Annotated in this window: 79 protein-coding genes, 4 pseudogenes and 1 riboswitch; of the genes and pseudogenes, 37 read left to right on the forward strand and 46 right to left on the reverse strand. The window is 52.9% G+C overall.

The features are described from left to right. Nucleotides 1–244 precede the first annotated feature (244 nt). Together murI and btuB are read right to left on the reverse strand one after the other, a co-directional pair. Complete coding sequence (murI, locus tag DES54_RS05965) at nucleotides 245–1,102, reverse strand: glutamate racemase (protein WP_113865680.1); 858 nt, start codon at nucleotides 1,100–1,102, stop codon at nucleotides 245–247. After that, a complete protein-coding gene (gene btuB, locus DES54_RS05970; protein ID WP_113865681.1) occupies nucleotides 1,047–2,891 on the reverse strand; it encodes a TonB-dependent vitamin B12 receptor BtuB in 1,845 nt (614 codons plus the stop codon). The genes murI and btuB overlap by 56 nt, the downstream gene beginning before the upstream one ends. A 68-nt stretch (nucleotides 2,892–2,959) precedes the next feature. Beyond that, a riboswitch (cobalamin riboswitch) is annotated at nucleotides 2,960–3,196 on the reverse strand. A gap of 134 nt (nucleotides 3,197–3,330) precedes the next feature. On the opposite strand from btuB, the gene trmA reads away from it, so the two are divergent. After that, nucleotides 3,331–4,434, forward strand: a complete 1,104-nt coding sequence (gene trmA / locus DES54_RS05975) for a tRNA (uridine(54)-C5)-methyltransferase TrmA (protein ID WP_113865682.1) — start codon at nucleotides 3,331–3,333, stop codon at nucleotides 4,432–4,434. A gap of 43 nt (nucleotides 4,435–4,477) precedes the next feature. On the opposite strand, the gene DES54_RS05980 is transcribed toward trmA, so the two are convergent. Then, the gene (locus DES54_RS05980) at nucleotides 4,478–4,852 is read right to left on the reverse strand and encodes a YijD family membrane protein (RefSeq protein WP_113865753.1); all 375 of its coding nucleotides are present in this window, start codon (nucleotides 4,850–4,852) and stop codon (nucleotides 4,478–4,480) included. A 32-nt stretch (nucleotides 4,853–4,884) separates the two neighbouring features. Then, nucleotides 4,885–5,514: an HTH-type transcriptional repressor FabR gene (gene fabR / locus DES54_RS05985; protein ID WP_169050519.1), complete on the reverse strand. Its 630-nt coding sequence runs from the start codon at nucleotides 5,512–5,514 to the stop codon at nucleotides 4,885–4,887. A gap of 194 nt (nucleotides 5,515–5,708) precedes the next feature. On the opposite strand from fabR, the gene sthA reads away from it, so the two are divergent. After that, complete coding sequence (gene sthA / locus DES54_RS05990; protein ID WP_211185914.1) at nucleotides 5,709–7,115, forward strand: Si-specific NAD(P)(+) transhydrogenase; 1,407 nt, start codon at nucleotides 5,709–5,711, stop codon at nucleotides 7,113–7,115. Here the strand turns inward: sthA and oxyR are convergent. The 8 genes from oxyR to metB all read right to left on the reverse strand — a co-directional run bounded on the left by oxyR (nucleotide 7,098) and on the right by metB (nucleotide 18,891). Beyond that, complete coding sequence (gene oxyR / locus DES54_RS05995; protein WP_113865684.1) at nucleotides 7,098–8,015, reverse strand: DNA-binding transcriptional regulator OxyR; 918 nt, start codon at nucleotides 8,013–8,015, stop codon at nucleotides 7,098–7,100. The genes sthA and oxyR overlap by 18 nt on opposite strands. Before the next feature lie 399 nt (nucleotides 8,016–8,414). Beyond that, nucleotides 8,415–9,311: a methylenetetrahydrofolate reductase gene (metF, locus tag DES54_RS06000; RefSeq protein WP_113865685.1), complete on the reverse strand. Its 897-nt coding sequence runs from the start codon at nucleotides 9,309–9,311 to the stop codon at nucleotides 8,415–8,417. A 281-nt stretch (nucleotides 9,312–9,592) separates the two neighbouring features. Continuing rightward, entirely contained in the window at nucleotides 9,593–11,374 is a 1,782-nt protein-coding gene (rimL, locus tag DES54_RS06005) for a 50S ribosomal protein L7/L12-serine acetyltransferase (RefSeq protein WP_113865686.1), read from the reverse strand. Further along, the gene (locus DES54_RS06010) at nucleotides 11,359–12,165 is read right to left on the reverse strand and encodes a class I SAM-dependent methyltransferase (RefSeq protein ID WP_113865687.1); all 807 of its coding nucleotides are present in this window, start codon (nucleotides 12,163–12,165) and stop codon (nucleotides 11,359–11,361) included. The genes rimL and DES54_RS06010 overlap by 16 nt, the downstream gene beginning before the upstream one ends. Then, nucleotides 12,162–13,397: an MFS transporter gene (locus DES54_RS06015; RefSeq protein ID WP_113865688.1), complete on the reverse strand. Its 1,236-nt coding sequence runs from the start codon at nucleotides 13,395–13,397 to the stop codon at nucleotides 12,162–12,164. Before DES54_RS06015 ends, DES54_RS06010 begins: the two co-directional genes overlap by 4 nt. Then, complete coding sequence (locus DES54_RS06020) at nucleotides 13,394–14,461, reverse strand: HesA/MoeB/ThiF family protein (RefSeq protein WP_240634957.1); 1,068 nt, start codon at nucleotides 14,459–14,461, stop codon at nucleotides 13,394–13,396. Before DES54_RS06020 ends, DES54_RS06015 begins: the two co-directional genes overlap by 4 nt. An 831-nt stretch (nucleotides 14,462–15,292) precedes the next feature. After that, nucleotides 15,293–17,728, reverse strand: a complete 2,436-nt coding sequence (locus DES54_RS06025) for a bifunctional aspartate kinase/homoserine dehydrogenase II (RefSeq protein ID WP_113865689.1) — start codon at nucleotides 17,726–17,728, stop codon at nucleotides 15,293–15,295. Between the two features lie 2 nt (nucleotides 17,729–17,730). Continuing rightward, nucleotides 17,731–18,891 carry a cystathionine gamma-synthase gene (gene metB / locus DES54_RS06030; protein WP_113865690.1) on the reverse strand — a complete coding sequence of 387 codons (1,161 nt, stop codon included), beginning with the start codon at nucleotides 18,889–18,891 and terminating at the stop codon, nucleotides 17,731–17,733. A gap of 187 nt (nucleotides 18,892–19,078) precedes the next feature. Here metB and metJ point away from each other — a divergent pair, with 187 nt between their 5' ends. Beyond that, nucleotides 19,079–19,396, forward strand: a complete 318-nt coding sequence (gene metJ / locus DES54_RS06035) for a met regulon transcriptional regulator MetJ (RefSeq protein WP_005973355.1) — start codon at nucleotides 19,079–19,081, stop codon at nucleotides 19,394–19,396. Between the two features lie 125 nt (nucleotides 19,397–19,521). Here the strand turns inward: metJ and rpmE are convergent, their stop codons facing one another. Beyond that, nucleotides 19,522–19,737, reverse strand: coding sequence for a 50S ribosomal protein L31 (gene rpmE / locus DES54_RS06040; RefSeq protein ID WP_113865691.1), 216 nt, complete (start codon nucleotides 19,735–19,737; stop codon nucleotides 19,522–19,524). Nucleotides 19,738–19,949: 212 nt separating this feature from the next. Here rpmE and priA point away from each other — a divergent pair, with 212 nt between their 5' ends. The 7 genes from priA to rraA all read left to right on the forward strand — a co-directional run bounded on the left by priA (nucleotide 19,950) and on the right by rraA (nucleotide 28,072). Next, nucleotides 19,950–22,148, forward strand: a complete 2,199-nt coding sequence (gene priA, locus DES54_RS06045) for a primosomal protein N' (RefSeq protein ID WP_113865692.1) — start codon at nucleotides 19,950–19,952, stop codon at nucleotides 22,146–22,148. Between the two features lie 275 nt (nucleotides 22,149–22,423). Next, nucleotides 22,424–23,467 carry a DNA-binding transcriptional regulator CytR gene (gene cytR / locus DES54_RS06050; RefSeq protein WP_113865693.1) on the forward strand — a complete coding sequence of 348 codons (1,044 nt, stop codon included), beginning with the start codon at nucleotides 22,424–22,426 and terminating at the stop codon, nucleotides 23,465–23,467. An 81-nt stretch (nucleotides 23,468–23,548) separates the two neighbouring features. Then, a complete protein-coding gene (ftsN, locus tag DES54_RS06055; protein ID WP_113865694.1) occupies nucleotides 23,549–24,388 on the forward strand; it encodes a cell division protein FtsN in 840 nt (279 codons plus the stop codon). A gap of 93 nt (nucleotides 24,389–24,481) precedes the next feature. Next, nucleotides 24,482–25,012, forward strand: coding sequence for an ATP-dependent protease subunit HslV (gene hslV / locus DES54_RS06060; RefSeq protein WP_113865695.1), 531 nt, complete (start codon nucleotides 24,482–24,484; stop codon nucleotides 25,010–25,012). Between the two features lie 9 nt (nucleotides 25,013–25,021). Then, on the forward strand, nucleotides 25,022–26,353 hold the full coding sequence (hslU, locus tag DES54_RS06065) for an ATP-dependent protease ATPase subunit HslU (RefSeq protein WP_113865696.1): 1,332 nt from the start codon (nucleotides 25,022–25,024) through the stop codon (nucleotides 26,351–26,353). Nucleotides 26,354–26,474: 121 nt separating this feature from the next. After that, entirely contained in the window at nucleotides 26,475–27,392 is a 918-nt protein-coding gene (locus DES54_RS06070; protein ID WP_113865697.1) for a 1,4-dihydroxy-2-naphthoate polyprenyltransferase, read from the forward strand. Between the two features lie 194 nt (nucleotides 27,393–27,586). Further along, on the forward strand, nucleotides 27,587–28,072 hold the full coding sequence (rraA, locus tag DES54_RS06075; protein WP_113865756.1) for a ribonuclease E activity regulator RraA: 486 nt from the start codon (nucleotides 27,587–27,589) through the stop codon (nucleotides 28,070–28,072). 72 nt (nucleotides 28,073–28,144) lie between these two features. Here rraA and zapB read toward each other — a convergent pair whose 3' ends face one another. Beyond that, nucleotides 28,145–28,384 (reverse strand): cell division protein ZapB, encoded by a 240-nt coding sequence (zapB, locus tag DES54_RS06080; protein WP_113865698.1) that lies wholly within the window; start codon nucleotides 28,382–28,384, stop codon nucleotides 28,145–28,147. 511 nt (nucleotides 28,385–28,895) lie between these two features. Here zapB and DES54_RS06085 point away from each other — a divergent pair. From DES54_RS06085 to fpr, 4 genes are all read left to right on the forward strand, one after another. Beyond that, nucleotides 28,896–29,735, forward strand: a complete 840-nt coding sequence (locus DES54_RS06085; RefSeq protein WP_113865699.1) for an MIP/aquaporin family protein — start codon at nucleotides 28,896–28,898, stop codon at nucleotides 29,733–29,735. 51 nt (nucleotides 29,736–29,786) lie between these two features. Further along, nucleotides 29,787–31,298, forward strand: coding sequence for a glycerol kinase GlpK (glpK, locus tag DES54_RS06090; RefSeq protein WP_113865700.1), 1,512 nt, complete (start codon nucleotides 29,787–29,789; stop codon nucleotides 31,296–31,298). 116 nt (nucleotides 31,299–31,414) lie between these two features. Beyond that, a complete protein-coding gene (gene glpX / locus DES54_RS06095; RefSeq protein WP_113865701.1) occupies nucleotides 31,415–32,425 on the forward strand; it encodes a class II fructose-bisphosphatase in 1,011 nt (336 codons plus the stop codon). Between the two features lie 182 nt (nucleotides 32,426–32,607). Beyond that, nucleotides 32,608–33,354, forward strand: a complete 747-nt coding sequence (fpr, locus tag DES54_RS06100) for a ferredoxin--NADP(+) reductase (RefSeq protein WP_113865702.1) — start codon at nucleotides 32,608–32,610, stop codon at nucleotides 33,352–33,354. 37 nt (nucleotides 33,355–33,391) lie between these two features. On the opposite strand, the gene DES54_RS06105 is transcribed toward fpr, so the two are convergent. Then, nucleotides 33,392–33,814: a DUF805 domain-containing protein gene (locus DES54_RS06105; protein WP_113865703.1), complete on the reverse strand. Its 423-nt coding sequence runs from the start codon at nucleotides 33,812–33,814 to the stop codon at nucleotides 33,392–33,394. 254 nt (nucleotides 33,815–34,068) lie between these two features. On the opposite strand from DES54_RS06105, the gene DES54_RS06110 reads away from it, so the two are divergent. Then, nucleotides 34,069–34,659 (forward strand): DUF1454 family protein, encoded by a 591-nt coding sequence (locus DES54_RS06110; protein ID WP_113865704.1) that lies wholly within the window; start codon nucleotides 34,069–34,071, stop codon nucleotides 34,657–34,659. A gap of 126 nt (nucleotides 34,660–34,785) precedes the next feature. Continuing rightward, complete coding sequence (gene tpiA, locus DES54_RS06115; protein WP_113865705.1) at nucleotides 34,786–35,553, forward strand: triose-phosphate isomerase; 768 nt, start codon at nucleotides 34,786–34,788, stop codon at nucleotides 35,551–35,553. A gap of 173 nt (nucleotides 35,554–35,726) precedes the next feature. Here tpiA and aguA read toward each other — a convergent pair whose 3' ends face one another. The 9 genes from aguA to cpxP form a co-directional block, all read right to left on the reverse strand. Next, complete coding sequence (gene aguA, locus DES54_RS06120) at nucleotides 35,727–36,815, reverse strand: agmatine deiminase (protein ID WP_113865706.1); 1,089 nt, start codon at nucleotides 36,813–36,815, stop codon at nucleotides 35,727–35,729. 3 nt (nucleotides 36,816–36,818) lie between these two features. Further along, nucleotides 36,819–37,703: an N-carbamoylputrescine amidase gene (aguB, locus tag DES54_RS06125; protein WP_113865707.1), complete on the reverse strand. Its 885-nt coding sequence runs from the start codon at nucleotides 37,701–37,703 to the stop codon at nucleotides 36,819–36,821. Nucleotides 37,704–38,006: 303 nt separating this feature from the next. Next, nucleotides 38,007–39,020, reverse strand: a complete 1,014-nt coding sequence (locus DES54_RS06130; RefSeq protein ID WP_113865708.1) for a YopT-type cysteine protease domain-containing protein — start codon at nucleotides 39,018–39,020, stop codon at nucleotides 38,007–38,009. Between the two features lie 42 nt (nucleotides 39,021–39,062). Further along, nucleotides 39,063–39,560, reverse strand: a complete 498-nt coding sequence (locus DES54_RS06135; protein WP_113865709.1) for a CesT family type III secretion system chaperone — start codon at nucleotides 39,558–39,560, stop codon at nucleotides 39,063–39,065. A 185-nt stretch (nucleotides 39,561–39,745) separates the two neighbouring features. Further along, entirely contained in the window at nucleotides 39,746–40,708 is a 963-nt protein-coding gene (pfkA, locus tag DES54_RS06140) for a 6-phosphofructokinase (protein WP_113865710.1), read from the reverse strand. Nucleotides 40,709–40,922: 214 nt separating this feature from the next. Further along, complete coding sequence (gene fieF / locus DES54_RS06145) at nucleotides 40,923–41,828, reverse strand: CDF family cation-efflux transporter FieF (RefSeq protein ID WP_113865711.1); 906 nt, start codon at nucleotides 41,826–41,828, stop codon at nucleotides 40,923–40,925. Nucleotides 41,829–41,874: 46 nt separating this feature from the next. Then, on the reverse strand, nucleotides 41,875–43,059 hold the full coding sequence (locus DES54_RS06150; RefSeq protein WP_113865757.1) for a sugar transporter: 1,185 nt from the start codon (nucleotides 43,057–43,059) through the stop codon (nucleotides 41,875–41,877). Between the two features lie 352 nt (nucleotides 43,060–43,411). Then, nucleotides 43,412–44,002 carry a HupE/UreJ family protein gene (locus tag DES54_RS06155; protein WP_113865712.1) on the reverse strand — a complete coding sequence of 197 codons (591 nt, stop codon included), beginning with the start codon at nucleotides 44,000–44,002 and terminating at the stop codon, nucleotides 43,412–43,414. A gap of 564 nt (nucleotides 44,003–44,566) precedes the next feature. Beyond that, nucleotides 44,567–45,049 carry a cell-envelope stress modulator CpxP gene (cpxP, locus tag DES54_RS06160; protein WP_113865713.1) on the reverse strand — a complete coding sequence of 161 codons (483 nt, stop codon included), beginning with the start codon at nucleotides 45,047–45,049 and terminating at the stop codon, nucleotides 44,567–44,569. A 152-nt stretch (nucleotides 45,050–45,201) separates the two neighbouring features. On the opposite strand from cpxP, the gene cpxR reads away from it, so the two are divergent. From cpxR to DES54_RS06180, 4 genes are all read left to right on the forward strand, one after another. Then, nucleotides 45,202–45,900 (forward strand): envelope stress response regulator transcription factor CpxR, encoded by a 699-nt coding sequence (cpxR, locus tag DES54_RS06165; protein WP_113865714.1) that lies wholly within the window; start codon nucleotides 45,202–45,204, stop codon nucleotides 45,898–45,900. After that, entirely contained in the window at nucleotides 45,897–47,267 is a 1,371-nt protein-coding gene (cpxA, locus tag DES54_RS06170; protein WP_113865715.1) for an envelope stress sensor histidine kinase CpxA, read from the forward strand. Before cpxR ends, cpxA begins: the two co-directional genes overlap by 4 nt. Before the next feature lie 201 nt (nucleotides 47,268–47,468). After that, nucleotides 47,469–49,628 (forward strand): PA5441 family protein, encoded by a 2,160-nt coding sequence (locus DES54_RS06175; RefSeq protein ID WP_113865716.1) that lies wholly within the window; start codon nucleotides 47,469–47,471, stop codon nucleotides 49,626–49,628. Beyond that, nucleotides 49,598–50,329 (forward strand): DUF3142 domain-containing protein, encoded by a 732-nt coding sequence (locus DES54_RS06180; RefSeq protein WP_113865717.1) that lies wholly within the window; start codon nucleotides 49,598–49,600, stop codon nucleotides 50,327–50,329. Before DES54_RS06175 ends, DES54_RS06180 begins: the two co-directional genes overlap by 31 nt. 42 nt (nucleotides 50,330–50,371) lie before the next feature. Here the strand turns inward: DES54_RS06180 and DES54_RS06185 are convergent, their stop codons facing one another. After that, on the reverse strand, nucleotides 50,372–50,836 hold the full coding sequence (locus DES54_RS06185) for a tRNA (cytidine(34)-2'-O)-methyltransferase (protein ID WP_113865718.1): 465 nt from the start codon (nucleotides 50,834–50,836) through the stop codon (nucleotides 50,372–50,374). A 214-nt stretch (nucleotides 50,837–51,050) separates the two neighbouring features. Here DES54_RS06185 and DES54_RS06190 point away from each other — a divergent pair, with 214 nt between their 5' ends. Next, a complete protein-coding gene (locus DES54_RS06190) occupies nucleotides 51,051–51,356 on the forward strand; it encodes a hypothetical protein (protein ID WP_113865719.1) in 306 nt (101 codons plus the stop codon). A gap of 18 nt (nucleotides 51,357–51,374) precedes the next feature. Here the strand turns inward: DES54_RS06190 and DES54_RS06195 are convergent, their stop codons facing one another. The 6 genes from DES54_RS06195 to ugpB all read right to left on the reverse strand — a co-directional run bounded on the left by DES54_RS06195 (nucleotide 51,375) and on the right by ugpB (nucleotide 57,446). Then, the gene (locus DES54_RS06195) at nucleotides 51,375–52,331 is read right to left on the reverse strand and encodes an AEC family transporter (protein ID WP_113865720.1); all 957 of its coding nucleotides are present in this window, start codon (nucleotides 52,329–52,331) and stop codon (nucleotides 51,375–51,377) included. A 118-nt stretch (nucleotides 52,332–52,449) separates the two neighbouring features. Then, nucleotides 52,450–53,199: a glycerophosphodiester phosphodiesterase gene (gene ugpQ / locus DES54_RS06200; RefSeq protein WP_113865721.1), complete on the reverse strand. Its 750-nt coding sequence runs from the start codon at nucleotides 53,197–53,199 to the stop codon at nucleotides 52,450–52,452. Then, a complete protein-coding gene (locus tag DES54_RS06205) occupies nucleotides 53,199–54,272 on the reverse strand; it encodes a sn-glycerol-3-phosphate import ATP-binding protein UgpC (protein ID WP_113865722.1) in 1,074 nt (357 codons plus the stop codon). The genes ugpQ and DES54_RS06205 overlap by 1 nt, the downstream gene beginning before the upstream one ends. A 60-nt stretch (nucleotides 54,273–54,332) precedes the next feature. Then, nucleotides 54,333–55,178 (reverse strand): sn-glycerol-3-phosphate ABC transporter permease UgpE, encoded by an 846-nt coding sequence (ugpE, locus tag DES54_RS06210; protein WP_113865723.1) that lies wholly within the window; start codon nucleotides 55,176–55,178, stop codon nucleotides 54,333–54,335. Next, complete coding sequence (ugpA, locus tag DES54_RS06215) at nucleotides 55,175–56,062, reverse strand: sn-glycerol-3-phosphate ABC transporter permease UgpA (RefSeq protein WP_113865724.1); 888 nt, start codon at nucleotides 56,060–56,062, stop codon at nucleotides 55,175–55,177. Before ugpA ends, ugpE begins: the two co-directional genes overlap by 4 nt. Before the next feature lie 64 nt (nucleotides 56,063–56,126). Continuing rightward, complete coding sequence (ugpB, locus tag DES54_RS06220; protein WP_113865725.1) at nucleotides 56,127–57,446, reverse strand: sn-glycerol-3-phosphate ABC transporter substrate-binding protein UgpB; 1,320 nt, start codon at nucleotides 57,444–57,446, stop codon at nucleotides 56,127–56,129. Nucleotides 57,447–58,096: 650 nt separating this feature from the next. Here ugpB and DES54_RS06225 point away from each other — a divergent pair. Continuing rightward, nucleotides 58,097–59,752: a methyl-accepting chemotaxis protein gene (locus DES54_RS06225; RefSeq protein WP_113865726.1), complete on the forward strand. Its 1,656-nt coding sequence runs from the start codon at nucleotides 58,097–58,099 to the stop codon at nucleotides 59,750–59,752. A 436-nt stretch (nucleotides 59,753–60,188) separates the two neighbouring features. Continuing rightward, nucleotides 60,189–61,832 carry a methyl-accepting chemotaxis protein gene (locus DES54_RS06230; protein ID WP_113865727.1) on the forward strand — a complete coding sequence of 548 codons (1,644 nt, stop codon included), beginning with the start codon at nucleotides 60,189–60,191 and terminating at the stop codon, nucleotides 61,830–61,832. Between the two features lie 86 nt (nucleotides 61,833–61,918). Here DES54_RS06230 and DES54_RS06235 read toward each other — a convergent pair whose 3' ends face one another. From DES54_RS06235 to DES54_RS06260, 6 genes and pseudogenes are all read right to left on the reverse strand, one after another. Continuing rightward, nucleotides 61,919–63,106 (reverse strand): aminotransferase-like domain-containing protein, encoded by a 1,188-nt coding sequence (locus DES54_RS06235; protein ID WP_113865728.1) that lies wholly within the window; start codon nucleotides 63,104–63,106, stop codon nucleotides 61,919–61,921. Nucleotides 63,107–63,158: 52 nt separating this feature from the next. Then, nucleotides 63,159–63,860 (reverse strand): high-affinity branched-chain amino acid ABC transporter ATP-binding protein LivF, encoded by a 702-nt coding sequence (livF, locus tag DES54_RS06240; RefSeq protein ID WP_113865729.1) that lies wholly within the window; start codon nucleotides 63,858–63,860, stop codon nucleotides 63,159–63,161. A gap of 4 nt (nucleotides 63,861–63,864) precedes the next feature. Further along, nucleotides 63,865–64,613, reverse strand: a pseudogene (gene livG, locus DES54_RS06245) (high-affinity branched-chain amino acid ABC transporter ATP-binding protein LivG). Then, nucleotides 64,610–65,881 carry a high-affinity branched-chain amino acid ABC transporter permease LivM gene (locus DES54_RS06250; RefSeq protein WP_113865730.1) on the reverse strand — a complete coding sequence of 424 codons (1,272 nt, stop codon included), beginning with the start codon at nucleotides 65,879–65,881 and terminating at the stop codon, nucleotides 64,610–64,612. Before DES54_RS06250 ends, livG begins: the two are co-directional and overlap by 4 nt. Continuing rightward, nucleotides 65,878–66,652 (reverse strand): annotated as a pseudogene (gene livH / locus DES54_RS06255) (high-affinity branched-chain amino acid ABC transporter permease LivH). The gene DES54_RS06250 and the pseudogene livH overlap by 4 nt, the downstream one beginning before the upstream one ends. A gap of 124 nt (nucleotides 66,653–66,776) precedes the next feature. Continuing rightward, a complete protein-coding gene (locus DES54_RS06260; protein ID WP_113865731.1) occupies nucleotides 66,777–67,889 on the reverse strand; it encodes a branched-chain amino acid ABC transporter substrate-binding protein in 1,113 nt (370 codons plus the stop codon). 463 nt (nucleotides 67,890–68,352) lie between these two features. Between DES54_RS06260 and panM the strand changes: the two genes are divergently transcribed. Next, nucleotides 68,353–68,760 (forward strand): aspartate 1-decarboxylase autocleavage activator PanM, encoded by a 408-nt coding sequence (gene panM, locus DES54_RS06265; RefSeq protein WP_113865732.1) that lies wholly within the window; start codon nucleotides 68,353–68,355, stop codon nucleotides 68,758–68,760. Nucleotides 68,761–68,876: 116 nt separating this feature from the next. Here the strand turns inward: panM and rpoH are convergent, their stop codons facing one another. From rpoH to ftsY, 4 genes are all read right to left on the reverse strand, one after another. Then, complete coding sequence (gene rpoH, locus DES54_RS06270; RefSeq protein ID WP_113865733.1) at nucleotides 68,877–69,734, reverse strand: RNA polymerase sigma factor RpoH; 858 nt, start codon at nucleotides 69,732–69,734, stop codon at nucleotides 68,877–68,879. A 243-nt stretch (nucleotides 69,735–69,977) separates the two neighbouring features. Next, a complete protein-coding gene (gene ftsX, locus DES54_RS06275; RefSeq protein WP_113865734.1) occupies nucleotides 69,978–70,946 on the reverse strand; it encodes a permease-like cell division protein FtsX in 969 nt (322 codons plus the stop codon). Beyond that, nucleotides 70,936–71,607: a cell division ATP-binding protein FtsE gene (gene ftsE / locus DES54_RS06280; protein ID WP_113865735.1), complete on the reverse strand. Its 672-nt coding sequence runs from the start codon at nucleotides 71,605–71,607 to the stop codon at nucleotides 70,936–70,938. The genes ftsX and ftsE overlap by 11 nt, the downstream gene beginning before the upstream one ends. A gap of 5 nt (nucleotides 71,608–71,612) precedes the next feature. Next, nucleotides 71,613–72,863 (reverse strand): signal recognition particle-docking protein FtsY, encoded by a 1,251-nt coding sequence (ftsY, locus tag DES54_RS06285; RefSeq protein WP_113865736.1) that lies wholly within the window; start codon nucleotides 72,861–72,863, stop codon nucleotides 71,613–71,615. 253 nt (nucleotides 72,864–73,116) lie between these two features. On the opposite strand from ftsY, the gene rsmD reads away from it, so the two are divergent. Beyond that, entirely contained in the window at nucleotides 73,117–73,716 is a 600-nt protein-coding gene (rsmD, locus tag DES54_RS06290) for a 16S rRNA (guanine(966)-N(2))-methyltransferase (protein WP_113865737.1), read from the forward strand. Between the two features lie 16 nt (nucleotides 73,717–73,732). After that, a complete protein-coding gene (locus DES54_RS06295; RefSeq protein WP_113865738.1) occupies nucleotides 73,733–74,014 on the forward strand; it encodes a DUF1145 family protein in 282 nt (93 codons plus the stop codon). A 60-nt stretch (nucleotides 74,015–74,074) separates the two neighbouring features. On the opposite strand, the gene DES54_RS06300 is transcribed toward DES54_RS06295, so the two are convergent. Further along, complete coding sequence (locus DES54_RS06300) at nucleotides 74,075–74,395, reverse strand: DUF1820 family protein (protein WP_113865739.1); 321 nt, start codon at nucleotides 74,393–74,395, stop codon at nucleotides 74,075–74,077. A 165-nt stretch (nucleotides 74,396–74,560) separates the two neighbouring features. Between DES54_RS06300 and DES54_RS06305 the strand changes: the two genes are divergently transcribed. Beyond that, nucleotides 74,561–75,190: a lysoplasmalogenase gene (locus DES54_RS06305; RefSeq protein WP_113865740.1), complete on the forward strand. Its 630-nt coding sequence runs from the start codon at nucleotides 74,561–74,563 to the stop codon at nucleotides 75,188–75,190. Between the two features lie 91 nt (nucleotides 75,191–75,281). Further along, on the forward strand, nucleotides 75,282–77,603 hold the full coding sequence (locus tag DES54_RS06310) for a zinc/cadmium/mercury/lead-transporting ATPase (RefSeq protein WP_113865741.1): 2,322 nt from the start codon (nucleotides 75,282–75,284) through the stop codon (nucleotides 77,601–77,603). Nucleotides 77,604–77,642: 39 nt separating this feature from the next. Here DES54_RS06310 and tusA read toward each other — a convergent pair whose 3' ends face one another. Beyond that, complete coding sequence (gene tusA, locus DES54_RS06315) at nucleotides 77,643–77,906, reverse strand: sulfurtransferase TusA (protein WP_113865742.1); 264 nt, start codon at nucleotides 77,904–77,906, stop codon at nucleotides 77,643–77,645. Between the two features lie 269 nt (nucleotides 77,907–78,175). Here tusA and DES54_RS06320 point away from each other — a divergent pair, with 269 nt between their 5' ends. Both DES54_RS06320 and DES54_RS06325 read left to right on the forward strand, forming a co-directional pair. Continuing rightward, a complete protein-coding gene (locus tag DES54_RS06320) occupies nucleotides 78,176–78,907 on the forward strand; it encodes a 7-cyano-7-deazaguanine/7-aminomethyl-7-deazaguanine transporter (RefSeq protein ID WP_113865743.1) in 732 nt (243 codons plus the stop codon). A 109-nt stretch (nucleotides 78,908–79,016) separates the two neighbouring features. Beyond that, a complete protein-coding gene (locus DES54_RS06325; RefSeq protein ID WP_113865744.1) occupies nucleotides 79,017–79,583 on the forward strand; it encodes a DcrB family lipoprotein in 567 nt (188 codons plus the stop codon). 70 nt (nucleotides 79,584–79,653) lie between these two features. Here DES54_RS06325 and DES54_RS06330 read toward each other — a convergent pair whose 3' ends face one another. Further along, nucleotides 79,654–81,183: a flavocytochrome c gene (locus tag DES54_RS06330; RefSeq protein WP_113865745.1), complete on the reverse strand. Its 1,530-nt coding sequence runs from the start codon at nucleotides 81,181–81,183 to the stop codon at nucleotides 79,654–79,656. A 262-nt stretch (nucleotides 81,184–81,445) separates the two neighbouring features. Continuing rightward, nucleotides 81,446–82,594, reverse strand: coding sequence for an MFS transporter (locus tag DES54_RS06335; protein ID WP_240634958.1), 1,149 nt, complete (start codon nucleotides 82,592–82,594; stop codon nucleotides 81,446–81,448). Nucleotides 82,595–82,907: 313 nt separating this feature from the next. Between DES54_RS06335 and yhjD the strand changes: the two genes are divergently transcribed. The 7 genes and pseudogenes from yhjD to DES54_RS06370 all read left to right on the forward strand — a co-directional run. After that, nucleotides 82,908–83,939 (forward strand): inner membrane protein YhjD, encoded by a 1,032-nt coding sequence (yhjD, locus tag DES54_RS06340; RefSeq protein WP_113865747.1) that lies wholly within the window; start codon nucleotides 82,908–82,910, stop codon nucleotides 83,937–83,939. A 68-nt stretch (nucleotides 83,940–84,007) separates the two neighbouring features. Next, nucleotides 84,008–84,226, forward strand: a complete 219-nt coding sequence (locus tag DES54_RS06345; RefSeq protein ID WP_113865748.1) for a 2-hydroxymuconate tautomerase family protein — start codon at nucleotides 84,008–84,010, stop codon at nucleotides 84,224–84,226. 143 nt (nucleotides 84,227–84,369) lie between these two features. Continuing rightward, nucleotides 84,370–85,305, forward strand: coding sequence for a 2-dehydro-3-deoxygluconokinase (kdgK, locus tag DES54_RS06350; protein WP_113865749.1), 936 nt, complete (start codon nucleotides 84,370–84,372; stop codon nucleotides 85,303–85,305). Nucleotides 85,306–85,680: 375 nt separating this feature from the next. Then, on the forward strand, nucleotides 85,681–86,199 hold the full coding sequence (locus DES54_RS06355) for an Hcp family type VI secretion system effector (RefSeq protein WP_113865750.1): 519 nt from the start codon (nucleotides 85,681–85,683) through the stop codon (nucleotides 86,197–86,199). Nucleotides 86,200–86,360: 161 nt separating this feature from the next. Continuing rightward, nucleotides 86,361–88,214 (forward strand): type VI secretion system Vgr family protein, encoded by a 1,854-nt coding sequence (locus DES54_RS06360; protein ID WP_113865751.1) that lies wholly within the window; start codon nucleotides 86,361–86,363, stop codon nucleotides 88,212–88,214. A 10-nt stretch (nucleotides 88,215–88,224) separates the two neighbouring features. Then, on the forward strand, nucleotides 88,225–88,632 hold the full coding sequence (locus DES54_RS06365) for a DUF1795 domain-containing protein (RefSeq protein ID WP_113865752.1): 408 nt from the start codon (nucleotides 88,225–88,227) through the stop codon (nucleotides 88,630–88,632). Between the two features lie 11 nt (nucleotides 88,633–88,643). After that, nucleotides 88,644–92,490, forward strand: a pseudogene (locus DES54_RS06370) (RHS repeat-associated core domain-containing protein); the annotation flags it as partial. A gap of 204 nt (nucleotides 92,491–92,694) precedes the next feature. Here DES54_RS06370 and DES54_RS06375 read toward each other — a convergent pair. After that, nucleotides 92,695–92,897, reverse strand: a pseudogene (locus DES54_RS06375) (IS630 family transposase); the annotation flags it as partial.

A 92,897-nucleotide genomic window follows, 5' to 3' on the forward strand; every position in this document is an offset into this window, starting at 1 on the left:
CAGATTGTCTGATTCAATTGTTAAAGAGCAGTGCGTACTGGCCTTAGCCACTAACGCGAGGTGGCGTATATTACGCTTTCCTCTTTCAGAGTCAAGTGATTATTCCCCGACTCCCCACTCACCTCACAACCGCGCAAGCCGCTGTCGCCGGGTCAGTGGTGGCGCATTATAGGCACTTATCCGCCGCTGACAAGCGCTAAATGCAAAAAAAATATCGTTCGCCTACAATTTATCCATTAGCACGCTAAAGCAGCAGTTTTTCCAGTGAAAAGAAGCCATAACGCTGCAATATCGGCCAGAGTGTGGCGACTTTAGGGGTAATCGTCAGGCAATACACCAAGTTTTTTTCTGATGAACAAGGTGAATTTTCAAGATTGCCGACCAGCCAGGCGGTTCTTCTGGCAATCGCCGCACCAGAATCCACCAGCCGCGTCCCATCGGGTAACGCCCTTAGTAGTTCTTCTGCCAGCAACGGGAAATGGGTACATCCAAGAACAACCGTATCCGGGGGCTCTGGCAAACGTAACCAAGGACGCAAAAGCTTTTGCAATTCGACCGTTGAGATCGTTTCCCCCTGCAACTTGGCTTCTGCCAATTCAACCAATTCTGACGAACCAAGTGACAATATCTGACAATCATTTGCAAAACGGGCGATAAGCTCGTGCGTGTAAGGACGTTGCACCGTTGCACGGGTCGCCAGCAAACCAACGACACCATTACGCGTTAGTTTCGCTGCCGGTTTAACTGCGGGAACCACGCCTACGACAGGAAAAATAAAACGCTGACGTAAGGCGGGAAGAGAAATGGTACTGGCGGTGTTACAGGCAATCACCACTAATGCCAACGGATGGCGCCGCTGAATAGCGGTAACAATCCCGACTACACGTTCAATAATAAACTGCGGCGGCTTTTCACCGTAGGGAAACGCTTCATTATCAAATGCATATATATAGTGAAGATCCGGCAACAATTGCCGGATTTCCTCATAAACAGACAACCCGCCCACGCCGGAATCAAACACTAGAACCGTGGGACGGGATGGCAGGTCAGAAGATATAGCTTCCGGTGAGATAGTATTCTCGTCCTGCCGTTCGGTAGCCATATGCCGTCTCATAATCTTTATCAAACAGGTTGGCGATTCTACCACGAACCGTCAGATGCGGGATGACCGGATATGACGCGGCGAGATCGACCGTACTGTAGCTTGGGAGGCGGCGTTGTTGAGAGTTAAACATATTTGGACTGTTATCGTACCGTTTACCGTTATATTGATAAGCGATATTCATATCGATATCAAACAGACTCCAATCAATCTGATACGAGGCTTTTTGCTTCGACCGGCGTGCCAAAATGGTATTATCCGAATCCCGTCGCGGATCTAGGTACTCCAATGTTAAGCGGTGACTAAATATGCCCGTATCAATGTTACCCGTCCACTCAACGCCTTTTATTGTCGCCTTATCCGTATTGAAATACTTATTAGTCACATAATCGTAATCTATCAGGTTATCGATTTTGTTGCGGTAAGCGGATAAACGCCATGATAGTGGGCCCGTCAGCCCTTCCAGCCCGGCTTCCCATTGGGATGACTCTTCCGCTTTAATGCTATCATTGCCCCAGGTACCGTATATCTGACCGAACGCAGGAGCGAGAAATGCGGTGCCATAAGATATGATGACGCGATAATCCGGTATAAACGTCCAACCTGCGGCTGCCTGCCATGTGTTATGCCGATTATACTGGCTGCTATCGTCTGTACGTATCGCGCCTTCTAAAGTCACTTGCTCGAAATATTGTTGCTGAGCCGTGAGATAAAGTCCTGTATTTTCACGCATATGCCTTTGATTACTTGTGCCCGGTTTATTTTCTTCCCGACGCCAGTCAACCCCGGCACTAATCGAACCATTTATTATCGCCAGCGTATTGCCCCACAATAAGCTCCGCTGTGTGACTTCATTTAATGAATAACCTGGCACAAAGTTACCCTTGGCGGATTCGAAGTTATAATCTTTGTACGTCTGATAACTGCCAATCAGTTGCGAAGCTAAATCGTTATTCTGGAATCGCAGACCGCCGTCAAAATTTCGGCTGTACAGCTGTCGCTGATCGCTAAATCCCGCGGAAAGCTGATCATAATCGGTTTTATTCCCATAGCCATACGACCGCACAAAACCAGATACAGAATCATTGAATTTCTGTTCGATGCTTCCCCACAGAGCCTTGCTACGAAAACCGTCATTATCGTTATCGGCTGGAGCGGATGACGTGGAGTACACATTGAAACCCTGTGTTTCTTCAAAAGAGCCAGCTAAGCTTATCGCCGTATTGTCACTAATGTGCTGGCGTAGGCTGCCATCATAGATTTGATATTTATTCGAGCCAACGCCTGCCTCAAGTTTTCCGCCGTCAGTGCCTTGCTGAGTAATGATATTTATCACTCCGCCGATAGCCTCAGGGCCATAAACGGCGGAGCGCTGCCCACGGATATACTCGATACGTTGCACCAAAGACATCGGTATCTGATTAAAATCCACGCTGCCGGTAACGCCCGGCGACGCCATACGAATACCGTCAATCAAAACGAGTACATGGCTGGAATTTGTGCCACGAATGAACATCGACGCATTTTGTCCACGTCCGCCATTCTGCGCAATATCTACCCCAGGGAGTCTGCGCATCACATCAGTCAGGCTTTTAGCCTGCCAGCGCTCAATATCGTCACGGGTAACGATATCCATTGGGGCGAGAACGGAGGAAACAGGTTGAGGGAAACGATTTGCCGTCACCACCAGGTTATCAGAAGCGTCTTGAGGTGAATTATTGTCTTGCGCCCAGGCGGGAAAGGCCGCGACAGAAAGTACTGCCGACAGCAATATTTTGTTATTAGTCATGTCTTTAGCATCCAAACCATATATAAGGATGCCGCATTACCACGATCGATAGCACGCGATGGTCATGGTCATTGCGACGTATACCGGCAGGTCTTCGGGCTTGGGTGCCGTTGTTGCCATGATTCAAAATGAAGATATTCTTAATAATCATGGCGTAACAACAAAGAGCGATGACTTCCCATCTTTAAAAGACAGTGTCTGCATGAATGCTATCGCTCAGGCTTTCCCTTACCGCTGCGCGTCAGCCCCAGATTTACACTGGATTCCCTTTTAACTCTTGATACAAGGCCGGACGCACATGCTACGATCGCATATTGCAGATGTCTAGACTGCTATTTCATTACAGGATAATAATGTAACAAAACTGGACTTCCCGGCGGGATTCCCTACAATTTCCTGTCATTAAGCCCCCTTTAGACGCCGTTCGGACGAGAAAACCATGACGCCAGAAATCCTGCCTATTGAACAATATGACGACCAGCTTGCACAAAAAACTGAACGTCTGCACGGGATGATGACTCCTTTCAATGCCCCTTCGCCTGCGGTTTTTCGCTCGCCAGTCAGTCACTATCGGATGCGTGCGGAATTCCGCATCTGGCATGACGGCGACGAGCTCTATCACATCATGTTCGATCAACAGACCAAGCAGCGTATTCGGGTTGACCACTTTCCCGCGGCCAGTGAACTGATTAACCGTTTGATGCCCGTGCTGATCAGCACATTACAGCCAAATCCGATCCTGCGCCGCAAGCTGTTCCAGATTGATTATTTATCCACGCTGAGCGGTGAAGTGGCGGTATCGCTGCTCTATCACCGCGCATTGGATGAAACATGGCAACAGCATGCCGGCGCGCTGCGCGATAGCCTGAACGCACAAGGCTTCCGCCTGCAACTTATTGGCCGTGCGACGAAAACCAAAATTTGCCTCGATCGTGATTACGTTGACGAATGCCTGCCTGTCGCAGGTCGGGATATGATTTATCGTCAGGTAGAAAACAGTTTTACCCAGCCCAATGCCGTCATGAATATCCAGATGCTGGAATGGGCATTGGAAGCGACTCAAGGTTCAAAAGGGGATTTGCTGGAGCTTTATTGCGGCAACGGAAACTTTTCTCTGGCGCTGGCGCGAAATTTTGATCGGGTGCTGGCGACGGAAATCGCCAAGCCTTCCGTCGCGGCGGCGCAATATAACATTGCCGCCAATCTGGTTGATAACGTACAGATTATTCGCATGGCGGCGGAAGAGTTTACTCAGGCAATGCAAGGCGTGCGCAAATTTAATCGCCTGGAAGGTATCGATCTGACGAGCTATCAATGTGACACCATTTTCGTCGATCCGCCGCGCAGCGGGTTAGACGTTCAGACGCTCAAATTGGTGCAAGCCTACCCACGCATACTCTATATTTCCTGCAACCCGGAAACGCTGTGCCATAATCTGCAAACGCTGAACGAAACCCATCAAATTCGCCGGTTAGCGTTGTTTGACCAATTCCCTTATACCCATCACATGGAATGCGGCGTGTTATTGGAAAAGCGTCGGTAATTCGTTGTACGCAGGTGGCGTCTGGCCGCCAGGCTTGATGTGCCTATGGCGTGTCGATCTCTTTGGCTGGCTTTCTGGCGCGCAATTTAAGACCAATCCAGAACACCAAGGCCACACAAAATAGAGAAGGAACAAAGTTTGAACCGATGTCCGGGTATTCAACGCGGACAATCGCGCTGTAGATCAGCAGACCAAGCAGAAAACAGGCGGCGACCAGCATCGGCATGCCTTCTTGCATACTGTGATTCATATAGCGCTGGTGCAAACAGTAAACAGATAAAACCAGCGCAATTAGAGGGAAGATGGAAAAGGGCACTATCGCGCTGAATAACGCCGCAAACGATCCATTAACCGACAGGCCAGCGACTAACGCTAGGAGCAGCGTGCCTTTTTCTTGCTGAGGTTGTTGTTCCGTCATGGTTTCTCCCTTCTCATGTTTATAGGTGATACTCACGAAGCTCTGGCGCTATTGTCCTGTTCCTTTCTGTACCAATAATAGGCGCCTTTGGAAATAATCCGCAGTTGCAGCACCAGGCGTTCTTCCAGTTGTCTACGCTGCTCCAGATCGACATCCAATGCTTCCGCCCCGGCGCTGAAAACAATGGTAACCATTGCTTCTGACTGCGCCTCCGCAAAACTGCGGGGAATGTGATTTTCGACTTCCAGATAATCCGCCAGTTCTGCGATGAAATGCTGGATCTCCCGTGCGACAGCCGCACGAAACGCGGCGGACGTCCCTGATCGCTCGCGTAATAACAATCTGAAAGCGTTAGGGTTATTGCCAATAAACTCCATAAAGGTGGAGACAGAGGTTCTGATGACGCTGCCGCTTTTGGCGATACGTTGCCGGGCCTGACGCATTAACTGACGCAGCATCAGCCCGCTTTCATCCACCATCGTGAGCCCCAATTCATCCACGTCACGAAAATGGCGATAGAATGAGGTTGGAGCAATGCCCGCTTCACGCGCGACTTCACGCAAGCTTAGGCTGGCGAAGCTGCGTTCAGCGCTTAATTGGCTAAACGCCGCCTCAATCAGGGAACGACGCGTCCGTTCTTTTTGTTGTGCTCTGACACCCATTATCCTGCCCAAATCATCTGCTCTCCTGTTCAGAAAAGCACTATAGCAAAATTTAATCTCAGCATACTGAGACAAAGTTTGTCATATTAAAAATGTGACCGTCGTTTTCCATGGCAAAACAGGGATGATTGGGTTCTTTCTCCGTCAATGTTACAATCGCGTTATTGTTTTGTATAAAACAGGTTGAGCCTACCATGACCATATCAAAGCAGTTCGATTATGATGCGATAGTAATCGGTTCAGGCCCCGGTGGTGAAGGCGCCGCAATGGGATTATCCAAACAGGGCGCCAAAATTGCCGTGATCGAACGGCACTATAATGTTGGCGGCGGTTGTACCCATTGGGGAACAATTCCGTCAAAAGCCCTGCGTCATGCCGTCAGCCGTATTATCGAATTCAATCAAAACCCGTTGTATAGTGATAACTCCCGCATTATCAGTTCCTCTTTCTCTGATATTCTGCGCCACGCTGATAGCGTCATTGGCCAGCAAACGCGGATGCGTCAGGGATTTTATGAAAGAAATCAGTGCGAACTCTTCTCTGGCGAAGCACGATTTATTGATCCGCACACTATCGCCGTCCACTATCCGGACGATACGCATGACACGCTGACTGCCGCACACATCATCATCGCCACAGGCTCCCGCCCTTATCATCCAACGGAAGTGGATTTCGCCCATCCGCGTATTTACGACAGCGATTCCATCCTGCAACTGGATCATGAACCGAAGCACGTCATTATCTACGGCGCTGGCGTTATTGGTTGCGAGTATGCCTCCATTTTCCGCGGATTGAACGTCAAGGTTGACTTGATCAACACCCGCGATCGTTTGCTGGCGTTTCTCGATCAGGAGATGTCGGATGCCTTGTCTTATCACTTCTGGAACAGCGGCGTGGTTATCCGCCATAACGAAGAGTTTGAAAGCATTGAAGGCGTGCCTGACGGCGTGATCGTCAATCTGAAATCCGGCAAGAAGATGAAAGCCGATTGTCTGCTCTATGCCAATGGTCGTACCGGCAATACTGAAACGCTGGGATTGGAAACCATCGGTCTGAGCACCGATAGCCGTGGGCAGATTAAGGTCAACAACATGTATCAGACTGGTCTGGCGCACATTTATGCCGTGGGTGATGTCATCGGCTACCCCAGTTTGGCTTCAGCGGCTTACGATCAGGGACGCATTGCCGCCCAAGCCATCACCAAAGGCGATGCGACCGCCCATCTGATTGAAGATATTCCTACCGGAATTTACACCATTCCTGAAATCAGTTCGGTGGGTAAAACCGAACAGCAACTCACGGCGATGAAAGTGCCTTACGAGGTGGGAAGAGCGCAGTTCAAGCATCTTGCCCGCGCGCAAATCGTAGGAATGAATGTAGGCAGCCTGAAAATTCTGTTCCATCGTGAAACCAAACAGATTCTGGGTATCCACTGTTTTGGCGAGCGCGCGGCGGAGATTATCCATATCGGCCAAGCCATCATGGAGCAAAAAGGCGAAGGTAATACTATCGAGTATTTCGTTAATACCACCTTCAATTACCCAACGATGGCGGAAGCCTTTCGGGTCGCGGCTTTAAATGGTTTAAACCGTCTGTTTTGACAGGTTTTCCATATAATCCTGCATATGCTCGCGGATGGTATCGGCTAGTTGTTCATAACGTCCGCGCAGCGGTGAACCTGGGCGGTAAACGAGTGCGATGGTGCGCTTTGGCTCCGGTTTGTAGCAGGTCAAATAACAAACACCATCGCGCTCTCGCTCATTCGGCACCGCCAGCGACGGCAGCAACGTGATCCCGCTGCCCGCCGCCACCATATTACGCAACGTTTCCAGACTGGTCGCCCGGAAATGCGTATCTTCATCCGCCCCAGCCTGAAAGCAGAATCCCATCGCCTGATCGCGCAGACAGTGCCCGTCCTCCAGCATCAGCAACTTCTCACCAGCCAGATCAGACATGGCGACCCGCTCACGATTCGCCCACGGATGATCCTGATAAATCGCCAGTTTCATTGGTTCGTCAAATAAAGGTACTTCGATAAAGGCTTCAGACTCTTTCACCATGGCCAATATAGCGCAATCCAGTTTGCCGCTATCCAGTTGTGCTAACAGTTGGTGGGTTTGCGCTTCATGCAGGTACATTTCGAGCTTGGGAAATGTGTGGTGCAACATCGGGATGATTTGCGGCAACAGATAAGGCCCCAGCGTCGGGATTAAACCGATATGCAAAGGACCTGACATCGTTTCCCCTTGCTGGCTTGCCATTTCTTTCAATACCTTTACTTCACGTAGAACGGTTCGCGCCTGTTCGACTAATAGTAGCCCTGCCTGGGTAAACAATACCTTCCGACTGGTTCGCTCCAGCAGCATGACGCCGAGTTCACCTTCAAGCTTACGAATTTGTCCACTGAGTGTTGGCTGACTAACGTGGCAAGAGTCCGCAGCGCGCCGAAAATGGCGATGCTCCGCCAGCGCTACAAGATACTCTAAATCCCGAATATTCATTTATTATTCTCCTTATCATGATAGCAAATGGCGATAGATAGCATAGCAATGAACGTTCTTTCCTATCAACAGACAAATAAATAATATCGCTCATCGCAACGTACCCGTTTATTTCTTCATAAATAAAACAATTTCATCATTACGAGGTTAAGCCATATTTACCAGAGGCTTTTATACCAACTTGCCTCGCTATAATGAGCCAGCTAATGTATTCAAGCAATTGACGTTTATAGCATTTTGTGCCTTTCGTGCATGATCCTCTTGTTAAGAACGTCAGGAAAGCAGATCAACACGCCGATAACGTCATTGCGGACGGTGATCGCGCGTTGACTAACGGCATGAATATTGGCGGGAAATATCGAACGGGGATTGGAGCATCGTGTGTCTTGAGTGAATCACTTATAATGTAACCGCCGGACGGACGCCCAGCGTATGGCAAATTGCATAGCTTAATTCAGCGCGATTCAACGTATAGAAGTGGAAATCCTTCACCCCTTCACGACTCAGGATTTTCACCATGTCCATCGCAATGGACGCGCCCACCATTTTGCGGGTTTCCGGGTCATTATCCAGCCCTTCGAACATGGCCGTCATCCAGTTCGGCACACGAACGTTTGTCATGGTGGCAAAGCGCTGTAATTGCCTGAAGTTGGAGACGGGCAGAATACCCGGAACAATTTCCACATCGATCCCCGTCGCCACACAGCGATCGCGAAAACGCAGATAGCTTTCCACATCAAAGAAGAACTGGGTGATTGCACGATTCGCGCCAGCGTCAATCTTGTGTTTCAGATTGATCAGATCAGCCTGCGCGCTTTTCGCTTCTGGATGCACTTCAGGATAGGCGGCGACAGAAATATCAAAGTCACCCACTTCTCTGAGCAACGTCACCAGATCGGCGGCGTACATTTCCGGCTTGCCGCCGCCCGGCGATAAATCGCCGCGAAGCGCCACAATATGACGAATACCGCTCTGCCAGTAATCCTGAGCGATTTCACGTAACTGTTCACGGGAAGCATCAATGCAGGTGAGATGCGGAGCCGCTTCCAGACCGGTACGCTCTTTAATGCTTTTGATAATGCTGTGAGTCCGGTCACGTTCGCCGGAGTTGGCGCCATAGGTCACGGAAACAAACTTCGGCTTCAAATTGCTCAGACGGTCAATAGAATTCCACAGAGTGTCTTCCATATCGCTGGTACGCGGCGGAAAAAATTCAAATGAAACATTAATCTGTCCCTGCAATTCCGCCAGGCTTTGATTCAGCGCTTCCCGCTGGTTTGCGTGAAAAAAACTCATACCTGCTACCCCATTCACCGTTACTGTTATTATCATTTCTATAAACGTCTATACGTTTAGACGTCTATATAGAAAATGACGTAATCTACTTTAAGAGTCAACGCTTTTAACAAGCTTATGCGGTGATGATTACTCAAGCCACATGAAGAAAATTCATCATGCGGTTCTGTGATCTTACTTAGCAACAGTAGATAGCGCTTTAAACGAGATTGCTTTCTTAAAACAGTTCAGCAGCCTGTAAGGGCTGCTGAGGAATGAATACTACTTAACTGGATATGTGGTTAGTTTTTTGGTGCATCCGATGCTATCCAACTATAGATGTTTTGATCGTGAAAGTGTCCATTCAAGTACTCAGCCTCTCTGAGTTTACCCTCCAGTTCAAACCCGCAACGCTTAGCAACCTCATTGCTTTTGATGTTATCGACCGAGCATTTTATTACGAAACGTTTAATCATATTTTTCGTTGTATAATAATGGAGCAGAACCTTAATAGACTTAGTGATGATCCCATTTCCTTCAACTCTCATATCGAGCCAGTAACCGATATAAGCGGTTTTATTCGCTTTGTCGATACTATTGAATGAAAGTAAACCGACCGGCTCATCATTAAATAAAATAACATATGTTTTACCTTCGTCTTTTTGATGGGCGAGGTAGCACGCGTCAAGAAACCTGGCTTCATCACTTTCATGATTCATGTAGTTTGGCCATGCCATATACTCGCTGAAATGCTTTCTATTATGGTTCACAATCTCATACAAAGCGGGTGAAAAACGAGAAGAGGGCGTTACCAGCCTGATGAAGTCATCTACGCGAATATTTTCATCATTGTGCAACAGATCCCGGTATGCAGGCGGAAGCGCTGGCGAGGCTACCCTTGCAGTCACTATTCTTTTATTCAGCAATGCGTAAACGGGGGGCTTTATGCGTGTCCATTCGTTAGCGGTTTGCATATCATATGCACCACAGCCGCGTATCATGAAAGACTGTCCTTCTCTAAGGCCGTAACGTCCTTTTGGATAAAGGCAGTCGTTCTCAAAGCAATTAAAGCCAGCCAGTATCTGTTCATCATCGCGTTGCACTCCATCTGAACTGTCCAACAGCGTGAGAGAATGATGCCAGTTATGTATTGAGGGCAGCCAGTTGATACCGAGATTGGTCTGGAATACCTGCGCATCATAACGTTGCTTAAAGCTTAAAGTTTTTCCAACCGCATAGCCGTTATCTTCGCTCAGGTACCGACCGGGTTCAAATATCAGCTTCCATTTTTCAGGAAGACTCGGATTGTAGATGACGAGGGTGTCAAAAATGCGGCGTAAAAAAACTTCAGGCTCACAGGTTTCAGCATTGACATCAGATGAAAAAGAGTCAGCAGGGAAACCACTTCCCATATCAAGATGACCACCCTTAGGCATATTCTTAACAAGAAAGGGAAGCCAATCATTTAGGTTATCTGTGATCTTCTGCGGTGACTCTAAATTTGACCCCACATGCAAATGAAAACCCTTTAGATAAAGATGGGGCGAGCTGATTAATAAGGGCAGAATTTTGTGATAATACTCTTCAGCGGTAACGCCAAAGCGGGAGCGCTGGCCTTCGCGGTAATAATGCGAGATTCTGACACCCACGCCGTAGCACTGGTCCCGGTGAGCGGCAAGTTCTGCTAGCTCGTGTAGTTCGCGGGCACTATCGACATGAATAAGAGCACCTTTATCTAACGCGAAGGACAGATCCTCCACGTTTTTATAGGGACCATCCAATATGATGCGATCCCCAGAGAAGCCCGCCGCTTCAGCCAACCGGAATTCATCTACAGAGCAGACCTCCGCGTTAAGATCTTCTTGGGCCATCAGTCGTGTAAACAGGCCCAGGGAGCATGACTTTAAAGACACAGCAATGTCGACGTCCGAAAAATACTTTTTGCTGACAGCCTTCATATCGTTAACTTTTGTCAGCACGGCGTCGACATCAAAAAGGAAAAAAGGCTGGTTGGCGTGTTCCGGTCGTGCAGCAATCTCTTTTGCAGCCTGAATAATATTTTCTGGAACTATTTTTTGCGCCATAACTGAATTGTCACTCCCTGATAGTCACGTTGAGTATTTAAAGGCTCGCGGATGGCGAGAAATCGCTCGTAGAAAGCGTTTTGAGCAGCCTCATCTAATGATCGGGTAAACTCGTTATCATTTTTGATATAAGCCGAGATATTCGCCTTCAGTTCTTCCGAAGTCTGCGAAGTAACTTCATGATTCTTTTCATGGTAAAGCTCAAGTTCATTGCAATCGAAAAAGTCATGCCAGTATTGAAGATTCCAATGAGGATCAGGTCTGAATCCGATCGCGGCATAGACATTATTTATAATATCGTCACCTGGAACTTTACGGTAATAGAAGTTGGACGTGCAAATGATGCCACCCTTTCTTAACACCCTGATGACTTCACTCAAAGCTTGTTTCCTGTCCTGGATAAAAGCAAAGTTGCATCCAGCAAGAATATGGGTGAAAAAGTTCGAGGAAAACGGAAGACTACAGGCGTCAGATACCTGATAACTGAGTTGCTCTTGTGCGCCAAGGTTACGGGCCTTTTCTTTAGCAGTATTGATTGCAATTTCAGATATATCAATGCCATGCGCATACATGTTAAGTTTTTTAAAACAGCGTCTTGAGCTGTAACCAGTAGAACAGGCAAGATCCAACAATACTGAGTCTTTTGAAAGGCTGGCATGCTCAATCCAGTAATCAACGGTGTATGCGCTGCCGGGAGGCGTATTATCCTGTTTCATAAGCGCAACGAAATCGGGGTAACTCATTGAACGAAGAAACTCAGGCGTGATGATTTTTTCAACGGGTTTTGTCATGTGGTTTTCCTTAAAATAGTTTTACGGGTCAGTGACATCCATCTGATCACAACCATGCCGCAAAGAGTAAACGTTACAGCAGGCAATATAAGGTAATAAGAAGGTGAGATTCCTTCAGGTAAAAAAGAAATAATACTCAATACAATGACTGAAAATATTCGACCACTGAAAGATACAGCCCCTACAATTCCTGAAACATGAGTGGTTTGCTCCTGATTTAGTTCAGAAAAGAATAGGCTTTTGGCACCGATTGGTACCGTGCAGATGAAACCATGAATCAAAGAAAAGGCGATAACGGCCGCAGCAGTTTGCCCCATGTTGACAAGTGAAAATAAACCTATACATATAACAGCTGAAAAGAATGAAAAATATTTAACCGAACTTTTATATTTCTCGTCTGATATGTGATATTTTGACATCATTGAATTTGATAAATATTGTGCTGAAAAAGCTCCAATATGACAGAACATCAGCACTAACATTTGCGAGCCACTAAGATGATTTATTTTTTCATTTGAAAGAATGATGGGTTGCCAGAAATGATAGATAATTTGTATTCCTGCACTGAAAAAACACGTCAGTAATATAAACCACAGCCCGCCTACCGTATTTTTGAAAATCCACAATGTTTCATAAGCATTTTGCAGAACTGTTTTCTTCTTGACTCCTTCACTCTCTGCCCTTATCTCTTCAGGTACGACTAGAAACAGGATCATAATAAATATCATCATGATGCCAGATATGATGTAGCCAAAAAAGTAATTGCCCGACAGGTAAATCGTCCCAATCCCTGCTATCCCAGTAAAAACGCTGCCGATAGAGTTAACGCGTTGGCAAAGATGAGCATAATGAGAGAATTGATCTTGTCTTCCATTCAGGGAATGATATACCCAGCCATCAATTGCACCAGTAATAAGGCAGATACCGGTTGCATAAAAAACTTCAGAAAAGAAAAGAGCGGCCATATCTGGAGATTGGAGGCACAACGGATAAAACAAAGCCGTTAAGAATACGCCCGCAATTACCGAATATTTTCGGCTATATCTGTCCGCCAGAACCGCACATGGAAAATCTAGTAATAGAACAGTTACAGAAAATACAACCTGCAGCATAGCTAGTTGAGGTAAACTGACACCCGTTGATAATAAAAATATAGCGTGGTAAACACCTATAAACATTCGGACAGCGTTATAAGTGCCATAAGTCACTGCTAAGGTTCCCGCCCTGTTCATTTTTCTTTTCCACAAATCTTACAACATGGATTTTTTTCAAGTAAACGTTCTTCAGAGAAAAGCTCGCTGCTCCATATACCCACTCGTCGGTTAAGCGAAAGTGGTTCGCCAAAATCACCTAAAAATTTGAGTGCGTCATTTGCACACATTGCAGCTGATAGTGCATTTACTGGAGGAAATGTGGCAACTTTGAAATTACTATTTATGGCGGCACATGCTTCCTGTACTGACGGATTATCTGATTCGGGAAGGTCTCCGACAGACGAATTGCAGGCATAGCAGCCTGTTTTTCCCGGTATATAGAATGGGCCGAACACAGCTATATCGTTTACGTATCCAGAATTTATATAAGGCTGGCGGTGTTCAACACACCATTCATTGAGCCATGGGACAAGATAGTACGGTTCATCCGCAGAAATAATCCATAAATCAACCTTTGGTAATTTATCGATATCTGACTTTCCTTTAATGCACATCTTTATCTCGGAAATTTTGACATCACTGTTTCTGAGTGAGAGTTCGCGGTTAAGTACAGAGGTTTTGGCAAGCCCGATATCCTGCTCTGTAAACAAGATTTGTCGTGTCAGATTAGTAATTTCAACGATATCGTCATCTACTAAAATCAGTTCGCCCACTCCAGAAGTGGCTAATACAGCTGAAACATGATTCCCAATTCCCCCGCATCCTAAAATCAGAACCTTTTTACCTGAGAGGGTTCGCTGTACTTTCTCCGGGTCCATACCGCAACTCTGATAATGGAGATGGTTTCTTGAATAACGATTGTGGAAAATATTTTTAGCGGTTTCAGCCGGAGCAAGAAAGTGATGTGTTAAAAGGAAATCAAATACTCGTTCGAAGTCATCTCTACACATGAAGTTTGAAACTGAGTTGTAAGCCTCATCTGTGGTTTTACTATTTATCCACTTTGACGCGACTAAGACAAGATTTTCCCAGCCCTTCTTTTCTTTAAAGATGTATTGTTTCGAACCCGCACCAAAAATAGCATCTTCACTGCGTACAAGTACTCGTGTGTATTTTCCTAGAATATAATGTTCTTTCATCATTCCCTCGCCTTAAAATAGTAAAACCTTCCCCTGTTTAAAAACGCAAGGGAAGGGCATTCAGTTATTAGTTATTCATTGAATGATCCATGGAATCCTCCTTAATTAATTTATTTTCATTTCATACGTCACCTGTGTGACAGAACAATACTTAAACATTATTTATATCATGTAAACATGGCAGTGGTTTAATATGTGATTAATATCACAATTTAACAGGTAAATTTTAATTAAAAAAATGCTATACATTGTTAGTGATCTTATTAATTAATATGCAGTAAAATTATTCAATTAATAAAAATATCTTTTTTTCTAAAACGCTGATTCTTTGGTTCCATTATTTGTGAATAAAACATTCAATTATAATTAGTATTATTTTAGTTTTGCGAAGTTGGGTGATTTTTAGGGAAAGATAATTTATTTTGAATATTAAGATGTATTAATTATTCTCTGGTGTCATTATATAATTTACAAGCGATGATTATATGTTATCTCTTCATAATACATCGTCACCTCAATCGACCATCAGATTTTTGAAATTGAAGATAAAAACCATTTTCTAAAAATCCTTTCGTAAATACAATTTATTGCTGATCTGAAGCGGATGTGTTTCTTATAAAAGATTCGCAAGTAAACGGTTCCAGAAATGTGACGATACTGATGCTTTCAAATTAAATCAATTGATCTATTTTGTTGATTCAAAAAATTCGTCGTTGCATAGCTTATTGATGATTGAGACTCTTGGATTGACTGATCTGGAGAAGGAAAGGAGAAAGAAAACTGGAGCAAAATGCGCAGAACAATACTTCTGCGCACAGGCAAGGCAGAGCCCCTTCAGAGCAACTGCGCCAGACGGTTTAAATCTGACTGAATAGCACCGGCAGTAACATCTCGCCCCGCGCCTGGGCCACGGATCACCAGGGGATTATCTCGATACCAGCGGCTTTCGATGGCAAACACATTGTCGCATGGCAACAGCGAGGCCAGCGGATGATCGGGCCGCACCGCCTCGACGCCGACACGCGCTTTACCATTGCTGTCAAAGCGCGCAACGTGCCGCAGCACCAACCCCATCTCCTGAGCGGCTTCGAGACGCTGTATCATCTGTTCGTTAAGCGATTCGCCATTCTCGAAGAAGTGATCGACCGATCCTTCCTCACAACCTGGCGGCACCAGCGACTCCACCCGGACCTGACTGGGTTCGATTTCATACCCGGCTTCACGCGCCAGAATCACCAGTTTGCGCATCACATCCTGCCCGGACAGATCCACACGCGGATCCGGTTCGGTCAGCCCTTGCTGACATGCCTGATCCACCAGATCGATAAACGGCACTGAACCATCGAACTGTAGGAATAGCCAGGAAAGCGTGCCGGAGAAAATACCGCTAATAGCAAGGATCGTGTCGCCGCTTTCACGCAGATCGCGCACCGCGAAATTCACCGGCAATCCCGCCCCGACCGTCGCGTTATATAACCAGTAACGGCCCGTTTTGGCAAATGCGTCCCGAATCTGGCGGTAATTGTTGCCGCCGGACGCGCCAGCCAGTTTGTTCGCGCTGATAACGTGAAAACCATAGCTGGCGAAATCAAGATACAGATCGGCGACCGATTCGCTGGCGGTCATATCAAGCACCACCAAATCGTCAAACGGATGCGCGCGCATCCACAGGAACAGATCCTCTCCGTCCCGCTCCTGCGCTTCGTTTTCAAAAAAGGCCAATACCCGGCTGGCATCCAGACCATCGTAACTCAGCAGGCTACGGGTACTGTCCACCACGCCCGCCAGCACAAATTCAAAACCGGTGCGGGCAGAGAGAGGACTTTGATCACGTGCAAACAGTTCAAGCCAGCGGGAACCGATATTCCCTTTACCAAACAGTACCAGACCGATACGTTTTTCCGCACGGAACAGAGAATGATGCAGGCCGCGGATCAGATGTTCCGTCGGCCCGACGCGCAGCACCGCGACCAGACTGATCCCATCTTCCGATTGCCAGATAAACTCGATAGGCTGATCTTTCATCTGTTGATAAAAGCGATGGCTATGCAGCGGATTCTTGCTCACGCCCGCCCCGACCATCGCTACAAGCACCAGCCCTTCCCGCTTGTGTAATTGAACGGGCAGCGCCGCCTGTTCCAGACGCGTCCAGGCGCTGTCCACCACTTCAGAGGTATAACAGAGTTGCAGCAGGTTACGATCCTGATGAATTCCCGTCGCCAGCGGTTTCAACTGGTCCCGATTCAGTAACTGTTCGATTTCCCGCTGTACCAAAGAGAAATCATGTTCCGGCGGCACCTGAATGTCGATCAGGCAGACATCATCATGGCTGGTGACGATCTTGGCACCAGTCCCCGAAGCCAGTACGCGCTCAATACGCGTCGATCCCTGCTCCGGCTGATAACTGCAACGCAATTGTAAGTCGATATCACTGCAGGAAACGGGTTGCAGCGTGCGCGTATGCAGCACGGGCGCAGCCAGCCGCGCCAGTTCGCTGGCTTCATCCAGGCGCAACAGCGGCAGCAGACAGGCATCCTTTACTTTACGTGGATCAGCACTATAGACGCCAGCGACGTCACTCCAGATCGTCACCCGCTCCACGCCTGCCAGCGCCCCGATTTGCGTCGCAGAATAGTCACTGCCGTTGCGCCCCAGCAGCACTGTTTCACCGGCGTCATTACGGCAGATAAATCCGGTCACGACCACACGGTGTCCAGCATGCTGCGTCAGGCATTGTTGCAACAACGGCCAGGAGCGCCCCTCATCCACCTGAGGTTGCGCCGCTCGCTCCGCCCGCAGAAAATCACGCGCATCCAGCCAGGATGCCTGCATATCCTGATGATTGAGCACGGCTGCCATCAAACGGGCAGACCAGATCTCGCCATGCCCCACCACTTCGGCGTACACGGCATCGGTAATTTTTCCATCCAGCAGCGCCGCCAAACTCTCCAGATCGCGGATAAACTGGGAAATCAACGGCTCCGCCATTTCGGGGGGAAGCAACCCGGTGATCAGATCGCGCTGATAGCGACGCAACGCCTGCTGAACCTGATGGGCGGAAAGACGATCGCTCTGGCTCAGCTTTAACCAGCTAATCAATTGGTTAGTCGTACCGCCCGCAGCGGAAACCACCATCAAATCGCCAGGATGACTGTACTCGGCCATGATGCCGGCCACACGCTGGTAACATTTCACATCCGCCAGACTGCTGCCGCCAAATTTATGCAATTGTCGGCCTGTTACCGACGCCGCTACGCTTAATGCACTCATTCTTACCTCTTCGTCGCAGCCTGAAATGCACGATCAAGATCGGCAACAAGGTCATCACCGTCTTCAATACCGGTTGAAATACGCAGTAATGTTTCAGCGATCCCGGCAGCGGCGCGCGCTTCGGGCGCCATGCCTGCGTGGGTCATGGTGGCGGCGTGGGAAATCAGGCTTTCCACTCCACCCAGCGATTCCGCCAGCGTAAACAATTCCAACGCTTGCAGAAACCGTCGTAATGTCTCTTCGTCACCATCCAGTTCAAAGCTTAGCATGGCGCCAAACCCGGATTGCTGACGGCAAGCAATCTCATGGCCGGGATTCTGCGGTAATGAAGGGTGATAAAGTTTTTTCACCAGCGGCTGTTGTTGCAGATACTCAACCAGTTGCAACGCATTGCGTTGTGCGGCAGCCATACGCGGCGCCAGTGTGCGCAGCCCGCGCAACAGCAGGTAACTGTCAAACGCGGCGCCCGTTACGCCAATGTTGTTAGCCCACCAAGCCAGTTCGGTCACGATTTCAGGATCGTGGGCGATCACGGCGCCCGCCACCACATCGGAATGACCGTTCAGGTATTTCGTACAGGAATGGATAACCAGATCCGCGCCCAATGCCAGCGGTTGTTGCAACGCGGGGCTCAGGAAGGTGTTATCCACCACGCTGATGGCGCCCGCCGCGCGAACGGCGCGACAAATCGCCGCGATATCGACCACACGCAGTAAAGGATTGCTGGGGCTTTCCACCAGCACCAGTTTGGGTTTCTCTTCCAGCGCCGCCTTGAGCGCCGCGTCGTCGCCCTGATCGACAAACTTCACGCGAAACGCGCCGCGCTTACTCAGGCTGTCAAACAGGCGATAGCTGCCGCCGTAACAGTCGTGCGGCGCGACCAGCACATCCCCCGGACGCAGAAACACCGTGCAAACCAGCATAATGGCCGACATCCCGCTGCTGGTCATCACCGCGCCCGCTCCGCCTTCCAGTTCAGCCAGCGCACGCTGCACGACATCACGCGTCGGGTTACCGCGACGTGAATAATCATGGGCTCTTGGCTGGTTGAAGCCGGTAAAATTATAGGTGCTGGAAAGGTGAATGGGCGGGACGACGCAGCCGTATTGCTCGTCATTATTTAACCCGCTGCGAACTGCGATCGTTGCCTGTTTACGCGTCATCGGTTTATTCCTGGCTGGAGGCTGAAACATGAGAGAGTAAAGAGTAAACTCAGTTTTAATAGACGTCAATACATCTAGACTTCTAAACTTCTTTGCGTATAGATTGAGCATAAGCATAATAACCGCTAGAATCGTGGTATTTCATGACAGATGCTGTCTTCATTACGATTAATTTTTAAGGTATCCCATGGCTGAGTGGAACGGCGAGTATGTCAGCCCTTATGCTGAACACGGTAAAAAAAGCGAACAGGTTAAAAAGATCACGGTATCTATCCCGCTGAAAGTTCTTAAGATATTGACGGATGAGCGGACCAGACGCCAGGTCAACAACCTGCGACACGCAACAAACAGCGAACTCTTGTGCGAGGCCTTTTTGCATGCCTTCACCGGACAGCCTTTACCAAATGATGAAGATTTACGTAAGGAACGCAGTGATGAGATCCCGGAAGCGGCGAAAATCATCATGCGGGAAATGGGGATAGATCCCGATACCTGGGAGTATTAAGCGACGCATCTCACGCTTCCCGACATACGCGGATTAACCACCTGTCCAAGTTGGAAATGAGATATCGAAAACGACAAGGGCGCCCGCAGGCGCCCTTGTTTGCTTTAACAGCTAACCGGAATAACTTATTTTTTGCTGCCCGGCACGCTGAATCGCTTGTTGAAGCGCTCAACACGACCACCAGTATCAACAACACGTTGTTTACCCGTATAGAACGGGTGGCAAGCGCCACAAACGTCCAGGTTCAGGTCACGACCCACAGTGGAATGGGTTTTGATAACATTACCGCAAGAGCAAGTTGCCGTAATTTCGACGTAATTCGGGTGAATACCTTTTTTCATGGGAAACCTCTGTTAAGGCCGTGTCGCTATCCAGCCTTGTTCCGCCAGACACCACACGAAAGTTGAGTAAATGAGTTCATCATGCAAACAGCATAATGGCGGCGGATCATACAGAAACTGGCAACCTGATGCAATCGCATCCACACAATATCATTCACAGCATGTACACTAGCGGCTTACTTTCTTTCACGCCAGATCCAACCGGAGATGTCATGTCTGTCGCCCAGGTCGCATTGCCCGTGCCATTGGCTCGTACATTCGATTATTTGTTCCCCGCTGACGGCATTCAGCCGCAAGTCGGCGTGCGTGTCAGCGTGTCCTTTGGCAATCGCAAGGCAATTGGCATCGTTACCGCATTAAGCGAATCAAGCGAACTGCCGCTGGATCAATTGAAACCCGTCCATGCCGTCCTGGACGACCAGCCTTTATTTCCCGCCAGCCTGTGGCGCATTTTACGCTGGGCGGTGGATTATTATCACTACCCCATCGGCGAAGTGCTGTTCCACGCCCTGCCGATCTTACTCCGTCAGGGAAAGCCGGCCCACCGCGCTCCGCTCTGGCAATGGTTCGCCACCGAACAGGGACGGGCCACCCCGTTGAGTTCGTTAAAACGAGCGCCCAAACAGCAGCAGGCATTGGCCGCGTTGCTTCAGGCACCGCTGTACCGCCATCAGATCAACGAAACCGAATTAACGGAAACCGCATTTCAGGCGTTGCGCAGTAAAGGCTTGTGCGATCTGAAAGCCACCGAACAGGTTTCCCATGACTGGCGTAAATGTTTCAGTACCGCAACAGATCGTCTGCGACTGAACACCGAACAGGCGACCGCGGTTGGCGCCATTCGTAGTGAAGATAACCATTTTGCCGCCTGGCTACTGGCCGGCATCACCGGTTCAGGCAAAACGGAAGTTTATCTGAGCGTCCTGGAAAATGTGCTGGCGCAGGGAAAACAGGCGCTGGTGCTGGTGCCGGAAATCGGTCTGACGCCGCAGACGATCGCCCGCTTCCGTGAGTGCTTCAACGCTCCTGTCGATGTGCTGCATTCCGCGCTGAATGACAGTGAACGGCTGGCGGTGTGGTTGCGCGCCCGCAGCGGCGAAGCGGCGATTGTCATCGGCACGCGTTCGGCCCTGTTTACCCCATTCGCCCGACTGGGATTGATCGTGATTGATGAAGAGCACGACGGCTCCTACAAGCAGCAGGAGGGCTGGCGCTATCATGCCCGCGACCTGGCGGTGTTTCGCGCCAGAGAAGAAGATATCCCTATCGTCATGGGTACTGCGACGCCTGCGCTGGAAACGCTCTATAACGTACAGATCGGCAAATATCGTCAGTTAAAACTCACCAAACGCCCCGGCAATGCGATGCTGGCCCGCCAGCACGTTCTCGACCTGAAGGGGCTGCCTCTCACCAGCGGATTGTCGCAACCACTCATTACCCGCATCCGGCACCACCTGGCGCAGGATAATCAGGTGATCCTGTTCCTTAACCGCCGTGGCTTCGCCCCGGTGGTGATGTGCCATGAATGCGGCTGGATCGCCGAATGCCAGCGCTGCGATCACTATTATACCATGCATCAGCACCAGAAAATGCTGCGCTGCCATCATTGCGACAGCCAGCGCCCAATACCGCATCAGTGTCCCGGCTGCGGCTCCACCAACCTGGCGCCTGTCGGTCTGGGGACAGAGCAGTTGGAGCAGAATCTGACGCCGTTATTTCCAGATACGCCCATCACCCGTATTGACCGGGACACCACCAGTCGCAAAGGCGCGCTCGAACATCAGTTATCACAGGTGAAGCAAAGCGGCGCACGCATTCTGATCGGCACCCAGATGCTGGCGAAAGGCCACCATTTTCCCGATGTCACACTGGTTGCCCTGCTGGATGTCGACAGTTCCCTGTTTTCTGCAGACTTCCGCGCCGCCGAGCGCTTTGCCCAACTCTATACCCAGATATCAGGTCGGGCTGGCCGCGCCGGTAAAGCGGGAGAAGTGGTCTTGCAGACCCATCACCCGGAGCACCCGTTACTGCAAACCCTGTTGCAACAAGGCTATGACGCCTTTGCCAGCCAGACGCTAAAAGAGCGCAAAAGCGTTTTTCTGCCGCCGTTCACCAACCATATTCTGTTTCGCGCCGACGATCATGATAACCAGCAGGCCGCGCTCTTTCTGCAACAGTTGCGCAATCTGTTAGAAGCCAGTCCGCTGCGGGATGAATCACTCTGGCTGCTGGGACCGGTTCCCGCCCTGCAACCCAAACGAGCCGGTCGTTTCCGCTGGCAGTTGTTGTTGCAGCACCCTTCACGGACGGTATTGCAACGGCTGATCAAAACCTCGATGACGCTAATCAACACGCTGCCGCAAGCGCGCAAAGTGAAGTGGGTGTTGGATGTCGACCCCACGGACGGCTAGCCATTTCATGTTTGGCGCCCCATGACAATTTATTGCGAACCGCATCGAAAAACCGCGACTCATCCTATTTTCCATGCAAATTAAGCAACAAAAATTGCGTTCAATCTGTTAAGAATGGGCGTGAAGACAATATTCTGAGAAACATTGCGACACAAAATATGACAACGCCCCAGCACTGTCATTAAGCCACGGCGAATCAGCCATGACAGTCCGAAGGGGGAAAGCAATAATCCAGGCCGAAAGCGCCAGTTCAGGCTGACGCGAGGAGAAAAGCGTTGGAACAGAAGAAAGACGTCGCTACCGCGACGATGAAGGACGTGGCGGATGAAGCCGGTGTCTCCACCGCCACGGTTTCCCGCACGTTGATGAACCCGGAAAAGGTATCCGCGGCGACACGAAAAAAAGTCGAACAAGCGGTTATTGCTGTAGGATACTCGCCCCATGCGTTGGCCAGAAATCTCAGGCGTAATGAATCGCGAACCATTCTGACCATCGTGCCGGATATCTGCGATCCTTACTTTTCTGAAATATTCAGAGGAATTGAAGAAACTGCGGCGGAGCATGGTTATCTGGTGCTGATTGGCGACTGCGCTCATCAACGCCAGAAAGAAAAAACCTTTATTGATTTGATCATCACCAAGCAAATTGATGGCATGCTGCTGTTGGGGTCAGACTTGCCGTTCGATGCCGGAAAAGAAGAACAGCGCAATCTGCCGCCGATGGTCATGGCGAATGAGTTCGCGCCGGAACTGGAGTTGCCGACGGTCCATATCGATAACCTGACCGCAGCATTTGAAGCCGTACACTATTTGCACCAACTCGGCCACCAGCGCATCGCCTGCATTGCCGGTCCCGAAAACATGCCCCTGAGCCAGTATCGGCTTCAGGGTTATGTACAGGCGCTGCGCCGCAGCGGTATTACCATCGATAATCAGTACATCATCCGCGGCGATTTCACGTATGAAACCGGTGTAAATGGTCTGATTACGTTGATGAAACACCCGCTGCCGCCCAGTGCGATTTTTTGCCATAGCGATGTCATGGCGCTGGGCGTACTTTCACAGGCTAAAAAGATGGAGTTGGATATACCACGCGATATTTCGGTGGTGGGTTTTGACGACATCGCGCAGGCCAAATATTGTTGGCCGCCGCTGACCACCGTGGCGCAACCACGTTATCAGATCGGACGCGAGGCAATGCTGCTACTATTGGAGCAACTATACGGTAATACCGTACACAGCGGTTCACGGCTTCTGGCCAGTAAATTGGTGATACGGGAAAGCTCGGCGGCCCTGAATTATTCACGCAACAGGCTTTAAGAATTCAGGTGCTGGTCAAATATTTTAAGGTTCAGTAACATGACGCCTTAATCATCTTATTCAATTCACAGCGAAACGACAGTGGCACAAAGAGACTATGTCAGCCGGGGCCGTTCAGGTACGCGCCGCAAAAAGACAATCAGCCGAAGAAAAAGCAACGCTTCAGGAACGTCCAAAATCATGGTGGCGTTGGCTGCCGCCGTTTTGGTCACCTTTGCCGGCGGGTTGTATTTCATCGCTCACAATAAACCAGATGAGTCGCCGGTTCTGCCACATCAAAATGCTGCAGGCAAGGGCAGCGGGTTACCGCCCAAGCCAGAAGAACGCTGGCGTTACATCAAGGAACTGGAGAACCGTCAGTTGGGCGTGATGTCGCCTACCGAGCCATCTGCTGGCGGAGAAATTCAATCACCGGTGCAGTTGACGGACGAACAGCGTCAGTTGCTGGAACAAATGCAGTCGGATATGCGCCGTCAACCAACACAGCTTTCGGAAGTGCCGTATAACGACCAGACGCAAGTCCCGCGCACACAGGTGACGATCACCCCACCGACGCCGCAAGCGCCAGCGACCACCACGTCCCCGCCGGCGGCCCGGCCTGCCGTTACCGCGACGCCAGCCGCGCCAAAACAGGAAACGGCGCAGCAAGCGCCGATTAAACCGTCTCCGGCGCCGAAGCAGGAACAAGAGAAGACACAGCGTTGGGTTGTTCAATGCGGTTCATTCAAAACCATGGAGCCTGCCGAATCAGTGAGAGCGCAACTGGCTTTTGCCGGCATCGAAAGCCGCATCACCTCTAATGGCGGCTGGAACCGCATTATGCTGGGACCCTACAATAACCGTGCCGCGGCGGACAGCATGCTGCAACGACTCAAAGGCGCCGGCGCGTCAAACTGTATCCCGCTCGCCAGCGGGGGTTGAAAAACCCCACGCCTTCCCCCATCTATAAATTCAATATGCCCCGTCGCCGTGCCGTGGCGGGGAGTCTTTTTCTTCAGTAACGGGGATTTACTCGTGACAACTATTGTAAGTGTACGCCGTAACGGTCAGGTGGTCATTGGCGGTGATGGGCAGGCCACGCTGGGCAACACCGTCATGAAAGGCAATGTGCGTAAAGTACGCCGCCTCTACAATGATCGCGTTATTGCAGGCTTTGCCGGCGGCACAGCAGATGCGTTCACCTTGTTCGAGCTTTTTGAGCGCAAACTGGAAATGCATCAGGGACACCTGGTGAAAGCAGCGGTGGAACTGGCGAAGGACTGGCGTACCGATCGCATGTTGCGTCGGCTTGAAGCCTTACTCGCCGTTGCTGATGAAAATGCCTCGCTGATTATTACGGGTAATGGCGATGTCGTGCAGCCGGAAAACGACCTGATTGCTATCGGCTCCGGTGGTCCATATGCCCAGGCAGCCGCTCGCGCCTTACTCGAAAATACTGAATTGAGCGCACGGGATATTGTCGAAAAGTCGTTAGGTATTGCGGGTGATATCTGCATCTATACCAACCAATTCCATACGATTGAAGAATTAGCCTCAAAGGTGTAAGGATCAACTATGTCTGAAATGACCCCGCGCGAAATAGTCAGCGAACTCGATAGTTATATTGTCGGCCAGCATAATGCCAAACGCGCCGTGGCGATTGCGCTGCGTAACCGCTGGCGTCGGATGCAACTGGAAGAAACGCTGCGCCATGAAGTCACCCCGAAAAACATTCTGATGATAGGCCCGACAGGTGTCGGTAAAACCGAAATTGCCCGTCGTCTGGCTAAACTGGCTAACGCGCCGTTCATCAAGGTTGAAGCCACCAAATTCACCGAGGTCGGTTATGTGGGTAAGGAAGTCGATTCAATTATCCGCGATCTGACTGATTCGGCGATAAAAATGGTACGTCTGCAAGCCATTGAAAAAAACCGTTACCGTGCTGAGGAACTGGCGGAAGAGCGTATTCTGGATGTGCTGATCCCGCCGGCCAAAAACAACTGGGGGCAGCCGGAAGAAACGAATGAACCTTCTGCGGCGCGTCAGACGTTTCGCAAGAAATTACGTGAAGGCCAGTTAGACGATAAAGAAATTGAAATCGATCTGGCCGCCGCCCCGGTTGGTGTTGAAATCATGGCGCCGCCGGGCATGGAAGAGATGACCAACCAATTGCAATCCATGTTTCAGAATCTGGCGGGTCAGAAGCAAAAAGCCCGTAAAGTGAAAATCAAGGAAGCCCTCAAGTTGTTGGTGGAAGAAGAAGCCGCCAAGCTGGTGAACCCTGAAGAATTGAAACAGCAAGCTATCGACACCGTCGAACAACACGGCATCGTGTTTATCGATGAGATCGATAAAATCTGTAAACGCGGCGAAAGTTCCGGCCCGGATGTTTCCCGCGAAGGCGTTCAGCGCGATCTGTTGCCGCTGGTTGAAGGTTGCACCGTGTCAACCAAGCACGGCATGGTCAAGACCGACCATATTCTGTTTATCGCATCAGGCGCTTTCCAGGTGGCCAGTCCGTCCGATCTGATCCCGGAGTTGCAGGGACGTCTGCCGATTCGCGTCGAATTGCAGGCACTGACGACAGAAGATTTTGAGCGTATCCTGACCGAACCGAGCGCCTCGCTGACCGAGCAATATAAAGCGCTGATGGCAACGGAAGGCGTCAACATCGAGTTTTCCGCAGAGGGCATTCGTCGTATTGCAGAAGCCGCATGGCAGGTTAACGAACGCACTGAAAACATCGGCGCGCGTCGTTTGCATACCGTATTGGAACGCCTGATTGAAGATATTTCTTACGATGCCAGCGAAATGAGTGGTCAAAATGTTACCATTGACGCAGATTACGTAAGCGGTCACCTGGATGAATTAGTAGCAGATGAAGATCTGAGCCGATTTATCTTATAATCCGTTTCACGGATCGTCCTGTTAACGATATAAACGGGAGGCCTCGGCCTCCCGTTTGTGTTTGTGGCGCTGTCGTTAAAAAAATTATTTATTCATAGACAATAAAAAATTGAAGCACACCATGACCTTACTAACCCATAGCAGCAAAACCAAAGCCTGGCTGGACAGCCTTCGTCCAAAAACATTGCCATTAGCTTTCGCTTCTATCGTTACCGGCTCGGCGATTGCAAGCTGGCATAGCAGTTTTAAACCGGGCGTCGCATTACTGGCGTTACTCACCGCAGGCTTGCTACAGATTCTTTCCAATCTGGCAAATGACTATGGGGATGCGGTCAAAGGCAGCGACACCGAAGACCGCATCGGGCCATTACGGGGTATTCAAACTGGCGCGATTAGCCTGTCTCAGTTGAGAAACGCACTAATTGCCACCATTGTGCTTACCATCATTTCAGGCGTATCGCTGGTGATCCTCGCCTGTGAAAAACCCAGCGATATCATCAGATTTTTGGTGCTGGGGCTGCTGGCTATTCTCGCCGCCATCACCTATACCGTGGGGAATCGTCCTTACGGCTACATCGGGCTGGGTGATATCTCGGTACTGATATTTTTCGGTTGGCTCAGCGTCGCGGGTTCCTATTATCTGCAAACCGGCCATTTCGACAGCATCGTCATGTTGCCAGCCACCGCCTGCGGGCTGCTTGCCACCGCCGTATTGAATATCAACAACCTGCGCGATATCGACAACGACCGTCTCAGCGGCAAGAACACGCTGGCCGTTCGTCTTGGCGCGCAGAAGGCCCGCTGCTACCACACGCTGCTGTTGATGCTGGCGCCATTTTGTCTCGGCCTGTTCGCCATGCTTTACCTGCATAGTCTGGCGGGCTGGCTCTTTCTCCTGACGCTGCCGCTGCTGCTCAAGCAAGCCATTTACGTGCTGCGTGAAACCAGCGCGTTCAGCATGCGCCCCATGCTGGAAAAAACCGTCAAGGGCGCGCTGTTGACTAACATTCTGTTTGCTGTCGGGGTGATGCTCAGTTAACAAGACATGGGAAGGCGGCGAAAAAATACCGCCCCGGCCTGCCGCTGATCGGGTACGGCGACCCGATGAGATAAACAAGGGCAGCGCGTTGCAGCGTTTTACTGATGCGCATCAAGTTAACATTTGATGATTTTGCCAACACCTGTCAGAAAGGGATATACTCACAATCCCTGCGGCAAACTGACATCAATCCTATGAAATACGATACTTCCGAACTGTGCGACATTTATCATGAAGAGGTTAACGTCGTTGAGCCTCTGTTCTCCAACTTTGGCGGGCGTACTTCATTTGGTGGCAAAATCACCACGGTGAAATGTTTTGAGGATAATGGCCTGCTTTACGATCTACTGGAAGAAAACGGCAGCGGGCGCGTACTTCTGATTGATGGCGGTGGCTCGGTGCGTCGCGCCCTGATCAATGCGGAACTGGCAAGATTGGCGACCCAGAACGAATGGGAAGGGATTGTCATTTACGGCGCGGTGCGTCAGGTGGACGATCTGGCTGAACTGGACATTGGCATTCAGGCTATGGCGGCCATTCCGGTTGGCGCCGCCAGCGAAGGCATTGGGGAAAGTGATATCCGTGTGAACTTCGGCGGGGTGACATTCTTCTCCGGCGATCATCTGTACGCCGACAATACCGGGATTATTCTGGCGGAAGATCCGCTGGATATTGAATAATCCTCGCGGCATCAATCACATCTCGCAGATCCCCGCCTGACGCGGGGATTGACGCTTTGCAGCGCTAAAAGCTTAAACTTCTTCCATCTTACCGAGCAACGCCCGCAAACGATCTTGCCAGACTTGCTGCTCTTCTTTCAGTTGCTCGTTCTCGCGCACCAGCGCTTCACGGGAACCAGCTGCTGCCTGAACATCCTGGGCCAATGCGCTGTTTTGCTCTTTCAACTCTTCGATTTCCATTTGCAACAGCGTAATGGTATCAATCGCTTGCTGAACTTTTGCTTCCAGCTTCTCAAATACTTCAAATGACATTCTTCAAACCCCTTTTCATCACAAGGCATAAATCGGTTAACGTTGCGGCCATAACATCCACGGATCACAACACGACAGCACATCTTCATATGATGTCATTTAATACGCCTCTGGACATTACCTGATGGCGAGACTGACCATAGCTGAATTGTATGTAGCCAATGAATCCCTGTCTAGCAGACTTCCTATACAGCGCCGAGTCTGCCAGCTTTTCTTTATCGCCACTATCAGCACAAACTGAAAAAGCGGCCCTATTGTCTGCCATCCGCTGACGAATGTTAATTATTGTATCGGTTATTTAACATAAGACGGGCGTTACCAACCGCCAAATCACAAAACTTTAAGCGAATGCGCACATTTTTTGACGTACAACACACATTTTTATTTCGATATTTCTCGTTTTCGAACATTAACGATAAATTCACATTATAAATACGTTTAAAACAGAGGCCGCCGTTGACGACGACCTATCGAAACCTACCACTCTGTACCTTAGCAACAGGAAAACACTATGAGTCAAGCGGAACGTTCAACCCTAAAAGGTCAGTGTATCGCCGAGTTTCTTGGCACCGGTCTGTTGATTTTCTTCGGTGTGGGCTGTGTCGCCGCCCTGAAACTGACCGGCGCCAGTTTTGGCCAATGGGAAATCAGTGTCATATGGGGTCTGGGGGTGGCGATGGCCATCTACCTGACGGCTGCTATCTCCGGCGCGCACCTGAGCCCCGCCGTTACCGTCGCCCTATGGTTATTTGCCTGTTTCGACGGCAAAAAAGTCATCCCCTATATTTTGTCGCAAGTAGCTGGAGCCTTCTGTGCCGCGGCGCTCGTCTATGGCCTGTACTACAGTTTGTTCGTGGATTTTGAACAGACACACAATATGGTGCGCGGCAGCGCGGAGAGTCTGGAGCTCGCCGGTATCTTCTCGACTTACCCCAACCCACATATTTCAGTCATGCAGGCGTTTCTGGTTGAAATGGTGATTACCGCGATCCTGTTGTGTCTGATCCTGGCGCTGACCGACGATGGCAACGGTATTCCTCGCGGACCGCTGGCGCCGCTGCTGATCGGTATATTGATCGCCGTCATTGGTGCTTCTATGGGGCCGCTCACTGGTTTTGCGTTGAACCCGGCGCGTGACTTTGGTCCGAAACTGTTTGCGTTTCTGGCTGGATGGGGAGAAATCGCTTTTACCGGCGGACGTGACATCCCCTACTTCCTGGTGCCGATTTTCGGCCCGCTCGTCGGGGCTTGTCTGGGCGCATTCGGCTATCGTGCACTCATTGGCCGTAACCTTCCATGCGATGTATGTGAAACAGGCAACGAAACGACGACACCGACCGAAATCCGCTAAATTGGTATTACAGCGCTTACCTTTTTGGCTAACCATGACAGGATAGGAATTATGAACCCGGAAAAAAAATACATTGTCGCGATCGACCAGGGAACTACTAGCTCTCGTGCCGTTGTGCTGGATCACGACGCCAACATCGTCAGCGTCTCACAGCGTGAATTCAGCCAAATTTATCCGAAAGCAGGCTGGGTAGAACACGATCCCATGGAAATCTGGGCGTCACAAAGTTCAACGCTGGTGGAAGTGCTGGCCAAAGCGGGTATCAACGCCGACGAAGTGGCGGGCATCGGTATCACCAACCAGCGTGAAACCGCCATTGTGTGGGAAAAAGACACCGGCAAGCCAATTTATAACGCTATCGTCTGGCAATGTCGCCGAACCGCTGAAATTTGCGAACAACTGAAGAAAGACGGTCTGGAAGAGTATGTGCGCAACACCACTGGGCTGGTGGTTGATCCCTACTTCTCCGGCACCAAGGTGAAATGGATTCTGGATCATGTCGAGGGCGCTCGCGAGCGCGCCCAGCGCGGCGAACTGCTGTTCGGCACGGTGGATACGTGGCTGATCTGGAAAATGACGCAAGGACGCGTTCACGTTACAGATTACACCAATGCTTCCCGTACCATGCTGTTCAATATTCATACGCTTGAGTGGGATGATCGCCTGTTGCAGGCGCTGGATATTCCCCGCGCCATGCTGCCGGAGGTTCGCGCCTCTTCCGAGGTTTATGGACAAACCAATATCGGCGGCAAAGGCGGCACACGTATTCCCATCGCCGGCATCGCGGGAGATCAGCAGGCGGCGCTGTATGGTCAGCTTTGCGTCCATCCGGGGATGGCAAAAAACACCTACGGCACCGGTTGCTTCCTATTGATGAATACCGGCAAAGAAGCCGTGCTGTCCAAACATGGCCTGTTGACCACCATCGCCTGCGGACCTCGCGGGGAAGTCAATTACGCGCTGGAAGGATCGGTTTTCGTTGGCGGCGCCTCTATCCAGTGGCTGCGTGATGAACTGAAGCTGATTGGCGATTCCATGGATTCAGAATACTTCGCCACCAAAGTGAAGGACACCAACGGCGTTTACGTGGTGCCGGCCTTCACCGGTTTGGGCGCGCCGTATTGGGACCCGTATGCTCGCGGCGCAATCTTCGGTCTGACGCGCGGCGTCAACGCGAATCATATTATCCGCGCCACGCTGGAATCTATCGCCTTCCAGACCCGCGACGTACTGGACGCGATGCAGGCTGATGCCAACACCCGCCTGAAAGCGCTGCGAGTGGACGGCGGGGCCGTCGCCAATAACTTCCTGATGCAATTCCAGTCCGATATTCTCGGCACCCGCGTTGAACGCCCGGAAGTACGCGAAGTCACCGCTCTGGGGGCCGCTTTCCTGGCTGGTCTGGCAACCGGATTCTGGAATGATCTAGATGAAGTGAAAAGCAAAGCCACCATTGAACGTGAATTCCGCCCCGGCATTGAAACCGTGGAGCGTAACTACCGTTACAGCGGCTGGCAGAAAGCTGTTGCCCGCGCCCGTGACTGGGAAGAACACGACGCATAATGCCGTCGCGGGCGCGCCAGCCGCGCCCGTTTTTCATTTACTCCCGCGACCATCCGTTGTGATAAAATTCTGCCCGTTTACTCTTCCCTTGCTCGATCGACAACAGACAGGTATCCATGAAACGTGAATTAGCCATCGAATTCTCACGCGTTACTGAAGCGGCGGCGCTGGCGGGCTATAAATGGTTAGGCCGTGGCGACAAGAATGCCGCCGATAACGCAGCGATGCAATCCATGCGCATTATGCTCAATCAAGTCAATATCAATGGTCGGATTGTGATTGGCGAAGGAGAAATCGACGAAGCGCAGATGCTTTTCATCGGTGAGCAAGTAGGCACTGGTCAGGGCGACACCGTGGATATCGCCGTCGATCCCATCGAAGGCACGCGTATGACCGCCATGGGGCAGGCCAATGCCTTGGCGGTACTGGCCGTCGGTGAAAAAGGGACGTTTCTGCACGCGCCGGACATGTATATGGAAAAACTTATCGTCGGGCCTGACGCAAAAGGCGCGATTGATTTGACGCTGCCGCTGACGGACAATCTGCGCAACATCGCCCAAAAGCTGAACAAACCGCTCGACCAGTTAACCGTGATCACGCTGGCTAAACCGCGCCACGACGCCTGCATTGCACAAATGCAGCAGTTAGGGGTGAAGGTGTTCGCCATACCTGACGGCGATGTCGCCGCGTCCATTCTTACCTGTATGCCGGACAGCGAAGTAGAAGTGTTATACGGTATTGGCGGCGCGCCTGAAGGGGTTATTTCCGCCGCCGTCATCCGGGCGCTCGACGGTGATATGCAAGGTCGTCTGCTGGCGCGTCATCAGGTGAAAGATGATAACCCGGAAAACCGCCGTATCGGTGAAAATGAACTGGCGCGCTGTCGACAAATGGGAATTGAAGCCGGTAAGGTGCTGCAACTTGGCGACATGGCGCGCAATGATAACGTGATTTTTTCGGCCACGGGCATTACCAAAGGCGACTTGCTGGAAGGCATATCGCGCAAGGGAAACATCGCCACCACCGAAACATTGCTGATCCGCGGTAAATCGCGGACGATCCGCCGGATCAAGTCCACGCATTATCTCGATCGCAAAGATCGGACGCTGCATGATTTCCTGCTGTAATCCGGCCACCTGACGCCCGCTAGTGACTAACTGATTGTTTCACAGTTGTTAATAAATAGCGTATCTTAAAGGCGGCCACTTGCTGGCCGCCATAAAAAAAGTGACCGGCATAAGACATGCGCATACCGCCTGCCGTTGACCACCAGCGCGTCGGCAATAGACAGAAACAGGAGCACAGCACAATGGCTGAATGGGTGACAGGCAAAGTGATTCAGGTGGAGCACTGGACAGAAAGTCTGTTCAGCATCCGGGTACATGCCCCCACCGATCCGTTTATGGCCGGACAATATGCCAAACTTGCACTGGAATTTAACGGTGAAAAAGTCCAACGCGCCTATTCCTATGTCAACGCTCCCAGCGACCACAATCTTGAGTTCTATCTGGTCAACGTGCCGGAAGGAAAACTCAGCCCGCATTTACACGCGATGCAACCGGGTGCGGAACTGATGATCACCAGGGACGCCGCCGGCTTTTTCGTACTGGAAGAAATTCCGCCTTGTGAAACGCTATGGATGCTGGCGACCGGCACCGCGATCGGACCTTATCTGTCTATTCTCCAGGAAGGCAAAGATCTGGAGCGCTTTAAAGACATCGTACTGGTTCACGCCGCGCGTTTCGCCCGCGATTTAAGCTATTTGCCACTGATGCAGCAGTTACAGCAACGCTACAACGGCAAGTTGCATATTCAGACCGTGGTCAGCCGTGAAGAAGAAGTGGGATCATTGACAGGCCGTATCCCGGCGCTCATCAGCAACGGTGCGCTGGAAGCGGCGGCAGGCCTGCCGATCGATGCGACAACCAGCCATGTTATGCTGTGCGGCAATCCTCAGATGGTGCGCGATACGCAACAAGTCCTGAAGGACGAACGGCAAATGACCAAGCATCTGCGTCGTAAACCCGGCCATATCACCAGTGAACACTACTGGTAATCGGCGTCAGGGCTTATCTGATTAACCAGATGCCTGCTTAGAAGCGGAATTTTAACGGTTCCGCTTCAGGCCCAAATCGGTTTTCACCTTTCGTACCCAAAAAGAAGCCGCAGTCCAGCACCACCATAACGGCAATCAGCGTCGGAATAAATCGTCCGATCCCCCATTGCCAGAGAGCGGGCAACATAGACCAATTACCGGCGGCCATGATCCAGGCAACGATAATCAATAATGCCCACCAACCGCTTTTGTTGCGATCGTGCAGGCGTTTTACCACGATGGCGGCAGTAGGCCACAGTAACGCGACGATAACGAACGCCGTGAATTGAATATCCAGCCAGTTCTTACCAGACAAGGTAAACAGCACCGTCATCAGCACCAGCCAGACGGCCATCCAACCCCAAAAATCACGGCGACCAACACGGCCTTTAAACGAGAAACACCATTGCTGTAGCATCATCAAATACTGAATCCTGATTACAGAGCCAACCCCATCAAGCGAAATGGGAAAATATTGTTTCGTTAAATAGCGAGATAAGCGCAGCGCCAACGACGTATTTCCCGCCGGCCTCTCCTGCTGAGTTTACCTTAACCGGGTGGTAATCTTGATACGACTTTTGACAATTACTCACGAATACCGCTTTAATCAGACATGCATCGTTATCGCCGCCTTTGGCCTAAACTGATTACCACGGCTTGCCTGATAAAATCCTTATGACACGACAACATATCACTGTAATTTGTACGTTTTCCGCCCTGATGATTTACCAGTCCGTTGCGTGGTCCGATCCGCGTTTGCCCTCAAAAACCACAACCGCCGCTCCTTATCTGCTGGCAGGCGCCCCTACATTTGATCAAACCATCGTCCAGTTTCGCACACGTTTTAACCTGAGCAATCCGACGCTGCCGATTGGCGAATTTCGGGTTGTCGATACCAGCAACGCCGCCAGCCTGCTGACGCGCGCCGCCAGTAAAATCAACGATCACCTGTATGCGTCAACAGCGCTGGAAAAAGGCACAGGGAAGATCAAAACGCTGCAAATTACCTGGTTGCCGCAACAGGAAGAGAGCGAAGCGGCGCGTAAACTGGCCATCAGTTATATGGCGGCGCTGTCGCGCGCGTTTTCCCCCTCATTGACAGAAGAGCAGAGCGTCGCCAAAGTCACCGAACTGCTAACAAAAGGCAAAGGCCAGCGCTTTTATCAACAAACGGAGGGAGCAATGCGTTGCGTCGTGGCAGATAACGGCGAAAAAGGGCTAACGTTTGCTGTTGAACCGATTAAGCTAACGCTATCTGAACCGTGATCAACAGGGCAATTAATGACGAAAAACAGAGTCACGGTCACATTTCGTCTTTATACTGTGGGCAGGTTACGCTGTCGACAGACAGTTATATATTGATTTATTCGCTATCCCGTTTGGAGGAAAAAGATGCGACATCCATTAGTTATGGGTAACTGGAAGCTGAATGGCAGCACCGGCATGGTCAACGAACTAATCGCAGGTCTGCGCAAAGAATTAAGCACCGTTGACGGTTGCGGCGTGGCTATCGCGCCACCGGCCATCTATCTGGATCAGGCTAATCATCAACTGGCTGGCAGCCGTATCGCCCTGGGCGCGCAGAACGTAGACATAAACCTTTCCGGTGCGTTTACGGGTGAAACTTCCGCCGACATGCTAAAGGATATTGGTGCGAAATACATCATCATCGGTCACTCGGAACGTCGTACTTATCACAAAGAAAGCGATGAATTCATTGCCAAAAAATTTGGCGTATTGAAAGATACCGGACTGATCCCGGTTCTGTGCATTGGTGAAACCGAAGCGGAAAATGAAGCAGGGCAGACAGAAGCCGTGTGCGCCCGTCAATTGGATGCCGTGCTGAATACGCTGGGCGCCAAAGCGTTTGAAAACGCCGTCATCGCCTATGAACCCGTATGGGCTATCGGTACGTGCAAATCAGCAACCCCGGCTCAGGCTCAGGCTGTACACAAATTCATCCGCGATCATATCGCCAAACAGGACGCGGCGGTTGCCGAGCAGGTGATAATCCAGTACGGCGGTTCGGTTAACGCCGCTAACGCCGCGGAGCTATTTACCCAGCCGGATATCGATGGCGCGCTGGTCGGCGGCGCTTCACTGAAAGCGGATGCCTTCGCGGTGATCGTCAAGGCTGCGGCGCAAGCCAAACGCGCATAAGTTTGCACAGGCATGAGAATCATGGCGGACATTGTTGTCCGCCATATTGATTGTTCTGCGTGCCGCGCTGCGGCGTTAAAAATCGCTCCCGGCGATTTTTTATAAAAGGCTATCCCTGCCTTTCCCCTTCGGGCCGCCGCGCTGCGGCGTTAAAAATCGCTCCCGGCGATTTTTTACTTCACTGCGGGGATTTGCTGCGTAATACAGTGGATATTACCGCCACCGAGCAGAATTTCGCGCGCGGGTACGCCGCTTATCCGATAATCCGGGAACATTTGTTGCAGTCGCTCGCGGGCAATGTTGTCCGTTTTTTCATCCAGCAGCGGAAAAATAATCTGCCCGTTGCTAATCAGAAAATTAACGTAAGAACCCGCCAGACGCGAGCCGGCAAGACGCTCGACCGCGTTGCCGCTATCCACGCCCTGCGCTTCTTCCACCGAGGCATACAGCGGCCCCGGCGCTGGCAGCTTCCAGATTTTCAACTGCCGCCCCTGCGCATCCTTAACGCCGGAAAGCACCTCATAAGCCGCCATTGAACGTGCATATTGCGGATCGCTTTCGTCATCCGTCCAGTGCAGCGCGACTTCGCCGGGACGGACAAAGCAGCACATATTGTCGATATGACCGTCGGTTTCGTCGTTATAAACGCCTTCTTCCAGCCAGATAATCGTCGATATACCCAGATAATCGCGCATCAGTTGCTCGATCTGCGCTTTGCTCAGATGCGGATTACGGTTTGGATTCAACAGGCACTCTGCCGTGGTCAGCAATGTTCCTTCTCCATCCGTATGAATTGAGCCGCCTTCCAGAATCAGAGGCGCGGCATAGCGTGCATTCTGATGAAAAGCCAGCACCTGCGCCGCCACCTTTTCATCCTGCCGCCAGTCTTCATACAGACCGCCCCTCTCTCCGCCCCAGGCATTAAACTGCCAGTCGATACCACGGCGCTCCCCGGTCTTATTCACGACCATCGTCGGCCCGGTGTCACGCATCCAGGCATCGTCGCTTTCCATTTCGACCAGCGTCACGCCAGCAGGCATCACTCGTTGCGCATCCGCCATGCAGTGCGCGAGGACGCCCATGATTACCGGCGTGGTCTGCGCAATGGCTTGTGCAACCTGAGCAAAGGTTTTCTGCGCAGGAGCGCCTTCTTCACGCCAGTTATCCCGGCGATAGGGCCAAATCATCCACACAGCGTCCTGCGGCGCCCATTCCGCAGGCATAATAAAGCCATCCTGATGCGGGGTGGTTAATTGTGACATGAATTATCTCCGGGTCTTGCCGTCAGAACTGGCGATCACGCCATACATGTCTGGCCGACGATCACGGAACAGCCCCCAGGATGCGCGTTGCGCGGCAATGGCATCTAAATCAAATTCATGAACCAATACGGTTTCATCGGTTTTATTGGCCTGCGCCACCAACGCCCCAGTTTGATCGGCAATGAAAGACGAGCCGTAGAAGGTCATTTTCAAGCCATCAATATATTTGCTGGCTTCGGTGCCGATACGGTTTGAGGCAATTACCGGCACCAGATTCGCTGCGGCGTGGCCTTGCTGGACGCGCGTCCAGTGCGGTTGACTGTCGATCTCCGGGTAAGCCGGCTCCGAACCAATGGCTGTCGGGTAGAAAATCAACTCCGCGCCCTGCAACGCCAGGCTGCGCGCGGTTTCCGGGAACCATTGATCCCAGCAGATGCCCACGCCGATTTTCGCATAGCGGGTTTGCCAAACTTTAAAACCGGTATCGCCCGGAATAAAGAATTGCTTCTCCTGATACGCCGGGCCATTCGGAATATGGGTTTTGCGGTACAGGTCGAGTACGGAACCATCCGCGTCGATCATCACCAGCGAATTATAGTAAGCGTTGTTGGCGCGCTCAAAAAAGCTCAGCGGCAACACCACTTCCAGCTCCGCCGCCAGTGCGGAAAAATGTTTAATCAGCGGGCTGGTTTCCAGCGTCTCAGCCAATGCGTAGTGCTCCGGGCTTTGATCGATACAGAAATAAGGCGCGGCAAACAGTTCCTGGATCAGGATAATCTGCGCGCCTTTTGCATGCGCTTGTCGCACCAGTTTTTCAGCGTTGTCAATATTGCTGGGCAGATCCCAGGAGCACGCCATTTGTGTTGCGGCAACGGTAACTTTTTTCATGCGAAAACCTCAATAATATCTATGTCTACCCGCCTGCTTAAGCTACGCGGATATCAGCAGTAAGCACACTCCAACGGCGACGGGCGCAATCATAACGAGTTTAGGTCAACAAGCCATCTCATGCGCGATCAGGAATACCCCAGCCAGGTATTCACCGGCAATGACAGGCGCATTATGCCAGTTATTCTGCTAAGGGTAATAATAAAAAATCCCGCCATAAAAGCGGGACGACAGGGCTGCCAACTATCTCAGGTATTGAACGAATAACATGAGAGGGGCAAGGCATTTCCGCCTCACCATCACTTAATGCACTTTCAGTTCCATAATCATCAGCTGACTCGGATCGCCGTCGCCCAATTTTTCGGATGATACGTCCAGCATTTTCCCTATCCTGTTCATAAAATTAGAAAAGTTGTCTTTATTCTGAAAACTGAACATGCCGTTATTCGGATCGTAAAATGCATACTGATCCTCCCCATTCGAGTAGATCGCCATTGCATGGACATCAGACTGCACCGAAAAAAGTTGTTCGTGGCCGTCCCGCAATGCATCACGCACCAGGCCATAACCAAGCCCCGACTGGCGACTAAGCAGTACAAACGGTGTTTCTCCAGCCACCGGAACAACGGACATCTTTATCGCATTCGCCATACGCTGCATTATATCGTAATGTTGAATGACTGGCGTCACGCCGCTAAATCGCTTGTCATCCAGATGACCATCCATACCAATGTCTCTTTGAACCGTTTTCTGTATGAAGTGGATTTTTTCGACGCCGTGTTTCGCCTTGGTTTGTGATGTGATCTCCTCTTCATCCACATCATAACCCAGCATATTACTAACGACCGCCTTATCATCCAAACCACTGTGCCGTCCCAGCAACCAAACCATCGACAACCCAAAACAGATGCCTCCCATTATATTTTGTACCTCTGCCTTCCTACTGGGCAGTTGCGTTTTCAACGCTTGCAGATAGTCATTCTGCTCCATCATGAGGGCTCGCCCTCCGTTTTCGTTACACGATATTTCCAGATTCGATTCATACATTCTCGGTTTCTTACCCAACATATCGATGCCCATGTCTTTCCCACTGGCAAAAAGCTGGCTCATGGAAGGCAGTGAAATTGAAACAGGCATGGAGGGCAGCTTATTGAGTAACCCATGCAACGAGAAATCGGCGTGTCCCGCTTTCTGGCTCAATGGCGTGAATGCCGCCTGCTCCTGCATGACGCCCAAATGGGGCGTTTGCGGCGCCTTGCTTTTGGCGGGCGATAGTGAAGCGGTTATCTCAGGTAAAGTCGTCTGATGAATACGCATAGCACCGATCTCGTGATGTTTAAATAAATCTATAGGGCAGGCTCACCGCGACAACGGCGAATGAAACGGGTGAGGCCGATAACGGCTAAGCCCGGACAAGGGCGATATTTTACTATTGGACGATACCTTGCGTCCCGCAGCAACTGAGGTCAGGTCCTCCCGGATGCGCAGACCGAGGCTCACCACATTTTCCAGCCACGCATTCAACGCTCGCTCATCAAACGATGCAATGGACTGATGGGCCGCCAGCACCAGACTGCGCTGTTGCGCTTCCAGCCCGATCGCCGCTCCGCACATCAGTCCAGGCTCCAGATTCAGCATCAGGCCCAACGCCAGCAGATCACCATCGCGCTCGAAATCCAGCGAATAAAGCGGCATAAAAACAAACAGGGTTTCCCGCGATCCAGGCAATCTTATAATCAGTTCCTGCCCACTAAACGTGACCTGAATGCCGGTCTCAACATTGGGCGCTCCATCTGCGGATGACTGCTTCTCAACCCAACGCAGCAATAGCGATCTGGCGTAGTTCGGTTCAGACATTCACTCCTTAACAATATCAAGCACGCCTGAATACCAGTTATGATGACATCCGCGCCACAGTAAAGCCTGTAGGGTAAGTGTCAGAAAAAGCGTCCGCGTTCCCCGCCATGAGCGAAAAAAACCCCCGAAAAACGCAGGTTTATCAGTAGGCTGTCATTGCGCCTTGCAAGCGCCTGACGAGGGGATTAGAACAGCATTTTAGCGGTTTCGAGCCAATCGCCTTTGAAGGGGCGCTTCATGTTCTCAATGGCATCGATAATGTCGTGGTGCACCAGTTTTTCGTTCTGGATGCCAACGCAGCGCCCACCGTAGCCTTGCAGCAACAGTTCAATAGAATACGCGCCCATCCGGGAAGCCAGAATACGGTCATACGCTACCGGGGAACCGCCGCGCTGAATATGGCCCAGCACAGTGGCGCGCGTGTCGCGGCCCGTTTCTTTCTGGATATATTTCGACAGTTCGTTGATATCGCAAATATGTTCGGTGATCGCCACAATCGCGTGTTTTTTACCTTTATCGATACCGGCTTTAATTTCACTCACCAGATCTTCCGGGCTGAACGGCACTTCCGGCAATACGATAAATTCACAGCCGCCGGCAATCGCCGCCGCCAACGTCAAATCACCACAGTGCCGTCCCATGACTTCAACGATCGAGATACGTTGGTGGGATGAAGAGGTATCACGCAGGCGGTCAATCGCTTCCAGCACCGTCTCCAGCGCCGTAAAGTAACCAATGGTATAGTCTGTTCCGGCCACATCGTTATCAATGGTGCCAGGCAGACCGATACATGGGAATCCCATTTCAGTCAGCCGCTTAGCCCCCATATAGGAACCATCGCCGCCGATCACCACTAGCGCGTCCAATCCCTGATTTTTCATGTTTTGAATGGCGACTTCACGCACTTTTTCATCACGGAACTCAGGGAAACGCGCCGAACCCAGAAACGTACCGCCACGATTTATCATATCTGACACACTGTAGCGATCCAATTGAGCCATTCGATTCTCATACAAGCCCAGATAGCCATCATAGATGCCGAACACCTCCAGCCCTTTTGTCAGCGCGGCACGCACCACGCCACGAATTGCCGCATTCATTCCGGGCGCATCACCACCGCTCGTCAATACTCCGATTTTTTTAATCATGACAACCTCTGGACTTGTAGATGTAATTTCGCAGATTCTTCTATCATAAATGGGTTGCCGCTGTTACTCCGACAGCAACCTCTCATCTTTTATTAGCATAATATAACAAATACACGCAGCTGAATTGATTCAGGTCAGGCTGGATTGCGCTTAAATATTCATGACAAACGCATTTTAACCATAAACAGACGACAACCGTATCAGGTTCAGGTTGTTACGACATCTTCAATCGCCCTTTCTGTTCTTCCGGCACCGCCGAAACCGGATCCTGATGGATAATGATATCAGAGCCGGGGAATTGTTTGAGCAACGCCTGCTCTAGGTCATCGGCAATTTGATGCGATTGCGCCAGCGGCAAAGCGTCATCCATCTCCAGATGCAGTTGAATAAAACGGGTCGGCCCGGAACGCCGGGTTCGTAAATCGTGCGCACCGCGAATACCCTGCCAATTGGAGATAATCTCGACAATCAGGTCCCGCTCTTCATCCGGCAGCGCGCGATCCAATAAAGACTGTACCGCTTCGGAACCCATGCGTAAGGCACTGTACAGAATATAAACACCAATGCCCAGCGCAAATAGCGCATCGGCGCGAGTGACGCCTTTCGAGCTCAATATCAACGCAATCAGGATTGCACCATTCATCAGCAAATCGGACTGATAGTGCAGCATATCCGCCCGTATCGCCTGACTATGCGTCCGCTTGACCACCCAACGCTGGAACGATACCAACAGCAACGTTGACAGCAATGCTATCACCGTCACGCCCATCCCCACTTCCGGCGAATTCAGCGTCCCAGGTGTCAACGTGTGTTGCAAACCGGTCAATATCAGAAACAGCGCGGAACCGGAAATAAACATGCTTTGCGCCATCGCTGCCAATGATTCGGCTTTGCCATGACCAAACGTATGTTCAAGATCCGCAGGCTGAAGCGAATAACGAACCACCAGCAGGTTAATCAGCGAAGCGGCGATATCAACCAGCGAATCCACCAGGGAAGCCAGCAGGCTCACTGAGCCGGTATGCCACCAGGCGAACACCTTCATCACGAACAGGATCAAGGCAACGGCAGTCGCGCTAAACGCCGCCAGCGTAACCAGGCGAGCATAGTCTGAATTCATAATGCCCTCATCACTCAGGAAAGAAACGCCCAGTGGATACCTTTATTCAGTTCATCGACGCGTTTAGCACGCGGGCATAACGGCTAAACGTAAAAATGCAGCATAACAGCGCCACCAATCCCAATGCCGCGCCCATAAAGCCAATTTCCGCCAGTCCCAGGTGCGTAATCACCTGGTTGCCCAGCAACGCGCCGCCGCCAATACCTAGGTTGTAAATACCGGAATAAAGCGCCATGGCGACATCCGTCGCATCCGAAGCCAGCGTCAACACTTTGACCTGCATCGCCAGACTCAACGCCATAATCGCTATCCCCCACGCGACGCATAACAGCGACATGCTCCAGCCGCTGAATGACGACGGCGTCAGCAGCAGCAGACACATCGTCAGCAAAGCGAACGAGGCCTCCAGGAAGCCGGAAGGATATTGGCTGCTGTAGCGGCTGAACAACATGCTGCCGATAATTCCGGCGCCGCCGAAGAGCAGCAATAGCATGGTGGTGAAATTTTCACTCAGCAGAGCTACTTTTTGAATGAACGGCTCAATGTAACTGTAGGCCGTAAAATGTGCGGTGATAATCATCACGGTCAGGCCGTAAATACACAGTAACGCGGGCCGTTTAAGCAGCAAGGGCAAACTTTTCAGCGAACCAGCATTGCTGCTGGGTAATTCTGGCAGCAATTTCATCATCACCACCATAATAGCGGCGGCGACCACGCCGATTATCGCAAAAGTAGTACGCCAGCCCAGATATTGGCCCACCACGCGCCCCAACGGTAGCCCCAGCACCATCGCCAGCGCCGTGCCTGTCGCCAGCAGGCTCAGCGCCTGCGCTTTTTTATCCGCGGGCGCCAGACGCACGGCCAAAGATGCGGTAATCGACCAGAAAACCGCATGCGCCAATGCCACACCGATACGCGCGATCACCAATACCCAATAGTTCCAGGCCAGACCGGACAATATGTTGCTGACAACGAACAGAATAAAGATTTTGATCAGCAAGCCGCGCCGCTCCATATCGCTGGAAAATAGCATACACGGCAGCGACATCAACCCGACAACCCAGGCATAGATGGTGATGATCAGTCCAACTTGCGCGGCGCTCATTGAAAAACTGGCCGCGATATCAGACAGCAAAGCAACGGGAGCAAACTCAGCGGTGTTAAAAATAAAAGCAGCCAGAGAGAGGCTGATCACTCTCATCCAGGCAGTCGATCGCGAAGAACGGGTCATGATTTTGATAATCAAAAGTTAACATAAAGGAATACGCCGCCCTGCTTTGACAGAGCCTGACGCGGTGAGGCAAGAGTACAGAAAAAGTATGACATCACCGGATAAAATACGGCGGTCAACGGTGTTTCAGCGTGCTTTTATGAGGTTTCAGAAAATCGGTGCGAGAACCTTCGTAAGCATCATTTTGATAACTTATATTCTACGCCTTAGCCATTCCTTGTGCTGTTTTTTTCGTGCCATTCTATCTGGATGAATTTCACCCTCGCCTCCCGCCTTTTCTGCCGTGATGCCGGCATAATAAAAAAACCAGCCGTCACGGGCTGGTTTCAAGCAAACCGATAACAAGCGGGAATTAAATCAAACCACTCAGCAAACCCAGGCCCAATACGGAAGAACAACCGCCGATCAGACGTGGCCACCATACCGTCGATTTTGAACAGACCAGCAAATACCCAATCCCCAGCCCCAAAATATGTAGCAGTGCGGTGGCGATCACCATCCCTGATAGTGCCGAGGTCGAATGGGAAAGTTCCGCCCCATGAGCCAGACCATGAAATATCGCAAAAGCGCCGATACTCAACGCGCCCGCAATCGAGGACAACTTCAATTGCATCGCCACCATTAGACCGACGCCCAATAAAGATGCCGCAACGATTTGCTCTGTAGCAGGGATCACCACGCCCGCCATACCGATCAGCGCCCCAACCAGCAACAAGGACGCAAACGACAGAGGAGCCATCCACCATTTACGCGTATTCATCGCACTCCATACGCCAACCAGCGTCATCGCAAACAAGTGATCCAAACCAGAAAGTGGATGAGTGAATCCCTCGGTAAAACCGAATACATGATGTGTCCCGCCATCGTTGCCCGTGTGCGCAAACACCAGTGTGGGGAATAAAGCCAGTACCAATACCAACGCGCGTTTGACATTTATGCTCATATTTTCCACCAAAATAGTGATGTTGTAATGTTTGTCGTCTCGCTATTTAGCTCAATATTCAAGCTCTGCATTATGATTTAAATTAATTTTTTATGAAAAGCAGGCGAGGAAAGCGAAAAAATATGATCTGTGAAGGGCAGGATAGAGGAGATTACGCGACTTCCAAACGGGGCGGAACGGAAAGATCCCGCGATTGCCGAGTCCCCACAGGTCAAAACTCGTTGCATTCCCAGCTATACATCAGTGGTTCCCCCCAAAAGAATTGCTCAACGAAGCGCCATTTCAGGCGAAATATCAGCTTTTTTACTATCACGCATTGTACCTTTGATGGCGCAACGCCCAATTATTCAATTGCCAGAATGATATTTAACCGTTTGCGATCACACAATATTCCTTTATTTTAACGGAGTTGCCTGAAAAACCGCAAAAAAAAAGCCCTCCATCATGGAGGGCGAAAAGACAGGGATGGTGTCTATGGCAAGGAAAACAGGGTGTATCTACTTTATTACTACTCGAACAACACACTACTCACACGATTACTTCAGGGTTAACAAGGTTGCCTGACTATGGCGACGGCATCTGATTTAACAATGAGATCTGCCGTTCCATTTGCTGCATTCGTTGCTGGTGCTTCTGCTCCAGAATATTTTTCTGTTCTGGCGTCAGTAAGTTGTACATTTGATTGCGCACGCGCGTCATTTGTACCTGCCGTTCAATCTGTACTTCCATCATCCTGGTAATTTGTTTGCGAACCGCATCTTCATCAAACACGTTAGCTGTCAACAGATTATGCATGGTTTCAACATCTTGCGTATTAAACGGCGTCACATCCTGACGCCCTTGATACATAAGATCGCGCATTTGTTGGCGTTGTTGCTCGGTTAGCTTCACGCCATCAAACATTGTCCGCTGATCGGGCAGACGTTTCATCGCGGAGTCATCATGATGCCAGCCATCCACAGTCGCACTCCCAGCATCTGTCGCAAATGCAGTGAGAGAACTCAGCATCAGCAGTGAAGCAAGAGATAACATTGTGGCCGGTTGCATCAATAACTCCCCATTTGGTGTACTGTTCTGTGAATCAATGAGCATCAGTCTAATTGTCTTGCTGCAAACATGCGTCAGAGGATGTAAAACTACGTAAAGTCATGGAATACCATTAATCTATGGCGTATTTTGCCCCTGGAGGTAGATAAAACATGAACAAGATCCTGCTGGTTGATGACGATAAGGAGTTGACCTCTTTACTAAAAGAGTTGCTCGAAATGGAAGGATTTAATGTCGTGGTCGCCGATGACGGCGAGCAGGCATTAAATGCTTTGGATAATACAATTGACTTGCTTTTGCTGGATGTGATGATGCCTAAAAAGAACGGCATCGACACATTAAAGGAACTCCGTCAGCAACATCAGACGCCGGTTATTATGTTGACCGCGCGTGGCAGTGAACTGGATCGGGTACTCGGTCTGGAATTAGGCGCGGATGATTATCTGCCGAAACCCTTCAACGATCGTGAACTGGTGGCGCGTATCCGGGCCATTTTACGTCGTTCAAACTGGACGGATCAACAACAGAGCGGCGAAAACACGGCGCCGACGCTGGAAGTTGACGGTCTGCGGCTAAATCCTGGACGTCAGGAAGCCAGCTTTGACGATACCGTGCTGGATCTGACGGGAACGGAATTTACCTTGCTCTACCTGCTGGCCCAGCGGCTGGGTCAGGTGGTGTCGCGCGAACATCTGAGCCAGGAAGTGTTAGGCAAACGTCTGACGCCCTTTGACCGCGCCATTGATATGCATATCTCCAATCTGCGGCGTAAATTACCAGAGCGCAAAGATGGGTTGCCCTGGTTTAAAACCTTGCGTGGCCGGGGTTATCTGATGGTATCCGCTGCATGATAAGTAGCCTGACCGCACGAATTTTCGCTATTTTCTGGCTAACGCTGGCGCTGGTGCTCATGCTGGTGTTGATGGTGCCCAAACTGGATTCCCGCCAGTTGACGGCACTGCTGGAAAATGAGCAGCGGCAAGGGCTTATGTTGGAACAACATATTGAAACCGATCTGGCCAACACCCCCGCCAACGATTTACGTTGGTGGTTAAGGCTGTTCTGGGTCATTGAGAAATGGGCGCCGCCGGGACAGCGCCTTTTGCTGGTTACCAGCGAAGGGCGAGTGTTGGGCGCTCAGAAAAACGAAACGCAAATTGTGCGCAACTTTATCGGCCTGTCGGATAACGCCGATCATCCGCAAAAGAAAAAGTATGGCCGCATTGAATTACTGGGGCCGTTTTCCATCCGGGACGGTGAAGACAATTATCAACTTTACCTGATACGTCCGGCCAGCAGCCTTCAGTCAGACTTTATCAGCCTGTTGTTCGACCGGCCTCTACTGTTGCTGATTTTCACCATGTTAATCAGTTCCCCCTTGCTGTTATGGCTTGCCTGGAGTCTCGCCAAACCCGCCCGTAAATTGAAAAACGCGGCTGACGAGGTGGCACGGGGCAATTTGCGTCAACATCCTGAACTGGAATCCGGGCCACAGGAATTTCAGGCGACAGGCGTCAGCTTTAACCAGATGGTCAGTGCGCTTGAGCGCATGGTAACGGCACAGCAACGTCTGCTGTCAGACATTTCGCACGAGTTGCGCACTCCGCTTACGCGCTTACAGCTTTCCACCGCGCTCCTGCGCAGGCGGCAAGGCGAGGGGAATGAGCTTAACCGCATCGAGATAGAAACCCAGCGGCTCGACAGCATGATCAATGATCTGCTGGTCCTGTCACGCAACCAGCATAAGAATGAGCTAACCCGCGAATTTCTACGGGCGGATGAGTTGTGGGGCGATGTGCTGGACGATGCGGCGTTTGAAGCGGAGCAAATGGGGAAAACCCTGGAAGTCACTTATCCGCCGGGTCCGTGGACGCTCTTCGGTAACCCGAATGCGCTTGAAAGCGCGCTGGAGAATATCGTGCGCAACGCGCTACGTTATTCCCATCATCACATTGCTGTCGCATTCGCCGTCAATAATCAGGGCATCACCATCAAAGTTGACGACGATGGCCCAGGCGTCAGCCCGGAAGATCGCGAACAGATTTTCCGGCCATTCTATCGCACGGATGAAGCCCGCGATCGTGAATCCGGCGGCACAGGATTGGGATTGGCGATTGTGGAAACCGCTGTAACCCAACATAAAGGTTGGGTGAAAGCTGAAGACAGCCCGTTAGGGGGACTGCGGTTAATTATCTGGCTGCCTTTAGACCAGCGCTGAACGATGTCAGCACACGATAGATCGCCCGCCGGCGCTTGATTGACTCATGGTTGTTTTTCACGGTGCTATTCTCTATGGATGCTGAGCCGCAGCATCCATCCTATCCGGCTTAGTCTTGAATTTCGCTTAAAGCGAGCCATGCATGACCGAAATCGGCAGACTCGTCTATGGTCAGACACCTCATCCAATAGGAACACACCGATGAAAGGAGTAACGCTGCTGGCAGGTGTGCTAAGCGTTTTATTTAGCAGCCATGCTTTCAGTTCCGCCGACGGTCTTTGCGGTTTTTCCGACGCGGAATGCGGAATACCCGCCCTTCCTTACCTCTTGCCGGATAATGACACGCGCGTCAATTTGATGTTATTGCAGAGCAGCCGCCGCCATATTGAATTACCACTGCCTCAGCCGCTGCCCGATCAAACCCATACGCGCATTGATCCCTTCACGGCCTACCGTGTGATGGGATTGGCGGCGACAGAAGACCCCAGCCAACCAGCCACGTCCGCACCAGACATCACGCCATTGCAGCAAAAGTCTCAGCAGCTTCACCTGTCGCCAACCGTACAGGAGACGTTGGGCGCGCTGACGTCCGGCGAAGGTGAAGGTCGGCAAATATCGAATGATGTGACCACCGTCGAGGCAGTTTTTGACGTGCTGCTGGCCGATCAACAACTAACCGACAGCCAGCGTACCCCGCTGGCGCTGGCGCGAATGAACATGCTGTCGCCCGATTATACGGCGTCCGCCTTATCCTCTGAGCTCGCCCGTGTGCCGGATGAGGGTCATGCCGGATCGCTGAAGCATTATCTGGTCAATGCGCAGGCTTTTTATGAAGGCAAGTTTGATCAGGCAGAATACGGCTTCCAGTCATTGACGCAAGCCTCACAACCGTGGGTTGCCGAAACCGCGCGTTACATGCTGATACGCGTGAAGATCAATCAGTCCATGCAACACGCATTTGACGAATACAACATGTTCGATGCCAGCAAAGCCGACAAGCAAGCGGGTTTGGCCGCGATACAGCGCATTGACGACTATCTGAAGCAATATCCGCAGGGTCTGTACCGCGATTCGGCGCAAGGCCTTTATCGCCGGGCTTACTGGATCATCGGCGATGTGAACGCCCTGCCGAAAACCTATCAGCAGGCATTGGAAAAAACCGATAACGTCGCCGATTTACAGGCATTAAGCGACGAAATTGATAATAAACTACTGGAAAACGCGACATTCATCACTACAGCGGAAAGTCCGATGTTGATGCTGGTGCAGGATCTTAAACGTCTGCGGGCCAATGACGGCAGGACGAACCTGACCGCGCTATCCGCAGACGCGTTGCCGGCTCAGCAACCTTTGTTTGATAATGCCGACATGCAAACCGAGTTTCGTTATTTGCAAGCCGCCTGGCGATTCTATGGTCAGAAAGATTATGCCGCCGTGGTCAATCTTATCCCGGTGACTGACGAGCGCGATCTCACGGACACCACCCGCTTTAGTTTACAGGTGTTGCGCGGTCAGGCGCTTCAGCGGCAGTCACGCTGGGATGAAGCCGAAACTCACTGGCGTCGTCTGCTGACCTTGAAAACGGACTATACCCAGCAGCAATTTCTGCAACTGGCGCTGGCCGAAACGTGGGTGAAGGCGGGTCATCCTGAGCGGATTTTCGCCGCTGACAGCCCGGTCAAAAACCTGCGCTTCCGTTCGGCTGTCCTCAAAGTCAGCGCCAACGCCGATTTACTGCGGCAACAGACCGGCCCGCAACAAACCCATGAGGAGCGGGCCATCGCCCTGCATACGCTTCTGACCAAATCGCTCACCCACGGCGATTATGCCAGCTACTTGCAAGACAGCGCGCTCAGGAAAGCTATCGCGCCGCTGAAAAGTTCTGAAAACAGCCGTTGGGATCAGGAAAATCTGGCCGTGTTTGACTGGAACGGCAGCGACACAGAATCAGGGTATCAGTGTCCGGCGCTGGATAGCGTGGTGAATACGTTGAACCAGCACGCGAAAGATACCCGCGCGATTAACTGCCTCGGTGAGTTCTTCCTGCGTACCGGCAACAGCGTCGGATTCGACTGGGGGGAAAGCAATATGCTGGATGGGCTGACCAACGCGCTGACACAGTTCAATGGGCGCGAATACAACCGGTTGGATGGCTATATGCAAGTGATTGCCGATGCGAATGCCCCGCCGGAAGACAAGAGCTACGCCCTTTACCGGGCAGTCTATTGCTATGCGCCCAGCGGCTATAACGATTGCGGTCAACAAGACATCAGCAAAGCGACCCGCAAGGCCTGGTTTACCCGGCTGAAAACCGAATTCAAAGGCAGCGTGTGGGCAGACCGGCTCAAATATTACTGGTAACGCAAGCGTTGATGCTGGCCTGGGCGCTGGCATTCAGCGCTCAGGCCGCCACCGTCGACGCCAGCCGCTATCAGGCTTTCTGGCTATGGGTCGCCGTCCGGCCACAGCCGGTCCTGCATCAGGCTCAGACGCTTTATCTGCATCAGGGGGAAATCGCCCGCCGACAGGGGAAATTGGTCTTTCTGCGTCAGGGGCTCCCGCCCAGCAAACTGCGCGTTGCCACTATCTGGCTCTCTTATCGTATGACCACGCTGGATCTTTCAGACCGACATCTCAACCGCATGCTTAAATTGCGCGAGAACTGGCGCAGCCACGGTAATCAGGTTAAAGGGATTCAAATCGATTTTGACGCGAAAAGCTATCAACTGGCAGGCTACGTCGCGTTTTTACAACAACTACGCAAAAGATTGCCAGCGGATTGCCAAATCAGCATCACCGGTTTGCTCGACTGGTCAAAAACGGGCGATGTCGCGCAACTGAACCGCCTGCATGAGAGCGTGGATGAACTGGTGGTGCAGACTTATCAGGGACGTAATACCGTCACCAATTATGTCGATTATCTTCCCGCCCTACTCAAACTGAAACTGCCTTTTCGTCTGGGGCTGGTACAGCATGGCAAGTGGAACAGGCAGTGGCAACAACGGTTGGCGCGCTCGCCCTATTATCGCGGCGAGGTGGTTTTTCTGATCAACCCGCCGTGAAAAACGTAGCCGTCAACCGAAAACCGCCTGCTTGCGCCCGCTTCAGGCACGTCCGCCAAAACCATTCTGCCGCCAGGCTTCATAACTGATGACCGCCACGGCATTCGAGAGGTTCAGGCTACGGCTATCAGGCTGCATCGGAATACGAATACGAAAATCAGGCGGGAAACCGTCCCGGATCGCATCGGGCAAACCGGCGGTTTCCGAGCCAAACAGCAACACATCCCCCGGTTGATAGGCGGGCTGGTCGTAAGGACGACTGCCTTTGGTGGTGCAGGCGAAAATACGTTTGCCGGACACCACCGCCAGAAAATCCTGATAGTTGCGGTGACGACTGACGTTGGCCAGGTCGTGGTAATCCAGCCCGGCACGGCGCAGTTTCTTCTCTTCGAAATCGAAACCCAGCGGTTCGATCAGGTGCAGGCTACAGCCGTTATTGGCGGCCAGACGGATGATGTTTCCGGTATTCGGGGCGATTTGTGGCTCATAGAGCGCAATATGAAACATGGGATAACTTAGCCGCAAAGGAAAATTCCGCGCCAGTATATAACATTCCCCCAGAGCAACCAAAAAAGCCGAGGGCCAGAATAGGATAACTCATGACGACGTTTTGCCCCGTGGCGATTACACTGTAAGTATCGGGGCAAATAACCGTTACCGGCATTCCGGTTCATCCGCAAGATATCACGGTCTTGGCACATAAGGTGCCGTGGAGGACATGATGAAGTATGCATTCACACTGGCGACCGCGCTGCTCACGTTGTTTAGTCTGTCGTGGACGGCGCAGGCCAATACGGTACAAGCGCCATCGGCCCGACAGCAGCAATTCGAAAACGGCATCAGCAGCCAGCGCCAGTTACAACAGCGCATGCAGCAGAATCAACAATCGCAGCAACAACAGTTGAATCAGCAGCTACAGCAACGCAACACGCAGTTGCAACAACAGCGTCAGCAGCAGTTACAGCAAAATCAGACGCGGACACAGCAAGCGACGCCGCAACCAATACCGCAACGACAAACGCCCTGAGTTATCCGCGTTATCCGCTTATAAGCGCACGCCCAACAGGGTCAGTATCAACGGCGTGGTCACCGCGGCCAGCGCCGTTGACATCAGCAGGCTGGAGGCCACCGGGCCGCCCAGCACGTTGAACTGGCGCGACATCAGATACACATTCACGCCGACCGCCATTGAGCCAAGCAGTACCACGACACGGGTTTCCATTTCCGGCAATCCCAGCGCAATCGCAAGGCCCCACACCACCAGCGGCTGCACCAACAGCTTGATGGCGCAAATCACGCTGCTGATTTGCCAGCCGTCGCGGATTTGGTATTCCGCCAGCCCCATGCCGAGCGCAATCAGCGACAATGGCACCGCAATCTGCCCCAGCATGCTCAATGGCTGATCGACATAGCTCGGCAGCGACAGCCCGGTCAGGCTGAAAGCCGTACCGGACAGAATGCCGATGATCAGCGGATTTTTCAGCACGCCCAGCGCGGTCCTGGTAAAGCCCTGCAACGACAACGCCCCGTTACGCGCCCACTCCACCGATACCGTCACCAGCGTCCACAGGATCAGACCGTTGAATACCACCACCAGCGCGACGGACGGGATCGCCTCTTCCCCCAGCATCAGCGTGGCGATCGGCAACCCAAGCATCACATTGTTGGAGAAGATACCGCTCAGCGCAAAAATAGAACCGGAAACGCCATCAAGCCGAAAGATTTTGCGCGCCACGATACGCCCCAGCACAAAAACCACCAGACAGCTACCGAAAAACGCAATCAACAACCGGGCATCCACCACCGGGCGCTTGGAAAAATCGCTCATCAAACGGAACAGCATGGCGGGCATCGCCACGGAAAAGACAAAACGACTCATGCCATCGGTAATGGCGGTCGGCCACTTGCCGTAGCGGATCAGGCAGTAGCCCAATGCGATCAGCACAAACAACGGTAACGACAGAAAAATCTGGTGCCAGAGAGAAATAACAAATGCGGGCATTGAGCCACTTCCTTAATTACCGGCACCCATAGCGGAAAGCCTATACCCGTCACTTGCGCCTCGCAGACGCGTCAGCGTCCCGCGAGACAAGATCGGCTTGGGATAAAGCGGGAAAATTTCAGCCGGTTGCGAAATCCGCCCCGATTAAATCTATCCGGTCAGTACAGATGCAGTCAACGCCCCAATCCAGCAAAATTTGCGCCCGATCCGGTTGATTGACGGTATAGACCAGAATATGCAGACCGGCGGCTTTCAGTTCGGCGACCCGTTCCGCCGTCAGAAGCTGATGATTAAGATGAATGGACACGCATCCGAGACATTGCGTCAGGTGTTGCCAATTCTCGTCCCACTCATCCAATAGCAAGCCGCGCGGCAATTCCGGCACGGCTTGCTGAGCGGCGGCCAATGCCGCTACGGAAAAGGAGGAGAGCAGCGGCGCTATCGGATCATCAGCCCACAACTGACGCGCGGCCAGCGCGATAACCCGCCCGGTCTGCGTGTCCTGACCGGTGGTCGGCTTGATCTCAATATTGGCCGCCATGCCATATTGCGCGCAGCGTTTTGCCACTTCTGAGAGCAGCGGCAATCGCTCGCCAGCGAATGTCTCCCCGAACCAGCCGCCGACATCCAGACCAATCAATTGATCCCACGCTAGCTCGCCCGCAATCCCGCTGCCGTTACTGGTTCGTTCCAGCGTGTCGTCATGCAATAAAAAGATTTGGCCATCCTGCGATAGCTTGGCATCGAACTCGATCATCCGATGGCCCAGACTCGCGCCCACATCAATCGCCGCCAGTGTGTTTTCCGGCGCCAGTGAACCGCCGCCGCGATGGGCGACAATTTTCGGGTAAGGCCAGAGCGTCGTCATTATTTCATCCGTAATCCGCTTTGCGAATCAAACAAGTGCCATGCCTGCTCAGGCAGATGCAGCCAGAGCGTCGATCCAACCGCCGGACAATGTTCATAAGATAAACGTGCGATCACGTTCTGTCCGCCCCACTGCCCATGCGCCAGATTGTCCGCGCCCAACAGTTCCAATGTCGAAACCTGTAGCGGGATACCGCCGGTTTCGCGCGTTGCCAGTTGAATATGCTCCGGTCTTACCCCAAGCGTCAATTCACGTCCGCGCCATTGCGGTTTCGCCGTCGGCAGCGCCAGCGCGATATCGCCGCCAATCTCGAAGCGGCAACCGTCATCGCTGATCCGCCCCGACCAAAGATTCATGGCCGGGGAACCGATAAAACTGGCCACAAACCGCGTAGCCGGACGGCGATAAATTTCCGACGGCGCACCCACTTGCTCGGCAATGCCTTTATTCATCACAATCACGCATTGCGCCAGCGTCATGGCTTCCACCTGATCGTGCGTTACATACAGGCTGGTGGTTTTTAGTCGCTGATGCAGTTGCTGCAACTCCAGACGCATCTGCACGCGCAGTTTGGCGTCCAGATTCGATAGCGGCTCATCAAACAAAAATACCGCGGGTTCGCGCACAATCGCCCGCCCCATCGCGACACGCTGGCGCTGCCCGCCGGAAAGCTCGCGCGGTTTGCGCTGCAATAATGGCATCAGTTCCAGAATACGCGCCGCCTCTTCCACTTGCTGACGAATCTGCGCTTTGCCAAAGCCACGAATTTTCAGCCCATAGGCCATATTGTCATACACATTCATATGGGGATACAGCGCGTAGTTCTGGAACACCATCGCAATACCGCGATCTTTGGGCTCCAGTTCGGTCACACGTTGATCGCCAATGTAGATATCTCCGCTGGTGGCGCGTTCCAGCCCCGCCACCATACGCAGCAGCGTCGATTTTCCACACCCCGACGGCCCGACCATCACCACAAATTCGCCATCGGCGACATCCAGATCGATGGGGTGGATCGCCTGCGTTTTGCCATCATAGGACTTGGTGACGGCCTGAAGTTTTAAACATGCCATAGAAAAACCTTTTGAACGCCGCACAGCAGCACACGTTGATCGGCGAGCAAGCCTCGCCCGTTAATTTTCGCTATCCACCAGACCGCGCACAAACCAGCGCTGCATCAACAACACCACCAACAGCGGCGGCAGCAGAGTGAGCAGCATCGCGGCCATTACCTGATTCCACTGGGTCGCGCCGTCGCCGGAGGCGATCATGCTTTTGATGCCGGCGACCGCCGTCCCCAGATTGGCATCGCTGATGATCAGCAACGGCCACAGATACTGGTTCCAGCCATAGATGAAGGTAATCACGAACAGCGCCGCCAGATTGGTTTTCGACAGCGGCAGCACCATGTCGAAGAAGAAACGCATCGGGCTTGCGCCATCGATGCGTGCCGCCTCAAGCAGTTCATCCGGCAGGGTCATAAAGAATTGCCGGAACAGAAAGGTCGCCGTGGCCGACGCCATCAGCGGCAGTGTCAACCCGGTGTAGCTGTCCATCATGTCCAGCCTGGCGATCACTTCCACCGTGGGGAAAATACGCACCTCTACCGGCAACATCAGCGTCAGGAAAATCATCCAGAAAAACAGGCTGCGCAGCGGAAAGCGAAAATAGACGATGGCGTAAGCGGATAAGATCGAAACCGTGATTTTGCCCAGCGTAATCGCCAACGCCATGACAAAACTGTTCAACAGCATCCGGCCAAACGGCGTCGGGCTGTTGCCCGCGCCATGCAGCCAGATATCGCGCAAGTTTTCCCACAGAAACGAACCAGGCATCAGCGACATCGGCGACTGAAAGACATCCTGATTATTCAGCGTGGCCGCTACAAACCCCACGTACAGCGGGAACAACACGGCGACAATCCCGACGATCAGCATCAGGTGACTGAAAATATCCAGTCCGCGACGGTTCTCAATCATTGGTAATTCACCTTACGTTCAACAAAACGGAACTGGAGCACCGTCAGCCCGATAACCAACAGCATCAGCACCACCGACTGCGCCGCCGAACTGGACAGATCCAGACCGGCGAAGCCTTCCCGGTAAATTTTGTAGATAAGCGTGGTGGTTGACTGCACCGGCCCGCCCGCGGTGGCGGCGTCAATAATCGGAAAGGTATCGAAGAAGGCATAAACCAGATTCACCACCAACAGGAAAAAACTCACCGGCGAAATCAGCGGCAGCGCCAGATTAAAGAAGCGGCGCACCGGCCCGGCGCCGTCAATGGCCGCCGCTTCGGTCAGCGAGCGGGGAATGGATTGCAGAGCGGCGAGGAAAAACAGAAAGTTATAACTGATTTGTTTCCAGATGGACGCCAACACCACCAGGAACATCGCCTGCCCGCTGTTCTGCGCATGATTCCATGAGTAGCCAAGCGAGCCAAGGAAGTGGGTGATCAGCCCCAGGCCGGGATTGAACAGAAACATCCACAGCACCGCCGCGACCGCCGGCGCCACCGCATACGGCACAAGAATTAACGTCTGATACAGGCGGCGGCACCGCATCACATGATCGACCAGCGCGGCCAGAAATAGCGAAATCAGCAGACCAAACCCCGCCACCAGAAAACTAAAGATCAGCGTGGTGTAAAACGAATCCAGATAGTAGCTATCGCTGAACAATTGGCGAAAGTTTTCCATACCCACGAATTCGCTGGACAAGCCAAACGGATCGAGACGTTGCACCGAATACCACAGCGCCTGACCCGCAGGCCAGATGAAGAAAACGACGGTGATGAGCAACTGGGGAAAAACCAGAAGATAGGGAAGCCAACTGCGGCCAAAAACGGGGCGGGCTGATGTCATGCGCTAACTCATTGCAATCAGAAAGGGAAAGGAGCCGATGTCATTCGGCTCCCTATGTCATGGGTTATCTGGTTGATTGCTCAAAGCGACGCAATAAGGCGTTACCCCGCGCAACCGCGCTATCCAGCGCCTGCTTCGGCGCTTTTTTCCCGGTCCAGACGCTTTCCAGTTCTTCATCCACCACGCTGCGGATCTGCTGCATGTTGCCCAGACGCAGGCCTTTGGTGTACGCCAGCGGCGGCTTGTTCAGCATCTGACGCGTGGCGATATCCGCGCCCGGATTCTGCTCGTAGAAATCCTGCCGCTGCGTTAACTCATATGCTGCTTTAGTGATTGGCAGATAACCGGTTTTCTGATGCCATTCCGCGGCCATTTCAGGCTGAGCCAGGAACTGCATAAACTCAGCCACGCCTTTATACGTCGCGGCGTCTTTGCCGTTCATCACCCACAGACTGGCGCCGCCGATAATGGCGTTCTGCGGCGCGCCGGACACCTCGGCGTCATACGGCATCATGCCGACGCCGTAATTGAATTTGGCGTGTTGACGGATATCCGCCAGTGAACCCGACGACGCGGTGGTAATTGCACAATCGCCGTTATAGAATTTTTCGGTGGGTTCGTCCTTACGTCCGAAATAGGTGAAATCCCCTTTCTTGTTCATGTCTTGCAATAACTGGATGTGTTTAATCTGCGTCGGTTTATTGAATTCCAGTACCGCATCAGCGCCATCGAAACCGTTATTTTTGCTGGCGACCGGCAAACCATGCCAGGCGCTGAAGTTTTCAATCTGAATCCAGCCCTGCCAGCCGCTGGCATAGCCGCACTTCATGCCGGACGCACGCAGCTTCGCGGTGTACTCGGCCATTTGCTGCCAGGTTTTTGGCGGCTGTTCGGGGTCCAATCCCGCTTTTTGGAAAGCATCTTTGTTGTAGTACAGTACGGGCGTCGAACTATTGAACGGCTGCGACAGCAGGTGGCCGCTTTTCGCATCGGTGTAATAACCGGACACAGTCGGCACAAAAACCGACTCATCGAAAGGGATACCGGCATCTTTGAACACCTCATAAACCGGTTTGATCGCTTTGCTGGCCATCATGGTCGCGGTGCCGACTTCGTAAACCTGTAAAATCGCTGGCGCATTCCCGGCGCGATAAGCGGCGATCCCGGCGGCCAGACTCTGTTCGTAGTTGCCTTTATAGACCGAAACAATTTTCACATCGCCGTGGGACTGATTAAAACGTTCGACCAGGGAATTGACCTCTTTCCCAAGCTCGCCTTCCATCGAATGCCAGAAAGGGATTTCGGTGGCCGCCTGCGCATTGGCGCTGCAAGCCAACGCTAATACCACACACGCTGTCGCTTTACGGATGTCAGAGTTAAACATGCCAGTCTCCTGCAATAGATAGACGCGCCTGCATCAGAGAGACGCCGTTTTATGAGGGGCATCCTGTCCGCTCCCCTTCGGGCCGTTGCTGGGCAACGTTGAAAAACACACCCTGTGTTTTTTATGGCGCAGGTAACATGACATGTGCGTATGACAGAAAAATAACCGGGGAATGACGGGAGAATGACAAAGAGACTTACCGAACTGAACCTCAATGACTCACGTGACAGTAAACCCGCTCAGGACACAAGGATTTATGAACGCCGCAAATTATGCCAATAACGATAAGCCATACCTTGCGGTAACCGGGTGAACGCGGCAGGAAAACGCCAAGCGTTATTCACTCACCCTCGCGAGCTGACCACTCAATTGATAGTCAAATGAATCGACTTTAAATTTTACAATAGTCTTACGCTATCAAATGGCAACAATCAGCATGTTTTCTACCCACTTATCTGGTAATCAATTTATTCCATCTCCCTTTACAATGGGCAGTCATCTTCTTTCACACCGGTTTTTCAGTCAGGCAAGTGGATGAATCAAAGATACCACTTTCTGGACTATGCATAATAATAAAATGATTTATAAGGCATTTTTCTCTCTCGCCAGTAAATGCATTTATCTGCTGGTCTCCACCTACCAAGGAACATATGAATATGTTAAGAAATATGAAGCTGGGAACCATGCTCGGTTCCGGTTTTGCCATCGTCATCCTGATAGGCTGCCTTGTGGCTTTATTTGGCCGCATGCAACTGGCCGAATTGGGCAACAATATTCAACTGTTATCACAGGTACGTATTAACAACCTGTTGCTGATGCAAGATGTAAAAGACAATATCAATAGCATTTCCCGCTCCGTGCGCAATATTGCGCTAACGGAAAATCGTCAGGAAATGGAAAGCGAAAAGAATCGCATTGATGAACTGCTGTCGCGTAATGCAAAACATCTCGACACACTGCGCAATACCGCGGTATCGCCTGAAGCGCGTCAGCGTGTGCAGGCGCTTGCTCAGTTGAGCCCAACCTACCGTGAGACGCTGAACAAGGCGATCAATTCAGGCCTCTCTGGGCAAATGCAAGAAGCGCGCGCGATATTGTTCGGTGAAATGCGTGACGCGCAGGCCAACGTCTTCAGTGCGCTGGATGAGATGGTCACCTATCAGAAAGGTCTGACGGTGGAGACCGCCAATACATCAGAACGCCAGGCGATAACCGCCGGGACAATGATGCTGATTGCGGTTGTCATCGCGGCGTTGTTAGGTTCATTGATTGCATGGAGCATCACGCGACGTATCAAAAGACAGCTTGGCGGCGAACCCACCTATGCGGTTGAGATCGCCCGGCAGGTGGCAGAGGGAAATCTGGCATTGAAAATTGCGCTGCGCCCAGGCGACAGCACCAGCGTACTGGCCGCCATGACATCCATGCGCGATAGCCTGAGCCACACCGTCGATCAGGTGCGTCAGAGCAGCGAATCCATCGCTACCGGCGCCAGCCAAATCGCCATCGGCAACACTGATTTAAGCCAGCGGACGGAAGAGCAGGCTTCAAGTCTGCAAGAAACGGCAGCGTCAATGGAACAGATGAACGTGACCATCAAGCAGAACACCGATACGGTCAATATGGCGTCGGAACTGGCGCAATCCGCCAGCGTTACCGCGGGTAAAGGCGGCGATGTCGTCAACAATGTTGTCAACACTATGGACGAAATCACCTCCAGTTCACGCAAAATCGGCGACATTATCGGGGTGATTGATGGTATCGCTTTCCAGACCAATATTCTGGCGCTGAACGCCGCGGTGGAAGCGGCGCGCGCCGGTGAACAAGGCCGTGGCTTCGCGGTTGTCGCAGGGGAAGTTCGCTCACTGGCGCAACGCTCCGCATCCGCCGCCAAAGAAATTAAAGAACTGATTGGCGAAAGCGTGGAAAAAGTGGAAGCCGGTTCGCTTCTGGTTAATGAAGCGGGCGACACGATGAGCGAAATCGTCGATCAGGTGCGTCGCGTGGCCGAATTACTGTCAGAAATCGGGGTGACCACCCGCGAACAGTCTCATGGTATCTCGCAGGTTAACGATGCGGTCAATCAGTTGGATGAAGTGACGCAACAGAACGCCGCCCTGGTGGAAGAATCCGCTACCGCCGCAGACAGCCTGAGCGATCAGGCCAAACGACTGGTTGAACTGATGAGTGTTTTCCAGCTTGATGAAAACACGCGCAAACCTAGTCAACAGAAAGCGCCTCGCCCGACTCAGGCGTTGAAATTAGCCAGTAACGCCCCCACGCAGCAAGACTGGGAAGCATTCTAAACACATTGCTCTCCAATCGCTAAAGGTCGCGCATGCGGCCTTTCGTTTCTCGCGGATCTATGCCCTTCCCCTGATATCCTCACAGACAACATCAGCCCCGATGCGGATAAATGCCGCCAATTTATAGCCCTGTTCTCCCCGCGGTCAGAGGTGCATTACCTTTATCATGTTCATTTAATTAATTAATGTTACTTCTAATAGTTAGAGTACGACGTTCATGTTCATCTGTCAGTAAAACCGACCGGCTATCAATTCAGCATCTACACTATTTTTAATGGATTTAACGATACAGAAAGGCGGTAGCCGAATGTATCCCCATAAGCTATTCAAGTCAGCGGCAGCAATCGCCAGCGCAACCTGAAAAATAACGGGTATTTTCCCTAACCTCTGGGATACCACGTTGCCGATCAGTAGAAAAAGGAGAGCAAGGTAATTTATGAACTTTATGAAAAAAATGAAGCTTGGAACGATGCTGGGAACGGGCTTTGCCTCCGTTATCATTATCGGGTTGCTGGTTGCCATTTTCGGCCGGGTGCAATTGGTCTCACTGGGAGATAACATTGAATCGCTGTCTGAAAAAAATCTGGCCAACCTGATGCTGATACAGGACGCCAAAAACGGCTTTGATACCGTCGCCCGCTCGGTGCGCAACATTGGTCTGCATACCGACAGAAATCGTATGCAGGAAGAGAAACTACTGATTGATAAGCAGATCGCTCGCAACATGGAAATTCTAAAACAATTGTATGAGCGATTGTCCGAACCGGAAACCCGCGGAACCCTCGACAGCCTCACCGCCGCCCGTCCCGCCTATATGCAAGCGGTCAAAAGCGCTATCGAACTGGGGCTTTCCGAACAGCCAGGACAGCGGGCGCAGGCGTTAGCCATCATGGTTAACGAAATGCAGGATGCACAGGGCCCGGTGTTCGCGGCGCTGGACAACATGGTGGAGCAACAGGAAAAGCTGACGCTGGCGCTAACCAATAGCTCAATGAGCGAAGCCAAAGCCGATGGCAACTTCATGTTGGTCCTGTCGGTGATCGCGGCACTGGTGGGAATGCTGGTATCGATGTTAATTACCCGCACCATCAAACGGCAACTGGGCGGTGAAGTGGCTTATGCGGCGCAGGGCAATCTGGCCGCCGCGGTCAATTTGCGTCCGGGCGATAACCACAGCGTGCTGGCCGCCATGAACAGCATGCGCGCAAGTCTGAGCACGATTGTCGAACAGGTCCGCGAGAGCAGTGAATCCATCGCCACCGGCTCCAGCCAGATTGCGGCAGGCAGCACCGATCTCAGCCAGCGTACCGAAGAACAGGCCGCCAGCTTGCAGCAGACCGCGGCATCAATGGAAGAGATGAGCCAGACCGTGCGCCAGAATGCCGATACTGTGCGCAATGCCACCACACTGGCGCAAGCAGCCAGCGCCACCGCCGCGAAAGGCGGAGACGCGGTAAACAATATCGTGGTCACCATGAAAGACATCACCGACAGTTCGCATAAAATCGGCGATATCATCGGCGTGATTGACGGCATCGCTTTCCAAACCAATATTCTAGCGCTGAACGCCGCAGTAGAAGCGGCGCGTGCCGGTGAGCAAGGACGTGGTTTCGCAGTTGCCGCAGGGGAAGTGCGCTCGCTGGCGCAGCGCTCCGCGACCGCCGCCAAAGAAATCAAAGAATTGATCGCCAACAGCGTCGAGAAGGTGGAAGTCGGATCAACACTGGTGGCGGACGCAGGCGGCACCATCGAAGAACTGGTGCGTCAGGCGCGAAATGTTGCCGATCTGATCAATGAAATTGGCGTCACTACCCAGGAGCAGGAATCCGGCATTTCCCAAATTCATGACGCGGTGAATCAATTGGATCAGGTCACACAGCAGAATGCCGCACTGGTGGAACAATCCGCCAGCGCTGCGGATAGCCTGAGCGATCAGGCCGCTCATCTGGTAGAACTGATGAAAGCCTTCACCATTGAAGGCGGACAACCGCAACGCGCCGCGCCGAAAACCGCCCAAAAGCCCCCGCGTACCGCACTGGCGCTGACCAACGCGTCCAATAAGGATTGGGAAACATTTTAAGCAGCATAGATTCCAAAAATTAATATCCATTAAAAAACCGCGTCAGCAAGGACGCGGTTTTCAATCGCGTAACGCTTGGACGTCGTTTACAGAGCGCGGCGCAGGCGGGCCACCGCCTCATACATCTGTTCATCCGTCGCGGTCGCAAAGGAAAGACGCAGCGTCGAATAATCAGGCCGGTCAGAAAAGAAAAACTCACCGGGAACGAACACCACGCCCTGATTGAGCGTCTGTTTCAACCATTCAGTGGTATTAAATTCGTGACGGAATTTCGCCCACAAGAACATGCCGCCTTTCGGTTGATTAAAGGTAATGACATCCCCCAATTCCTGTTCAACCAACCGCGCCAGCAACTCGCCTTTGTGCTTATAGGCGTAACGAATCTTCTCGATCTGCGCTTCCAGACGTCCCAACCCCAGATAGCACTCCGCCACCGTTTGCGACAGTGTGCTGGCATGCAAATCCGCCGCTTGTTTGATTATCGCGACTTTATGCAGCAACCACTGCGGCAGGATCGCCCAGCCCAGACGTAATCCCGGCGCCAGCACTTTGGAGAACGTGGAGGTATAAAGCACGTATTCCGTGCTGCCCAGTTCCTCCCGCGCCAACTGAAACAATGTCGGGTTCCGCTCTTCGGTAAAACGCAACTCGCCGTAGGGATCATCCTCAATGATGACAAACCCATAGCGCGCGGCCAACGCTAACAGTTGCTTACGCCGCTCATAGCTCAACGTTACGCCGCTGGGGTTACCAAAGTTCGGGACAATATAGACACCCTTGATCCGCTGTTTTTGCAACAGTTCTTCCAGTTCATCCACCACCATGCCATGCTCGTCGGACGCGACAGACATCACCTGCGCCTGCGCCAATTCCAGCGTTTGCAGCGCGGCGAGATAGGTCGGACGTTCAACGACAAAAACATCCCCCGGATCAATCATGGACCGCATAATCAAATCCAGCGCCTGCTGCGAACCCGCCGTCACCACGATGTCTTCCGCCTGTGTTTTCACGCCGCGTATGGCGCACAGATCGGCGATACGTTCGCGCAGCACGCCGCTGCCCTCTGTCAGCCCATACTGGAAAGCCGTTTTCGGCTGCTCGGTAATGGCTAACTGCGTCGCCTGACTCAACCCGGCAAAATCAAACAGTACATCAGAGGGGATCCCGCCCGCCAGCGAGATAATATCGTCCATCTTGCTATGCTTAAGCAGTTCACGAATAGCAGAACTTTTCAACTGAGCAATGCGGTGCGCCAGTAACCCTTCGTTGGCCATCTTTTTTCAACCCTTCTTACAAAAACAGGCCGGATAACCGGCCCGGTATCAATTATCCGCCCAGATAGGCCGAACGTACCGCTTCGTTTGCCAACAATGCCGCACCGGTGTCTTCCAGCACCACATGACCGTTTTCAAGTACATAACCGCGATCAGCCAAACGCAACGCTTGGTTGGCATTTTGCTCCACCAGAAAGATGGTCATGCCTTCTTCACGCAGTTGCTGGATGGTATCAAAAATTTGCAGAATGATAATCGGCGCCAACCCCAGAGAAGGCTCATCCAATAATAATAAACGCGGCTGACTCATCAGCGCCCGCCCGATCGCCAGCATCTGTTGCTCACCGCCGGACATGGTGCCGGCCCGCTGCGCGCGTCGCTCATACAATCGCGGAAACAGGGCGTAGACGCGTTCAATGCGTTGCTGGTATTGCTGGCGATCGGCAAAGAAACCGCCCATCGCCAGATTCTCTTCCACGGTCATACGGGAAAAAACCCGCCGCCCTTCAGGAACAATGGCAATCGCCTCGCGCATAATCTGCGCCGTTTGCCAGTGGGTAATGTCTTTCCCATCAAACATGATGGTGCCTTGGCTGGCGCGCGGGTCGCCGCAGAGCGTTCCCAGCAGCGTGGTTTTACCGGCGCCGTTGGCGCCGATAAGCGTAACGATTTCGCCCTGTTCGATGTGCAGGCTTACCTGATGCAGCGCCTGAATTTTACCGTAGTGAGCCGAAACCTGATTTAATGACAGCATAACGTTATCCTTCACCCAGATAAGCGCGGATCACATCCGGGTTATTACGAATTTCAGCGGGGGTGCCTTGCGCCAGCGGCGTACCCTGATTAACGACATAAATCCTGTCGGAAATCCCCATCACCAGCTTCATGTCATGCTCAATCAGCAGGACGGACACCTGATGGCTGTCGCGCAGTTCCGCAATCAACTGATCCAACTCTTCGGTTTCTTTCGGGTTAAGGCCCGCTGCCGGTTCATCCAGCATCAGCAATTCAGGGCGCGTGACCATACAACGGGCAATTTCCAGCCGACGCTGCTGACCGTAAGCCAGATTGCCCGCCTGACGGTTCGCCAGATCCAGCAAACCGATGCGTTCCAGCCAGGCTGCCGCGCGATCCTGCGCGTCCGCTTCCGCACGACGGAAAGCCGGTGTCTTCAATAGCCCGGCGAACACGCCGCTTTTCAGATGTTGATGCTGCGCCACCAGCAGGTTCTCCACCACGGTCATTTCGCGGAATAAACGCCCATGCGGGCGATCGCCTGTCCCGACAAACCTTCAATATGGCGATCGTGCAACAGGATAGTGCCGCCGCTCGGACGATAAAAACCGGTCAGGCAGTTGAATACCGTGGTTTTTCCGGCCCCGTTCGGGCCTATCAATGAAACGATTTCACCCGAATGAATATCCAGTTCGACATTGTTGACCGCCAGCAGGCCGCCAAAACGCATCATCAGGCCGCGGACCGATAATAATGGCTGCGTCTCACTCATGCCTGCTCTTCCTTCTTAGCGACTTTCAGCTTCATTTGCGGGCGTTTCATCGGCAATAAGCCTTGTGGCCGCCAAATCATCATCAGCACCATCAACGCGCCCAGCAACAACATGCTGTACTCATTCAAATCACGCATCAGTTCACGGGACACCACCAGCAGAATAGCCGCCAGGATCACCGCGAACTGCGAACCCATGCCGCCCAGCACCACAATCGCCAACACAAACGCGGACTCGGCGAATGTGAAGGATTCCGGGCTGACGAAACCCTGACGCGCCGCAAACAACGTACCGGCGAACCCGGCAAACGCCGCACTGATGGTAAAGGCGGTCAGCTTGATGCGGGTGGGACTCAGGCCCAGCGAACGGCAGGCAATCTCGTCGTCACGCAGCGCTTCCCAGGCCCGGCCTAGCGGCATGCGCAATAAGCGGTTGATGACAAATAGCGTTAACACCACCAACAACAGCGCCACCAGATACAGGAAAATGATGCGATCGCTAGGATCATATTTCAGGCCGAAGAAGTTGTGGAAGGTATCCCAGCCGTCGCGAGCGTTACGGCTGAATTCCAGACCAAAGAGGGTCGGTTTCGGGATCTGGCTGATACCGTTCGGACCGCCGGTGATTTCGGTATTGTTAAGCAACAGAATACGAACAATCTCGCCGAATCCCAACGTGACGATAGCCAGATAATCCCCGCGCAGACGCAATACCGGGAAACCCAGCAGAAAGCCGGACAGCGCCGCGGCCATGCCCGCCAGCGGCAGACTTTCCCAAAATCCCAGACCGTAATAGTGATTCAACAAGGCATAGGTGTAAGCGCCGATGGCATAAAAGCCGCCATAGCCTAATACCAGCAACCCCGACAGACCGACAACCACATTCAGCCCCAGTCCCAGCATCACATAAATCAACGTGAGGGTCGCAATATCGACAGTGCCGCGAGACACCAGAAAAGGCCAGGCAACCGCCGCGACAATGAGCAAAGCCGCCAGCAACTTCTGGCGCGGCGTACTGCCATCAAAACTCGGCAATACCAGCGACGGGCCGGAAAACCGTTTCAGCCCGGCCTGGAAATACGGACGAATCAACTGGAAGAAGAACACCACGATGCAACCCGCGCCGATCCAGTACCAGCGCACCTCATCAGCGCCGCGCACCACCAGTTTGGTCCCATCAAGGCCCAGTTGCATGCCCATTAAAAACGCGGCCAGCACCAGCAACATAAATGCGGAGATAATGGCATTGAAAAGATTGAGCTTTTTCATACTTTCTCAACCTCTGGACGACCAAGAATACCGGTAGGCATGACCAGCAGAACCACAATCAGCAACGCGAACGATACCGCATCCTTGTATTCCGTGCTCAGGTAGGCGGAGGTCAACGCTTCCGCCACGCCCAGAATCAGCCCGCCAATCATCGCGCCGGGGATGCTGCCGATGCCGCCCAGCAGGCTGGCCATTTTCAGATCTTCCTCACAGGCGCGACAGGCGCGTCCCATGCGCGAATTAGCGGATAAACAGCGTCAGGGCCAGCATAGCGAGGAACGTCACGATCCAGATGGTCAACTGCATGGTGCTGATTGTCGCGGCAAAACCATTGGTTTCGCCCAACACCCACTGTCCGGTAATCATGCTGGGGAGCGCGACATCGCGTGAGCCCTGGTTCAGGCTGACGTAGTTTTGCAGAAAAATAGACATGCCGATGGCGGAAATCAGTGCGATCAGACGCTTGGAGGTGCGCACCGGTCGATAGGCGACCCGTTCTATACTCCAGCCGTAAGCGCTGGAAATGACGACGGCTGCGACAAAGGCGACGCTGATCAACAGCCAGCTCGCATCAATACCCATCATCATCAAGCCGGCAATTACAATAAAGGAGACGTAGCTACCGATCATGTAAACCTCGCCGTGGGCGAAGTTAATCATGCCGATGATACCGTAAACCATGGTGTAGCCAATGGCGATCAGCGCATAAGTGCTGCCCAACGTCAGACCGTTGAACATCTGCTGAAAAAAGTAGAGGAACTGCTCGGACATACCTTAACCTTAGATGCTGCCCCCGCGCCTTACGGCAACGGAGGCATCGGTATTGAGGAATTATTACAGCATCGATTGATGACAGCCAAAGCTCATGCGGGCTGAAATCATTACCGCGCAGCCATTACTTCGCTACGCTGGAAGTACCGTCTGCATGCCACTCAAATACGCCAAACTCAAACCCTTTCAGGTCGCCTTTCTCATCCCAACTCAGTGGCCCCATCACGGTATCCACCGATTTGCCTTTCAGATCGCTGACCAGTTGTTCCGGCTCCATGCTGCCGCTGCGTTGCATGGCGGTGGTCAGAGATTGCAATGCGGCATACGTCGTCCAGACGAACGGCCCGGTCGGGTCCAGTTTTTTGGCTTTCAGCGCATCGACAATCGGTTGGTTGGCAGGCACCTGATCATAACGTTTCGGCAACGTTACCAGCATGCCTTCCGATGCTTCACCCGCGATATTGGACAGCGAAGCGTTGCCCACGCCTTCCGGCCCCATGAATTTGGTGGTCATGCCAGCCTGCTGCGACTGACGCATGAGCAGCCCCATTTCCGGGTAGTAGCCGCCAAAATAAACGAAATCCACGTTTTCTTTTTTCAGGCGCGCCACCAGTGAGGAGAAATTTTTATCGCCCGCGGTCACACCTTCAAACAATACCACATTCGCATTGGCTTTTTTCAGGCTATCCTGAACAGAGCGGGCCAAACCTTCACCGTATTGCTGTTTATCATGTATAACGGCAATGCGCTGAGGTTTAATCGCCTCGACAATATATTTCGCCGCCGTTGGGCCTTGATCGGAATCCAGGCCGGTGGTGCGCAGCACCAGCTCATAGCCGCGGGTGGTCAAATCAGCGTTGGTGGCGGCTGGCGTAATCATGATCACGCCCTCTTCTTCATAAATATCAGAAGCTGGCTGCGTGGAGGATGAGCACAAATGGCCAATAACATAACGAATACCGTCGTTGATGACTTTGTTCGCCACGGCCACCGCTTGTTTCGGATCGCACGCATCATCATATTCGACGCCAACCAGTTTATTGCCGTTAACGCCGCCTTTGGCATTGATATCCGCAATCGCCTGCCGTGCGCCAATGAACTCCATATCACCATATTGCGCGACCGGACCGGACATGGCGCCCACAACAGTAACCTTAACATCCGCAGCGCTCGCCGCATGGCTGAATGCAACCGCCATACAAACCATCAGCAATGTTTTGCTTTTACTAAATTTCATTCGTTTTACCCCATCTTTTATTATGGATATTGCTAAAAAATGACCGCCCTCCGTCATAACATAACCTTTTTCTTATATGTAAGAACGGGTTAGGGTTATTATTAGTAATCATTTCTAATAAGGCTTATTTTTCATATTATTAAACAGGAATATTATGCTGCAAATCAACTGACATCAGTAGCGGCGATTTATATTTTCAGCATAAAACACTAGCCTTTAACGTTGGAGATTGATTTATATATAGTCAGTTATGCTGCTTTATATGCTGATGATTGATTTATTACTCGAGCATTCCTTACCGTTGAAAACATTTTCACTGTTGACCTTAAATAAAAAAATGCCTACGCCGCTTGCGACGACGGCCCGAAGGATGGTAGGCAGGAAGCTCGCCATAAAAATAACATTACTGTTCCACCGCAAAACAATGACATTATTCTTCACTCACTTGATGGAGTGCTAGTAAATGAAACTAACCGTTGAATGTCTCACTCAATTCAGCCAGCAGGATAAAATTGATCTGGCTAAAATTTGGCCGCACCAGAATCTGGAACTTTTGGAAGAGAGCCTTAACGTGGAGCGCCGACTGTTCGCCGCGCGTTTTAACGAGCGCTTGCTGGCTGCCGTCATGGTTGAGATTACAGGCGACTATGCCGAACTGAGTGATCTGCTGGTGCGTGACACCACCCGACGCCGTGGTGTTGGTTTATATCTAATAGATGAAGCTCGCAAGCAGTTACCGGGCGTGAAAGAGTGGTGGTTGGCGACAGCCGATCATGCTGCCGTCAAAGAGGACGTGCTGGCAAAATTCATGATTAGCTGCGGCTTTTCGCCGGTATCCGGCGGCTGGCGTTATATCCGTAAACAAGGATAAAATGCCAAAAGCGTTGTTCAACTTCCCATAGCGACGATTTGCACGAGTAAGCCCGAAGAGACGCCCATAAAAAAGGTCGGACAAATGTCCGACCCTTGTTTCTTGTGTGCTGTCGCTTAAGCTTCGATCGCCGTTCGCAGCTTTTTCATGGCGTTCTTTTCCAACTGCCGCACCCGCTCTGCGGATACGCCGTATTCATCGGCCAGTTCCTGCAATGTTGACTTGTTGTCATCATCCAGCCAACGAGCACGGATAATATGCTGGCTGCGCTCATCCAACCCTTGCAGCGCATCCGTCAGTTTGTCCGCCGCGTGGTTGTCCCAGTTATCTTCTTCGATGCCATCGGCAAAGTCGGAAGACTTATCCTGCAAATAGAGCATGGGGGACATGGCTTTACCATCATGCGTCTCTTCATCCGGCGTCGGGTCAAAAGTCATGTCCTGGGCAGCCATACGCGATTCCATTTCACGCACATCTTTGCTGGTCACCCCCAGTTCACGGGCAACCAGTTCAACTTCATCCTGATTGAACCAGCCAAGACGCGTTTTGGACTTACGCAGGTTAAAGAACAGTTTACGTTGCGCTTTGGTGGTCGCGACTTTCACAATACGCCAGTTGCGCAGCACATATTCATGAATTTCAGCTTTGATCCAATGGACGGCGAAGGACACGAGACGCACGCCCACTTCAGGGTTAAAGCGACGCACCGCTTTCATCAGACCGATGTTGCCTTCCTGAATCAGGTCTGCCTGCGGCAAGCCATAGCCGGAATAATTACGGGCCACATGAATAACAAAACGCAGATGCGACAGAATGAGTTGCTTCGCCGCCTCCAAATCGCCCTGATAATGCAGCCGTTCAGCCAGCGCCCGCTCTTCCTCTGCCGTCAGCATCGGATAGGCATTGGCGGCTCGAATGTAACCCTCCAGACTGCCCTGGAGAACTAAGGTGAAAGTTTGCATATCTTTGGTCATTCAATCCCTCTCATTACCACGGTTGCGCGGTGCTTTAACCAGCCCGCTTAAACGCCCGTCATTGACAAGTCGTTATATTTGGCCTTGCTCCAGCATACTGTTTCGCGTCATATACACATTAACGGTTCGGCCCAGTATCTCTGAATTTAGAGTGTGATTTTTCTCACAAGTTCCAACAATATTATCCATCTTTTTTCACATATCAAGCTGGATACAGTAGGAAAAGAGTATATCAAAAAAAGCCTATTGTGGTGTAAAACGACGTAAATGTTGAACGGTCGCCAACCAAGCGGCCAGCCAGCCGATCATTCCAGCGATAAGCAACAACAACAGGGATTCGTCCCAGCTTAATCCCTTGACGGTAAAGGTCGTACCGAACACCGAAGCCACCTGAGCGACGACGGAACCGAGCTTCCACACCAGCGCCTGAGAGAGGATCAAAGACAGCACCGCGCCGCCAAACCCCATCACGGCTCCCCCGTTGAGAAACGGGCGCAAAATAAAGCCATCGGTCGCGCCAATCAACTTCATGACGTTAATGGTTTCGCGGCGGCTGAAGATACTCAGACGCACGCTGTTGCCGATCACCAGAAACACCGCGATAACCATCAATATGCCAATGGTCGCCGCAATCTGGCCGACCAGCCCGGTCAGCGCAACCAGCCTTGCAAACCAGCTGTCATCCATGCGGACTTCATCCACGCCTGACGTGGCCGCCACGCGGTCGCGTAAGGTCGTCAATACGTCGGCGCTTTGGAAATTCATTTTAGGGGTAATGATGGCAACCGCGGGCAGCGGATTCTCTTCCAACATATCCAGCGCGCCGCCAAAACCTGACCAGTTGCGAAATTCCCCCATGGCTTCATCACGCGACAAATAATTCACTTTATCGACGCCGTCTTCAGACTGAAGACGGGTGATCACCGCCTGCGCCGCGTTGTCATCAAGCGACTTATCCAGATAGACCGTCAATTGCGGCGAGGGATACCACTGGGTCGCCGCCTGACTGACGTTTTTCCACACCAGATAACAGATGCTGGGCAGAGCCAGAGAAATGGCGATCACCATCACCGTCAATAGCGTCGCCAACGGTTGACGCAGCATATCGTCCAGCGTGTTGGTCCAGGCGTAACGCCACTGCTCCTGCCAGCCGCCGCGCAGCGCCTTTGCTTTCGTTCCGGGCTTTATCGCGTTACGCATGTTATTCGCCATGATGATTTCCCCCAATCATGCGACCATCTGACAGCGTCAGAACCCGGTAATTGCGACGGGCAATCAACCCGGTATCGTGGGTCGCCATCAGTACAGTAACGCCAACCCGGTTAAATTCTTCGAACAAACGCAAAATCCCCTCGGACAGCGCATCATCCAGATTACCTGTCGGTTCGTCGGCCAGCAAAACGGCGGGTTTATTCACCACCGCGCGCGCAATACCGACCCGCTGCTGTTCGCCGCCGGAAAGCTGGATAGGATAATTACGGGCTTTATCCAGCAACCCCACCTTGTCCAGCGCCGCCGACACCCGACGACGAATATCTTCGCTGCTGGCGCCGGCAATGATGAGCGGCATCGCCACGTTGTCATAGATGGTTCTTTCCATCAGCAGATGATGATCCTGAAAAATCATGCCGATCTGACGGCGCAGAAACGGGACTTCACGTTTTTTCAGGCGGCTGATGTGATATCCGCTAAACAGAATCTGCCCCGCGCTGGGACGTTCAATGCCACAAATCAGTTTCAGCAGGGTACTTTTCCCCGCGCCTGAATGTCCGGTCAGAAACGCCATCTCTGCCGGACGCAGATGAAAATCCACCCCCTGCAATGCCTGACGCCCACCAAGATAAGCTTTACTGACCTGTTCAAAACGAATCATCCGTTTTAATCCTCTCGGGCAAAAAGTGCCTCAATAAAATCGTCAGCCTTGAATGGCCGCAAATCTTCGATACCTTCTCCCACCCCAATATAGCGGATGGGAATGCCGAACTGGTCGGCAATGGCGAAAATCACCCCGCCTTTGGCGGTGCCGTCCAGCTTGGTCAGAGAAATCCCGGTCAAGCCGACCGCTTCATTGAACAGTTTCGCCTGGCTGACGGCGTTCTGTCCGGTGCTGGCATCCAGCGTCAACATCACTTCATGCGGCGCACCTTCATCCAGCTTCTTCATCACGCGCACAATCTTTTTCAATTCTCCCATCAGATGCGCTTTGTTCTGCAATCTGCCCGCGGTGTCGGCAATCAGGACATCGACGCCTCGCGCTTTCGCCGCCTGAATCGCATCAAAAATCACCGACGCGGAATCAGCGCCGGTATGCTGCGCCACCACCGCGACATTGTTGCGCTGGCCCCAGACCTGAAGCTGCTCCACCGCCGCGGCGCGGAACGTGTCCCCCGCAGCCAGCATCACGGATTTGCCCTGCGCCTGAAACTGGCGCGCCATCTTGCCAATCGTGGTGGTTTTACCGACGCCGTTGACCCCGACCATCAGGATCACGTAAGGCGTTTTGCCGTCGATATTCAATGGTTCCTCAACTTTGTCGAGGATGGTCGCCATTTCTTCTTTCAGTTTAACAAAAAGCGCATCGGCATCTTTCAGTTGCCGGCGGTTGGCGTGTTCCGTCAGGCCGGTAATGATTTTGCGGGTGGTTTCCACGCCTACATCGGCAATCAATAGCTGTTCTTCCAGTTGCTCAAACAAATCGTCGTCGATTTTCTTGCCGCGAAACAATCCGATAAATCCTGAACCGAGATTTTCTCGGGTTTTAACCAGACTGCGTTTCAGGCGCGCGAAAAATCCTTCTTTCGTCGGACGATCTTGTTCCTGCGCCGCCACTGGCGGTTCATCCTGCGGACTCGCTTCCGGGAGAATCGCGTCCGGCTCCGCCTCGATGATCGGTTCGCTTGCCACCGCGGGCGGCGGCGATGGTTGCGCCACGTCCACTGGCGCGATAGCCGCAGGCTTGGGATCTTTTTCAACGATTTCAGCAGGCTGTTGTGCCTGACCCTGCGTCTCAGACAGTGCGGCGGGCGCCTCCTCGACGACCGGTTTCTCCTGCGGTTGCTTTTTTTGTTCTTCTTCCTGTTGCCCCAATCCTAACCAGGAAAAAAAACCGCGCTTCTTTTCTTTCGTCATGTGCAATCGCGCTCCACGCCGCTCAGTGCAGCGAATCAATCAATGAAAATCATAGTTAACCAATAAGTTTAACACTTTCCTGCCGACAGCAACACGCAGCCAGCGGGCGCAATAGCAGACAATCTCGGTAACGAAGTATTTCAGCTCCGATCTTAACATTCCCTCTACACGCAACCGCCGCTAGAATAGCGCCAGAAATTTTCTGGCCGCGCCAATATAATCATGATGCGGCACAGCAGCGAACCTGTGAATTATGGCTAAAAAAAACGCATCGCCAGCCGCCGGCCAGATCCGAATTATCGGCGGTCAGTGGCGCGGCAGAAAACTTCCGGTCCCGGATAGTCCGGGCTTACGACCGACAACCGATCGGGTGCGCGAAACGCTGTTCAACTGGCTGGCTCCCGTTATTCAGGAAGCCCGTTGCCTGGACTGTTTTGCCGGTAGCGGCGCGCTGGGCCTGGAAGCCTTATCGCGTTATGCGGCCCATGCCACATTATTGGAAGCCGAGCGAGCGGTAGCGCAACAATTAACGCACAATCTGGCGCTGCTACGGGCGGAAAACGCGCAAGTCGTTCATACGGACACGCTGCGCTGGCTGGCGCAACCAGGACAACCCTTTGACGTGGTGTTTCTTGATCCGCCGTTTCGCAAAGATTTATTGAACCACACGCTATCTCTGCTGGAACAACAAGGCTGGCTGACGCCGGAGGCATGGATCTACGTGGAAACCGAGGCGGAAAATACACAATTGGCGATTCCGGGCAACTGGCTGCTTCACCGCGAAAAGATCGCCGGTCAGGTCGCTTACCGCTTGTACATTCGCCAATGCTCTTCTCAGCAAGCCGCGCAATGACATTAAGAGGTAGATGATGATATGGATTAATCTGGGACGACTGCTGATGCTGGGCGTGTGGGGTTTTCTGGTTTTTAACCTGCTCCACCCGTTTCCCCGGCCACTGAACATTTTCATGACGGTGGCGATGGTATTTATGATCCTGATGCATGGCTTTCAACTGCTGTTGCTGAAATCCAGCCAGCCCAAAGACGGCCCATCACTCAGTCAGGCGCTGCAAGCACGCATTTTTCTGTTTGGCGTGTTTGAGTTACTGGCCTGGCAAAAGAAACAGCCCAGGCAGCCCCCCAAGCTCTGATGTGCAAGGCGCAGAATCAAGGCGGAACCCTGACGACAACGGCGGAAACGAGTCCATTTATCAGGGCTTCTTACCGGGAAGATAAGGGAAATGCATCACGTTATCCCCCAGTTCGGAAATCCGGGCGCTGCCTTTTTCCGTCACCGCATCAATGCGAATAATCGCCTGCAAGGGAATAAAACTGCGGCTAACGCCGGAGAATTCCGTTTTGAGCTTTTCTGTCGACGGATCAACCAGCACCGTTGATTGGCTATCGAAGACGAAGTCGGCAATTTCAATAAAACCGAACAAACTGCTCGACGCTAATTCACGTACATAAAGCTGGTAGTTCTTACCGTTATTAATGAATTGAATACGATACAGTGCAGGTTCATTACTCATTCAACACTACTCTCCTTCAAGAGACGTTACGGCATTCATCAGCAGTAAAAACAGTTCGATAAAATAACATGAAGCACAGGTATTCGCATCTGTCTCACCCGATGTTGTTTATACTCACAACAATAATCACAACACCCCTTACGCCAAACAAAGAAAGGATAGGCTATGCTCTGGTCATTTATCGCCGTACTTTTCTCCGGCTGGTTATACGTTGACGCCAGCTATCGTGGTCCGGCGTGGCAACGCTGGCTGTTCAAGCCGGTCACAATATTGCTGTTGCTGGCGCTGGCCTGGCAAACGCCGTTTCTGAGCGTATCAGGCTATCTGATCGTCGCCGGATTACTGGCAACCCTGGTCGCCGACATGCTGTTGTTACTGCCGACGCAGCGCCTGCTGTATGCCTTCACCGCCTATTTCGGCGCCCACCTGCTTTACACCCTCAGTTTTTTTACCAGCCAGATGGCGCTGACCTTCTTCTGGCCGCTGGCGTTGACGCTGGTACTGTTGGCCACTATTTTGATCGCCCTTATCTGGAGCCGACTGGATGATCAACGCTGGCCAGCCTGCGCTTTTATTCTTATGACCACCCTGATGGTCTGGGTTGCCGGGGAGCGTTATTTCGCACTGGGAAGCGACCATAACTTCTCCCTGCTGGCCGGCTGCGCGCTGCTGTTTATCGCCCACGCCGCGTGGTTGATCCACCATTACCGGATTAATTTCCGCGCACATCAGGTCATCGTGGCGATCGGCTATTTTGGCGGACATTTCCTTATCGTTCGATCGCTCTATTTTTAACGCCGACGACGCACGCGAAATACTGGAGTCACCGCCTATAACGGTGTAAAGTTTCTGATGAGAATCACTATCATCAACACAGGAGGAAGGTATGCATTCTCATCAGCACCACCATCACAGCGGTGAAAAATCAGCCTGCTGCCACGCTCATGCAAAACCTGTATCACATGCGGAAAAAAGCTGCTGCGCGGTAAAACATGCGTCCGGGGCCGTGATCGATACCGGTCGAGGCCCTGATAACAGCGCATCGGAAAGCGGCGATAATGCCGATTCAGACGACCCCGACGGCGGAGACAGCGATCACCCCGGTTCCCATCAGCGTTTTAGCTGGAAAATCAGCGGTATGGATTGTCCAAGCTGCGCCCGTAAAATTGAAAATGCAGTAAAAAATCTCCAGGGCATCGAACACGTCAATGTGTTGTTCGCCACCGAAAAACTGGTGATAGCCGCCCGCCACGATGTACGTTCACAAGTACAACAAGCGGTTTCGCAAGTGGGTTTCACCCTGCAGGACATTGCGCCCAATATGCCGCCTTCTGCGGAGCAACGCGGTTTTATCCCCGGCAATTTTCTTCACGAATATGGTTTCCTGATCCTCTTTATATCGCTGACCGCAATAAGCTGGGGCGTATCGTTATTTAATGATTCGCTCGGCGAGATTGCGTTTATCGCCACCACCGTTGTGGGCCTCATTCCCGTACTGAAAAAGGCCGTACAACTTGCCCGCTCCGGCACGCCGTTCGCGATTGAAACACTGATGAGCGTAGCCTCCATCGGCGCACTGCTGATCGGGGCGACAACCGAAGCCACTGTGGTTCTGCTGCTGTTTATGCTGGGCGAACGGCTGGAAGCCTATGCCGCCAACCGTGCGCGACAAGGCGTGACCGCATTGATGGCCCTGATGCCCGAAGACGCTATCGTTATCAGAAACGAACGTCGCGTTAAGGTGCCCATCGCCAGCCTGTTACCCGGTGATGTCATTGAAGTCGCCCCAGGCGGACGGCTGCCGGCCGATGCGGAATTACTGCGCGCGGAAGCCAGTTTTGATGAAAGCGCCCTGACCGGCGAGTCGGTGCCTGTTGAACGCGCCGTGGGCGACAAGATCGCCGCCGGTAGCCTGTGTGTCGATAAAATGGTGCAACTGCGCGTCATTTCACAGCCGGGCAACAACGCCATCGACCGCATTCTGCAATTGATAGAAGAAGCCGAGACGCGCCGCGCGCCGATCGAGCGTTTCCTTGATCGCTTCAGCCGCTACTACACGCCAGCCATCATGCTGCTATCATTGCTGGTGATCGTCATCCCGCCGCTGTTGATGGGTCAGCCCTGGCAGGAATGGATTTATCGCGGTCTGACGCTGTTGCTGATTGGCTGTCCTTGTGCGCTGGTGATTTCCACACCGGCCGCCATTACCTCCGGTTTGGCGGCGGCAACCCGTCAGGGCGCGCTGATCAAAGGGGGCGCGGCCCTGGAAGCACTGGGCGGCATCCGCATCATCGCCTTTGATAAAACCGGCACCCTGACCGAAGGCAAACCACAGGTTACCGATGTTTTACCGGCGAATGGCGTGAGTGAAGCCGCGCTGCTGGCGCGAACCGCGGCGATCGAATCCGGTTCACACCACCCGCTGGCGCAAGCGATTGTGCAACATGCGCGGGCGACCAACCCATTTCTGCCCATCGCGGAAGATCGCCGCGCATTAGCCGGTATCGGGGTGGAAGGCACCATTGCGGGCAGGCGGATTCAGGTGAGTTCACCCGCCCGACTGACCGCGGAGACGCTGGACACCCGCTGGCAACAGCAGGTTGATACGCTGGAAAGCGCGGGCAAGACGGTGGTTGTGGTACAGGAAGATGGCCGCGTGCAGGGCTTGCTGGCATTGCGCGATACGCTGCGCAACGATGCGCGCGCAGCACTGGCCGCGTTACAGGCCATGAATATACGCTGTATCATGCTCACCGGCGATAATCCGCGGGCGGCGGCGGCAATCGCTGCCGATTTGGGTATCGATCACCGGGCGGGTTTACTGCCCGCCGACAAAGTGACCGCCGTAAGCGAGCTTAATCAGCAACATCCGGTCGCTATGGTGGGCGATGGCATCAACGATGCGCCGGCCATGAAAGCTTCGACAATCGGTATTGCGATGGGAAGCGGCACCGACGTGGCGCTGGAAACGGCTGACGCCGCCCTGACACACAGTCGCCTTGGCGGATTAGCCAGCATGATCCGGCTGTCACGGGCGACGCACCTGAATATTCGGCAGAATATTACCATCGCCCTGGGGCTGAAAGCGGTCTTCCTGATCACCAGTATTCTGGGCATTACCGGGCTGTGGCTGGCGGTATTGGCGGATTCCGGCGCGACGGCGTTGGTCACCGCCAACGCGTTGCGGTTGCTCAAAAAACAGGATTAATAAAGACCGTTCAACGCCCTGTACGACAGGGCGTTGAATTTAACCGCCTTTGACTTGCGGGCAGCCTTTGCGCAACAGGTAACGATAGGGAAGTTGCTCGGTCATCTGCGCCAGCAAGTCATGCTCCATATAACGGCAGAAGCCCGGAATATCACGGGTCGTCGCGGGATCGTCCGCAATCACCAGCAACGTTTGTCCAGACACCATCTCGCGCACCGTTTTACGCACCATCATCACCGGTTCGGGACAGCGCAGTCCCTGAGCATCAAGGGTTTTATCAGGATTGGCGAAGGGATCGGTCATCAACATTCTCTGTGGTAGGGGATTATAAAACCGGCTTAGTTTACGCCGGAGATTCTGTGACGCAAGCCACGACAATATTTACGCAAAGAACAACCATTTTGTCAGCGAAACAATTCAGTTAGCAAAACAGTTCAGCCAGCAAAACGATTGCGTTACCAAAAAAATTGCATTCCCAAAGCAATTGCGTATCATGCCGCCGCGTTGCTGAAAAAAACAGCGCACGATGATTTCTTGGGTTCCCTAACCCCAATAACCAAAAAGGTCACATCATGTATCGTTTCACTCCCCGGCAGCGACTGACGGCGCTGATCTGGCTGTCGTTGTTTCATATTCTGATCATTACTTCCAGTAACTTTCTGGTCCAGCTTCCGGTTGCCCTCTTCGGTTTTCATACCACCTGTGGCGCGTTTACCTTTCCCTTTATCTTTCTGGCGACCGATCTGACCGTGCGGATTTTCGGCGCGCCGCTGGCACGCCGTATTATTTTGACCGTGATGGCGCCTGCACTGGTGATTTCTTATGTCATTTCCGCGCTGTTCTATCAGGGCGTGTGGCAAGGGTTTGCATCGCTGAGTCAGGTGAACATCGTGGTTGCCCGCATTGCCTGCGCCAGCTTTATGGCTTACGTTCTGGGTCAGATACTGGATGTGCATGTCTTTAACCGCTTGCGCCAGCGCAATGTCTGGTGGGTCGCCCCGGCGGTTTCCACGTTGTTCGGCAATTTCAGCGACACGTTGGCCTTTTTCTTTATTGCCTTCTACCGCAGCACCGATCCTTTCATGGCCGCAAACTGGGTTGAAATCGCGCTGGTGGATTACACATTCAAGCTACTGATCAGCCTGATTTTCTTCCTGCCGATGTATGGCGTTATGCTGAATATGGCGCTGAAACGGCTGAGTGAACGGCAAGAAGCGATTTCCTATCGGTCGGTCGAAAACAGAAGCCGACCTTGCCGCCGCATGGCGGCAAGGTCGGCGGCAAACCAACGCCGACATTTGTAAAAATCGTCCCTGTGGCCCAACGGTTTGCAACAACAAAATGCTTGTTTTTGCTATCTGAATAGGGTGCCATACTGTTATCACCTGTTGAAAAATGAGAGAAAGGGAACCCATGTCGAATTTAGTAAAATACCTCGGCGTCAGCCTTCTGGTGACTGTTCTGGCGGCCTGTGATGGAAAAACGGACGATACCGCAAACGCCCCCGCATCAGACAAACCGGCGGCAGAAGCCGCTGCCAGCAAGACGTTAGAATTATTATCCGGCAAAGTCGTCTTTACGTTGCCAGCCGATATGCAGGATCAAAGCGGTAAGTTGGGGACGCAGGCCAACAACATGCATGTGTACGCCAATGATAACGGACAAAAAGCGGTTATCGTGATCCTGGGCGATAACACCACGGAAGAGCTTTCCGTGCTGACACAACGTCTGGAAGATCAGCAGCGCACGCGCGACGCAAACCTTCAGGTTGTGACCAACAAAACCATCGACATTGATGGACAGAAGCTGCAACAGTTGGACAGCATCATCACCAGCAGCGGACAGCAGGCTTACTCCTCAGTGGTGTTGGGAAAAGTGGATAACCGCTTGCTGACCTTGCAGATTACCCTGCCCGCGGATAATCAACAGCAGGCTCAGACCGAAGCGGAAAGCATCATCCAGACGCTGAAACTGAAATAAACGTTAACCGCGGATTATCTTTCTTATGGCGGACAATCCTTGCCCGCCACTGCGTTTTTTTAACTGGTTTTCAAGCGGTTGTCGCCGCATTTTTTCCGGCGATGCGGCCAAACACAATGCAATCGGTCATGGCGACGCTGCCAAGTCTGACAGCGCCGTGAACGCCGCCGACGGTTTCCCCCGCCGCATACAGACCGGGTATCGGTTTCAGGTCAAAACCAATCACCTGCGCATCCTTGTTAATCGCCAGACCGCCCATGGTGTGGTGTACCCGCGGCCATAAACGCGCGGCATAAAACGGTGGCGTCACATTCGGCACCGCATCCTTGAAAATCATACAGCCAAGATCGGCATCGTTGCGCCGACTGACAAACTCGTTCCAGCGATTTACCTGCGCGACAAAGGCGTCAACCGGCATTTCATAAGCTTTTGCCAACGCTTCCAGCGAGTCATACGGCTTAAGCGAACCGTTTTTCAGCGCCCCTTCCCGTTGTCCCGGATCCACCATGTTCAGAGTATTGGTTTTATCGGCAATGATGATGGCCGGGTGCCCTAATTGAATAATGGCGTCGGCCCGCTCTTTACGGTTGCCCGTCTCTTTAAAAAAGCGCTTGCCGGTCGCCGGGTCGACCATCAATCCATAGCCGATTACGCGCTCGACAAACTGCGGTATATAGCCGAAACCGTTTTCATCCGGGCTGGTCCAGGGTCCCAGTTGGATCCAGTCCATCTGCGTATCCAGCGCGCCAATCTTACAGGCCGCCATAATCGCCTCGCCGGTGGCGCCGGGATGATTGGTCGAGGTGAAGACGTCGGTCAGACGCGGATCGTACATCTGGCGCAACGCCACGCCTTGTGAAAAACCGCCGGATGCCAGCACCACGCCTTTACGGGCGCGAATATAGGCAATCTCGCCTGAGTTTTCATCGGGGAACTTGTAGCGCCGCCGAACTTCCGCGCCGATCACCCGGCCATCCGGCTCAACGATCAACCGCAGCAACTTGGCGCGTTGTTCAATCACCACCCCCAGTTCTTTCGCTTTCTGCCGCTGTTTGATGATCAACCCTGATCCTGAGCGCTGTACCAGTTGATGGGCGCGCTTCACCGAATGACCGCCGTGGTAGTTGACGACATTAAATTGCGCGCCGATGCTTTGCGCCCATTCCAACGCTTCCACCGAATGTTCCGCAACGGTTCTGGCCAGTTCGGGATAATTAAGTCCACTGCCCGCCTTGAGCATGTCCTGATACATCAGTTCCGGCGAATCCTCAATGCCGATTTCTTGTTGCATTTTGGAACCCGCCGCCGCCAGATCGCCGCCATTCAGCACCGAATTCCCGCCCAACAGCGGCATTTTGTCGATGACCAAGACCTCGGCCTGCGCATTACGCGCTTCAATCGCCGCCGCCAGCCCCGCAAATCCGGTGCCGACGATCAGGACATCAACCGTCGTATCCCATTTCTGCGGAATAGGCGCGGGTATTGGCACCGCCTGCGCCGGATGAGACAACGCCATACCGCCGAGCGCCCCCACCACCATACCGGTTGATTTCAAAAACTGTCGACGACTCTGTGGATCATTTATCGGTTTGTTACTCATTGCATTACCTCCATATCCAAAATGGATGAATGACGATAAAAATCGAAAAACATGCTGAAAACCGAGCGCGATGAATGACGATACAAACGATAGAAAAACGGTGGCAGGTGATGATTGAAGCAGTACGTGTTGGAGTTATAAGTACCTGAAATCATTTCAACACAAAAAGCGAGGTGTTAAACGTGAGTCCACTCGCACTGTGGCGATCCTTTCCGGCCCGCCACCGGACGGTTATACTGGACAGCGGCGGATACGGAGTATTTTACGCCGATGCGTCAGGACGCAGGCTCAAACGCAAGGTCAGCAGCAAACCCACCACCCCAAGCAGCGCCGCCGCCAGATAGATGGAGGCGATGCCCGCATAACTCATCAACACCCCGGCGAGCGGGCCGACGACGCCCAATGATAAGTCGAGAAAGATGGTATAAGTCGCCAATGCGCTGCCCTGATTCTGTGGTGAGACCGCCTTGACCGCCACCACGCCGAGCGCCGGAAACACCAATGAAAAGCCGGCTCCGGCAAGAAAAGCGCCAAGTTCGGCCATAAAGGGTTGCGGCGCGCACCAGACCAGCACCAGGCCCGCCACTTCGACCACAAAACACGCCAGCGCCACGCGCAAGCCGCCGAATCGATTGATGCTGTTGGGAAACACCAAACGTGCGCCGACGAAGGCGCAACTGAAAATGGTCGGCGTCAGCGCGGCGCCTTCCCAGTTTCTGTCGGCGTAAAACAGCGTAATGAAGGTTGCGATCACCCCAAATCCCGCCGAGGCGAGCGCCAGAATAATGCCGTACATCCAAACCTTGCCCAGCACTTCGCGGAAGGGGATTTTCTTACCGGGCGTGACGTTCACTTCCGCGCGCGGCAAGGCGCAGATGATGGCAATCGCCGCCACCAGAATAATGACCACAGACAGCAGTTGCAGTCCGCCGATATGATTCAGCCAGACGCCAAGCGGCGCGCCAATCGCCATCGCGCCATAGGTCGCAATACCGTTCCACGAGATAACCCGCCCGATATGCCGCGATCCGACCACGCCTACCCCCCACAAGGTCGCGCCGGTTCCGGTAAAACTCTGTCCGGCGCCCAGCACCAGCCGTCCGGCAAACAATAACAATAGCGCGATCAGCGGAGAAGCGTCTTTCCAGGCCGCCAGCAGATAAAACAGACCGCTTAGCAGCGTCCCCGCCAGCCCCCACACCACCACCTTCTTCGCCCCTTTCTCATCGGCGTAACGTCCGGCATGAGGGCGGCTCAGCAGCGTGGAAAAATATTGCAGACTGATCACCAGCCCAGTCCAGAACGCGTTGTAGCCCAGCGTATCGTGTACATAGCCGGGCAACACGGCTAATGGCAGACCGATATTCAGGTAACTGGCGAAGTTGAAAATTACGACAGAGACAATACGCAAATTAAGGCGCAATGTGCCAACGGCAGGCTCTGATGGGGGACGGAACAGACATCGGGGATTTCACTCACTTAACATCATCACTTGAGGCTGAGCAAAAGTGTTAACCGGGTAATCCGGTAATTGGCATCCAGGCTGTTCAGTATAAACAAGCGCCAGTCAGCTTTCACGATTAATTATCACGGACGTCACCATTAATTTACAGTCACTATTAATTTACAAAAGCGCCCCAGTGATGAAAACCATAACATTCTCATCTTGTTGGTTATAATCAGATCTGTTCCCTAACCCACATCAGACCCGCAGGAGGAATTCAATGCCTGAACCGGCAGAGTCGGATCGCCATTCACCACCAGCCCACAGCGCCGAAAAAAAGCGCGGCGCAGTAAAAAAACAGCACGCTTTTTTAATTCGGGCCAGACGTTTGGTAAAACGCATCCGGGCCATCCCCAGCGTGGCGCATATGATCCGCGCGGGCGAGCGCTTTAATGACCGTATGGGCAATCAGTTTGGCGCCGCGATCACTTATTTTTCCTTTCTGTCGCTGATCCCGATTCTGATGGTCTCTTTCGCGGCGGTCGGCTTCGTGCTGGCATCCAACCCGGATTTGCTTACCGGGCTTATCAATAAAATCGTCAACAGCATTAGCGACCCCAATCTGGCTAACACGCTGAAAAATACCGTTAATACCGCCATTCAGCAACGTACTACCGTCGGGTTGACCGGGTTGCTGATCGCCTTGTATTCCGGTATCAGTTGGATGGGAAATCTGCGCGAAGCGATCCGCGCGCAATCGCGCGATGTCTGGGAGCGCAATCCGCAGGATGAAGAGAAGATTTACTTCCAGTACACCCGCGATTTTCTGTCGCTCACCGGGCTGATGATTGCGCTGGTCGTAACCTTGTTCCTTACCTCAGTGGCAGGTACCGCGCAGGATATGATTGTGAATGCGCTGGGGTTGGGCGGCATCGAATGGTTGCGTCCGGCTTTGACGCTGATTGCCTTGTCGATTTCAATCTTCGCCAATTATTTGCTGTTTCTGTGGATCTTCTTTGTATTGCCGCGCCACAAACCCAAACGTAAAGCCTTGTTCCGGGGAACCCTGCTTGCCGCCATTGGTTTCGAGATAATCAAATTCGCCATGACCGTCGCGCTACCCAAGCTCGCCAGTTCTCCCTCTGGCGCCGCATTTGGTTCAGTGATCGGCTTGATGGCTTTTTTCTATTTCTTCGCCCGGTTAACCCTGTTCTGCGCCGCCTGGATCGCCACCGCAAATTATAAAGGCGACACCGCGTCTGGAGGGCAGGAACAGGAAGATATCGCATCGAAAAAAAACCAACTGACTTAACCTTGCATGGCTGACGTCCGCATGAATGGCATCAATAAATTGTTATATCCACCCAGACAGGAGAATGTATGCCTTACGTCAATATCAAAATCACCCGCGAAGGCGCGACCGCGGAACAAAAGAAAACCCTGATCGCCGGAGTGACGCAATTGCTGGTCGATACGCTGGGGAAAAACCCGGCCACCACTGTGGTGGTCATTGATGAAGTCGATACTGACAATTGGGGTATCGGCGGAGAAAGCGTGACCAATTTGCGCCACAAGTACCCTCGTTTCCCCCCTCGATAAAAGGGATCGGAAAGCAGGGATTTTCCGATCCATATCATAAAAAAATAAAACATCGTTTCAAAACTATTGACTCACTCTCACGTTATGTTGAGACTGATGCTGATTTCCGCGTTTTACCAACTTCTTCTAACAGGCTAACTGTGATGACCACGAATAACATTGCCGTGATCGGCGAATGCATGATTGAACTGTCGCAAAAAGGCACGGATCTTAGCCGTGGATTTGGCGGCGATACGTTGAATACGGCGGTCTATATCGCTCGTCAGGTCAAGCCCGATATGCTTGGCGTGCATTATGTTACCGCGCTCGGCACCGATAGCTTTAGTGAAGAGATGGTTGCCGCATGGCGGAAAGAAGGGGTGAAAACGGATCTGATCCAGCGTATGGATAACAAACTGCCTGGTTTATATTTCATTGAAACGGACGATGCTGGCGAACGCACCTTCTATTACTGGCGCAATGATGCCGCCGCTCGTTACTGGCTGGACAGCGCTGAAGCAGAAACAATCTGTCGGCATCTGGCGCGTTTTAATTATCTTTATCTCAGCGGCATCAGCGTGGCGATCCTCACCACGGAAAGCCGTCAGCGTCTGTTTTCGTTGCTGCGCGCCTGCCGTGCCAACGGTGGTAAAGTGATTTTTGATAACAACTATCGCCCGCGTCTGTGGCAAAGCAAAGAAGAAACGCAGCAGGCTTACACAGCGATCCTGTCCTACACGGATATCGCATTCCTCACATTGGATGATGAAGATATGTTGTGGGGAGAACAGCCGGTTGAAGCGGTGCTGGCACGCACTCACGGCTTTGGCGCGGCAGAGATCGTGCTGAAGCGCGGCGCGGATTCCTGTCTGGTGTCAGAACATGGACAAGCGCTCATCGACGTGCCAGCAGTGAAACTGGCGAAAGAAAAAGTGGTCGATACCACTGCGGCGGGCGATTCGTTCAGCGCCGGTTATCTGGCTGTCCGTCTGAGCGGCGGCAGCGCTCAAGAAGCGGCTCAGCGCGGTCATCTGACCGCCAGTACCGTTATCCAGCACCGCGGCGCGATTATCCCGCCGCAAGCCATGCCGACGTCATAACACTTCCCCGATCTACGCAAGCACTCCCCCGCGAATAAATCAACCGGCGGTTATTTTTTGACCTTCGGGTGTCAAATAAATTTATCTCTAAGTAAAACTTTCAGAACAAATGCAAAATCTGCGCAACTTCTTGCTCACTTTCCAGCATAAATCACTTTTTGCGCAATGTTTGCAAACGATTCGGGAAGTCTGCGCAATTTTTTGCTCAAATTTTACTTAGGGAAAATTTGACTTAAGTTAATTTATATAAAAATTGGCATAAACATTGCTGTACAAACAAGTGAAGTCAGGAACATGTTCATTTAACAGCTTTAATTAACTGTTTTCAATCAACTATTTTCCATCAACTGTTTTCAATAAACAAGGAGCAAGACCATGCCAACCCCATGTTATATCAGCATTGAAGGGAAAACGCAGGGCAACATCACCGCCGGTGCCTTCACTTCCGACTCCGTCGGCAACATCTACGTGCAGGGCCACGAAGATGAAATGCTGGTGCAGGAATTTCAGCACGTGGTCACCGTCCCCACCGACCCGCAATCCGGTCAGCCTTCCGGTCAGCGCATCCACAAACCTTTCAAATTTACCGTCGCGCTGAACAAAGCCGTCCCGCTGATGTACAACGCCCTGGCCTCCGGCGAAATGCTGCCGACCGTCACCCTGAAGTGGTATCTCACCTCCGTTGAGGGCAAGCAGGAGCACTTCTTCTCCACCGTGCTGACGGACGCCACTATCGTGGATATCGACTGCCAGATGCCGCACTGTCAGGACCCGTCCAAACTGGATTACACCCAGCTGATTCAGGTGTCGCTGGCCTACCGCAAAATCGACTGGGAGCACACGGTGGCCGGGACGTCCGGCTCCGACGACTGGCGCGCGCCGGTCGAAGCGTAATCCCTGTTCAACCCGGCCAGCGTGCCGGGTTTTTTGCTGTGCTGCGGTGTGAGCGGGCTCAGACCGCAACACAGCGGTTTCATTTTTTCATCAGATAATTGCATGTCGCACCGGGCGGTAACGGGGCGTGCGGTAGCCGTGGCAGAGGGAGGAAAAATAAGGTGGCAAACAGCACAGGATTACAGTTCACCGTAACACTCGGCGCGTTGCCGGCAGGCACGTTCGCGGTGGTGGATTTCAGGCTGGACGAGGGACTGAACCGGCCATTCAGTTTGTCGCTGAGTCTGGCGAGCGCGCAGCCGGATATTGATTTCGGCGCGGTGCTGGACCAGCCCTGCGAACTGCTGGTGTGGTACGAAGGGGAACTGCAACGCCGGGTGAGCGGCATCGTCAGCGGTTTCACTCAGGGCGACACCGGTTTTCGCCGCACGCGTTATCAGGCGGAAGTCCGTCCGGCGCTGTGGCGGCTGGGGCTGCGCAGCAACGCGCGTATCTTTCAGGCGCAGAAGCCGGAAGAGATTATCGCCACGCTGCTGGACGAAGCGGGTATCACGGATTACGCGTTCGCGCTGCGCCACGGGCATGCGCAGCGGGAATACTGCGTGCAGTACCGGGAAAGCGACCTGGCGTTTATCAACCGGCTGGCGGCGGAAGAAGGGCTGTATTACTTCCACGAATACGAGGAAGGCAAACACCGGTTGGTGTTTGCGGATGACGCGGGGGCGCTGGGAAAAGGGCCGGACCTGTTCTTCAACCTGGCGACGCAGGGGCTGTCGGAAGGGGCGTATGTCAGACGTTTCCACTATGCGGAGCGGGTGAGCACGGCGGAAGTGGAACTGAAGGACTACAGCTTCAAGACCCCGGCCTACGGCTTGTCGCACCAGAAGACGGGCAGCGAGCTTGAGCATCAGCGAGAGAGCTACCAGCACTATGACTATCCGGGGCGCTTCAAACAGGACCTGAGCGGAAAAGCGTTCAGCGGCTACCGGCTGGATGCGCTGCGCGCCGGGGCGGTGACGGGCGAAGGGGAATCGAACTGCGCGGGGCTGATGCCGGGCAGCGCGTTCTCGCTGACGGAGCATCCGAACGCGGCGCTGAATATCGCGTGGCAGATAGTCGGGGTAACGCACGTGGGGCAACAGCCGCAGGCGCTGGAAGAGGAAAGCGGGGGCGAGCCGACGACGCTGAGCAACAGTTTCAGCGTGGTGAAAGGCAAAACGACGTGGCGGGCGTTGATGCCGCACAAGCCGATGGTGGACGGTCCGCAGATTGCCACCGTGGTGGGCCCGGCGGGAGAAGAAATCTACTGCGATGAATACGGCCGGGTGAAGCTACAGTTCCCGTGGGACCGCTACGGCGCAAGCGACGACCAGAGCTCGTGCTGGGTGCGGGTGAGTCAGGGCTGGGCGGGCGGACAGTACGGTCTGATAGCCATCCCGCGCATCGGCCATGAGGTGATAGTGAGTTTTCTGGAGGGCGACCCGGACCAGCCGATAGTGACCGGGCGGACGTTTCATGCGACTAATCCGGTGCCGTATCCGCTGCCGGAGCATAAAACCCGCACCACGCTGCGCACCACCACCCACAAAGGATCGGGGTTCAACGAACTGCGTTTTGAGGATCAGGCCGGGCAGGAAGAAGTGTTTATCCATGCGCAGAAGGACATGAATACGGTGGTGCTGAACAACCGCAGCACGGCGGTGAATGTCGACCACAGCGAAAATATCGGTCAGGACCAGACCATCTCGGTACAGCGTAATCAGACCGTCTCGGTCATCCAGGATCAGGTGACCGAAATTCAGGGGCAACAGACCATCGCCGTTACCGGAAACCGCAATACGACGGTGGATGACAACAACTCGTTGCAGGTAAAAAACAATATCGCCATTCAGTCGCAGGCGGGCGAAATCCTGATCGCGACCGCAGGCGGTTATATCTCCATCGACAACGCAGGCAACATCAATATCACTGGCAACAGCATCGTGGTGAATGGTGCCCGTATCGATTTGAACTAGAGGACGACTTATGTACCAGATGAACGAAGGAACGCTGGCGATACCGGATGACTGGCGTGATGAATCTCTCCACGTTTTCGTCCTGCCGGGCGACACGGCCAATCTGGTGGTAAACCGCACACCGATTGAGTTTGGCCTGTCGGCCGAGACGGTCTATCAGCAGACGCTGGAGCAGTTCTCCGCCCACCTCAAGGGATATGAGGAGCGCGCCGCCTGGGAACTGACGCTGGACGATCAGCCTGCACGAGGCCTGGAGTACACCTGGCGATCGCCGGAGGGGTCAATGCACCAGCTGGTGGTGATGCAGGTTCGTGGCGAACGGTTGCTGACGTTCACCATTACGGCGGCCGGACAGTTGCAGGAAGAGCAGAAAGCCGCGCTGCTGGCCGTCATTGAGACCTTCCGGGCAACGGACTGAGCAGAGGTCTCATGCTGAACGATATTCTGACGCGCGTGGCCCGTGTCGGCGCCATGCACGCGGGCAACCGTCCCCAACCGCCGGCAACGCGGCCGCAACCCTGCCAGGGCAAGCCGCCCACCTCGCCGGGCAAAACCATCAAACACAAAAGCTTTGGGGGAGCATTTGTGGGAGCCATCGTTGGCGCACTGGTGGCCGCCATGGCGGTAGCGGTGGTCGGTACCGGAGGAATGGGCGCGGCGCTGGTTATCGGTGCGGTCAAACTGGCTGCCGGATTCGGTGCGGTGAGTTTGTTGGGCGGGCTTATCAACAGCGTGTCCAACAAGGTTTCCGCAATGATCGACAGCGGTTCACCATCGTTCGGACCAGTATCCGGCGGTTCCGACAATGTGTTCGTGGAAAAAAAACCGGTGTCGCGTGCCACGATGGATACGGTGGCCTGTACCAAACACAACTCGCCGCAATTGATTGCCCAGGGCAGCGAGACAGTGTATGTCAACGGCGCGCCCGCGGCGCGGATCGATGATAAGACGGTATGCGGCGCGACCATCAAGGAGGGCGCCGCCACGGTATTCTTCGGTTCCGGCCAAGCCACCCATCTGGAGATTGCCGACGAGTTCAGCTGGTGGGAGAAGGCGCTGCTTATCGCGGTCGAATTTCTGGTGCCGCCCAGCCGGGGCATGTTCAAAGGGCTGGCAAAGTTGTTCAGGCGCGGGCCGACCGCCGTGCTTAAAGGCATGCGCGCCGGCGCGTTGAGAACATTAGTGGGGCTACGGTGTGCGACCCGCTGTGCCAGCAAGGGATTCAAAAACAGCAAAGGTCTCGCACGTATCAAGCAAGCAACCCGGGGATTTCTGAAAGACCCGGTGTATATCGCCAGCGGCGAAGTGATTGAATTCCGGCAGAATTTCGAGCTCGGCCAGACCTTGCCGTTGCGCTTTGAGCGCACCTACCGTTCCCTTGCCACACACATCGGGCTGCTGGGACATGGCTGGCATGACACCTGGAGCGAAGTCGCCAGAGTCAGCCGGGACGGTCTCAACACCCATGTGGTGATCTCCCTGGCGCAGGGATATGACATTGACTTCACCTTCCATCAGGACGTGAAGGTGGTGTTCTGCCCACACTATCCCGAGTTCACACTGCACCGCCGCGATGACGGCTTTTATCTGTGGCACCGTGACAGTCGCACCTGGCGGGCTTTCACCGTGCCGCAGGCGGACAGGCTGCTGCTGTCGGCTATCTATGATCCCCACGACAACCGCATCGACCTGATACGCACGCCGAAGGGCTATCTGCGTCGGGTACGGCACAGCGACGGCATCGAGTTGCTGCTGGTGTGGCAGGGGGAATTCCTGCGCGAGATCCAGCGTATCGACGGCGGTCAAAAAACACGGCTGGCGGAGTACCAGCAGGATGAGCGCGGCAGGCTGGTGCAAGCGAATGCCACGCATGCCTATCACCTGAACTACGAGTATGACGCAAACAATCGGCTGACGCGCTGGCACGACAACGACCAGACCTGGGCGCGTTACGAGTACGACGCGCAGGGCCGATGCGTCTACACCACCTGCGCCGACGGTTTTCTGACCGCCCGCTTCGACTATCTTGATGACCGGGTGGTGATGCTCGACGGCCACAACCAGCGCAGCGAGTTCGGTTTCAATGACCTCTCGCTGATGAGTTGGAAAAAATCGCCGCTGGGTCATGTCACCCGCTATAAGTACGACGAGTACGGCAATCTGCTACGGGAAATCTCCCCGGCTGGACGGGTGGTCGCGTTCAGCTACCTGGATGATACCGGGCTGGTAAGCCAGTTCACCGACGGCAGCGGTCATGTCTGGCACTACGACTACGACGAGGCGCAACGACTGTGCGGTATCGCCGATCCGCTGGGACGCACCTGGCACTGGACTTACGATGATGCCGGCAACCCGGAAAAACTGACCGGGCCGGATGCCAGCGAAATATGTTTCAGCTGGAACCGTTACGGTCTGCTCACCCAGGTCAGCACCCAGACCGGGGAGGTGCAGGCACGCCTGCACTACGACCAGCAAGACCGGATAGTGCAATGGCAGCGCCCGGACGGGGCGCAATTCCGGCTGGGCTATCGCCGGGCAAGCTGGAAGCTGCCGGAACAACTGATACGCCCGGACGACAGGAAAGAGCAGCGCAAGTACGACAAGCACAATAATCTGTTGAGCTACGTGGATGGCAACGGCGCCGTTTGGCAGCAGACCTGGGGGCCTTTTGATTTGCTGACCGCGCACGGATGCGCAGGGGCGCACCTGGCGCTACGAGTACGACCGGGAAAGCCAGCAACTGATCGCAGTGATTGCCCCGGACGGCGACCGCTGGCAGTGGTGGCTGGATGCGGACGCCCGGGTTATCCGCGAACGGGACATGGCCGGAACGGAAACACACTACCGCTATGACGAGGACGGCAACTGCATCGAGGTGCGTAATGGCGAAGGGGAAATCCGCCATTTTTTGTACGATGGTCGCGGGCTGCTGATAAAAGAAACGGCGCCGGACGACATGGTGCATTACCGCTATGACGCGGCAGGCAGGCTGACGGAGGTGGTTTCCCGAACCAGCCATGTGCAGAGGGAATACGACGCCCGTGACCGCGTGGTGCGCGAATGGTGCAACGGGACGGAAGTAAGGCGCCAATACCAGGGAGAAGCCCAAAACGTTACCCGAACGCTTCGCTGGGACGAGGAGGATGAGAGCCAGGCGCTGACCAGCGCCTTTCACTACAGCGCCACCGGGGAGTTGCGGCAGGTGCAGTTGCCGGACGGGGTGGAACTGACGCTGACGCACGATGCGGCGGGACGGGAATCGGCCCGCACGGGCGGCAGTGGATTTATGCAGTGCCGGGAGTACAGTGTGATGGGCTGGCTGACGCGCGAGATGAGCGGACAGCAGCAGGACGGTCATTTGCAGGCGCAACTGACGCGGGAGTATCTGTATGACGGCGCGGGCAATCTGACCGGGGTGCGCCGTAACCGCGAGGCTGAAGGCTATCGGCTGGATGCGACAGGCCGGGTACTATCCTTGCTGTCGGGGGGCGCTGGCCGTCAGGTAGAAACGGTGGCGGAGTACGGCTATACCCGCGGCGGCCTGCCGCAGGAAGCGGGACGGCTGACCGAGTGGCAGGCCGGACGGCTTATCCAGCGCGACGACACCCATTACCAGTACGACAAGGCCGGACGGTTGGTCAGAAAACAGGTGGTGCGGCCGGGCTACCGGCCACAGGTGTGGCAGTACCGCTGGGACAGCCGCAACCAGCTTCGAGTCGTGGATACGCCCACCGGCGAGCGTTGGTTCTACCGCTACGACCCGTTTGGCCGTCGTATCGGCAAGCGCTGTGAACAGCGGCATGAAACGGTGCGCTACCTGTGGGACGGCGATCAGATAGCCGAAGTGCGCCACTATCGACAAGGCGAACTCACCCACCGCCGTCACTGGGTCCATAATGGCTGGGAACTGGTGGTGCAGCAGCGGCAAAAGGCCGATGGCGGCTGGGAAACGGATTTTGTGACCAGCAGCCAGAACGGGGAGCCACAGGCGCTGTTCAAACCGGACGGCGAATTACGCTGGCAGGCGCCGAAAGCGACGCTGTGGGGCCAGCGGCATACAGAACCCTCCGAAAGCCCCGACCCCGGTCTGGCGTTCGCCGGACAGTATCGTGACAGTGAAAGTGCGCTATGCTATAACAGATTTCGCTATTATGATCCGGCGGGTGGGTGTTATGTTTCGCAGGACCCGATAGGGGTGCTGGGGGGAGAGAGTAACTACGGGTATGTTCATAACCCGGTCTGTTGGGTTGATCCGTTTGGGTTGGCTGGGTGTTCCAAAGAGTTAGCACAAAGAAAAGCACAGGAACTTCGTGATAGTGCTACATCAAATACACAAAGAAGTAAGTTACCCAGAGCAACATCAGCGGTAGTCGATAAGGCTACAGGTAAAGTCTATTATGGATTCAGTGGGCGACCTCTTCCTAATTCTATTCACCCTCATTTGGCAGAAAGAATGCCTAAATAACTGATCCTAATATCGCTACATTTTTACCAACCCATGATTCCCACCGGGGAATGGGCTGACAGTATTCATAAAGTGACGCCCTTTTTTCAGTAACTGCCACATTGAGCGGCACTGGTGGTTTCCGGTTATCGTTTCGTGCAGCGCCTGCCACAGCCGTTCAACATGATTTACCCAGGGCGAGTAAACCGGCTGATAAATAACACGAAACTTCGGATTCT

Source organism: Brenneria salicis ATCC 15712 = DSM 30166 (assembly GCF_003315515.1).
GTDB classification, from domain to species: domain Bacteria; phylum Pseudomonadota; class Gammaproteobacteria; order Enterobacterales; family Enterobacteriaceae; genus Brenneria; species Brenneria salicis.

What these genes read in the sequence shown, in the direction of transcription:
- murI (WP_113865680.1), bottom strand. Translation starts at nt 1,102, where the DNA reads ATGGCTACCGAACGGCAGGACGAGAATACTATCTCACCGGAAGCTATA.
- btuB (WP_113865681.1), bottom strand. Translation starts at nt 2,891, where the DNA reads ATGACTAATAACAAAATATTGCTGTCGGCAGTACTTTCTGTCGCGGCC.
- trmA (WP_113865682.1), top strand. Translation starts at nt 3,331, where the DNA reads ATGACGCCAGAAATCCTGCCTATTGAACAATATGACGACCAGCTTGCA.
- DES54_RS05980 (WP_113865753.1), bottom strand. Translation starts at nt 4,852, where the DNA reads ATGACGGAACAACAACCTCAGCAAGAAAAAGGCACGCTGCTCCTAGCG.
- fabR (WP_169050519.1), bottom strand. Translation starts at nt 5,514, where the DNA reads ATGGGTGTCAGAGCACAACAAAAAGAACGGACGCGTCGTTCCCTGATT.
- sthA (WP_211185914.1), top strand. Translation starts at nt 5,709, where the DNA reads ATGACCATATCAAAGCAGTTCGATTATGATGCGATAGTAATCGGTTCA.
- oxyR (WP_113865684.1), bottom strand. Translation starts at nt 8,015, where the DNA reads ATGAATATTCGGGATTTAGAGTATCTTGTAGCGCTGGCGGAGCATCGC.
- metF (WP_113865685.1), bottom strand. Translation starts at nt 9,311, where the DNA reads ATGAGTTTTTTTCACGCAAACCAGCGGGAAGCGCTGAATCAAAGCCTG.
- rimL (WP_113865686.1), bottom strand. Translation starts at nt 11,374, where the DNA reads ATGGCGCAAAAAATAGTTCCAGAAAATATTATTCAGGCTGCAAAAGAG.
- DES54_RS06010 (WP_113865687.1), bottom strand. Translation starts at nt 12,165, where the DNA reads ATGACAAAACCCGTTGAAAAAATCATCACGCCTGAGTTTCTTCGTTCA.
- DES54_RS06015 (WP_113865688.1), bottom strand. Translation starts at nt 13,397, where the DNA reads ATGAACAGGGCGGGAACCTTAGCAGTGACTTATGGCACTTATAACGCT.
- DES54_RS06020 (WP_240634957.1), bottom strand. Translation starts at nt 14,461, where the DNA reads ATGATGAAAGAACATTATATTCTAGGAAAATACACACGAGTACTTGTA.
- DES54_RS06025 (WP_113865689.1), bottom strand. Translation starts at nt 17,728, where the DNA reads ATGAGTGCATTAAGCGTAGCGGCGTCGGTAACAGGCCGACAATTGCAT.
- metB (WP_113865690.1), bottom strand. Translation starts at nt 18,891, where the DNA reads ATGACGCGTAAACAGGCAACGATCGCAGTTCGCAGCGGGTTAAATAAT.
- metJ (WP_005973355.1), top strand. Translation starts at nt 19,079, where the DNA reads ATGGCTGAGTGGAACGGCGAGTATGTCAGCCCTTATGCTGAACACGGT.
- rpmE (WP_113865691.1), bottom strand. Translation starts at nt 19,737, where the DNA reads ATGAAAAAAGGTATTCACCCGAATTACGTCGAAATTACGGCAACTTGC.
- priA (WP_113865692.1), top strand. Translation starts at nt 19,950, where the DNA reads ATGTCTGTCGCCCAGGTCGCATTGCCCGTGCCATTGGCTCGTACATTC.
- hslU (WP_113865696.1), top strand. Translation starts at nt 25,022, where the DNA reads ATGTCTGAAATGACCCCGCGCGAAATAGTCAGCGAACTCGATAGTTAT.
- DES54_RS06070 (WP_113865697.1), top strand. Translation starts at nt 26,475, where the DNA reads ATGACCTTACTAACCCATAGCAGCAAAACCAAAGCCTGGCTGGACAGC.
- rraA (WP_113865756.1), top strand. Translation starts at nt 27,587, where the DNA reads ATGAAATACGATACTTCCGAACTGTGCGACATTTATCATGAAGAGGTT.
- zapB (WP_113865698.1), bottom strand. Translation starts at nt 28,384, where the DNA reads ATGTCATTTGAAGTATTTGAGAAGCTGGAAGCAAAAGTTCAGCAAGCG.
- DES54_RS06085 (WP_113865699.1), top strand. Translation starts at nt 28,896, where the DNA reads ATGAGTCAAGCGGAACGTTCAACCCTAAAAGGTCAGTGTATCGCCGAG.
- glpK (WP_113865700.1), top strand. Translation starts at nt 29,787, where the DNA reads ATGAACCCGGAAAAAAAATACATTGTCGCGATCGACCAGGGAACTACT.
- glpX (WP_113865701.1), top strand. Translation starts at nt 31,415, where the DNA reads ATGAAACGTGAATTAGCCATCGAATTCTCACGCGTTACTGAAGCGGCG.
- fpr (WP_113865702.1), top strand. Translation starts at nt 32,608, where the DNA reads ATGGCTGAATGGGTGACAGGCAAAGTGATTCAGGTGGAGCACTGGACA.
- DES54_RS06105 (WP_113865703.1), bottom strand. Translation starts at nt 33,814, where the DNA reads ATGATGCTACAGCAATGGTGTTTCTCGTTTAAAGGCCGTGTTGGTCGC.
- DES54_RS06110 (WP_113865704.1), top strand. Translation starts at nt 34,069, where the DNA reads ATGACACGACAACATATCACTGTAATTTGTACGTTTTCCGCCCTGATG.
- tpiA (WP_113865705.1), top strand. Translation starts at nt 34,786, where the DNA reads ATGCGACATCCATTAGTTATGGGTAACTGGAAGCTGAATGGCAGCACC.
- aguA (WP_113865706.1), bottom strand. Translation starts at nt 36,815, where the DNA reads ATGTCACAATTAACCACCCCGCATCAGGATGGCTTTATTATGCCTGCG.
- aguB (WP_113865707.1), bottom strand. Translation starts at nt 37,703, where the DNA reads ATGAAAAAAGTTACCGTTGCCGCAACACAAATGGCGTGCTCCTGGGAT.
- DES54_RS06130 (WP_113865708.1), bottom strand. Translation starts at nt 39,020, where the DNA reads ATGCGTATTCATCAGACGACTTTACCTGAGATAACCGCTTCACTATCG.
- DES54_RS06135 (WP_113865709.1), bottom strand. Translation starts at nt 39,560, where the DNA reads ATGTCTGAACCGAACTACGCCAGATCGCTATTGCTGCGTTGGGTTGAG.
- pfkA (WP_113865710.1), bottom strand. Translation starts at nt 40,708, where the DNA reads ATGATTAAAAAAATCGGAGTATTGACGAGCGGTGGTGATGCGCCCGGA.
- fieF (WP_113865711.1), bottom strand. Translation starts at nt 41,828, where the DNA reads ATGAATTCAGACTATGCTCGCCTGGTTACGCTGGCGGCGTTTAGCGCG.
- DES54_RS06150 (WP_113865757.1), bottom strand. Translation starts at nt 43,059, where the DNA reads ATGACCCGTTCTTCGCGATCGACTGCCTGGATGAGAGTGATCAGCCTC.
- DES54_RS06155 (WP_113865712.1), bottom strand. Translation starts at nt 44,002, where the DNA reads ATGAGCATAAATGTCAAACGCGCGTTGGTATTGGTACTGGCTTTATTC.
- cpxP (WP_113865713.1), bottom strand. Translation starts at nt 45,049, where the DNA reads ATGCAACCGGCCACAATGTTATCTCTTGCTTCACTGCTGATGCTGAGT.
- cpxR (WP_113865714.1), top strand. Translation starts at nt 45,202, where the DNA reads ATGAACAAGATCCTGCTGGTTGATGACGATAAGGAGTTGACCTCTTTA.
- cpxA (WP_113865715.1), top strand. Translation starts at nt 45,897, where the DNA reads ATGATAAGTAGCCTGACCGCACGAATTTTCGCTATTTTCTGGCTAACG.
- DES54_RS06175 (WP_113865716.1), top strand. Translation starts at nt 47,469, where the DNA reads ATGAAAGGAGTAACGCTGCTGGCAGGTGTGCTAAGCGTTTTATTTAGC.
- DES54_RS06185 (WP_113865718.1), bottom strand. Translation starts at nt 50,836, where the DNA reads ATGTTTCATATTGCGCTCTATGAGCCACAAATCGCCCCGAATACCGGA.
- DES54_RS06190 (WP_113865719.1), top strand. Translation starts at nt 51,051, where the DNA reads ATGAAGTATGCATTCACACTGGCGACCGCGCTGCTCACGTTGTTTAGT.
- DES54_RS06195 (WP_113865720.1), bottom strand. Translation starts at nt 52,331, where the DNA reads ATGCCCGCATTTGTTATTTCTCTCTGGCACCAGATTTTTCTGTCGTTA.
- ugpQ (WP_113865721.1), bottom strand. Translation starts at nt 53,199, where the DNA reads ATGACGACGCTCTGGCCTTACCCGAAAATTGTCGCCCATCGCGGCGGC.
- DES54_RS06205 (WP_113865722.1), bottom strand. Translation starts at nt 54,272, where the DNA reads ATGGCATGTTTAAAACTTCAGGCCGTCACCAAGTCCTATGATGGCAAA.
- ugpE (WP_113865723.1), bottom strand. Translation starts at nt 55,178, where the DNA reads ATGATTGAGAACCGTCGCGGACTGGATATTTTCAGTCACCTGATGCTG.
- ugpA (WP_113865724.1), bottom strand. Translation starts at nt 56,062, where the DNA reads ATGACATCAGCCCGCCCCGTTTTTGGCCGCAGTTGGCTTCCCTATCTT.
- ugpB (WP_113865725.1), bottom strand. Translation starts at nt 57,446, where the DNA reads ATGTTTAACTCTGACATCCGTAAAGCGACAGCGTGTGTGGTATTAGCG.
- DES54_RS06225 (WP_113865726.1), top strand. Translation starts at nt 58,097, where the DNA reads ATGAATATGTTAAGAAATATGAAGCTGGGAACCATGCTCGGTTCCGGT.
- DES54_RS06230 (WP_113865727.1), top strand. Translation starts at nt 60,189, where the DNA reads ATGAACTTTATGAAAAAAATGAAGCTTGGAACGATGCTGGGAACGGGC.
- DES54_RS06235 (WP_113865728.1), bottom strand. Translation starts at nt 63,106, where the DNA reads ATGGCCAACGAAGGGTTACTGGCGCACCGCATTGCTCAGTTGAAAAGT.
- livF (WP_113865729.1), bottom strand. Translation starts at nt 63,860, where the DNA reads ATGCTGTCATTAAATCAGGTTTCGGCTCACTACGGTAAAATTCAGGCG.
- DES54_RS06250 (WP_113865730.1), bottom strand. Translation starts at nt 65,881, where the DNA reads ATGAAAAAGCTCAATCTTTTCAATGCCATTATCTCCGCATTTATGTTG.
- DES54_RS06260 (WP_113865731.1), bottom strand. Translation starts at nt 67,889, where the DNA reads ATGAAATTTAGTAAAAGCAAAACATTGCTGATGGTTTGTATGGCGGTT.
- panM (WP_113865732.1), top strand. Translation starts at nt 68,353, where the DNA reads ATGAAACTAACCGTTGAATGTCTCACTCAATTCAGCCAGCAGGATAAA.
- rpoH (WP_113865733.1), bottom strand. Translation starts at nt 69,734, where the DNA reads ATGACCAAAGATATGCAAACTTTCACCTTAGTTCTCCAGGGCAGTCTG.
- ftsX (WP_113865734.1), bottom strand. Translation starts at nt 70,946, where the DNA reads ATGGCGAATAACATGCGTAACGCGATAAAGCCCGGAACGAAAGCAAAG.
- ftsE (WP_113865735.1), bottom strand. Translation starts at nt 71,607, where the DNA reads ATGATTCGTTTTGAACAGGTCAGTAAAGCTTATCTTGGTGGGCGTCAG.
- ftsY (WP_113865736.1), bottom strand. Translation starts at nt 72,863, where the DNA reads ATGACGAAAGAAAAGAAGCGCGGTTTTTTTTCCTGGTTAGGATTGGGG.
- rsmD (WP_113865737.1), top strand. Translation starts at nt 73,117, where the DNA reads ATGGCTAAAAAAAACGCATCGCCAGCCGCCGGCCAGATCCGAATTATC.
- DES54_RS06295 (WP_113865738.1), top strand. Translation starts at nt 73,733, where the DNA reads ATGATATGGATTAATCTGGGACGACTGCTGATGCTGGGCGTGTGGGGT.
- DES54_RS06300 (WP_113865739.1), bottom strand. Translation starts at nt 74,395, where the DNA reads ATGAGTAATGAACCTGCACTGTATCGTATTCAATTCATTAATAACGGT.
- DES54_RS06305 (WP_113865740.1), top strand. Translation starts at nt 74,561, where the DNA reads ATGCTCTGGTCATTTATCGCCGTACTTTTCTCCGGCTGGTTATACGTT.
- DES54_RS06310 (WP_113865741.1), top strand. Translation starts at nt 75,282, where the DNA reads ATGCATTCTCATCAGCACCACCATCACAGCGGTGAAAAATCAGCCTGC.
- tusA (WP_113865742.1), bottom strand. Translation starts at nt 77,906, where the DNA reads ATGACCGATCCCTTCGCCAATCCTGATAAAACCCTTGATGCTCAGGGA.
- DES54_RS06320 (WP_113865743.1), top strand. Translation starts at nt 78,176, where the DNA reads ATGTATCGTTTCACTCCCCGGCAGCGACTGACGGCGCTGATCTGGCTG.
- DES54_RS06325 (WP_113865744.1), top strand. Translation starts at nt 79,017, where the DNA reads ATGTCGAATTTAGTAAAATACCTCGGCGTCAGCCTTCTGGTGACTGTT.
- DES54_RS06330 (WP_113865745.1), bottom strand. Translation starts at nt 81,183, where the DNA reads ATGAGTAACAAACCGATAAATGATCCACAGAGTCGTCGACAGTTTTTG.
- yhjD (WP_113865747.1), top strand. Translation starts at nt 82,908, where the DNA reads ATGCCTGAACCGGCAGAGTCGGATCGCCATTCACCACCAGCCCACAGC.
- DES54_RS06345 (WP_113865748.1), top strand. Translation starts at nt 84,008, where the DNA reads ATGCCTTACGTCAATATCAAAATCACCCGCGAAGGCGCGACCGCGGAA.
- kdgK (WP_113865749.1), top strand. Translation starts at nt 84,370, where the DNA reads ATGACCACGAATAACATTGCCGTGATCGGCGAATGCATGATTGAACTG.
- DES54_RS06355 (WP_113865750.1), top strand. Translation starts at nt 85,681, where the DNA reads ATGCCAACCCCATGTTATATCAGCATTGAAGGGAAAACGCAGGGCAAC.
- DES54_RS06365 (WP_113865752.1), top strand. Translation starts at nt 88,225, where the DNA reads ATGTACCAGATGAACGAAGGAACGCTGGCGATACCGGATGACTGGCGT.